At 40.6% G+C, this 110297-nt stretch carries 101 protein-coding genes, 1 other RNA gene and 4 other annotated features (1 of these 106 only partly in view); of the genes, 87 read left to right on the top strand and 15 right to left on the bottom strand.

The annotated features are described in order from the left end of the window. Positions 1-151 precede the first annotated feature (151 nt). The 3 genes from wecB to J2S07_RS12200 are packed head-to-tail and all read right to left on the bottom strand — an operon-like array spanning position 152 to position 3420. On the bottom strand, positions 152-1276 hold the full coding sequence (gene wecB, locus J2S07_RS12210) for a non-hydrolyzing UDP-N-acetylglucosamine 2-epimerase (RefSeq protein WP_307150687.1): 1125 nt from the start codon (positions 1274-1276) through the stop codon (positions 152-154). Continuing rightward, the gene (locus tag J2S07_RS12205; RefSeq protein ID WP_307150686.1) at positions 1269-2414 is read right to left on the bottom strand and encodes a polysaccharide biosynthesis C-terminal domain-containing protein; all 1146 of its coding nucleotides are present in this window, start codon (positions 2412-2414) and stop codon (positions 1269-1271) included. Before J2S07_RS12205 ends, wecB begins: the two co-directional genes overlap by 8 nt. 13 nt (positions 2415-2427) lie before the next feature. After that, complete coding sequence (locus J2S07_RS12200) at positions 2428-3420, bottom strand: polysaccharide biosynthesis protein (protein WP_307150685.1); 993 nt, start codon at positions 3418-3420, stop codon at positions 2428-2430. A gap of 596 nt (positions 3421-4016) precedes the next feature. Between J2S07_RS12200 and J2S07_RS12195 the strand changes: the two genes are divergently transcribed. Next, complete coding sequence (locus tag J2S07_RS12195; protein WP_307150684.1) at positions 4017-4712, top strand: hypothetical protein; 696 nt, start codon at positions 4017-4019, stop codon at positions 4710-4712. A 166-nt stretch (positions 4713-4878) separates the two neighbouring features. Here the strand turns inward: J2S07_RS12195 and J2S07_RS12190 are convergent, their stop codons facing one another. Further along, positions 4879-6036, bottom strand: a complete 1158-nt coding sequence (locus tag J2S07_RS12190) for a glycosyltransferase (protein WP_307150683.1) — start codon at positions 6034-6036, stop codon at positions 4879-4881. 240 nt (positions 6037-6276) lie between these two features. Here J2S07_RS12190 and J2S07_RS12185 point away from each other — a divergent pair, with 240 nt between their 5' ends. The 13 genes from J2S07_RS12185 to yihA all read left to right on the top strand — a co-directional run bounded on the left by J2S07_RS12185 (position 6277) and on the right by yihA (position 23508). Next, a complete protein-coding gene (locus J2S07_RS12185) occupies positions 6277-7041 on the top strand; it encodes a glycosyltransferase (RefSeq protein WP_307150682.1) in 765 nt (254 codons plus the stop codon). 219 nt (positions 7042-7260) lie between these two features. Then, positions 7261-7514, top strand: a binding site (T-box leader). 204 nt (positions 7515-7718) lie between these two features. Continuing rightward, positions 7719-9440, top strand: coding sequence for an acetolactate synthase large subunit (gene ilvB / locus J2S07_RS12180; protein WP_307150681.1), 1722 nt, complete (start codon positions 7719-7721; stop codon positions 9438-9440). Beyond that, positions 9437-9955, top strand: a complete 519-nt coding sequence (ilvN, locus tag J2S07_RS12175) for an acetolactate synthase small subunit (RefSeq protein ID WP_307150680.1) — start codon at positions 9437-9439, stop codon at positions 9953-9955. Before ilvB ends, ilvN begins: the two co-directional genes overlap by 4 nt. A gap of 35 nt (positions 9956-9990) precedes the next feature. Then, positions 9991-11010 carry a ketol-acid reductoisomerase gene (gene ilvC, locus J2S07_RS12170; RefSeq protein ID WP_307150679.1) on the top strand — a complete coding sequence of 340 codons (1020 nt, stop codon included), beginning with the start codon at positions 9991-9993 and terminating at the stop codon, positions 11008-11010. 36 nt (positions 11011-11046) lie between these two features. After that, positions 11047-12159: a 3-isopropylmalate dehydrogenase gene (gene leuB, locus J2S07_RS12165; protein WP_307150678.1), complete on the top strand. Its 1113-nt coding sequence runs from the start codon at positions 11047-11049 to the stop codon at positions 12157-12159. A gap of 96 nt (positions 12160-12255) precedes the next feature. Next, on the top strand, positions 12256-13662 hold the full coding sequence (gene leuC, locus J2S07_RS12160; protein ID WP_307150677.1) for a 3-isopropylmalate dehydratase large subunit: 1407 nt from the start codon (positions 12256-12258) through the stop codon (positions 13660-13662). A 16-nt stretch (positions 13663-13678) separates the two neighbouring features. Then, positions 13679-14272, top strand: coding sequence for a 3-isopropylmalate dehydratase small subunit (leuD, locus tag J2S07_RS12155; protein ID WP_307150676.1), 594 nt, complete (start codon positions 13679-13681; stop codon positions 14270-14272). A gap of 103 nt (positions 14273-14375) precedes the next feature. Then, complete coding sequence (locus J2S07_RS12150) at positions 14376-15386, top strand: tetratricopeptide repeat protein (RefSeq protein ID WP_307150675.1); 1011 nt, start codon at positions 14376-14378, stop codon at positions 15384-15386. A 148-nt stretch (positions 15387-15534) separates the two neighbouring features. After that, positions 15535-16818 carry a trigger factor gene (tig, locus tag J2S07_RS12145; protein ID WP_307150674.1) on the top strand — a complete coding sequence of 428 codons (1284 nt, stop codon included), beginning with the start codon at positions 15535-15537 and terminating at the stop codon, positions 16816-16818. A gap of 456 nt (positions 16819-17274) precedes the next feature. Next, complete coding sequence (gene clpX / locus J2S07_RS12140; RefSeq protein WP_307150673.1) at positions 17275-18540, top strand: ATP-dependent protease ATP-binding subunit ClpX; 1266 nt, start codon at positions 17275-17277, stop codon at positions 18538-18540. Positions 18541-18727: 187 nt separating this feature from the next. Next, on the top strand, positions 18728-20395 hold the full coding sequence (lonB, locus tag J2S07_RS12135; protein WP_307150672.1) for an ATP-dependent protease LonB: 1668 nt from the start codon (positions 18728-18730) through the stop codon (positions 20393-20395). A gap of 210 nt (positions 20396-20605) precedes the next feature. Then, a complete protein-coding gene (gene lon, locus J2S07_RS12130; RefSeq protein WP_307150671.1) occupies positions 20606-22930 on the top strand; it encodes an endopeptidase La in 2325 nt (774 codons plus the stop codon). After that, complete coding sequence (gene yihA / locus J2S07_RS12125) at positions 22927-23508, top strand: ribosome biogenesis GTP-binding protein YihA/YsxC (RefSeq protein ID WP_307150670.1); 582 nt, start codon at positions 22927-22929, stop codon at positions 23506-23508. The genes lon and yihA overlap by 4 nt, the downstream gene beginning before the upstream one ends. Before the next feature lie 32 nt (positions 23509-23540). Here the strand turns inward: yihA and J2S07_RS12120 are convergent, their stop codons facing one another. Further along, complete coding sequence (locus J2S07_RS12120) at positions 23541-24023, bottom strand: LiaI-LiaF-like domain-containing protein (protein ID WP_307150669.1); 483 nt, start codon at positions 24021-24023, stop codon at positions 23541-23543. A gap of 247 nt (positions 24024-24270) precedes the next feature. On the opposite strand from J2S07_RS12120, the gene hemA reads away from it, so the two are divergent. The 8 genes from hemA (at position 24271) to ysxE (ending at position 32960) form a co-directional block, all read left to right on the top strand. Further along, positions 24271-25611: a glutamyl-tRNA reductase gene (hemA, locus tag J2S07_RS12115; RefSeq protein ID WP_307150668.1), complete on the top strand. Its 1341-nt coding sequence runs from the start codon at positions 24271-24273 to the stop codon at positions 25609-25611. A 14-nt stretch (positions 25612-25625) separates the two neighbouring features. Beyond that, positions 25626-26459, top strand: coding sequence for a cytochrome c biogenesis protein (locus tag J2S07_RS12110; protein ID WP_307150667.1), 834 nt, complete (start codon positions 25626-25628; stop codon positions 26457-26459). Positions 26460-26645: 186 nt separating this feature from the next. After that, a complete protein-coding gene (gene hemC, locus J2S07_RS12105; protein WP_307150666.1) occupies positions 26646-27581 on the top strand; it encodes a hydroxymethylbilane synthase in 936 nt (311 codons plus the stop codon). After that, on the top strand, positions 27578-28384 hold the full coding sequence (locus J2S07_RS12100) for a uroporphyrinogen-III synthase (RefSeq protein WP_307150665.1): 807 nt from the start codon (positions 27578-27580) through the stop codon (positions 28382-28384). The genes hemC and J2S07_RS12100 overlap by 4 nt, the downstream gene beginning before the upstream one ends. Then, complete coding sequence (hemB, locus tag J2S07_RS12095; RefSeq protein ID WP_307150664.1) at positions 28368-29351, top strand: porphobilinogen synthase; 984 nt, start codon at positions 28368-28370, stop codon at positions 29349-29351. The genes J2S07_RS12100 and hemB overlap by 17 nt, the downstream gene beginning before the upstream one ends. Before the next feature lie 9 nt (positions 29352-29360). Beyond that, positions 29361-30647 carry a glutamate-1-semialdehyde 2,1-aminomutase gene (hemL, locus tag J2S07_RS12090; protein ID WP_307150663.1) on the top strand — a complete coding sequence of 429 codons (1287 nt, stop codon included), beginning with the start codon at positions 29361-29363 and terminating at the stop codon, positions 30645-30647. A gap of 135 nt (positions 30648-30782) precedes the next feature. Continuing rightward, positions 30783-31892: a stage VI sporulation protein D gene (gene spoVID, locus J2S07_RS12085; RefSeq protein WP_307150662.1), complete on the top strand. Its 1110-nt coding sequence runs from the start codon at positions 30783-30785 to the stop codon at positions 31890-31892. A 33-nt stretch (positions 31893-31925) separates the two neighbouring features. After that, the gene (ysxE, locus tag J2S07_RS12080) at positions 31926-32960 is read left to right on the top strand and encodes a spore coat protein YsxE (protein WP_370872818.1); all 1035 of its coding nucleotides are present in this window, start codon (positions 31926-31928) and stop codon (positions 32958-32960) included. Positions 32961-33000: 40 nt separating this feature from the next. Here the strand turns inward: ysxE and J2S07_RS12075 are convergent, their stop codons facing one another. Then, positions 33001-33192, bottom strand: a complete 192-nt coding sequence (locus J2S07_RS12075; protein WP_307150660.1) for a YszA family small membrane protein — start codon at positions 33190-33192, stop codon at positions 33001-33003. A gap of 190 nt (positions 33193-33382) precedes the next feature. After that, positions 33383-33644, top strand: a binding site (T-box leader). Between the two features lie 121 nt (positions 33645-33765). Between J2S07_RS12075 and J2S07_RS12070 the strand changes: the two genes are divergently transcribed. The 3 genes from J2S07_RS12070 to J2S07_RS12060 all read left to right on the top strand — a co-directional run bounded on the left by J2S07_RS12070 (position 33766) and on the right by J2S07_RS12060 (position 39662). Beyond that, positions 33766-36411 carry a valine--tRNA ligase gene (locus tag J2S07_RS12070; protein ID WP_307150659.1) on the top strand — a complete coding sequence of 882 codons (2646 nt, stop codon included), beginning with the start codon at positions 33766-33768 and terminating at the stop codon, positions 36409-36411. 119 nt (positions 36412-36530) lie between these two features. Next, positions 36531-37844, top strand: coding sequence for a bifunctional folylpolyglutamate synthase/dihydrofolate synthase (locus J2S07_RS12065; protein WP_307150658.1), 1314 nt, complete (start codon positions 36531-36533; stop codon positions 37842-37844). Between the two features lie 105 nt (positions 37845-37949). Beyond that, positions 37950-39662 (top strand): GGDEF domain-containing protein, encoded by a 1713-nt coding sequence (locus J2S07_RS12060; protein WP_307150657.1) that lies wholly within the window; start codon positions 37950-37952, stop codon positions 39660-39662. A 120-nt stretch (positions 39663-39782) separates the two neighbouring features. Here the strand turns inward: J2S07_RS12060 and J2S07_RS12055 are convergent, their stop codons facing one another. Continuing rightward, positions 39783-40313, bottom strand: coding sequence for a CueP family metal-binding protein (locus tag J2S07_RS12055; protein ID WP_307150656.1), 531 nt, complete (start codon positions 40311-40313; stop codon positions 39783-39785). Between the two features lie 247 nt (positions 40314-40560). Here J2S07_RS12055 and J2S07_RS12050 point away from each other — a divergent pair, with 247 nt between their 5' ends. Then, complete coding sequence (locus tag J2S07_RS12050; protein ID WP_307150655.1) at positions 40561-44700, top strand: VWA domain-containing protein; 4140 nt, start codon at positions 40561-40563, stop codon at positions 44698-44700. A gap of 82 nt (positions 44701-44782) precedes the next feature. Here the strand turns inward: J2S07_RS12050 and J2S07_RS12045 are convergent, their stop codons facing one another. Genes J2S07_RS12045 through J2S07_RS12035 form a run of 3 tightly spaced genes read right to left on the bottom strand, consistent with a single transcriptional unit; the run spans position 44783 to position 47528 of the window. After that, positions 44783-46387 carry a hypothetical protein gene (locus tag J2S07_RS12045; RefSeq protein WP_307150654.1) on the bottom strand — a complete coding sequence of 535 codons (1605 nt, stop codon included), beginning with the start codon at positions 46385-46387 and terminating at the stop codon, positions 44783-44785. A 14-nt stretch (positions 46388-46401) separates the two neighbouring features. After that, positions 46402-47025 (bottom strand): PilW family protein, encoded by a 624-nt coding sequence (locus tag J2S07_RS12040; RefSeq protein ID WP_307150653.1) that lies wholly within the window; start codon positions 47023-47025, stop codon positions 46402-46404. Next, positions 47022-47528 (bottom strand): type IV pilus modification PilV family protein, encoded by a 507-nt coding sequence (locus J2S07_RS12035; RefSeq protein WP_307150652.1) that lies wholly within the window; start codon positions 47526-47528, stop codon positions 47022-47024. Before J2S07_RS12035 ends, J2S07_RS12040 begins: the two co-directional genes overlap by 4 nt. Before the next feature lie 283 nt (positions 47529-47811). Here J2S07_RS12035 and J2S07_RS12030 point away from each other — a divergent pair, with 283 nt between their 5' ends. The 30 genes from J2S07_RS12030 (at position 47812) to pheA (ending at position 75106) form a co-directional block, all read left to right on the top strand. Beyond that, a complete protein-coding gene (locus J2S07_RS12030; protein ID WP_307150651.1) occupies positions 47812-49575 on the top strand; it encodes a hypothetical protein in 1764 nt (587 codons plus the stop codon). 78 nt (positions 49576-49653) lie between these two features. Next, the gene (locus tag J2S07_RS12025; RefSeq protein WP_307150650.1) at positions 49654-50424 is read left to right on the top strand and encodes a PRC-barrel domain-containing protein; all 771 of its coding nucleotides are present in this window, start codon (positions 49654-49656) and stop codon (positions 50422-50424) included. 18 nt (positions 50425-50442) lie between these two features. Continuing rightward, a complete protein-coding gene (locus J2S07_RS12020) occupies positions 50443-51762 on the top strand; it encodes a VanW family protein (protein WP_307150649.1) in 1320 nt (439 codons plus the stop codon). A 24-nt stretch (positions 51763-51786) separates the two neighbouring features. Beyond that, positions 51787-53451: a GspE/PulE family protein gene (locus J2S07_RS12015; RefSeq protein ID WP_307150648.1), complete on the top strand. Its 1665-nt coding sequence runs from the start codon at positions 51787-51789 to the stop codon at positions 53449-53451. Positions 53452-53462: 11 nt separating this feature from the next. Further along, the gene (locus J2S07_RS12010) at positions 53463-54503 is read left to right on the top strand and encodes a type IV pilus twitching motility protein PilT (RefSeq protein WP_307150647.1); all 1041 of its coding nucleotides are present in this window, start codon (positions 53463-53465) and stop codon (positions 54501-54503) included. Position 54504: 1 nt separating this feature from the next. Continuing rightward, positions 54505-55710, top strand: a complete 1206-nt coding sequence (locus tag J2S07_RS12005; RefSeq protein WP_307150646.1) for a type II secretion system F family protein — start codon at positions 54505-54507, stop codon at positions 55708-55710. A 110-nt stretch (positions 55711-55820) separates the two neighbouring features. Continuing rightward, positions 55821-56270 (top strand): prepilin-type N-terminal cleavage/methylation domain-containing protein, encoded by a 450-nt coding sequence (locus J2S07_RS12000; protein WP_307150645.1) that lies wholly within the window; start codon positions 55821-55823, stop codon positions 56268-56270. A 14-nt stretch (positions 56271-56284) separates the two neighbouring features. Further along, complete coding sequence (locus J2S07_RS11995) at positions 56285-57034, top strand: prepilin peptidase (RefSeq protein WP_307150644.1); 750 nt, start codon at positions 56285-56287, stop codon at positions 57032-57034. An 11-nt stretch (positions 57035-57045) separates the two neighbouring features. Further along, complete coding sequence (gene pilM / locus J2S07_RS11990; RefSeq protein ID WP_307150643.1) at positions 57046-58035, top strand: type IV pilus biogenesis protein PilM; 990 nt, start codon at positions 57046-57048, stop codon at positions 58033-58035. Positions 58036-58038: 3 nt separating this feature from the next. Next, the gene (locus J2S07_RS11985) at positions 58039-58692 is read left to right on the top strand and encodes a PilN domain-containing protein (RefSeq protein ID WP_307150642.1); all 654 of its coding nucleotides are present in this window, start codon (positions 58039-58041) and stop codon (positions 58690-58692) included. Then, complete coding sequence (locus tag J2S07_RS11980) at positions 58689-59732, top strand: LysM peptidoglycan-binding domain-containing protein (protein ID WP_307150641.1); 1044 nt, start codon at positions 58689-58691, stop codon at positions 59730-59732. The genes J2S07_RS11985 and J2S07_RS11980 overlap by 4 nt, the downstream gene beginning before the upstream one ends. A 110-nt stretch (positions 59733-59842) precedes the next feature. After that, the gene (locus J2S07_RS11975; RefSeq protein WP_307150640.1) at positions 59843-60886 is read left to right on the top strand and encodes a hypothetical protein; all 1044 of its coding nucleotides are present in this window, start codon (positions 59843-59845) and stop codon (positions 60884-60886) included. 134 nt (positions 60887-61020) lie between these two features. Further along, on the top strand, positions 61021-61149 hold the full coding sequence (locus tag J2S07_RS11970; protein WP_307150639.1) for a hypothetical protein: 129 nt from the start codon (positions 61021-61023) through the stop codon (positions 61147-61149). A gap of 117 nt (positions 61150-61266) precedes the next feature. Next, positions 61267-61839, top strand: coding sequence for a Maf family protein (locus tag J2S07_RS11965; RefSeq protein ID WP_307150690.1), 573 nt, complete (start codon positions 61267-61269; stop codon positions 61837-61839). Between the two features lie 53 nt (positions 61840-61892). Then, the gene (radC, locus tag J2S07_RS11960) at positions 61893-62564 is read left to right on the top strand and encodes a RadC family protein (protein WP_370872819.1); all 672 of its coding nucleotides are present in this window, start codon (positions 61893-61895) and stop codon (positions 62562-62564) included. Positions 62565-62813: 249 nt separating this feature from the next. After that, positions 62814-63836, top strand: coding sequence for a rod shape-determining protein (locus tag J2S07_RS11955; RefSeq protein ID WP_307150637.1), 1023 nt, complete (start codon positions 62814-62816; stop codon positions 63834-63836). Positions 63837-63991: 155 nt separating this feature from the next. Then, positions 63992-64885 (top strand): rod shape-determining protein MreC, encoded by an 894-nt coding sequence (mreC, locus tag J2S07_RS11950; RefSeq protein WP_307150636.1) that lies wholly within the window; start codon positions 63992-63994, stop codon positions 64883-64885. Next, positions 64882-65403, top strand: a complete 522-nt coding sequence (gene mreD, locus J2S07_RS11945; protein ID WP_307150635.1) for a rod shape-determining protein MreD — start codon at positions 64882-64884, stop codon at positions 65401-65403. The genes mreC and mreD overlap by 4 nt, the downstream gene beginning before the upstream one ends. An 84-nt stretch (positions 65404-65487) precedes the next feature. Then, entirely contained in the window at positions 65488-66168 is a 681-nt protein-coding gene (minC, locus tag J2S07_RS11940; protein WP_307150634.1) for a septum site-determining protein MinC, read from the top strand. Position 66169: 1 nt separating this feature from the next. Then, entirely contained in the window at positions 66170-66973 is an 804-nt protein-coding gene (gene minD, locus J2S07_RS11935; protein ID WP_307150633.1) for a septum site-determining protein MinD, read from the top strand. 204 nt (positions 66974-67177) lie between these two features. Continuing rightward, positions 67178-67948 carry a M23 family metallopeptidase gene (locus J2S07_RS11930; RefSeq protein ID WP_307150632.1) on the top strand — a complete coding sequence of 257 codons (771 nt, stop codon included), beginning with the start codon at positions 67178-67180 and terminating at the stop codon, positions 67946-67948. Beyond that, positions 67941-68807: a M50 family metallopeptidase gene (locus J2S07_RS11925; protein ID WP_307150631.1), complete on the top strand. Its 867-nt coding sequence runs from the start codon at positions 67941-67943 to the stop codon at positions 68805-68807. Before J2S07_RS11930 ends, J2S07_RS11925 begins: the two co-directional genes overlap by 8 nt. Before the next feature lie 43 nt (positions 68808-68850). Continuing rightward, complete coding sequence (locus J2S07_RS11920) at positions 68851-70308, top strand: Rne/Rng family ribonuclease (RefSeq protein ID WP_307150630.1); 1458 nt, start codon at positions 68851-68853, stop codon at positions 70306-70308. Positions 70309-70450: 142 nt separating this feature from the next. Beyond that, positions 70451-70544, top strand: a sequence feature (ribosomal protein L21 leader region). 13 nt (positions 70545-70557) lie between these two features. After that, on the top strand, positions 70558-70866 hold the full coding sequence (gene rplU / locus J2S07_RS11915) for a 50S ribosomal protein L21 (protein ID WP_307150629.1): 309 nt from the start codon (positions 70558-70560) through the stop codon (positions 70864-70866). An 11-nt stretch (positions 70867-70877) separates the two neighbouring features. Beyond that, complete coding sequence (locus J2S07_RS11910) at positions 70878-71210, top strand: ribosomal-processing cysteine protease Prp (RefSeq protein WP_307150628.1); 333 nt, start codon at positions 70878-70880, stop codon at positions 71208-71210. A 12-nt stretch (positions 71211-71222) separates the two neighbouring features. Further along, on the top strand, positions 71223-71513 hold the full coding sequence (gene rpmA, locus J2S07_RS11905; protein WP_307150627.1) for a 50S ribosomal protein L27: 291 nt from the start codon (positions 71223-71225) through the stop codon (positions 71511-71513). Between the two features lie 302 nt (positions 71514-71815). Beyond that, positions 71816-72349 (top strand): sporulation initiation phosphotransferase B, encoded by a 534-nt coding sequence (locus tag J2S07_RS11900; protein ID WP_307150626.1) that lies wholly within the window; start codon positions 71816-71818, stop codon positions 72347-72349. A 45-nt stretch (positions 72350-72394) separates the two neighbouring features. Next, a complete protein-coding gene (obgE, locus tag J2S07_RS11895) occupies positions 72395-73681 on the top strand; it encodes a GTPase ObgE (protein WP_307150625.1) in 1287 nt (428 codons plus the stop codon). A gap of 54 nt (positions 73682-73735) precedes the next feature. Further along, positions 73736-74191, top strand: a complete 456-nt coding sequence (thrR, locus tag J2S07_RS11890) for a transcriptional regulator ThrR (protein WP_307150624.1) — start codon at positions 73736-73738, stop codon at positions 74189-74191. A gap of 54 nt (positions 74192-74245) precedes the next feature. Then, on the top strand, positions 74246-75106 hold the full coding sequence (pheA, locus tag J2S07_RS11885) for a prephenate dehydratase (protein ID WP_307150623.1): 861 nt from the start codon (positions 74246-74248) through the stop codon (positions 75104-75106). 34 nt (positions 75107-75140) lie between these two features. Here the strand turns inward: pheA and J2S07_RS11880 are convergent, their stop codons facing one another. Next, the gene (locus J2S07_RS11880) at positions 75141-75668 is read right to left on the bottom strand and encodes a transcription repressor NadR (RefSeq protein WP_307150622.1); all 528 of its coding nucleotides are present in this window, start codon (positions 75666-75668) and stop codon (positions 75141-75143) included. 213 nt (positions 75669-75881) lie between these two features. On the opposite strand from J2S07_RS11880, the gene safA reads away from it, so the two are divergent. From safA to yajC, 10 genes are all read left to right on the top strand, one after another. Beyond that, positions 75882-77540, top strand: coding sequence for a SafA/ExsA family spore coat assembly protein (gene safA, locus J2S07_RS11875; protein WP_307150621.1), 1659 nt, complete (start codon positions 75882-75884; stop codon positions 77538-77540). Further along, positions 77494-78507, top strand: a complete 1014-nt coding sequence (locus J2S07_RS11870; protein WP_307150620.1) for a phosphotransferase — start codon at positions 77494-77496, stop codon at positions 78505-78507. Before safA ends, J2S07_RS11870 begins: the two co-directional genes overlap by 47 nt. Positions 78508-78644: 137 nt before the next feature. Beyond that, a complete protein-coding gene (locus tag J2S07_RS11865; RefSeq protein ID WP_307150619.1) occupies positions 78645-79355 on the top strand; it encodes a YhcN/YlaJ family sporulation lipoprotein in 711 nt (236 codons plus the stop codon). A 126-nt stretch (positions 79356-79481) separates the two neighbouring features. Then, positions 79482-80012, top strand: coding sequence for an intercompartmental signaling factor BofC (locus J2S07_RS11860; protein ID WP_307150618.1), 531 nt, complete (start codon positions 79482-79484; stop codon positions 80010-80012). 130 nt (positions 80013-80142) lie between these two features. Next, complete coding sequence (gene ruvA / locus J2S07_RS11855) at positions 80143-80757, top strand: Holliday junction branch migration protein RuvA (protein WP_307150617.1); 615 nt, start codon at positions 80143-80145, stop codon at positions 80755-80757. A gap of 13 nt (positions 80758-80770) precedes the next feature. Beyond that, positions 80771-81784: a Holliday junction branch migration DNA helicase RuvB gene (ruvB, locus tag J2S07_RS11850; RefSeq protein ID WP_307150616.1), complete on the top strand. Its 1014-nt coding sequence runs from the start codon at positions 80771-80773 to the stop codon at positions 81782-81784. Next, positions 81768-81974 carry a DUF2905 domain-containing protein gene (locus tag J2S07_RS11845; RefSeq protein ID WP_307150615.1) on the top strand — a complete coding sequence of 69 codons (207 nt, stop codon included), beginning with the start codon at positions 81768-81770 and terminating at the stop codon, positions 81972-81974. Before ruvB ends, J2S07_RS11845 begins: the two co-directional genes overlap by 17 nt. 13 nt (positions 81975-81987) lie before the next feature. Next, complete coding sequence (gene queA, locus J2S07_RS11840; RefSeq protein ID WP_307150614.1) at positions 81988-83016, top strand: tRNA preQ1(34) S-adenosylmethionine ribosyltransferase-isomerase QueA; 1029 nt, start codon at positions 81988-81990, stop codon at positions 83014-83016. Between the two features lie 123 nt (positions 83017-83139). After that, positions 83140-84279 (top strand): tRNA guanosine(34) transglycosylase Tgt, encoded by a 1140-nt coding sequence (gene tgt / locus J2S07_RS11835; protein WP_307150613.1) that lies wholly within the window; start codon positions 83140-83142, stop codon positions 84277-84279. Between the two features lie 38 nt (positions 84280-84317). Next, complete coding sequence (yajC, locus tag J2S07_RS11830; RefSeq protein ID WP_307150612.1) at positions 84318-84605, top strand: preprotein translocase subunit YajC; 288 nt, start codon at positions 84318-84320, stop codon at positions 84603-84605. A 233-nt stretch (positions 84606-84838) separates the two neighbouring features. On the opposite strand, the gene J2S07_RS11825 is transcribed toward yajC, so the two are convergent. Further along, entirely contained in the window at positions 84839-85201 is a 363-nt protein-coding gene (locus tag J2S07_RS11825) for a TIGR04086 family membrane protein (protein ID WP_307150689.1), read from the bottom strand. A 274-nt stretch (positions 85202-85475) separates the two neighbouring features. Here J2S07_RS11825 and J2S07_RS11820 point away from each other — a divergent pair, with 274 nt between their 5' ends. Next, positions 85476-86120: a DUF421 domain-containing protein gene (locus J2S07_RS11820; RefSeq protein WP_307150611.1), complete on the top strand. Its 645-nt coding sequence runs from the start codon at positions 85476-85478 to the stop codon at positions 86118-86120. A 52-nt stretch (positions 86121-86172) separates the two neighbouring features. Here the strand turns inward: J2S07_RS11820 and spoVB are convergent, their stop codons facing one another. Further along, positions 86173-87735: a stage V sporulation protein B gene (gene spoVB / locus J2S07_RS11815; protein ID WP_307150610.1), complete on the bottom strand. Its 1563-nt coding sequence runs from the start codon at positions 87733-87735 to the stop codon at positions 86173-86175. A gap of 106 nt (positions 87736-87841) precedes the next feature. Here spoVB and J2S07_RS11810 point away from each other — a divergent pair, with 106 nt between their 5' ends. The 12 genes from J2S07_RS11810 to J2S07_RS11755 all read left to right on the top strand — a co-directional run bounded on the left by J2S07_RS11810 (position 87842) and on the right by J2S07_RS11755 (position 102595). After that, positions 87842-88138 (top strand): post-transcriptional regulator, encoded by a 297-nt coding sequence (locus J2S07_RS11810; RefSeq protein WP_307150609.1) that lies wholly within the window; start codon positions 87842-87844, stop codon positions 88136-88138. Between the two features lie 158 nt (positions 88139-88296). After that, the gene (secDF, locus tag J2S07_RS11805; protein WP_307150608.1) at positions 88297-90561 is read left to right on the top strand and encodes a protein translocase subunit SecDF; all 2265 of its coding nucleotides are present in this window, start codon (positions 88297-88299) and stop codon (positions 90559-90561) included. Between the two features lie 100 nt (positions 90562-90661). Next, positions 90662-91561 carry a cation diffusion facilitator family transporter gene (locus tag J2S07_RS11800; protein ID WP_307150607.1) on the top strand — a complete coding sequence of 300 codons (900 nt, stop codon included), beginning with the start codon at positions 90662-90664 and terminating at the stop codon, positions 91559-91561. Between the two features lie 114 nt (positions 91562-91675). Further along, the gene (gene recJ / locus J2S07_RS11795; protein ID WP_307150606.1) at positions 91676-94033 is read left to right on the top strand and encodes a single-stranded-DNA-specific exonuclease RecJ; all 2358 of its coding nucleotides are present in this window, start codon (positions 91676-91678) and stop codon (positions 94031-94033) included. Next, complete coding sequence (locus J2S07_RS11790) at positions 94024-94536, top strand: adenine phosphoribosyltransferase (RefSeq protein WP_307150605.1); 513 nt, start codon at positions 94024-94026, stop codon at positions 94534-94536. Before recJ ends, J2S07_RS11790 begins: the two co-directional genes overlap by 10 nt. Before the next feature lie 174 nt (positions 94537-94710). Further along, positions 94711-96909 (top strand): RelA/SpoT family protein, encoded by a 2199-nt coding sequence (locus tag J2S07_RS11785; protein ID WP_307150604.1) that lies wholly within the window; start codon positions 94711-94713, stop codon positions 96907-96909. A gap of 133 nt (positions 96910-97042) precedes the next feature. Continuing rightward, positions 97043-97483 carry a D-aminoacyl-tRNA deacylase gene (dtd, locus tag J2S07_RS11780; RefSeq protein WP_307150603.1) on the top strand — a complete coding sequence of 147 codons (441 nt, stop codon included), beginning with the start codon at positions 97043-97045 and terminating at the stop codon, positions 97481-97483. Between the two features lie 82 nt (positions 97484-97565). After that, complete coding sequence (locus J2S07_RS11775) at positions 97566-97742, top strand: hypothetical protein (protein ID WP_307150602.1); 177 nt, start codon at positions 97566-97568, stop codon at positions 97740-97742. A 95-nt stretch (positions 97743-97837) separates the two neighbouring features. Further along, positions 97838-98077 (top strand) — a binding site (T-box leader). Between the two features lie 186 nt (positions 98078-98263). Then, a complete protein-coding gene (gene hisS, locus J2S07_RS11770; protein WP_307150601.1) occupies positions 98264-99538 on the top strand; it encodes a histidine--tRNA ligase in 1275 nt (424 codons plus the stop codon). A gap of 14 nt (positions 99539-99552) precedes the next feature. Then, on the top strand, positions 99553-101322 hold the full coding sequence (aspS, locus tag J2S07_RS11765) for an aspartate--tRNA ligase (protein WP_307150600.1): 1770 nt from the start codon (positions 99553-99555) through the stop codon (positions 101320-101322). A 156-nt stretch (positions 101323-101478) separates the two neighbouring features. Further along, positions 101479-101661, top strand: a non-coding RNA gene (gene ssrS / locus J2S07_RS11760) — 6S RNA. Positions 101662-101827: 166 nt separating this feature from the next. Continuing rightward, positions 101828-102595 carry a tRNA threonylcarbamoyladenosine dehydratase gene (locus tag J2S07_RS11755; protein WP_307150599.1) on the top strand — a complete coding sequence of 256 codons (768 nt, stop codon included), beginning with the start codon at positions 101828-101830 and terminating at the stop codon, positions 102593-102595. Positions 102596-102810: 215 nt separating this feature from the next. Here the strand turns inward: J2S07_RS11755 and J2S07_RS11750 are convergent, their stop codons facing one another. Continuing rightward, positions 102811-103275, bottom strand: coding sequence for a hypothetical protein (locus tag J2S07_RS11750; RefSeq protein ID WP_307150598.1), 465 nt, complete (start codon positions 103273-103275; stop codon positions 102811-102813). Between the two features lie 174 nt (positions 103276-103449). Between J2S07_RS11750 and J2S07_RS11745 the strand changes: the two genes are divergently transcribed. Genes J2S07_RS11745 through J2S07_RS11725 form a run of 5 tightly spaced genes read left to right on the top strand, consistent with a single transcriptional unit; the run spans position 103450 to position 107179 of the window. Next, the gene (locus J2S07_RS11745; protein ID WP_307150597.1) at positions 103450-104220 is read left to right on the top strand and encodes a hypothetical protein; all 771 of its coding nucleotides are present in this window, start codon (positions 103450-103452) and stop codon (positions 104218-104220) included. A 5-nt stretch (positions 104221-104225) separates the two neighbouring features. Then, positions 104226-104594, top strand: a complete 369-nt coding sequence (locus J2S07_RS11740; protein WP_307150596.1) for a GntR family transcriptional regulator — start codon at positions 104226-104228, stop codon at positions 104592-104594. Continuing rightward, positions 104595-105287, top strand: coding sequence for an ABC transporter ATP-binding protein (locus J2S07_RS11735; RefSeq protein ID WP_307150595.1), 693 nt, complete (start codon positions 104595-104597; stop codon positions 105285-105287). Between the two features lie 13 nt (positions 105288-105300). After that, complete coding sequence (locus J2S07_RS11730; protein WP_307150594.1) at positions 105301-106227, top strand: ABC transporter ATP-binding protein; 927 nt, start codon at positions 105301-105303, stop codon at positions 106225-106227. Beyond that, positions 106220-107179: an ABC transporter permease gene (locus J2S07_RS11725; protein WP_307150593.1), complete on the top strand. Its 960-nt coding sequence runs from the start codon at positions 106220-106222 to the stop codon at positions 107177-107179. Before J2S07_RS11730 ends, J2S07_RS11725 begins: the two co-directional genes overlap by 8 nt. A 156-nt stretch (positions 107180-107335) precedes the next feature. Here J2S07_RS11725 and J2S07_RS11720 read toward each other — a convergent pair whose 3' ends face one another. Then, positions 107336-108604, bottom strand: coding sequence for a replication-associated recombination protein A (locus J2S07_RS11720; protein ID WP_307150592.1), 1269 nt, complete (start codon positions 108602-108604; stop codon positions 107336-107338). A gap of 219 nt (positions 108605-108823) precedes the next feature. On the opposite strand from J2S07_RS11720, the gene J2S07_RS11715 reads away from it, so the two are divergent. The 3 genes in view from J2S07_RS11715 to J2S07_RS11705 are tightly spaced (at most 16 nt apart) and all read left to right on the top strand, a layout consistent with a single transcriptional unit that may run on beyond the window. Beyond that, positions 108824-109504: a YczE/YyaS/YitT family protein gene (locus J2S07_RS11715; protein ID WP_307150591.1), complete on the top strand. Its 681-nt coding sequence runs from the start codon at positions 108824-108826 to the stop codon at positions 109502-109504. Beyond that, on the top strand, positions 109501-109920 hold the full coding sequence (gene cymR, locus J2S07_RS11710; RefSeq protein WP_307150590.1) for a cysteine metabolism transcriptional regulator CymR: 420 nt from the start codon (positions 109501-109503) through the stop codon (positions 109918-109920). The genes J2S07_RS11715 and cymR overlap by 4 nt, the downstream gene beginning before the upstream one ends. 16 nt (positions 109921-109936) lie before the next feature. Beyond that, on the top strand, positions 109937-110297 hold the beginning of the coding sequence (locus J2S07_RS11705) for a cysteine desulfurase family protein (protein WP_307150589.1). It continues 785 nt past the right edge of the window; only the first 361 of its 1146 coding nucleotides appear in the window; the start codon lies at positions 109937-109939; the stop codon falls past the right edge of the window.

Genomic DNA, 110297 nt, shown 5'->3' with positions numbered 1-110297 from the left:
CCCCCACTATCTGAACTACCATCTATGAAGTTATCAAAGAGCAATAAACGAACTGGAAATTACCTCGAAAGAGGATTCTAAACTTACTATACGAGAGGACACCATTATGCGGAAATAGCCTATTCTTAAAAAAAGCGGTAACTATCTCTAATCATTTCTCCCATATCTTCTTATTAATAATTTTTGTGTAACTTTCGATAAGTTTAACAATTTTAATTGATACATTTGTGTCTATATAATCTAGCGGTACATTTCTTTGATTATTATGACTACATACTTCAGTGACTAGCTCAATAGCCTGTATAATCTCTTTTCCAGTAATACCACCTATTACTATAGAGCCCTTATCCAATACCTCAGGCCGCTCAGTACTTGTTCGTATTAATACAGCGGGAAAGTTTAGGATAGCTGATTCTTCGCTTAAAGTTCCACTATCAGAAAGTACACAGAAAGCATGTTTTTGAAGTTTATTGTAGTCTAAAAGTCCAAATGGTTTATGAATTTTAATAAGGGGATGTAGTGGGATTTTAGTATCTTGAATTCGCTTCAAACTTCTTGGATGAGTAGAATAAATGATGGGAAGTTTATATTTGTCTGCCACTTGCTGTAATCCATGCATAAGGTTTCGAAAGTTTTGATCATGATCAATGTTTTCTTCCCTATGAGCACTAACTACTATATATTTTCCAGACTCTAATTTTAAATCATTTAAAATTTGGCTATTATCAATTTTTTCTTTAAAAAGTTCAAGTACTTCAGGCATTGGGGACCCTGTTACGAAAATAAAATCCTTTCTAATTCCTTCACTCAATAGAAAACGGCGGCCATGTTCAGTATAAGGTAAATTTACATCACTAATATGATCAACCAATCTCCGATTAATTTCCTCAGGCACATTTTCATCAAAGCAACGATTACCGGCTTCCATATGGAATATTGGAATTTTTAATCGTTTGGCGGCAATAGCACTTAATGCACTATTCGTATCCCCTAATATCAATAGTGCATCAGGCATTTCCTTTAATAAAATTTCATATGATTTTGAAATGATATTTCCAATAGTTTCACCTAGATGTTTCCCGACAACATTTAATATATAGTCTGGTGTTCTTAACTCTAACTCCTCAAAGAAGATCTTATTTAAATTTGGATCCCAGTTCTGACCCGTATGGACAAGAATATGGTTGAAATATCGGTCACAGGCTTGAATGACAGCCGATAATCTTATAATTTCAGGTCTTGTACCTACTATCGTCACTACCTTTTTTTTACTCATTTTCCACCTCTTTTACATACGTATCTGATCGCTCTGGATCAAATATTTCATTTGCCCAAAACAGCACAATAAGTTCACTGTCCCCAATATTTTCTAATGAATGGGTATACCCTGGAGGGATATCTACAACTTGAACAATGGCATCTGTCACTACGTATGAAATGATTTTATCGGAAAAAATATCTCGTAGTTTAATCTTTGCTTTACCTTTTATGACACAAAACTTTTCAACTTTTGTGTGATGATAATGATTACCACGAATGACACCAGGATGAGATGTTGAAATGAAAATTTGACCAGAATGATCCGATTTTAATAGTTCTACCAGACTTCCACGTTGATCTTGCTTCATTTCTAAACTATATGCAAAATCGTTTTGGTCCAAATAAGACAAATAAGTTGAATAAAGTGCTTTAGTCAAAGGGTTGGATAAATCAGGCAAAATCAAGTTCTTGCGTATTTTATGAAATTCATAAAGTTGATTGGCCAGATTTTTTAGAGTTATTTTATATGTTGGGGTGACTTGATAAATGGATTTATTTCTTACTTCGTTTAACCGATATATTCGACTTTTAAATTCTTTAATTACATCGTCGATATATACTAACTCTATTTCTTTTAGTGGATCATGGATTTCAATGTCTAAATCACGTGAAATGTTAAAACAAAAAGACGCAACTACAGAGTTATATTGTGGTTTTCCCCATTTGCCAAACACGTTTGTTAAGCGGTAAATAAACACCTTGTTATGGTCCGTTTCTTGTGCATATTTTTCAAGGATTTCTTCTGCCTTTTTCTTGCTTTTTCCATATGGTGTGTGATTTGTAGCTTGAATACTAGAAGACATGACAATAATAGGTTTTCTGTCTATTTTCCTCAGGATTCTAGTAATCTGTTCCGTTAGATGGACATTTCCTTTAATAAATTCGCTTTGATCATCGTTTACCCTATTAACTCCTGCCAGATGATAAATTACGTCTGCCTGCTTTAATAATTGTTCCAATTCATCAATTGTATTATCCCTTGTATAGGTTTGAATCGAAATGTTCTTAACTTCTCCTAAAGCAACATATAGATTCCTACCTATAAATCCATTAGCACCAGTTATTAAAACATTTATTATACCCTTCTCCTTCATTTAAAGCACCGCCTTAGGTAGAAAGAACATTTGCTTTTCTAAGGATTTCTTCTATTTCACTAAGTGACATTAATTCATCACTAGACTGGTATCTGGTGAAAGGTACTTTTGGTAAATGATTGTACTTTTTTTCTAGACCCTCTGGGGCATATGAAGGTAAGATTACGTAGTATTTCTCATCAAATTTATACGTGTTTTGGGATTCGAAATTAGACACTAATACTTCATGAAGTTTTTCTCCTGGACGAATTCCAATCTTTTTAATTTCTATTTCATTTTTTGCAAATTGTTCTTCCAAAACTTTAATCAAATCAATAATTCTACATGACTTCATCTTCATTACAAAAGTTTCTCCTCCAATGGCCAATTCAGAAGCTTGTATTAGTAAATCAATGGCTTCTGAAACTGTTAGGAAAAAGCGTGTCATTTCATTTGAAGTTAAAGGTACTTGATTGTGTTGTTTAATTTGGTCTATAAAAAAAGGAATGGCACTGCCGTTGGTACCAATCACATTACCACCACGTATACATACAAATCGTGTATCTTTACTCAATTGGTTTGCTTGAATCATCAATTTTTCTCCAATGGCTTTGGTTAGCCCATAAAGATTAACCGGGTCAACAGCTTTGTCAGTTGAGACATCGATAACCTTTTTTACTCCGTGATGGATACTGGCTTTAATGATATTCTCTGTACCAATAATATTAGTTTTAATAGCCTCTGAAGGTTGATCCTCACAAATCGGTACATGCTTTAATGCTGCCAAATGAAAAACATAGTCCACCCCTTTTGTTGCATGGTATACAGCTTCATAATCCCGCACATCACCGATTACAAATTTAAGGCAGTTATAATCAGAAAACATTCGATTCATCTTGACTTGGGCATATTCATTCCTTGAGAAAATGCGAATTTCTTGCGGTTTGAAATTTAGTAATTTATTGACTAGTTCGTTTCCCCAAGAGCCGGTCCCGCCAGTTATTAATATTTTTTTATTTTGAAACATTAACACCTCTCCTTGTGTATAAGTTATTTGAAGAAATCCATTAATATATAGAAATCACTATAATATTATGTGAGAGGGGGGGCAAGGACACGGCTAATGTAACGTGGTCAATCGTTTCTGAGGCTTGATTTCTAGATTGATTTTATTCGTGCGAATATACGGTTGCCGGATGAGGAATGAACATTCAGGCAACAATTTCTTGAATCTTTGAATTGAAATCATGATGGCCACTTTCATCGGGGAATAATAAGGAGGGTATTTACATATAAATCTTTTTTATCATCGAAAGCATAAATTGGCTTTCTAGCTCTACAAATTCCACAAAATACCTAGGTAATTTATTCAGCACGGATTATTAAGATTCATATTATATATGAATATATAAATAAAATTATTTAAATAAGGAGTGCTGAATATTGTTGGGTACCCGATTTACTGGGCAAAGGAAGCCAGATAAACGTATCATTGTATATATTCCTTTTAATAATCTAAATGTTCGGGAGACATTACGAACTGATCTTTATGATTATGCAAATTTACCAAATGAAGATACACATCTAACAGAGGAATGGATCAATAAAAGGATCTTTCTTTTCATGAATTTTACCTTAAAGAGTCTTATTAACCAATCCAATCCAAACTATCTTGCTTTTATCGTGTATCATGATAGCACAAAACAATATATTGAAAATGCATTGTTAAATTATCCCCCCCTCCCCTTTAATATAAGGTTTGTTTCCAGCAGCGAGTATGAGAAGACAGTAATAAATACTCTTAATGGGTATAAATACTTCTATGAACTACATCTCTACAGCGATGATGCCTACCATAAGAATTATATAGATTTTCTTTATCGTTACAGACCTTCACTTCAAACCAAAGTGTTAATTTGTCAAAATGGTTATATTTACGATTCTGCGAGGAACGAACTTGCTGAGTATTTTAATTTCTCAAGTTCATTTAATTGTTTAATCTATAGAGTAAAAGATTACTTAAAAGGGATGAGACATAATATTTTCCAACCATCGGAAACTGGAATTTGGACTGGAGCCATAAAACTTCCACATGAAATCATTGAGGATCGATTCTATATTAATCATATTCATAAGGTAAATTCAGCTTTCTTCTTAGAAGATGAAAAAAAAGAAAATCCTGTTCAGAAATATTGGGTAGATAAGGATGGTAAACCATTAAACTATATAGGAAAAAAGATAACTAATGAAAAAGAAAAACAAAGAATTCTTCAAGAGTTTTTAGGAATCAATTACAGAATTAATACATCTTGGCTCTAAGGAGCTAATAAAAGGTTTATCATACTATTCTACTAAAACGTTATAGGATGAATGACGTTGAATCTTAGCAAAAATTGATTGTGGTTTGATGTCCTGTTTTTCCAGATTTTATAACAATATTAAAGGGAAGCTTTAATTTTCAAGGCTTCCCTTAATTATGATTGTTTTAACTAAGGTTATTTTGGAGTAGCGAGGAAATATAGTCTGTTGAATACACTTTTCCAAACTCAGGTAATTGATTCTCTCCTAATACTTGATTTTCCAGGGGATTGCTATTAACAGAATACATCATTTCTGCGAGATGAACACTATCACGAAAGCTTCCTACTTGAAAAAATAAAACATATTTTGTTTCAACTAATTCCAGACTTTTTAGCAAAACGTCGCGTAAGACACCGTTTGGCGTAGAAAAATATTGCATTCGAACATCAGGAATTTCATTTGTCACTGGAAGAAACTCTTGTTTAGAGGAAATATCATGAATTATTAACCTATAGTTTGAAATGGACTGATCCAACACCAACTCCAGAGCTTGTTTTGATAATTCAGATGAATCTCCTACAGGAAAAATAATTGTGAGCTCAGGGGAAATATTCCTCCGTTTGCGTGCTTCAGTCATAACAAAATGCATTAGATACCGTCTTCTTCTGCGCTTTTCGTTTGAATTTTTTATTTGAATCGAATTACTGTAAGGAGCTTCAATCCTGAATTCCATAAGTTTTTGAGGAACAAATGTAATTTCACAGTGCTCAGTTAATCGCAAAAAATAATCGTAGTCCTCAACTGGAGTATATTGGTACCCTTCTATTTTTTGTGCATAAGTTTTCTTATACATGAATGAATAACCTACAAAATAAACATTTACCAAGTTTTCTTTTGGCTGGTCCTGATGTTTGAAAAAAAAGTCCCAATGTTTAAATGGTTTACCTTCTGCGTCGATGAATCGAAAACTACTATATGCCAAGCCAACCTCTGGTGGTGCGTTTATTAATTGCTTCCTTAAAACATATAGAAAATTAGGATAGTAAATATTATCACTTGATACCCATGTTAAATACTTAATATTATTTTGTTTCATTAAAAAGTTAAAGCCTATATTTAAAGCAGATGCGGTTCCGTTATTATATATCCTTGGAATCAATCGAATTCTTTTATCTTTTTTAGCATAATGGTTAGCAATATTTACAACATTTGGTGTTACTCCATCAATAACAATAACCAATAGAAAGTTGCGATAGTTTTGATTGAGGATAGAGTCTATAGCTGCCTTAAAAATACTATCATCTTGCTTATACACAGGCATGACAATCCCTACATCAGCCACAAATAAAATCACTCCCTTATTCTGAATTATATTTTAATTTATTCGAAAATTTATGTATGGACACGGCATTTCTTCTGTTTTAATTTCATTTCTTTTTACAGGGGAATTTAACCATTTTCCCAAACAATAAATTACTTCTCGCATAATAGAGAATATGAGAGAGGCTTCCCTCTTTATTAGGATTGACAGGGTGCGATACTCACTAGGTTAATTTAATTCCTGCGAAGGGAGCATAGCATGATGATAAAGGAGAATGGAAATGGAAAATTCATATCGGCTCATTCAAAATTACTTACAGACAAGATTTCAATTGTTATTCCTTTTTATAACTGCAGGTATGTTGACAGAGCTATTACGAGTGCCCTAAGCCAAACATACAAAAATATCGAAATAATTGTTGTAGATGATGGATCAACAAAGTATGTCGAAAAACTTGGGCCTTTTATGAAGAAAATAAAATATGTAAAAAAAGAAAATGGAGGTACGGCTACCGCTTTAAATGTCGGGATAAAACAAGCAAGTGGGGATTACTTTGTTTGGTTAAGTTCCGATGATTTATTACATCACGCAAAGGTTGAGAAACAATTAGCTTTTATGAAACAACAAAAAGCATTATTTTCCTTTACAAATTTTAATTGGATTGATAAAAATAATACACTGATTCGATTGGCGGTTAATCCGAAATTCCCCAATAAAATTTCTTTTTATCAATATATGAAGAAAGGATGTCCAATCAATGGTTCGACCGTCATGATCAAACTAGACCTTTTCTCAGATGTCGGCTTATTTGATGAAACAATGCTCTATACGCATGATTATGATTTATGGAACCGAATCGTATTAAAGCATGATATGCATTTTCTAGATCGACCACTTACTTTCTATAGGGTGCACGATAATATGGGCAGCAAAAGATTCACTGCAGCAATAATGAAAGAAGTGGATGTTATAAAAAAACGGTACAGCCAAAAACTTGATCAATTAATTGCAAAGGCTAAGAGTTGACAGAAAAAAATTACGAAAATTTTTTAGAAGTCGTAAACGAGGATGTATCAACATTGTAAGCGTATACAATAAATCTGATAAATATAAATTATCGCACAATTCACAAAAATACTGTTGACGCAGAGAGAATTTCCGAGTAAGATAGTCCTCAAATAAGAAATCTGAATGTTTAAAGAATAGCCATTAATCAAACACCAATGAAAGTTATTTTCCATACTCACGAACGCGATGAAGAGGATAAGTAATTTTATGAATAGTGGATCAACAGAGAGCCGGGCCAGCTGAAATCCGGTGGTCGCTACCTAAAATGAACTCACCTCGGAGTGCTATCTTGAAAGAATCCTTTTAGTAGGGATAGCCGAGTGCCAAACACTCGTTATCAAAAGGGTCACAATTGACCATAAGTGCACGCGCGCAAGCCGTGAATTAGGGTGGTACCGTGGAAAAGCTTCCAAAGCCTTTTCATCCCTTTTGCCTAGCTTTAGTAGGCATATGGGGATGGATGGGCTTTTTATATTTTGGCTGTGTTTATGAACTGTGTTGATATTAGCCTTATGTGTATGGAGTGAACGTATTTACTCGATACGAGCAACGAAGTGAATCCAAACGCATAAGGCGGTATCAGGCAACAATAGTTTTACAGAGCCTATATTTTTAAAAAAAGAGGAGGGCAACGAATGTTACAGGAGACTGCCTTTACGGACATGAAGGCTGAAAGCAAACAACAGTTAAGTGGTTCGGATCTTTTGTTACAAGCATTAGAAAGGGAGCAGGTAGAAGTCATTTTTGGATACCCTGGAGGAGCAGTTTTACCTATTTATGACAAGATTTATGATTCCAAAATTCTTCATGTTCTACCCCGTCATGAACAGGGGGGAATACATGCTGCTGAGGGTTATGCACGAGTTACGGGGAAACCGGGCGTCGTAATTGTAACATCGGGACCGGGAGCGACCAACATTGTAACAGGTTTAACGGATGCAATGATTGATTCTCTTCCATTAGTTGTTTTTACGGGCCAAGTTGCCACCGGCGTAATTGGAACAGATGCTTTCCAGGAAGCGGATATTCTTGGGATTACTACTCCAATAACTAAGTATAACTATCAGGTTAGAAATATCGAGGAAATTCCTTACATTGTGAAAGAAGCTTTTTATATTGCGAGCTCAGGTAGACCAGGTCCGGTTCTCATTGATATTCCAAAGGACATTGCAACAGGTCTGGCGGAGGTGCCGGAAGATAAAGAAATTGAACTTCCAGGCTACCAGCCAACGACAAAGCCAAACTATCTGCAAATTCGCAAGCTAACAGAGGCAGTCAGCCGAGCAAAGAAACCAGTCATTCTTGCTGGCGCAGGCATTCTTCATGCAGATGCAGCAGAGGAACTAAAAGTTTACGCAGAGCAACAAAGGATCCCAGTTGTTCATACCCTGCTTGGCTTAGGAGGTTTCCCCGCAGAGCACAAGCTGTTCCTCGGAATGGGAGGTATGCATGGCTGCTATACCGCCAATATGGCTTTATACGAAACGGACCTTCTCATTAATATCGGTGCCAGATTTGATGACCGTTTAACAGGGAATCTAGCCCATTTTGCACCATATGCAACGGTAGCCCATATTGATATTGATCCAGCTGAAATTGGGAAAAACGTACCAACAGAAATCCCTGTCGTAGCAGATGCCAAGGAGGCTCTCAAGCAGCTTATTGCACAGGAAGGAAAGCCTCCAGCTCATGAGGAATGGCTCCAAACGCTAGAAAGCTGGCAGCAGGAATATCCTTATGTTTATGAAAAAAATAATAGTCAGCTAAAGCCGCAAAAAGTAATGGAAATGCTCTATGAAAAGACCAATGGAAATGCCATTGTGGTGACAGATGTAGGGCAGCATCAAATGTGGGCTGCACAATATTACAAGTTCTCGAAGGCGAATAGATGGGTAACATCTGGTGGTCTAGGAACGATGGGCTTCGGACTTCCAGCAAGTATCGGCGCTTCTTTAGCTGACAAGAACGCATGTGTACTGGCGGTACTTGGGGATGGCGGCTTCCAAATGAGCACTCAAGAATTAGCTGTCATTCGGGAATTTAATTTGCCGATAAAAATTGTGATTTTAAACAATGGATCACTTGGAATGGTTAGACAGTGGCAAGAGCTATTCTATGAAGAACGTTATTCCCATAGTAAGAATCCAGTTCAACCTTCTTTTGTAAAGCTAGCTGAAGCCTATGACATTAAAGGGTATGTCATCCAAACAGAAGAAGAAGCGGAAGCCGTTTTATCTGAAGTGTTAAATAATCGAGAGCCAGTATTGCTTGATTTCCGGATTGACCCAGGGGAGAATGTATACCCAATGATTGCGCCAGGAAAAGGCTTGAATGAAATGGTGGGTGTGAAGCTATGAAGAGAATCATTACATTAACGGTTAACAATCGACCAGGGGTACTCAATCGGATCACCAATCTTTTTTCAAAGAGAAACTACAACATTGAAAGCATTACGGTTGGTCACACCGAAATCGAAGGAGTATCAAGAATTACCTGTGCTGTCAATGTGGAAAACGATAGCATTATTGAACAGATTACGAAACAGCTGAACAAGCAGATCGATGTTCTGAAGGTAACCGATATCAGCGAGCAAGCGATGGTTGCAAGGGAGCTCGCCTTGATTAAAGTCCTTTCCACTCCAAACACAAGAAGTGAGATTAATGCGATTATTGAGCCGTTCCGAGCATCCATTGTGGATATAGGCAAAGACAGTCTGGTTATTCAAATCACGGGTGAATCAGATAAAATCGAAGCCTTTATTGAGCTTATCAAGCCGTATGGAATTAAGGAGCTTGCTAGAACAGGAACAACTGCGTTCCCGAGAGGCACACAACGTACTAAAGATTCTACAAGAAATATTTCTATTGTCTAAAACAATTAAACAACTACCAGAAGGGGAGATTATCAATGGCAAAAATGTATTATAACGGAGACGCAAACGAAGCTTATTTAAATGGAAAAAAGGTTGCAGTAATTGGTTATGGCTCTCAAGGTCATGCCCATGCACTTAATATGAGAGATAGTGGGGTCGATGTGGTTGTCGGACTCAGAAAAGGAAAGTCATGGGACAAAGCGGTAGAAGATGGCTTAGAGGTCTACACTGTAGCTGAAGCAACGGCTAAAGCAGATGTGGTCATGATTCTTTTACCTGACGAGCTTCAACCAAAGGTATATAAGGAAGAAATTGAACCTAACTTAACGAATCAGGCATTAATGTTCGCTCACGGATTCAATGTTCATTTCCATCAAATTGTTCCACCAACAACCTGTGACGTGCTTTTAGTTGCGCCAAAGGGTCCGGGACATTTGGTGAGAAGAACGTACCAGGAGGATGCTGGAGTTCCTGCATTATTTGCCATCTATCAGGATGTAACGGGAGAAGCAAGGGAGCTCGCATTAGCGTATGCAAGAGCGATTGGTGCTTTGAGAGCTGGGGCGCTCGAAACGACATTCAAGGAAGAAACGGAAACCGATCTATTTGGGGAGCAAGCAGTTCTTTGCGGAGGTACTACGGCACTTGTTAAGGCAGGCTTTGAAACACTTGTTGAAGCTGGTTACCAGCCGGAACTTGCTTATTTTGAAACACTACACGAATTAAAGCTGATTGTTGACCTTATGTACGAGGGTGGGCTTGCTGGAATGCGCTATTCTATTTCAGATACGGCTCAATGGGGCGACTTTGTAACGGGGCCTCGTATCGTAACAGATGAAGTGAAGAAGGAAATGAAGGCAGTTCTGAAGGATATCCAGGATGGCCAGTTTGCAAAAGGTTGGATTCTTGAGAATCAAGCAAATCGTCCGGTATTCAATGCCATTAATGAAAGGGAAAATGAGCATCTAATTGAAAAGGTCGGGAAAGAGCTTCGTGCGATGATGCCGTTCGTTAATAAAAATCGCAAGAAGGAAGTAGTAGGTAGTGTTGAGTAAAGAAAGTTAAAAATTCATAAGGATGGAGAGGTCATAATGAAGAAGCATATCGCCGTTTTGCCGGGAGATGGAATAGGAAAAGAGGTTACTAGGGGGGCTATTGAGGTTCTTCGTGCCATTGGAGAAAGATTTGGACACCATTTTTCCTTCTCTTATGGGGAAATTGGTGGTGGAGCAGTGGATGAGTTAGGCACACCATTGCCAGACGAAACCATTGAGCTATGTAAGAATAGCGATGCTGTGCTTCTAGGTGCTGTCGGCGGGCCGAAATGGGATAGGCTGCCTGTCCACTTGCGTCCAGAAAAAGGGTTGCTCAAAATTCGTAAAGAGCTAGATCTTTATGCGAATCTACGTCCGACAAACTATTATTCTAGTCTTGCGGATGCCTCTCCATTAAAAAAGGAAATCATCGAAGAAGTCGATCTATTGATGGTTAGAGAATTAACAGGCGGTCTTTACTTTGGAAAGCCAAGTGAACGCGTAGAGCGGGATGGCAGCGATGCAGTAGTAGATACCCTGTTTTATCAAAAGGAGGAAATGGTGCGTGTCATTAAGCTTGCTTTCGAATTGGCTCGCAATCGAAGTGGCAAAGTAACCTCCGTGGATAAGGCAAATGTATTGGAATCAAGTCGAATGTGGCGAGAGGTTGCTGAGGAGGTTGCCAAGGAGTTTCCTGATGTAGCTTTAGAGCATATGCTTGTGGATAATGCCGCGATGCAAATGGTGAGGAATCCTAAGCAGTTTGATGTGGTCGTTACGGAGAACATGTTCGGGGATATTCTTAGCGATGAAGCGTCGGTACTAACGGGTTCACTTGGCATGCTACCATCTGCAAGTATTTCAGAAAAAGGTCCATATTTATACGAGCCAATCCATGGATCGGCTCCAGATATTGCGGGTCAAAATATCGCCAATCCGTTGGCAACGATTCTTTCTGTAGCGATGATGCTCCGTCTCTCCTTCGGACTTGAAAAAGAAGCCGAGGCGGTGGAGACCGCCGTGAATGAAGTACTAAATAGTGGATTCAGAACGAGGGATATTGGTTCCCCTGGTAAAAAGATGGTCACAACGACAGAAATGGTGGAGGAAGTCAAAGCAACCATCCTTGATAACGAGACCATTAATAGCATTATGGGATGCTACGTTTAGGATGCAAGCAAGACCAACCAAAACACAATGCACCGCAACTTACACGACCTTTATGGTCGTGTTTCCTTATAAAAAAGTCATTAGGAGGGGAAAAGAGTGGGGAAATCTATTATTGATAAAATCTGGGAAAAGCATGTAGTCCATCGTGAGGAAGGGAAACCCGATTTGCTCTATATTGATTTACACTTAGTCCATGAGGTAACTTCACCACAGGCTTTCTCAGGATTAAGAATGAAGAATAGAAGAGTTCGAAGACCTGATCGCACGTTTGCTACGATGGATCACAATGTGCCAACGATTAATCGAACGCAAATTGATGATGAAGTAGCCTTAAACCAAATGACCACCCTTGAGAAAAACTGTCTTGAATTCGGAATCGAATTAGCTGGCATCGATAGCCCAGAGCAGGGAATCGTACATGTGATCGGACCAGAACTTGGATTAACCCAGCCGGGAAAAACGATCGTTTGTGGGGATAGCCATACATCAACACATGGGGCATTCGGAGCCCTCGCATTTGGAATCGGAACAAGCGAGGTTGAGCATGTTTTAGCCACGCAGACCTTATGGCAGTCTAAGCCGAAGACACTGAAGCTAGAGATTAATGGAAAGCTAGCTGAGGGTGTCACAGCCAAGGATGTGATCCTCTATATTCTCGCAAAGCACGGAATCAAATTTGGTACTGGTCACGTAATTGAATATTGTGGGGAAGTTGTCAGGAACATGTCAATGGAAGAAAGAATGACGATCTGTAACATGTCCATCGAGGGCGGAGCAAGGGCCGGCCTAGTAAGTCCTGATCAAACAACCTTCGATTATTTATGGGGGAGAAAGCATGCTCCAAAAGATGAGGAATTCGAAAAGTATGTAGAAAAATGGAAAGAACTTGCATCGGATCAGGATGCTGAATATGACACCATCATCCAAATTGATGGCAATGATATCGCTCCAATGGTTAGCTGGGGAACGAATCCATCGATGACGGCAAAGGTCGATGGGAGAATTCCGACAATAGCAGATTGTGAAACAGAATTAGAAAGGGATTCTTTAACTCGTGCATTAGCCTATATGGACTTAAAGGAAGGACAAAGAATAGAAGATATTAAGATTCAACATGTGTTCATCGGTTCTTGTACAAATTCGAGAATTGAGGACATTAGAGCGGCAGCAAGCGTTGTGAAAGGAAAGCAGGTGCATCCTGAAGTGAGAGCCTTAGTTGTACCTGGTTCACAGCAGGTGAAAAAACGAGCGGAAGCGGAAGGGCTGGATAAAGTATTTATCGAAGCGGGATTTGAATGGCGCGATGCAGGCTGTAGCATGTGCTTAAGCATGAATGCAGATGTCGTCCCAAGCGGTGAACACTGTGCTTCAACTTCAAACCGAAACTTTGAGGGGCGCCAGGGTGCCGGGGCAAGAACGCATTTAGTTAGTCCTCAAATGGCAGCAGCGGCAGCGCTGAATGGACATTTTGTAGATATTCGAAAAACCTATGCAACAGTTTAAAGGGGAGGGACCAGAGATGAGCGGGTTTAAGGAGCTAACGGGAAAAGCGGTTGCACTCGATCGTGCAAACGTAGATACAGATCAAATCATTCCAAAGCAATTTTTAAAGAGAATTGAGAAAACAGGATTTGGCAGATTTTTATTTTATGACTGGAGATTCAAATCTGAAGGTCAGCTTAATGAAGAGTTTGAGCTTAATAAACCAGAGAATGAGGGCGCAACAATCCTGATCGCAAATGAGAACTTTGGCTGTGGCTCCTCCCGGGAGCATGCCCCGTGGGCACTGCTTGACTATGGCTTCAAAGCCGTAATTGCCCCATCATTCGCAGATATTTTTAATCAAAATTGCTTGAAAAATGGGATGCTCCCTATTGTCTTAAAAGAGGAAGAGGTTAAATATTTGCTCACAAAGGGAAAAGAGAAGGCATTTGCTCTACATATTAATTTGGAAGAGCAAACGGTGAAGGATGAGGATGGTTTCACAGCAGAATTCCCAATCTCCGCTTATTGGAAAACAATGCTCCTAAATGGCTGGGATGAGATTGAAATTACGATGCAATTAGATGAACAAATTTCTGCGTTCGAGCAAAAAACAGAGATGATAGGATAATATGAAATGTTGCAGGAGGCAATCGATTATCGGTTGCTTCTGTTTTGTTTTTTCACTCTTTACATGCTAAACTTACCTCAACAAATTTAGAGGCGGTAGCAAAATGAAGAAAAATGGACCTAAAATCATTCCGTTTCCCGACCTTGAGAAAAGGCTTGTGGATAAGGGGCTAGAACAGCTTCAAGAAAAAAAGTTCACAGCTGCCATTCAAATGTTTGAAGAAGCGAAAGAGCTTGCCCCTGACGACAGTAATGTCTATATGGGCCTAGTCCTCGCTTATTATGAATCAGGTGCGCTTGAGAAAGCGAAGGATCTGGCAAAGATAATGCTGAAGGAAGGAATCGGAGAATACTTCCAAACACTCGATCTCTATATGATGATCCTTGTGCAATTGCATGATTATGAGGAGGTAGTTACAACGATAGAGGCGCTTGAGGATGAGCAGGCGATACCTTTTGAGAAAAGGGAGCATTTTTCGAACTTTTTGACCTTTAGTAAGCGGATGGTTGAGAATAGGCTAAGTTCACTTGAATCTGAGGATGAACCTGAGTATGTACCGCATAGACCGTTAGATTTACTGGAAAACAATGATAGCAATCTGCAAATGCGGAAGATTGTGGAGCTCTCGCAAAAAAATATTCGCCCTTACATAAAGGAAATTAAGGCGTACTTACAAAGTAAGGAGGGGCATCCATTTCTCAAAACCATGCTTATAAATATTTTACAGGAGCAGGAATATGAAAAAGAGGTGATCGTTGCAAAATTTGGTGATGAAAAACATATTGTCCCTACGGCTCTTCCCTCTCTCCATGACTTCAAGCAATTTTTGGAGATTAAGGAAAAGGTTGAAGATTTAGAGGGCAAGGATCCAACATTTTTTCATCAGTTAATCAGTCTTGTGGAAAGACATCTATATTTATTGTACCCGTTTGAATTAAAGCCTAGTAGCCCTGCGGTTTGGGCTGCTGCCTATCACGTAACCGTCCTAGAATATCATGGAAGAGAAGCGTCGATAAGAGGGATAGCAGAGCTGTATCAAACGTTGCCAGAGGAAGTGGAAAAAGCCGTTTCTTTTATTACAAAATTAGAAGAAATTTCTTATCCGAATCTCTAGCTTCTCTGTTGAAACAGACAAAACGTATGTTATAATGTAGTGGTTGTAATGTGTAATAATTGTATTTACATATTAATTTGGATATGGAATGATCTAAAACATATTCACGAAATCGGAATGAGAATAGATTTTTGGAGGGAATTTTAGTATGTCCGCAAAATGGGAAAAAACAGAAGGAAACCAAGGTGTCCTTACAATTGAAATTGATGCAGAAAAGCTTAACGAAGGCTTAGATTTTGCGTTTAAAAAGGTTGTTAAACAAGTGAATGTTCCAGGCTTCCGTAAAGGAAAAATGCCACGTGGAATGTTTGAAAAACGTTTCGGTGTTGAATCACTTTATCAAGATGCGATCGATTACCTTTTACCTGAAGCATATGCAAATGCAATTGAAGAAACTGGAATTGATCCAGTAGATCGCCCTGAAATTGATGTAGAGCAAATTGAAAAGGGCAAGCCCGTTATTTTCAAAGCAACCGTTACGGTTAAACCAGAAGTGAAGCTTGGTGAATACAAAGGCTTAGAGGTAGAAAAGTTTGATACAGAAGTAACGGATGAAGAAGTAGAAAATGAATTAAAGGCTCTTCAAGAGCGTCATGCAGAGCTTGTTGTAAAAGAAACTGCAGCTGAAAATGGTGACACGGTTGTCATGGATTTCGAAGGCTTTGTCGACGACGTTGCTTTTGAAGGTGGTCAAGCAGACAACTATACATTAGAGCTTGGCTCTGGACAATTCATTCCTGGATTCGAGGAGCAGTTAGTTGGTGCTGCTGCTGGAGAAGAAAAGGATGTTAAGGTAACATTCCCAGAGGATTACCATGCGGCAGAGCTTGCAGGTAAAGAAGCCGTGTTTAAAGTAAAGATTCATGAAGTAAAAGGAAAAGAACTTCCAACTCTTGATGACGAGTTTGCAAAAGATGCTGACGATGAAGTAGAAACATTAGATGCTTTAAAAGAAAAAATCAAGACAAGTCTTGAAGAGAGCAAAAAGCATGAGGCAGAGCATCATGTACGTGATACGGCTGTTGAAAAAGCTGCTGATAATGCCGAGATTGATGTACCAGAGGTTATGGTGACAAACGAAATCGATCGCATGATGCAGGAATTTGAGCAACGCATTCAGATGCAGGGCTTGAACTTAGATCTTTACTTCCAATTCTCTGGTCAAGACGAAGAAGCTCTACGTGAGCAAATGAAGGAAGACGCTGCGAAGCGTGTACGCATCAATTTAACTCTTGAAGCGATCGCAAAAGAGGAAAATATTGAAGTTACACCAGAAGAGGTAGACGAAGAGCTTAAGAAAATGGCTGAAATGTACAATATGACTGTAGAAAATATTACTGCAGCACTAGGAAGCGTAGAAGGCTTAAGAGCTGATATTCAGCTTCGTAAAGCAGTTGACTTCCTTGTAGATAACAGCAAAACGATTGAGTAATTGAAACCTTCATAAACAAGGCGCGATATTTATCGTGCCTTGTTTTAAAATAGTAGGCTAATTTATGCTTTTTTTATGGCAAAGCAGCCTATACCATTTATTTCATACATATACATATTTTTAAGCAACTAATTTTTAATATATCTTTAACAGAAAATACCGATTTAACCTGATTCATTTTGGTTAAGCTTAACTAGTACATAGCCAATTTTCGAAATGATAAAAGCTCGAAGGTTCATGTTTCATCCCTAAGAGTTATCATTTCCTGTCCATACATAATATGTGGTACAATGCAATACATAACAATCGCATTATCTTTACAGAAGTAAGGGATTAACAGGTCGAAAAAGTTAATAGTCCCTACTGTTTTGTGAATGGTAGAAAACGGGTATGAGTAAGACAGATGAATTCAAACTTCGGTTTTTTGATTTTTAGAAGTTTTAAGGGGTGAAGAAATTGTTCAAATTTAATGACGAAAAAGGACAACTAAAGTGTTCCTTCTGTGGTAAAACACAGGACCAGGTTCGTAAGCTAGTAGCTGGACCGGGGGTATATATATGTGATGAATGTATTGAGCTATGTACAGAAATTGTTGAAGAAGAGCTGGGAACAGAGGAAGAAGTTGAATTTAAGGATGTTCCAAAGCCAAAGGAAATAAGAGAAATTCTAGATGAATACGTGATTGGCCAGGATCAAGCAAAGAAAAGCCTATCTGTAGCCGTGTATAATCATTATAAGCGTATCAATTCTAACAGTAAGATTGATGACGTTGAGCTATCCAAGAGTAATATTGCCATGATTGGTCCGACAGGAAGCGGGAAAACCTTGCTTGCTCAAACACTTGCACGTATTTTAAACGTTCCGTTTGCGATTGCAGATGCAACATCATTAACAGAGGCGGGCTATGTTGGTGAGGATGTGGAAAACATCCTGTTAAAACTAATTCAAGCTGCTGACTATGATGTGGAAAAGGCAGAAAAAGGAATTATTTATATTGATGAAATTGATAAGGTAGCACGTAAATCTGAGAACCCATCAATTACGAGAGATGTCTCCGGTGAAGGGGTGCAGCAGGCCCTTTTAAAAATCCTTGAAGGTACGGTCGCTAGTGTGCCGCCTCAAGGAGGACGTAAGCATCCACACCAGGAATTTATCCAAATTGACACAACCAATATTCTTTTCATTTGTGGCGGTGCTTTTGATGGAATCGAACCGATTATTAAACGTCGTCTCGGTCAAAAGGTTATTGGCTTTGGAGCGGATTTGAAGCAGCAGGAAATCGATGATAAGGACCTATTATCTAAGGTCTTACCTGAGGATTTACTCAGATTTGGCTTAATTCCTGAATTCATTGGTCGTTTGCCAGTCATTTCTAGCCTTACCCCGCTTGATGAGGATGCCTTGATTCAAATTTTGACTAAGCCAAAGAATGCGTTGGTAAAGCAATATCAGAAAATGCTTGAGCTTGACGATGTGGAGCTAGAATTTGATGAGGAAGCATTACAGGAAATTGCGAAGAAAGCGATTGAACGTAAGACTGGTGCCCGTGGCCTTCGCTCCATCATTGAAGCGATCATGCTGGATGTAATGTATGATCTGCCATCACGCGACGATATTTCAAAATGCATCATCACAAAGGAAACTGTTACTGAAAACAGTGCACCAAAGCTTGTTTTAAATGATGGTACGCTAATTGAAGAAAAGACGAAAACATCTGCTTAAATAAGCATAAAGAGGATAAGGACAAACCGATTTTGGTTGTCCTTATTTTTTTTGGATACATGAATTAATACGAGTATAAGGCGATATCAAAAACAGCATAGGTTATGAAAAAAATGTGGTTTATTCCAATCCTGAGAAGGAGATACTATCCATTATAAACAAGCAAGGGATACAGGAGGGAAAACCAATGAGTTGGACAGGAATCGCCTTATTTATCCAGTTGTTTTTCGGGATAGTGATAGGGCTTTACTTTTGGAATTTATTAAGAAATCAGCGAACCCAAAAGGTATCGATAGATAGGGAGTCTAGGAAGGAAATGGATCAATTGCGAAAAATGAGATCCATTTCTTTAACAGAGCCACTTTCAGAGCGTGTTCGTCCTTCCAACTTTGAAGATATCGTCGGACAGGAAGATGGAATCAAATCTTTGAAGGCGGCACTTTGCGGACCGAATCCACAGCATGTGATTATTTATGGTCCGCCAGGAGTTGGAAAGACGGCCGCTGCCCGCTTAGTTCTCGAGGAAGCCAAAAAAAATCCTAAATCTCCCTTTCGGCCTACATCCGTTTTTGTTGAATTGGATGCTACAACGGCTCGATTCGATGAAAGAGGGATCGCTGATCCACTTATTGGTTCTGTTCACGACCCTATCTATCAGGGAGCTGGTGCCATGGGACAGGCTGGCATTCCACAGCCGAAGCAAGGAGCTGTCACAAATGCACATGGCGGAGTCTTGTTTATTGATGAAATTGGGGAATTACACCCGATTCAAATGAACAAGCTGCTTAAGGTTTTAGAGGATCGGAAGGTCTATTTGGAAAGTGCTTATTATAGTGAAGAAAATACGCAAATACCGAATCATATCCATGATATTTTCAAAAATGGGCTACCTGCAGATTTCAGACTCATTGGTGCGACAACGAGGACTCCAAGTGAGATTCCTCCCGCTATTCGTTCAAGATGTATGGAGGTCTTTTTCCGAGAGCTAACGGAAGAGGAAATTGAAACAGTAGGGAAAAAAGCAGCGGAAAAGGTCAATTTATCCATTAGTGAACAAGGATTACAAACGTTAGCGAATTATGCACGAAATGGACGTGAAGCCGTCAATCTGATTCAGACCTCCGCTGGCTTGGCGATCCAAGAGGAGCGCAATTTTATTAGAGACGAGGATATTGAGTGGGTTGTTCACTCCAGTCAGCTTACCCCCCGCCTCGAGCGTAAAATTATGCATGAGGCTTCCATTGGATTGGTCAATGGTCTTGCTGTCTACGGACCAAACACAGGGGCCCTATTAGAAATTGAAGTCATGGCCATTCCTACTAAAGAAAAGGGAACCATCAACATTACCGGGATTGTCGAAGAGGAAAGCATTGGGGACCGAGGGAAATCGATTAGAAGAAAAAGCATGGCAAAGGGATCGATTGAGAATGTCATCACGGTTCTTCGTTCCATGGGTGTACCAGCCGATGAATATGATATTCATGTTAACTTCCCTGGTGGAATCCCGATTGATGGGCCTTCTGCCGGTATTGCAATGGCAACAGGGATCTATTCGGCTATCTACAAACACCCGATTGATCATACGGTAGCGATGACAGGAGAAATCAGCATCCACGGAAATGTAAAACCAATTGGTGGGGTATACCCGAAAATAAAAGCCGCCAAAAAAGCCGGTGCAAAGACCGTCATTATCCCTAAGGAGAATCTTCAATCGATGCTAAAAGAAATCGATGGAATCAACATCGTACCGGTCATCCATTTATCAGAAGTATTTGACATTGCCTTACTCAAAGAGCACTCAAAGGAGCAAGCCATTACAGCATCCATTGAACTGAAGAAAAAAGAAACGATCTAAAGGATGAAATAAGACTTCGGTTGCATTGTAAACCGAAGTTTTTATATGAAAAGCGGCAAACTGTCCACCCGAGATGGACAAATCCGTATAAATGTCCACCGGCGGTACCAGGTACCGCTTTAAAAATAGACTATTATTAGTAAATACGATAGAATTGTACAATGAATTATCCTATTTTGAAGATTGATATGCATGTGGAGGTGCTAGAAAATGGCGAAAAAGAAGGAAATAATCGTCCCCCTCCTGCCGCTTCGAGGCTTACTCGTATATCCTACTATGGTCTTACATCTTGATGTAGGCCGGGATAAATCGGTTCAAGCATTGGAAAAGGCAATGGTAGATGACAGTCTTATTTTTCTTACTACTCAAAAAGATATGTCCATAGATGACCCTAAGGAAGAAGATTTATATCAGATGGGGACCTTGACTAAGGTGAAACAAATGCTGAAGCTTCCGAACGGCACCATTCGTGTACTAGTTGAGGGTCTTAAGAGAGGTGAAATTGTTACCTTTTACGATGAAGGGGATCATTTTGCCGTCAAATTGAAAACATATGAGGATTTGACAGAGAAAGATATTGAAACGGAAGCCTTCATGAGAACGCTTCTGGAATACTTCGAACAATACATAAAGTTATCAAAGAAAATCTCAGCTGAAACCTATTCAAGTCTAGCGGATATCGAAGAACCAGGAAGAATGGCAGATATTATTGCGTCCCATTTGCCGTTGAAGCTGAAGGACAAGCAAGATATACTAGAGACCATCAATGTAAAAGAAAGAGTCCAGCGCTTGATCGAAATGATTCATAACGAAAAAGAAGTCTTGAATCTAGAAAAGAAAATTGGTCAACGAGTCAAGAAATCGATGGAAAGAACGCAAAAAGAATATTATTTGCGTGAACAGATGAAGGCGATTCAAAAGGAGCTTGGGGAAAAAGAAGGCAAAACAGGTGAAATCGCTGAGCTAACTGAAAAAATTGAGAATGCTCATATGACTGAGCATGTCAAAAAAGCGGCCCTTAAAGAACTAGAACGCTATGAAAAGGTTCCATCTTCTTCCGCAGAGAGCGCCGTTATTCGAAATTATATCGAATGGCTTATCTCACTCCCTTGGACGAATGCGACGGATGATGATCTAGATATCAAAAAAGCGGAACGTATTTTAAATGAGGATCATTACGGACTCGAAAAGGTGAAGGAACGGGTCCTCGAATATCTTGCCGTTCAAAAAATGACCAATTCCTTAAAAGGACCTATCCTCTGTCTTGCAGGACCTCCTGGGGTGGGAAAAACAAGCTTAGCCCGATCGATTGCCAGGTCATTGAATCGCAATTTTGTCCGTATTTCTCTTGGTGGCGTTCGCGATGAATCAGAGATCCGTGGACATCGCCGTACATATGTAGGAGCTATGCCAGGACGAATCATCCAAGGGATGAAAAAAGCAGGAACAATAAACCCCGTATTTTTGCTTGATGAAATCGATAAAATGTCTAGTGATTTTCGCGGGGATCCGTCTGCTGCGATGCTTGAGGTACTAGATCCAGAGCAAAATCACAGCTTCAGTGACCATTATATTGAAGAAACCTATGATTTATCGAAGGTTATGTTTATCGCAACAGCGAATGATCTAGCATCCATCCCTGGTCCATTGAGAGACCGTATGGAAATCATCACGATTGCAGGCTATACAGAGTTAGAGAAAATCAATATTGCAAGGAATCATCTGTTGCCAAAACAAATTAAAGAGCACGGAATGTCAAAGTCCCAGCTACAGGTTCGAGATGATGGCATTCAAAAAATTGTTCGCTACTATACGAGAGAAGCTGGCGTACGAAGCTTGGAGCGTCAATTGGCCGCCATCTGTAGAAAAACAGTCCGTATTATTGTCGCCAATGAAAGGAAACGAGTGGTTGTAACAGAGAAGAATGTCGAGGAATTTTTGGGAAAAACAAAATTCCGCTATGGTCAAGCCGAATTAGAGGATCAGGTAGGAGTCGCGACAGGTCTTGCCTATACAACAGTTGGTGGGGATACTTTACAAATTGAGGTCTCTCTATCACCAGGAAAAGGGAAGCTAGTTTTGACTGGAAAATTAGGCGATGTCATGAAAGAGTCTGCGCAGGCAGCCTTCAGCTATGTGCGTTCAAAGGCCGTTGAGCTTGGAATCGATCAAGATTTTTATGAGAAGACTGACATTCATATCCACGTTCCAGAGGGTGCGGTTCCAAAGGATGGGCCATCAGCAGGAATTACAATTGCAACTGCACTTGTATCAGCTCTCACAGGAAAACCTGTCAGAAAAGAGATAGGAATGACCGGAGAAATCACCCTTAGAGGACGAGTCCTGCCAATTGGTGGCTTAAAAGAAAAATCGCTAAGCGCTCACCGTGCAGGCCTATCCAAAATTATTCTACCGAAGGATAATGAAAAGGATATAGATGATATTCCAGAGAGTGTAAGAAATGATTTACAGTTTGTCCCTGTCACCCATGTGGATGAGGTGTTAAGGCATGCGTTGAATGGTGGTGCGGAATGAAGGTCGTTAGTTCAGACATTGTCATTAGTGCCGTCAAACCAGAGCAATATCCTGAAGGGGACCTTCCTGAGTTTGCCTTAGCGGGTCGTTCGAACGTAGGAAAATCCTCTTTCATTAACAAAATGCTGAATCGAAGAGGGTTAGCACGTATTTCATCAAAACCCGGTAAGACGCAAACCCTTAACTTTTACTTAATTAACGAGATCCTCCACTTTGTTGATGTTCCAGGCTATGGATATGCAAAGGTTTCGAAGAAAGAGCGGGAAGCTTGGGGGAAAATGATTGAAACATATTTTACAACTCGTGAACATTTAAAGGCTGTGTTATTAATCGTTGATGTAAGACATCCTCCGACAAAGGATGACGTCTTGATGTATGACTTTTTAAAGCATTATGAAATTCCTTGTATTGTCATTGCGACAAAAGCGGATAAAATCTCAAAATCAAAATGGCAAAAGCATTTGAAGATCACCCAAGAGGAGCTAGACCTTGACCCAAATGACACCATCATCCTTTTCTCATCCGAAACGGGCTTAGGAAAGGACAAGGCTTGGGCAACGATTGAAAGCTATATGTAAGTAAAAAAGGTAAAAGAGCGTGAAATGCTCTTTTACCTTTTTTTTATTAATAGATAGAGTCCGTAGACAACTAATACGACTGGCCAAAACCTCCAGAAGTCTCCTGCTCCGCTTTCTAATATCCCAAGCCAGTCCACAATTTTATTATAAAATAACAGAAGAATGGCTAATACTAGGAATAATATCCCTTGAAAAAGACCTGCTCGTACCTTTTGATATCTTAGAAGAAATCCAAGAGCGATGATCAAAATGAAGGTTCCGTTGGAGTTCGGCCATACTTCTAGGTATTTGATAATATGAAAATGGAGCCCAAATCCAGTTAGTATGACTCCCGGGAGAATCGCTTCATAGTCTTTTGCTACATATCCTTGAAAAAGGTAAGCGATACCAACGATGATAAGGAAAGTAGGCCAAGTGTCAAAGCCTTGAAAGAAAGAATATTGATTTTGTTGTAAAAAGAAAAAAAGACCAAAACCTAGCAAAATGATAGCTGGGAAAATACGTTGATTTTTCATTCGAACACTTCCAATATTGTTTACTTGAATCGTTTGGGTATATTTGATAAGGTACAAAGGGAGCATATTTGTCGAAAAAACTCATAAAGTTCAAGGCACTTCCGCCTTTCTATTGTCTGGCTACAGTGCCTTTCTTATCATATCATAGGTTTCATGATATGTTCACATTTTTGCGGTGTTAGGAAAGTCTTCTATGCTATAATTATTATTAGCAAATTATGTTTATTATTTGGGGGTCGAAACAAGGATGCATATTTTAACTGTTGGACTTAATTATAAAACAGCCCCTGTAGAAATTCGAGAACAACTTACGTTTGAGCCATCACGGCTTGGGGAAGCCATGCGTGTTCTAAACGGGAAGAAAAGTATTCTCGAGAACGTGATTTTATCCACATGTAATCGTACAGAAATTTATGCGGTTGTCGACCAGCTTCACACTGGCCGTTATTATATTAAGGAATTTCTTTCCGAGTGGTTCGGTATTCCGCAACAAGAATTCTCGCCATTTTTATTTATCAATGAGCAAGATGGGGCGATTGACCATCTATTTAATGTTGCATGCGGACTAAATTCTATGGTGCTTGGCGAAACGCAAATCTTGGGTCAAGTACGTTCTAGCTTCCTTGAAGCTCAGGAAAATCAAACGACAGGAACGGTATTTAACCAATTATTCAAACAGGCTATCACATTGGCGAAACGGGCTCATTCGGAGACGGACATTGGTGCGAATGCGGTATCTGTCAGCTATGCGGCGGTTGAATTGGCAAAGAAAATATTTGGCTCCTTGGATGGAAAGCATGTCTTAATTCTTGGTGCCGGCAAAATGGGCGAATTAGCGATTCAAAACTTGCATGGAAATGGTGCAAGCAAAGTAACTGTCATTAATCGTACCTTTGAGAAGGCACAAAGTCTAGCTAGTCGTTTCTCGGGGCAGGCGAAATCATTAAATGAACTACAATGTGCCCTAGTGGAAGCAGATATCCTGATTAGCTCGACGGGAGCCAAGGATTATGTCGTGACAAAGGAAATGATGGACAACGTCGAAAAAATGCGCAAGGGAAAGCCTTTATTTATGGTGGATATTGCCGTTCCACGTGATCTAGATCCAAAGCTAGCCGAGCTTGAAAGTGTGTTCCTTTATGATATTGATGATTTGGAAGGAATCGTTGAAGCGAATCTACAGGAGCGACAAAAGGCAGCAGAAAAGATCTTGCTCATGATTGAAGCAGAGATCGTAGAATTTAAGCAATGGTTGAACATGCTTGGTGTTGTACCTGTAATTTCTGCACTAAGACAAAAGGCGCTCGAAATTCAAACAGAAACAATGAACAGTATTGAACGCAAGCTGCCACATCTTTCTGAGCGTGATAAAAAGGTACTGAATAAGCATACAAAGAGTATTATCAATCAAATGCTTAAAGATCCGATTTTACAAGCGAAGGAATTGGCTGGTAGCCGTAATTCTGATGAAGCACTCGAATTGTTCATGAAAATCTTCAATATCGAGGAGCTAGTAAAGGAACAGCAGGAATCGAAAGTAGCCGATTTTAAGAAAGCTGTTGTAGCAACTGCTTCCTTTCAATCATAAGAGGGGTTCTATCCATGATTGAAGTGTATATGACTCGGCTGCATGAACTAACGGTCATACTATATGCATTAAGCATTTTATTATATTTTATCGATTATCTTCATAGTAACCGGAAAGCAAACCAAACTGCCTTCTGGTTACTTGCGTTTGTATGGGGATTGCAGACATTGTTTTTAGTGCTTTTCATGGTGGATATAGGGAGATTTCCCATACTTACCATTTTTGAAGGCCTTTATTTTTATGTGTGGGTCCTTGTTACTTTATCATTAGGCATTAACCGCTTAATGAAGGTGGACTTTATTGTTTTTTTTACGAATGTCCTTGGGTTTGTCATCATGGTGATTCACACCTTTGCACCTGTTCAGTATGAATCAAAGGTTATGGCAGGGCAGCTGACGTCAGAGCTGCTTTTTATCCATATCACGATGGCCATTCTCTCTTACGGGGCATTCTCCGTGTCATCGGTATTTTCAGTGCTTTACCTCATTCAGCACGATTTATTAAAAAAGAAAAAATGGGGCCAAAAGCTCAAGAGAATCGCTGATTTAAATAAACTCGAGCAAACGTCCTACATACTCAATATTATCGGTGTTCCCATGCTATTGCTGGCTCTTATTCTAGGGCTGCAGTGGGCATACATTAAAGTACCAGACATCGTTTGGTATGATGCAAAGGTTATCGGCTCCTTTATCGTTCTTCTCGCCTATGGAATCTATCTGTATTTGCGTGTCAGAAAAGGAGTTCAAGGAAAAAGTCTAGCCCTTTGGAACCTAGCATCATTTCTTATTATCTTAATTAACTTTTTCCTTTTTGGACAATTATCATCCTTTCATTTTTGGAATTCGTAAAAACCTTTGAAGAGAGCTGTGTTAATGCTAGATGTTAATTTTAGCCTTATACGTATGCGGGAACGGATCTTACTCGGGACGAGTAACGTAGAGAACGCGTGCGTATAAGGAAATATATAAGATCAACAATTAACCGAGCCTTAAAGAAAAAAATACACAAAAAATATTCCGATTCAGGAGGCTTCCATGAGAAAAATTATCGTTGGTTCAAGACGAAGTAAACTAGCCCTTACCCAAACCAATTGGGTGATTGAGCAATTGCGTAAAATTGACCCTTCCTATGAGTTTGAGGTTAAGGAAATCGTCACAAAAGGGGATAAAATCCTCGACGTGACCTTATCTAAAGTTGGAGGGAAAGGTCTTTTTGTAAAAGAAATCGAGCAAGCTATGCTAAATGGAGAAATTGATATGGCGATCCACAGCATGAAGGATATGCCGGCAGTTCTTCCAGAAGGCTTGGTCATCGGCTGTATTCCAGAAAGAGAGGACCATCGCGATGTTCTCATTTCGAAGGATCATGTACCTTTGAAAGAGTTAAAGAAAGGTGCGATCGTAGGTACGAGCAGTCTTCGTCGTTCTGCACAGCTGCTTGCTGTCCGTCCAGACCTTGAAATAAAGTGGATTCGCGGTAATATTGATACACGATTAGAAAAGCTGAAAACAGATGAATACGATGCGATTATTCTTGCAGCAGCAGGGCTTTCTCGTTTGGGGTGGGCAAAGGACGTTGTTACGGAGTTCCTAGAGCCTGAAATTTGCTTACCAGCAGTTGGTCAAGGCGCATTATCCATCGAATGTCGAGGCGATGACAAGGAATTGCTAGCCCTGCTAAAGAAATTTAGTTGTGATACAACGGACAAAACCGTTCGAGCGGAGCGTGCTTTCCTTGATAAGATGGAAGGTGGCTGCCAGGTTCCAATCGCTGGCTATGCCTATATTAATGAAGAAGAAAAAATTGTCTTGACTACACTGGTTGCTTCACCTGATGGAAAAACGATTTACAAGGAGCAGATAGAAGGTACTGATCCAGAGCAGCTTGGTTATGCCGCAGCCGATTATTTAAGTGATCAAGGTGCCAAGAAGCTTATTGATGCAGTGAAAGAGGAGCTAGATCATGCATGACATCTCCCTCATTGAAAGGAAAAACCGTGCTTGTTCCAAGGGGAAAAAAGAATGCTAAATCATTCTCAAAGATTGTGGAAGGCTATGGAGGAACACCTGTAGAGGTTCCTCTTCTTGGCTTTCGCCCTGTTGAAAACAGGAAGCTCATCGCCCCGATCATAAATAACTTACATATGTATGACTGGATCATTTTTACAAGCGATGTAACGGTGGAAACGTTTTTTTCGTTAGTGGATGGAGGAATGCCTTCCCTACCAAAAATTGCGGTTATTGGTGAAAAGACCGAAAATGCATTATTAAAAAGGGAGATTCCCGTTCACTTCAAGCCGATGGAATATGTCGCAGAGGGCTTCGTTCAGGAGTTTGCCCCTTTTGTGAAATCAGGTGAAAAGCTGTTTATTCCAAAGGGAATTTTAGCAAGGGATTATATTGCACAGTTTTTCAGAGAAAAAGGTCATGTTGTCGATGAAGCGGTTATTTACGAAACGTATTTTCCAGAGGATAGTAAGGAAAAATTGGTTCAGCTTCTAAAACAAGGAGCTCTCGACATACTGCCCTTTACCAGTCCATCGACCATCGATCACTTTATGCAGGTAGTGAATGAATATGACCTATCTGAACGTATAAAAAATTGCACCGTGGCAGTCATTGGTCCTGTCTCCAAAAGAAAGTGTGAGTCAGTTGGTTTGAACGTACATGTCATGCCAGAGGTATATACTTCTGATGACATGATCAAGGCTGTTGCGGAATACTTAAGTGAAAAAGAAAATATAGGAGGCATCCATAATGAATCTATCTTTTAATCGTCATCGTCGCCTAAGACAGTCACCAGCGATGCGTGCCCTTGTTCGTGAGAATCATCTACATATTGATGATTTAATTTACCCACTTTTTGTTGTTGAAGGGAAAAACATTCGCAATGAAATTACTTCGATGCCAAATGTCTTCCAGCTATCATTGGACTATCTTTTACCCGAAATTGAAGAGGTTGTATCGCTCGGAATTAAGTCCGTCCTTCTTTTTGGGATTCCAAATGAGAAGGATGAGTGTGGAACAGGTGCTTTTCATGATCATGGAATTGTACAGGAAGCAACCCGCTTAATTAAGAAGCACCACCCAGAGCTTATCGTTGTTGCTGATACCTGTCTTTGTGAATATACGAGCCATGGCCATTGCGGTGTCGTGGAGGAAGGCAAAGTCCTAAACGATCCATCCTTGAAATTATTAGTTGATACAGCGGTTAGTCAGGCGAGAGCGGGTGCAGATATCATTGCCCCTTCCAATATGATGGACGGCTTTGTGACAGCGATTCGTGCAGGACTAGATGAAGCAGGGTTTACGGAAGTGCCGATTATGAGCTATGCCGTGAAATACTCTTCTGCTTTTTATGGTCCGTTCCGTGATGCTGCTGAAAGTACACCACAATTTGGTGACCGCAAGACATACCAGATGGACCCAGCGAATCGCTTAGAAGCATTCCGTGAAGCAGAATCAGATGTGGCAGAGGGTGCCGATTTTATCATTGTTAAGCCTGGAATGCCTTATTTAGATATCGTTCGTGATATTAAAAATAATTTTACCTTACCTGTTGTGATCTACAATGTTAGTGGAGAATACTCAATGGTGAAAGCAGCGGCTGCTAATGGGTGGATTGATGAAAAGCCAGTCGTTATGGAAATGTTGCTTGGCATGAAACGTGCTGGTGCGGACATCATTATTACGTATCATGCAAAAGACGTAGCTAGATGGCTGAAAGAAGAGGGAAAGTGAGGGAATTACATGCGTTCTTACGATAAATCAATTGCTGCCTTTCAAGAAGCAAAGAAACTTATGCCTGGTGGAGTGAATAGTCCTGTTCGTGCCTTCAAATCGGTGCAGATGGATCCGATTTTTATGGAAAGAGGAAAAGGCTCCAAAATCTATGACATTGATGGCAATGAATATATTGACTATGTCCTCTCATGGGGACCGCTCATCCTAGGACATACAAATGATCGCGTAGTAGAAGCACTTAAAAAAGTAGCAGAAATGGGGACAAGTTTTGGTGCTCCAACTTTAATGGAAAATGAACTTGCGAAGCTTGTGCAGGAGAGAGTTCCTTCCATTGAGGTTGTGCGCATGGTCTCCTCAGGGACAGAAGCAACGATGAGTGCTCTTCGTCTTGCTCGAGGCTATACTGGTCGTAATAAGATTCTGAAGTTTGAAGGCTGCTATCATGGCCATGGGGATTCCTTGCTCATTAAGGCTGGTTCTGGGGTGGCTACCTTAGGCTTACCGGATAGCCCTGGGGTCCCAGAAGGAATCGCCAAGAATACGATCACCGTTCCATATAATGACTTAGAAAGTGTCAAGGTTGCTTTCGAACATTATGGAGAAGACATTGCAGGCATTATCGTTGAGCCGGTAGCAGGCAATATGGGAGTGGTTCCTCCTCTACCAGGCTTCCTACAGGGCTTAAGGGATTTGACAACCCAATACGGTGCCTTATTAATCTTTGATGAGGTTATGACAGGCTTCCGTGTCGGCTATAATTGTGCCCAAGGTTATTTTGGCATTACTCCTGACATTACTTGCTTAGGTAAAGTCATCGGTGGGGGATTACCAGTCGGTGCCTACGGTGGCCGCGCAGAAATCATGCAGCAAATTGCACCGAGTGGCCCGATCTATCAGGCTGGTACCCTTTCCGGAAATCCGTTAGCGATGACAGCAGGGTATGAAACCTTAAGTCAGCTAACACCTGAAATCTATGATGAATTTATCCGCAAGGGCGATATGCTTGAAGCAGGTTTGACAAAGGCTGCCGAGAAATATGAGGTGCCAATCACTGTCAACCGTGCGGGTTCGATGATTGGCTTCTTCTTCACGAATGAAGCTGTCATCAATTACGATACAGCGAAAACTTCTAATCTTGACTTCTTTGCTTCCTATTATCGTGAGATGGCTAACCAAGGTGTATTCCTCCCTCCATCTCAATTCGAAGGTCTATTCCTATCAACGTCCCATAGTGATGAGGACATTAAAAAAACAATTGCTGCTGCAGAAGTGGCTTTTTCCACACTAAAATAATTCACTAATAAACTGGGAACTTGTTTATCTGACAGGTCCCAGTTTTTTTGTGCACATTTATCATAAAAATATTTTCCTGCACATAAATTGTAAATGACATGGTGATTGATGAGAGTTACGAAAGGAGGAGTCGCTTTGTCTGAAGAAAAGGAATCATTCTTACGGTTTTCCTTGGAAGAATCGGTGTGGTTTCAAAAAGGACAGGAAGTAGCGGAGTTATTAACAATTTCGCTTGACCCCAATATAACCATTCATGAAAACGAACAGTATGTAACGATTGAAGGTGCATTACAATTAACAGGTGAATATAAACGTCATCATTCTGACGCTGCCGAGGAGGATGATTTTCCGCTCTCCCCCAAATTTATTCAGGTTGTAGAAGAACGAGGAGACGGCGTTACGGAGTTTTCTCACCGTTTCCCTGTGGATATCACGATTCCACATAATCGAATTCATAATGTCTATGACATAGATGTCGAGATTGAATCCTTTGATTATGTCTTCCCAGATAAAAGCTGTATGAAGCTGACAGCGGATTTAACGATTACGGGATTGAAGGGCGAGGAGTCTACGGAAGTAGCTGAAAAAGAACAGGAGATAGAGGTTGCTTTGAGATCACCTGAACTTGAAGAGACGGAAGAACCTATTGAGGTCAAGCTAACCCCACCGCCTGTAATCGAAGAAACAAATCCTACAGCACATGATCTATTCGCACCATTTGAAGTCGAGGCAAGGAAAAGCTCAGAGGAAGAGAAGCCTTCAGATGATCCCGCTTCCGAACCGTTGGTATTGGAGAAAGTTCCAACATTACGAGCACCACAGGAAGAATATCCGGATATTTCTTTTTCAGCGCAGAGAAAAGAAAAACCGGCTAGTCACCAAGAGCATTCCCATATAGAAATAGTTGAACATGAGGTTGAATTAGAATCGGAAAGTCCATCCCATGTAGAGAGTGAATCCTCATCCTCGTCCTCTTCTGAAGAGATCGTAAAGAAGAAGAAAAAGAAAATCTCTAAGAAAAAAGGAATATCCATTACGGAATTTCTAGCTCGAAAAGAGGAGCATGAGGATGTAGCAAAGCTTAAAGTCTGCATCGTCCAAAATGGCGATACACTTGATTCATTAGCTGACAGATATGAAGTAACGACACAAGCCTTGATGAAGGTCAATCAGCTTGAAGTCACACAGGACATATATGAGGGGCAGGTTCTTTATATTCCGTTAGCAGTAGCGCAAAGGCCTTAAATATTTCAGCATGAGGGAAAGAAGTGGTTGATGATGAGTAATCACTTACAGCAGATCACTCCAATATTAAGGCAATATGGGGTGACCCCTCACTTTGTCGAGAGCTTTGGCAAGGTCCAGCGGGTCTATTCCGACAAAGGTGTTTTTGCTTTGAAGAGGATTACACCAACCGACGGAACTGATTTTATTCGCCATGTCCAGTATCTTTATCAAAAGGGGTACAACCGAATTGTCCCTATTTTTCCTACATTAGATGGACGGTATGCAATCATGCATCAGGGTAGTCTCTATTATTTGATGCCCTGGCTTCCAAATGAGGTTAAAGAGGATGTGGATGAAAGGCAAAAGCAAATGTTTCGGGAGCTTGCGAGGCTTCATACCTTGTCAGTCCGAGAGGTTTCGATCGACAAGGAGGAGAAGCGTGAGCATTATGAGAATACCGTCCATGAATGGGAGAAGGAAAATGAGCTGTTAGTTGGCTTTCTTGAACAATGTGAAAGCAAGTGGTATATGTCTCCGTTCGAATTATTATTCTGTCTTTATTATCACGACATTAGTCAAGCTCTAAGGTTCTCGATGGATAAATTAAAGCAATGGTTTGAAAAAACGAAGGATGACGAGAAGGCTAGAGCGGTCATATCCCATGGAAAACTGTCGACTGAGCATTTTATTCTTGATGATCGGGGTTACGGCTATTTTTCCAATTTTGAAGAGAGCAGGCAGGGCTCACCAATGAATGATCTTTTGCCTTATTTATCGCGAACGTTAGAAACCTATCCAAAAAAATGTGAAGAGTGTATCGATTGGCTTTACACCTATTTTAAATTTTTCCCTTTGCGAGAAGATGAACTGAATTTATTCCTTAGTTATTTTGCACACCCGGGTCCTTTTTTGCGGACAGTGGAGGATTATTATAAGAATCCGCATAAGCATGAACGGAAAGCAGTACAGAGATTGCAAAGGCACTACTGGCAGCTGAAGAACACCGAATATATTGTCATGCGAATCGATGAGATCGAAAGGCAGAAAAAGCTGGAAAAAGAAGCACAGGAAGGAGCCCAAAGCTGACTTGTTTTTGGGCTCCTAGTTTAATAGCAATGAAGAGTTCTTAAATCATTTGCATTTTGAAGGCAACGGCAAGCAGGACAAGCACAATAAGGAATAGCACATCAAAAGCGGTTGGAAACAACAGCGTTCGAACCCCTTGAAAAATACAAAAAGGAATGATAAATTGCTCACAAACTCCCCGAGCCTTTCGCACCCATGGTGGAAGGGAGTAAGGATTATATCTTCTCCTCAACGGATCATCTCCTCCTCCTCAAATTGCTCCTATAACTCAATTTATGTCAAGCGTTGGCGTTTGGTTCCCCTTATGGCAAGGGATATCGTGTCACCAAGTTTCCGGTCTTGTATATAATATTAAAATTTTGGTTATCCTTATTGACGTTACCATTCATTATTCGGTAGTATAAAGATTATACAATTACAGAAACATGGCTATGATAGGGAAGAGTACATTGGTCACTAGCTTTTTAGAGAGGAAAACCATTAGCTGAAAGGTTTTCTAAGTCAAACCAACGGAAGTCGCCCTTGAGCATCTTTTATGAAAGAAGTGGTATGCTAGTTGATTCTAGGCCATCTTCAACTAGTAAAAGACGGGAAAACCGTTATCAATGAAAGTGCCAACCGTGCGCATTTTTTGCATGGCTGGAAAAAAGGTGGTACCGCGAAGCAACTCCATTCGTCCTTTTCAAGACGAATGGAGTTTTTTTATGCTGCAATAGCTTTAAGTGTCCACCTGAGATGGACAAAATCAACAAAAAGTCCACGGGCGGTACCAGGTACCTGCAGGATTAGGAAAGGATGATGGATGATGGAAACAAATGAGCTGTCAATGCCGACGAAGTATGATCCGAATTCGATTGAGAAGGGTCGCTATGATTGGTGGGTGAAGGGAAAATTCTTCGAGGCGCAGAGTGATGATAAGAAAGAACCATATACAATTGTGATTCCGCCACCAAATGTTACAGGTAAGCTACATTTGGGACATGCTTGGGATACAACTCTGCAAGACATCCTAACGAGGATGAAGAGAATGCAGGGCTATGATGTGTTATGGCTGCCTGGTATGGACCATGCGGGCATCGCTACACAAGCAAAGGTAGAGGAAAAGCTTCGCAATGAAGGGAAATCCCGCTATGACCTGGGCCGCGAGAAATTTGTCGAGGAAACGTGGAAGTGGAAGGAAGAATACGCTGGCCATATTCGTGAGCAGTGGGCTAAGCTTGGTCTCGGACTTGATTACAGCCGTGAACGATTCACCCTTGACGAAGGTCTGTCAAAAGCGGTTCGTGAGGTGTTCGTGTCCCTTTACAAAAAAGGACTCATCTACCGCGGAGAATATATCATCAACTGGGATCCTTCAACAAAGACGGCATTATCGGATATTGAGGTTATCTACAAGGATGTTCAAGGTGCCTTCTATCATATGAGATATCCTTTAGCAGATGGGTCTGGGCATATTGAAATTGCGACAACACGCCCTGAAACGATGCTTGGAGACACCGCAGTAGCCGTCCATCCAGAGGATGAGCGCTATAAGCATTTGATCGGCAAAACAGTTATACTCCCAATCGTTGGCCGTGAGATCCCAATTGTCGGGGATGATTATGTCGATATGGAATTTGGTTCAGGAGCAGTTAAGATTACACCAGCACATGACCCGAATGACTTTGAGGTAGGAAATCGTCACAATCTTGAACGCATCCTTGTGATGAATGAAGACGGCTCGATGAATGACCGTGCAGGAAAATACAAGGGAATGGACCGGTTCGAATGCCGCAAGCAAATTGTCAAGGACCTTCAGGAGCAAGGGGTTCTCTTCAAAATAGAAGATCATCTGCATTCAGTTGGTCACTCTGAACGAAGCGGTGCGGTCGTAGAACCATATCTTTCAACTCAATGGTTTGTAAAAATGCAGCCACTGGCTGATGCAGCGATTGCACTTCAGCACAAGGACGATAAGGTTCATTTCGTACCTGAACGCTTTGAGAAAACATATTTACACTGGATGGAGAATATTCGTGATTGGTGTATTTCCCGTCAGCTATGGTGGGGACATCGAATTCCTGCTTGGTATCATAAGGAAACAGGTGAGGTGCATGTGGACCATGAGCCGCCAGCGGATATCGAGAACTGGGAGCAGGATAAGGATGTATTAGACACATGGTTTAGTTCAGCACTATGGCCGTTCTCGACAATGGGCTGGCCTGACACGGACTCTGAGGATTATAAGCGCTTCTATCCAACCGCAGCCCTTGTAACAGGCTACGACATTATCTTCTTCTGGGTATCCCGAATGATTTTCCAAGGCCTAGAATTCACAGGAGAGAGACCGTTCAAGGATGTTCTTATTCATGGCTTAGTAAGGGATGCACAAGGACGTAAAATGAGTAAATCACTCGGTAATGGTGTCGATCCAATGGATGTCATCGATAAGTATGGGGCCGATTCCTTGCGTTATTTCTTATCCACTGGCAGCTCACCAGGACAGGATCTTCGCTTTAGTATCGAAAAGGTAGAAGCAACTTGGAACTTTGCCAACAAGATATGGAACGCTTCCCGCTTTGCCTTAATGAATATGAATGGCTTGACCTATGATGAAATTGATTTAACTGGTGAAAAATCAGTTGCTGATAAATGGATTCTGACTCGTCTTAATGAAACGATTGAAACGGTTACGAGACTTTCCGACCGCTACGAGTTCGGTGAGGTTGGTCGAGTGCTTTACAACTTCATTTGGGATGACTTCTGCGATTGGTACATTGAGATGGCAAAGCTGCCATTATATTCAGATGACGAAGCAGCGAAAAAGACAACGCGTTCGATTCTAGCCTATGTATTAGACAATACGATGCGTCTCTTACATCCTTTTATGCCATTTATTACGGAGGAAATTTGGCAGAACCTTCCTCATCAAGGGGAATCGATTACAGTAGCCAAGTGGCCTGAAGTAAGCCCAGAACTAACCGATCATGATGCAGCAGCAGAAATGAAGCTATTGGTCGAGATCATTCGTTCAGTTCGAAATATCCGTGCTGAAGTCAATACACCATTAAGCAAAAAAATTAAGATGATCGTAAAGGTAAAGGATGATCGAGTCCTTCACACTTTAGAGAAAAATCGCTCTTACATCGAACGCTTCTGTAATCCTGAAGAGCTCCAGGTCGGCAAGGATGTTCCAACTCCAGATAAAGCGATGACAGCTGTCGTAACTGGCGCCGAAATTATTCTGCCGCTTGAAGGACTGATCAATATTGAAGAAGAAATTGCCCGTCTTGAAAAAGAACTCGATAAATGGAGTAAAGAAGTTGAACGGGTACAAAAGAAATTAAGCAATGAGGGCTTCGTCAAAAAAGCACCTGAAAAAGTTATTGCAGAAGAACGTGCGAAGGAAAAGGATTACCTCGAAAAGAGGGCAACAGTTGAATCGCGTATAAAGGAATTAAAAGGGGAATAATCTGCTTCTCCATAACAAAGAAGACGAATCTAACTTATGGATTCGTCTTCCGTGTGTAAAAAATACTTTGATGGTATAATGAAATCCACAAAAATCCCATCAAAAAAGGTGGATACAAGATGTTTCAAGCGTATGACGAGGCATTACACTGGATTCATTCCCGCTTAAGACTCGGGATTAAGCCGGGGTTAAAAAGAATGGAATGGATGATGGAAAGACTAGAGCATCCAGAAAAAAAGATAAAAACGATCCACATTGGTGGTACGAATGGAAAAGGCTCCACGGTGACGTTCCTGCGTTCCATTTTACAGGAAGCAGGATTGAAGGTAGGAACCTTTACGTCCCCGTATTTCGAGCATTTTAATGAACGAATATCGATCAATGGCCGTCCAATCAATGATCAAGATTTAATATTGCTAACCAATAAAATTAAGCCATTAGCCGACGAACTCGAGGAAACGGAGCTTGGAGGACCAACCGAATTTGAAGTGATCACAGCGATGTCCTTCTACTATTTTGCCTATATCCAACCTGTTGATTTAGCTATCTATGAGGTCGGTCTTGGCGGGAGATTTGATTCTACCAATATTATTGAACCCGCTATTTCGATTATCACAAGCATCGGGCTTGACCATACCAATATTCTCGGAGAAACGTATGAGGAAATTGCCTTTGAGAAGGCAGGAATCATAAAAAGAAACACTCCCATCCTGACGGGAGTGAAACAGGAGAATGCTTACGAGGTCATTAGAGAGAAGGCAATGGATAACGATGCAGAGCTTTACCGTTTAGGCGAGCAAATCCAAATCGAGAATCACCATTCGACTGAAAATGGTGAGAAATTCACGATTAAGACTCATCTTGGAACGGTTGAAGATGTTGAAATTTCGATGTTTGGGAAGCATCAAACAGAAAACGCTTCCCTCGCGGTCATGGCTGCCCAGCTATTAAAGATGAGTGATGAATCTATTTTTCAAGGCTTAAAAAAGGCGTACTGGCCAGGAAGATTTGATCTGATTTCCTCGAACCCCTTAATTATTATGGATGGTGCCCATAATGAGGAAGGGATGGAGACTCTCGTTGCAGAGCTGCGGAAGCGCTATAAGGAGCGTAAAATCAAGGTTATCTTTGCTGCGCTTGGAGATAAGAAATTAAACAATATGATTCGAAAAATTGATTTGATTGCAGAGGAAATCACCTTTGTTGATTTTGACTATCCAAGAGCAGCTAAGGCAGAGGACCTCTATGCTCTTAGTTCGATAACTCAAAAAAGAATAGCAAATGATTGGAAGCAAGCGGTTTTAGAAGAGCTTCGAGCGATAAAGTCCAATGAATTACTTGTTGTAACTGGCTCACTCTATTTCTTGTCTGATGCCAAACCTTTTATTCAACAACATATTTTCGATAAGGGATTCATAAGTAAAAATAAGTAAATATGTGTGACAGAAGTTTGAAAATTTGATAAACTAATAAATATTATCTAAGACTAAAAGACTAATAAAGTATAAGAAATATTAATAATGAGGGAGGGAAATGAAATGATAAATCCGCTTTATAAAAGGATTATTTGGCTTCTTTGGTTCTTTTTAATTTTACCAGGGATTTTTCTAGTATATTATTTTTTCCCTCCTTTAGCAGAGCCCTTTGACATTCATTTACTAGGGTTCCTGGTGCTAACCTGTTTTGTTGCCAGTACACCGATGATTATCAACAATTCACCGATTTTTTTTATTCAGTGGGTTTCTCTAGCAGTCTTTCTAACCTATGGACTATTTGTGGAAATGATTTTCATGCAAATTGCAGTTACAGCATTGTTTATCCGGATAAAGCTGCCAAAAGAAAGCTGGTATCGGTTTCCTCTGAACTGGGCCATGTTTTTTCTTGTATCGCTATTGAGTGGGCTTGTCTACTATGCGCTCGGAGGAGTACATGGAATAGATATTGTCACTAACCCGAGAAACTTATTACTAGCGATTATTTATGCTCTTATTTATTTTGTCTTAAATCAAGTATTCATCACAGCTATTTCTTTTATTCTGCATGGAAATAGGGTAATCTTTGATCAGGCTTTCATTTGGGAAGCAGTAACAACCACATTAACGATACCAATTGGCCTTATTCTATATATTTTGTACCGGGAAGTAGGTCTGATTTCAATCATATTTGTTGGAATTCCCTTTGCAAGCTTATCTATAATTTTGAATCTCTATCATTCTAGCAATAAGGTGAATAAATACCTTCAACAGGCTGGAGAAATTGGTCATGAGCTGGCGGAACGTCTACAGGTTGTGGAAGTATTGGATTTGTTTCTACAACGGCTCACAGAAATGTTCCCAGCTGATTTTGCTTACATACTGGATGTTGTCGAAGATAAAGAGTTGCATGTAATTAGAAGTGTCGAAGCAGAGTCAGATGAACCCGTTGAAATTCGCCCGTTGAAGATGAATGAGGGCATAAGTGGAACAGTCTGGGCCACTAAGAAAGCGGTTCTCTACCATTCGAGAAAAGAGTGGGAGGACATTGTTCATGGGTATATGCCTGAATCTGTAGAAAGTATCATTTGTGTGCCAATTGTTCGAAATAATGAGGTCGTGGCGGTGCTGCTTCTAGCTTCTAAGCAGAAGAGAGCGTATGAGAAGGCCCAGCTGATGATTGTTGATTTGTTAAGCTCTTATTTTGCTGTGGCCGTTGAAAATGCTCGACATTATGAACAAACGAAAGAAGATAGTGAACGTTGTGCACTAACAAAGCTCTATAATTATCGTTTTATGGAAAAATTATTAGTGGAGGAATACAACCTTTTAGAAAGTGGAAATAGACAACAGCTTTCGGTTATCCTTCTTGATATTGACCATTTTAAGTCTGTCAATGATGTTTATGGACATCAAAGCGGCAATGAAATCCTTTGCCAGCTGGCAGACCGTCTAGTTTCCTTGATTGACCAAACCGGTACCGTTGCGAGATTTGGTGGGGAGGAATTCGTCATCATCCTGCCAGACATCGAAAAGTCATCGGCTCTTAGCATCGCTGAATTTGTCAGGCAGACGATTGCCAATCGGCCCTTTTTACTTTCACAGCATATTGAAGATAACAATAAAGAAATTGCTGTGCAAATCACGGCCTCCATTGGGGTTGCTACTGCCCCTCAAGATGCCGATGATGCTATGTCGCTCATTAGGCATGCGGATAGAGCCTTATATGTCGGAGCAAAACGGAATGGGCGGAATAAGGTTGCGGAGTATGTGAAGTGAGAGATTCTAGTTCATAGAAATATAAAAGTAGCTTGGTAACCCTTAATACAGAAAGAAACGCAGAGATCAAATCTCTGCGTTTTCGTTATAAAAATTATCTCAATTGAGTTTTATAGAAGTTTACATGAGTTGCATCGTAGTAATACAAGTACCATCCTTCTCAAACGTAGAAATCTCTGATTCCACTGTTTTTCCGCCGTTCTCAATTTTGACTTTGTAAGTCTTATCGCGAGGCAGCCATAAATCAATGAATCCATTAGACCCAGTCTTCACTGCATCATCTAAAACGACATTCCCATCAGTATCCTCGATGTACACATCAAACTCTTCGTCAGCCATCTCTCCTTGACAACCTGTCAAGCTATGGTTTGTTCAAGGATGGGTCTCGTTGACATAAGGTGCGATTGAAACGAAGAACTCCTCACCAGTCAAATCATAGGTAGTCTCTTTTCTGTTTTCATCCTTAATGAGCAGCTCTTTAGATGTAATGGAGGCAGATTTGTCTTCCATTTTGACCCCGCTGTATTCTTGGACTAGGTCTTTTATATTTACATCTTGCTTTGGGGAAGCATCTTCGTTTGAATCTCCTGCACTGCATGCAGTTAATAAAGTTGCAGACAGCAAAGCAGAAAGGATGAATTTATTCTTCATGCTATTTTCTCTCCTTTGTGTATTAATCAACACTCAACATTATAACATCATAGATTTTAAAGTAAACGTGTGGGGGGATTTGACATCAAATCTCCTTCTTTGCCTTAAACCTATTAATTAGGAATTTATACAAATTATTAACAAATCATACTATTGTTAGTCCATAACAATTGGTATAATAGTAGTAATAAAGACATAGATAAAAATACCATTTTAAATAAAAAAGTAACAAAAGGAGGGAACGTCAATGAGAAATACTAAAAAACTCTTTACATTGTTTATTGCTACTCTATTAATTTTGTCAACATTCACTTCTTACCCACTTACAACTAAGGCGGATACATCCCCAAGTGTTGACTTTATAGTTACCCCTTCCTCTAGTGAGTTAACTTTAAATGCGGACAGTTTGGCGGAGGGTACTCTCAATATTAATATTAATCCCGAGGGGACAATTGCTCAAAATGATCGTGATCCAATAGACGTCGTTTTTGTCCATGATACATCGGGGTCAATGAAAGATTACTTCTCTAATGCCAAAAAATCTGTTAGTGCTAAAGTTGCTTTAACGAGTGCAATAAAGTATTTTAATGTAAATAAAAAGGCAGGAGATAACTTTTATCTAGTTCCTTTTAACAGCAATGTTCGGAAAAGCGGCAGTGTTAAAGTGGTAGAAGGGCTATCGAATATTGAAAATGTCGCTAAGTACTTGGACAAAGATGAGTACAATACGGATGGAACAAATTACACACAAACGCTTGAATATGCGAAGGATTTATTAAAAAATAGTAATAACAAAAATAAGTATATTATATTTTTAACTGACGGAGAACCTACCGTACTAAATTATGGTGGCTATGAATACGTTCTCTATACCAATGGAACGGCCAAATATAGAGGGAGCACTTCAAGTAAAAATTATAAGATTACACAAGATTTTATCCATCAAATAGCTTTGGAAACAAGTGATGGGTTAGCACAAAATAATATTATGTTGTATAGTATAGCTTTTGCGCCTCAAGACAAAATTGATTATCAACTGCTACAGAAAATGTCCGGCAAGACGGGTGGAGCAGCTGTTCTTGCCACACCAGAAAATCTAGAATCTATTTTTCAAAGTATTTCTAAGAAAATTGATAGTTACACCATAAGTGGTGAAGTTACTATTAATCTTTCAAGTTTTTCAGGAAACGTAGCTGTAAATCCCGCGGCTAATGTTACGGTAGACAGTAAGCAAGTGGCACATATACCATTTAAGTTTAATTTTCCAGTTGGTAAACAGCCAGATCCAAGCAGTATGACAGTGAATTTGCCTCTGATTTTTAAGAAGGCTGATACTTATACTTTTAACAATATCAACCTTCAATATGATGGATTGAGTACACCAAAAACACATCCACCAGTAACTATTAAGGTCAATAAAGATATGAATTCTGTTCCAGGAGCAGTGTTGAATGTAAAGCCTAGTGCAGATGAATTCATCAAGCCTCCTGACGGGAATGCGAAAGGGAATATTGATATTACGGTAACCCCGAAGGGAATGGCTCCGAAAGATGAAAGACTCCCAATAGACGTGGTATTTGTTCACGACACATCGGGATCGATGAAGGATCCTTTTGATGGTGTAAGAAAGGATTCAACAGCAAAAAATGCTTTGAAATCTGGAATCGATTATTTTGAATCTAATTCAAAAACTGGTGATAGATTTTATTTTGTCCCTTTTGATAGCGAAGTAAGTAACAAAACTCGTGTAAATTCAGGTTGCTTCTTTGGTTTATGTTGGGGTGAAAATATTAATATAAGGCCATTAGAAGGTTTAGATCTTATTAAGAATTCCATTGGAGATCTTGATATTCCAGGTGTTTCAAATGGGGGAACGAACTACAATGCTGCTCTAAATGAAGCAAAGAAGAAGTTTGTTGCGGGTAGCAGAAGTAATAAATATGTAATTTTCTTAACCGATGGAGAACCTACTGTACTTAATTATCAAAATGATAAGTATGAGTTATTAACTAATAACACAGCTAGAAAAAATGGTAAGAGCACGCCATTTGCTGACGCGAAAAAACTAATTCATGAACAAGCATTAAATGTTTCAAGCTCACTTGGAGAAAATGGAATTACGATGTATAGTATAGGCTTTGCTCCTGAAGGTGATGTCGATTTTGAATTGCTGAGAAACATGTCCCTTAATACTGGTGGTTATGCTATACAGGGTAAAACGGGAAATTTATCTACTATTTTTAATGACATTTCCAAAAAAGTGAGTTCCTCGACAATATCAGGAAATGTATCGATTGATTTAAAGAAATTTAATGGCGATGTGATTGTCGATCCAACCTCGAATTTCAAGGAAAACGATAAAAAGGTACAGGTTCCATTTAATATCACATTCCCAGTAGGGGAGAAACCAGATCCAGCCCTTATTCAGCACTCACTGCCGCTACAATTTACAAAGGCAGGTATCTATGAATTTGCCGATAATGTGAAGATGTCCTATACAGATAATAAAGGAAACACTCAGCAATTTACTCACGAACCATTTACGGTTGAAGTAAAAGATGAATCCGCACCGTCTTTCTTGAGTGAGGTTCAAATTAAAGGAAATCAGTATTATTCAGCTGATAATCTAGTTAAAATTGGTGAAACCGACACAGAGAGAAATGAGTTTATAGTTGAATATAAGTTAATACCTGATACAGTCTTTACTGAAATTACAAGAGGTTCTATCGACCAAATTAAAATTACTCAACCATTATTTGATGGAATTTCTCTTGCCAATAATAATCAGATTAGCCTATTAAAGAATGGCGAGCCTGTTCAGAATGGTGCTAGCGTAAAACTTATTAATGAGGGAAAAGCTGTAGAAATAAATCTTGGAAGTAATGCTATCACCTATGAAAAAGGTAAGTTTTCAGTAGAAGATTACACGATAAGCTTAAAACTAAAGGCTGATTGGGCACTACCATATACTATGATGCCACAGGCCCAAATGAGCTTCTTTGATTCTAGGTTTAAAGCTCAGTCGCAAACCCTAAATATTAGTGAGCAACGAATTTCTATGAATGTTCATCTAGAGGGAAGGTACAATCTTTATACGGGTGATTATATTGGAACGATCACTAAAATAAATAAAACAGACGGACAAATCTTAGCTGATACACAATTGTCAAATGATAGTGAAATTATTCAAAAGCCTGTAAAGTCAATGAAGTTAATAAATGATGCAACGGCGATTGAAGTCACCTTCTATGATAATACAAGGGCGATTCTTTATTTGAGAACAGATTATACATTAAAGAATTTATCACTAAGTCAAGACCTTCAATCTGGCAATGAAACAAAGGGTAGAGTTGGTTTCAAGATTAAGGACTTAGTTATAGGGAATGATGTCGTATACGAATATCAAATAAAAACGAAGGATACTGAAACAAATTGGTCATCATTCGCTCCTTCCGCTCTCATTGAATTGCCGAGTGATTTAGAAGGCCCTATTGAAATTCGAGTTAGAACAAAGGGAGGATTTTCTCTCAATAGTACGCCAGTTGTGAAGACACTTACTATTATTAAAGAATCAATTGCAGTAGAGCCAAATCCAATTGAGCTTAAAGTAGGACAATCCATGAATGTTAATATCAAGATTGTTCCAGAAGATAGCACAGAAAGAGATTTCCAGGTAACGATTGCGGATTCGTCGATTGCCATTTATGAAAATGGAGTAGTAAAAGGAATTAAAGATGGGGAAACTAGTTTAGAAGTAACAACTGTTGATATTGCGGGTAATAAAATTAAGGAAAGTATCAAAATTAAAGTTAACCCAATTTTGATTAAATCTATTTCTGTAACTCCAAACCCAGTTAGAATAGGTAAACTACTAGAGTTTAATAGTTTTATTATTGATATTCAGCCAGAAAATGCAACCAACAAAGAATTAAAATGGACATCGCTCAATCCATCGATTGTATCTATTCTTAATGAAGGTGTCATCTATGGAAGAATGACAGGAACAGCAGAAATTGAAATTCGTACAACAGATGGAAGTGATATTTCAACTACTGTTACAGTAAATGTTGGTTCAAAACTAACTGGAATTGATGTCGGTGATGTGCTTGTTGTTGAAAAGGGCAGCACTGATGAAAATGTGAAGAGACATTTTAGATACTTACCAGCGGATGCAACAAATATCCAAGGTGAGCCTCAGTTTAGGTCAAGAAACGAAAGTATTTTAGAAGTTGAATCATCTGGTGAGATTATCCCTAAGAGGATAGGTGAGACTGGAATTGAAATAACTGTTCGTGATGAAGATAACAAAACTTTTACTGCAGAATTAAAGGTAAAAGTGGTAGAGCCAGGAGCAAAGGATAAAAATACTTCAGGGGATAAATATTAATTTTATTCCAAGAGAACTAGAATAATAAGATAAAAAGAGAGGAGAGAAAAACGATTGGTTTTTCTCTCCTCTTTTAACTTTTTTATTTACTCATCAAATCCGTCATTACTTCTAATCTATTAATCTTCGGGAGACCTTGAGCCTGATTAAGAAATAGCTTCTTGTTATTTTTTATTATTAAACGCGAGGAGGTTGGATCATTTTTTTTCCCCTTCACAAATTCGATATGAGTATTCTTATCCTCTACCGTACCTCGATATGCGTTTACTTCCAAATTCCCTTTAGCAAATATTCCTCCTTCTATATAAAGGTATGACCCCATCGCATACACTTCAGCCACTTCTAATTCATTATCTGTGTACAAATAGGCTTTAATTGAATTCACGACATCATTCTTGAATTTATTGATTCTAGCGATTTCAAGTTTTCCTTGGGTCATCAAAATCAGTTCTCCATCATCATAGCCTGAAATATTCACATTATTAATTGTTGTATCCCCAAGAACATAGATCGTTGAGTTGAATGCAATATCGCCGCGTATCGTAAGATTTCCTGTAATAAGGATATTGGCGGAAACATTCATGATTTCATTGCCGATATTCTCAATGACAGCATTTCCATCGATTACGACCCATTTAGATTTATCACTCATGATTAAATTACTCGTATCAATATAGATATCCGAATTTGGATCGTCGTCAACTTCATCCCCCTCTTCTTTAGCTGGAGGAACGTACAAATAGCCCTTAATGGAAGAAGAGTTATCTAAATTTTCAAATGAAGAAATTTTTTGCACAGAAGAGCTAACCATTCCTCCAAGGATCAGTTCTTCAATTGTTGGGTTGTTATTATTCGCAACAAATCCTGATGTCTTTAGCTTCTCTTTAAATGTTTGAATAATATCAACATCTACAAATTCTGTGTCTTCTTTAGAAAATATCGGTGCGAAGGGCTCGAAGGCATTATTAAGATCCTTGATGCTTAAGGAATGAAAAGAGCCTTCATTTTTTATATTCCCACTGTAGCAATTCATATTATTGCAGTATTCTATTTCTTCATTTTCAATAAATAGATGGCTGTCTATTTGGTTATTTTCTCCTGCTGAAACGGATGGAAAGAAAGTGTCTTCCACAAGATTCGAGCCAGCGTAAATGTATTTCGCTTGATTGCTGAGTACCAGTTTTTCATTTGCGTATATATTACCCTTTTCAATATAAGTAGAACCATTAAGAGTTAGAATCCCACGGGAACCTACTGCATATTTTAGGAAACTTGGCATTCCCGTGATATAAACAATTTGTTTATACTTCCCACTAGTAACCAAAAGGACCCTTGTAAAGTCTTCATTTTGCTTTATTTCATATTCAGGGTTATTACTTATATTTTGAATCTTGTAATCATAAGGATTCTTAATAATCTTCTGTTCAATAATATTGGTACTATACTCACTTACAGACATATCTGGATTATCTTTATTGAAATCTGTCTCAATGGTTTTTTTTATATAGGCAACAGCCTCTCCAAGTGTCCGAATGGATTCTAAGTCATCGGTGATTTGTTCTTCTCTAACCTCTGTTCTTTTGGCCCCACCGATGCTAGTTGAAATAATTGACAAGCCGAGGATCGTAAACACTAACATCATTAGCATAACAACCAAAAGGGTTGAGCCGCGTTCATTCTTCACCATTTCATTCCCCCCTTTTAGAACCCAAATGAGCTTTTTAATTCTAAGGGTTCAGTTTTGAGCAAATTTGAAAATCTTTCTTTATCTTCACTGATGAAGATATTTAATGCGATTGTTCCATGTGGACACTGATTCGCCAGTTCTGGTTTCGTGCAGCTAACGGAGATGGAGGAACTTTGACCGTTAACAGTGGTGAACTTTGAACTATCAGAGGAAAGTTTAGTTGAATTTAAAATGTTAATTTTCTCAGTACCGGCCTCTGTTACTCTCTTTATTTCGTCAATAAAAAAATGATTATCTTTAAAATAGATTAATAGATCACGTTCGATTTTAGTAGAGTCTTCAACAACATAGCCTTCCACATTTTTTGGAGCATAGCGGATGAGCTCTATCCCTTCAGCGCCATCTTCTTCATATTTCTTAATGAAATTTGGCGGGTAGTTATACATCTCGTTCAAGATCATCGTTGCAACATAATCAGCATCATCACGTAGCTGAGCCTCAATCCCGATTTTTTGGTATAGTTTCAAGCCTGTCGTGAACACACTATAAATGACACCAGAAACAATTGACATGATCACAAGGGTAACTAACACTTCAACTAAGGTGAGGCCACGCTCGGAGGAAATTAATTTTCTCACTTTTTAATCAACCCCCTAACCGAAGTTGTTTGCTTGTTCCATTCGACTTCTACTTCAACTCCAATAAGCTGGTCCCTTAGATCAGGTTTATCTCCATTTGATGATAAGTCTCTTGTAAATTTAACAGTTGGGGAAAATTCAACATTATTGATTTCAGGAGTAAAGAATTTTTTACATGCATCTCGATCGTGAAAGAAGATTTCTAATTTCCCTGGGATTTGATCTTCACAGCTCGCTTTCGTAATCGTTACTTCATCTTCTGAAAGGGAATCTGAAAAATACGTATCTTTTATTTTCCCATAATCCTGTTGTTCAAAATAATTCAACACATTCCGTGCCACATTAATTCCAACCGTCTTGTCCTCATTTTTTTTCGTGTAGGAATAGGCGTGATTAAAAAAGGAAAGAAAAGATGTGACAACAATTCCTAAAATAGTGATAGAAAGCAAAACTTCTAATAGTGTTAGTCCTCTTCTATTCTTCAAAATTTTAGAAATAGACAAAACTTCCTCCTCCCTTCTACCTATAATAATCTTAAACAAATTCCATGCTTAATGAAAAGAATATTCCACAAATACTTGGGTATTTTTAGAGTAAACATAGCGATAAACAAAGATTCTTTCTCAAAATTTTACTATTTAACATATATAAGCCTGCTTTCAAAAAGCTTAAGTTTATTATACAATATTTAAAGGTCGATAATTGTAACTTTAGGCAGAAATGTGTAAGAAATGGAAAGATAATTAATGGAAATGTATATAAAATTTGTAGTAAAGGGGTGAACAAATGGGAGAGCTTATTGCGGCCGCAGTGTCACTGATTATTTTAGTTCCTATTATTTATTTTTTACCAATAGGTTTAACGAATAAAGGTAAAGGCTTAATTATTCTGGTTGCGTTTTTGTTTGCGAATTTAGGAATTTTAGCGAAAAACAATTTTCCTTTATGGCAAACTGGGCTAATCATTGTCTTACTCACTTTTCTTACAGTATACATCCTAGAAAAAAGATTCCATAAGTACCTATTTTCGACTGGGACGAATGAAGATGAATTGACTGAAATTGGTTTAGAAGATTTGGATGAGTTGGGCCATTTGGTAAATGAAGAAGTAATAGAGCCTGAACAGGGAATAACACTTGAAAAGAAAAGTGTTGTACAGGAAGAAGAAAAATTGGCTGAAACGGCCATGATTCCCTTAATTGAAGATGAACCTATCGAACTAGAAAAGCTAATGTTTGGTTTAGACAAGCAAGGTCAACTAGTACAAGATTTGGAAGAACAAAATGAACAGGTAGATATACAAGACCTAATAGACCTGCAAGAACAAACAGAGCCACAAGAACCAGTAGATCTGCAAGAGCTTATGGAACAGGAAGAACTCGTAGAAACAGTAGATTCTACTGCCTCCGAAACCGTAGAAATAGAACTCGACGATGAAATCGCCTTCTTGGCGGAGAGAGAGGCCGTTGTTGAGGAGTTTGCTGCTTCTGAAGATGAAGAACCATATTCTGAAGGATATTTGTCCGAAATTGAGCAGCTTTTAGAAGATGACAGTTTAGATGAAGAAATATTAATGGAAGAGGTTCATCAGTCCGATGCGATAAGCAGCAGTCAGGTTGAACCTGAAATTTCTTCGGATTTGGCTATTTCAGACATATTGATTGATGAATTAAATGTCCTAAGTGAACTTAATTGTGAGCATGAGACAATCGAGAACTTGGAAATTAAACCGCCAGTTAATCAAATGGAATTCCTAGATGATGATTTGGAGCTGGAGTCTGAACTTGAGGTGCTAGAATTTGGGGATGTGAATTCAGATGAAAGTTCAGAAACGGGGCAAGAGGACACAAACAAAGCTATTTACGATTGGATGCTTGAAGATGATTTAGAGCTTGAGGATGATTATTTACTTGGTGTGATTGGTCATAATGAAGTGGCAGCTTCTTTGGTTGATGGGCCAGAGGAAGCAGAAGAGGGTTCCAAGGAGCTAGATGGGCTTAAACCACAAGAAGAGATAGGAAAAGAACTAGAATCACCAATCGAAGAACAGACTTTTTCAGACTATCAAGAAGATGTTGAGAAGGAGATTGTCGAATCAGAAGCTAATGATAATTCTCAGGAAGAGAAAACTGAACAGGTATCTTATCAAGTGCCTAATGAATTGGGTGTTGAATTAGAAACTCAACCACCTCGTGTAGAAGAAGAAACCTTGGACAGCATAACTGCTTCAGAGGCAGTATGGAAGGAAGAGCAGAAATCAGCGCTTCAGCAGCAACTCTTTCTTACAATGCTTTCACAGCTCCAGCTTGTGAGCAAACATATGCCAGCAGAGCAATATGAGGAGTTAATCAAAGAGCATTTACACCCAGATTTGTCAGCACAGGATTACTATTCATTTGCAAGTCTTCTTATTCAGCATTATCTTAGTCAAAAAGAAATAGGTAAATTGAAGGAACTTTTGACAAATTTAGAGGGGAAATTCGAAAATTATCCAATTTTGGATATGGAAATTCACTATTTGTATAAACAATATTGTGAAAATGCACGATGAATTTCCTAATACATGTTAAAATAATGTATCATATATAGTAGTTTCGTGAACTTATAGATTAGGTGTGGTGAAAAGTTAATGAAGAAAAGTACTCAAATTAGTGGTTTGCCGATTATCAGCATCTTAGATGGGAATCAAGTAGGGAAGGTTAAGTCCCTCGTCATCAATCCAGACAAGGGCTCTGTCGACTTTTTGACGATTGAGCACGAGGATTTTCAAGTAAGTGTAAAAGCTATTCCGTTCAAAAAAGTAGTTGGGATTGGAGAATATGCCGTTACAGTCGATAGCGAAAGTGCGGTCATCGATTTAAACGAAATCCCAATTGCCAATCAGCTTGTGAACAAAAAAATAAAAATCACAAACACAAAGGTTATGACGAGAAAAGGTGAATTACTTGGCGAAGTCATCGAATATTTTGTCGATCAAGATAGTGGTCATATCCTTGGAATGCAATTGAAGCTTACTGACAAAGAAGTGGCGCTTTCATCTGAATCGGTCGTGACCTTTGGAAAGGACATTATTATTGTTAAGGAAGACGCTACATCATTTTTCCTGAATTCCGTTGATGAGCTGGAAGAAAAAGAAGTGGCATCAGCTGAAATAGCGGACTTAATTGCTGAAATTCCTACAGCACAAGTGGCTAGCTCCATGGAGGATGAAGAAGTAAGAGCTCTAAAGGAGAAGCAAATTGAGCTGTTAGTAGGAAAAACGCTCACCAAAGACGTATATGACAAAAATGGCAACATCATATTCCATGAAGGTACCATCCTTACAACTGAACAAATTCAGAAAGCACAAGAAGAAGGACCTGGTATTATCGTTGAATTATCGATGAATGTCGAAGCGTAGTAAAGGAGGCCGATTAATGTGAGAAATCAGCAGGTTATTAAGCTGTTTCTAGTCATAATCTTAAGTATTACGTATATCTTCAGTTTCTCACATTTCGGTGCCTTAGCTTACGATTCAGTTATCAATCGAAGTGATGAATTTGCGGAAGGAACGACAATTGGTTCTGTTTCGGTTGCTGGAAAAACGAGAAATGAAGCGATGAAAATGGTCGATGAACAGCTAACCGATTATCTAAATGAAACAAAGATCACTTTGAAATATAAGGAAAAAAGTGAAGCGTTTGATCTTGGATTATTCCATTTTGATGTTGAGAATTCTGTTTCAAAAGCAAAACATGGACAGGCAAATTCTGTTATCGTGAAGCTAGATACGATAGAGGATGTGTTAATTTCCCTATCTCCATCCATTTTGGATGATATTCATTTGGATGAGGTACAGGCTGCTATTTTGAATTATGCAGAGAATTTAGAGCCTGGAAATTACGAAATTCGATTGGATCCTTATTTAACAGGAACTGGTAGTGAAACCACGATTGCGGAGTCTGTTATTGAGTCACAATTTGTGGAAAATGAACTAGATTTATTTGCAGGGAAATCCATCGAAATACCAGCAACCTCACAATTTTCCTTATTAAAGTTTGTAGAGGATGAAATTGGTGCTGTTTCACAGGGCTCATTAAGTAAAATAGCTACTGCTATTTATGATGTTATTCTACCGACTAATTTTGATATTATCGAGCGCCATATTAGCAGTGAACTACCAGCCTATGCTTCCCTTGGCTTTGAAGCGAAGGCCGACATAGACTTGAAAAACGACCTAGTTTTTTCAAATCCGAATGAGTTTAGTTATTTTATAGAGTTTGAGAACAAGAATGATAGTTTATATGTTTCTCTAAAAGGTCCAGAGTTCTTGAATAAATATGTCATTATTTCAGAGGACAAAGAAACCTTTAAGCCGAAAATTATACGCCAATTCAATCCAATGCTAGGCCCGACAGAAATTAAAGTGAAGGTTGCTGGAAAAGAGGGGCAACTCATAAAAATCTACCGGGAATACCGAGATGAAAAAGGGATGGTTCTTAAGAAGGAGCTTATTGCAGAGGACTTTTACCCGCCCGTGCATCAGGTGGAGGTTCAGGGTCTAATTGTAAAAGAAGGAGACTCCTCAACTACTATTCCTAACACTGACAACGGTCAGGTTGAGAACCAGGATGGAAGCTCAAGTTCTCCTAACAATAGTAAGGATTCTTCTGATCCAAATTCTAAAACCGACCTAAATAATCCAGATTCTAGCAATGATGATGAATTATGGGGAAAAGAGAATGAAATACCAAAATAATCGCCAAAAAGCGGGGTTCAAATGATGAAACAACAAACCCGGAAACGACTTGGAGATTTACTCGTTGAAGCTGGTCTCATTTCTGAGGATCAGCTTCAATCTACATTGAAGGAAAAAAGTCCTGGTCAAAAACTAGGGGATGCCTTACTGCAAAGGGGATATATTACCGAGCAGCAGCTGATAGAAGTATTGGAATTTCAGCTTGGTATACCCCATATAAGCTTGTACCGATATCCTTTTGATACAAAACTATTCAATCTCATTTCAAAGGAAACTGCAAAGAGAAACCGTCTAATCCCACTAAAAAAAGAGGGAGACAAGCTGTTTGTAGCGATGGCGGATCCGATGGATTTCTTTGCGATTGATGATTTGCGTCTCTCAACAGGCTTTCAAATTGAGACGGCCATTGCCACCAAGGATGATATTTTAAGAGCGATCAATAAATATTACGAGATTGATGAAGGTTTTGAGGAGCTCATGGGAGACCTGCCGGATCATGATCCGGCTAAGGAAGAAAAGATGAATGCCGATGATTCGCCAGTCGTCCGTCTAGTCAACCAACTCCTTTCAAATGCTACTTCCATGAAGGCAAGTGATATTCATATTGATCCACAGGAAACAAAGGTCGTCATTCGCTATCGTATAGACGGTGTGTTAAGAACGGAACGAGTTCTTCCAAAGCATATGCAGAGCTTACTAACAGCAAGAATTAAGATCATGGCCAATCTTGATATAACAGAGCATCGGATTCCACAGGATGGTCGCATTAAGGTGAATTTAGAATTTCATCCGATCGACCTTCGTGTGTCAACTCTCCCAACGGTGTTTGGAGAAAAGATTGTTCTGCGGATACTAGATCTAGGCAGCTCGCTAAATGATATTACGAAATTAGGTTTTAATAAGCTGAATCTTAAGAGATTCAGCGATATGATCGAAAAACCAACGGGCATTGTCCTAATCACAGGGCCGACTGGTTCAGGTAAGTCTTCCACGTTATATGCAGCTTTAAACAAACTTAATAGTGAAGAAGTTAACATTATTACCGTTGAGGATCCAGTGGAGTATCAGTTGGAAGGCATCAACCAAATCCAAGTAAATGCTAATGTCGGCATGACCTTTGCGGCAGGACTTCGCTCCATTTTGCGTCAAGATCCGAATATCATCATGGTAGGGGAAATCCGTGACAAGGAAACAGTTGAAGTCGCTATTCGCGCTTCACTTACTGGACACTTAGTACTAAGTACGATTCATACGAATGATTCGTTAGGGACGGTTACTCGTCTACTTGATATGGGGGTAGAGCCATTCCTCGTTGCATCCTCATTAAGTGGAATTGTAGCGCAGCGATTAGTGCGAAGAGTCTGTCGTGATTGTGCTGAGGAGCAGCCTGCTACAAAAAGAGAAATCGAGATCTTTGCGAAACGTGGCATGAAGATTGACAAAATTGTCAGAGGAAGAGGCTGTTCATCCTGTAATATGACAGGGTATAAAGGTCGAATTGCGATTCATGAAGTCCTTGTCATCAATGATGATATGAGAAGGGTCATTATGAATGGCGAATCTTTTACAAAGCTAAGAGAATTGGCGATCAAAGCGAAGACCATTTTTCTCATTGATGACGGATTATTGAAGGTGAAGCAAGGCTTGACCACGACAGAAGAAATTCTACGAGTAGCGATTCCTGAATAGAGGTGCGGATGATGAAAGAGATGATAGACCATTTACTTAGAGCAGGCTTTGAATTGAAAGCTTCAGATATTCATTTGACTGTTGGGGTCCCACCGATAATGAGGATTAATGGTGAGCTGAAACGATATGGGAAGGATGTCCTTAAGCCAGCCGATACAGAAGGCATGGCAAAGGCGATCATCCCAGACCATATGTGGGAGCAATTTAAGGAAAAAGGTGAACTTGACTTTTCATACGGCATACCCGGCGTCTCAAGATTCCGAGTGAATACGTATTTTCAAAGATCCTGTGTAGCCATGGCTGTGCGTATTGTTCCAACAAAAATTCCGACGATTGAGGAGCTAGAGTTGCCGTCAATTTTACGAAAAATTGCCGAAAAACCGCAAGGACTTGTGCTTGTTACTGGACCTACCGGGAGCGGAAAGTCTACTACGCTAGCATCCATGATTCAATATATGAATCAAAACATGAGAAAGCATATTATCACGTTGGAGGATCCAATCGAATATTTGCATAAACACGGGAACTCAATTATCGATCAACGAGAGGTTGGATTTGATACGAAAAATTTTGCCAATGGCTTACGGGCATCCTTAAGACAGGATCCAGATGTCATTCTTGTTGGTGAGATGCGCGACTTAGAAACGATTTCAACAGCCATTACAGCAGCGGAAACAGGGCATCTCGTATTCGGGACGTTACATACCTCGAGTGCCCCAGCGACCATCAACCGGATTATTGATGTGTTTCCACCATCCCAGCAGGCACAGGTTCGGATTCAGCTCGCTTCTGTTCTCGTCGCTGTTATTTCTCAACGTCTATTTAAGACGATGGATAACAAAGGGCGAAGGGCGGCGACGGAAATATTAATTAATAATTCGGCCGTAGCGAACCTGATTCGAAATGAGAAAATCCATCAAATTGTCAATATCATGCAAACATCACGTGCCTATGGCATGCACACGCTAGAGGCAAGCATCAAAGAACTGGTTCAATCAGGAATCATTTCGAAGGAAGCAGCCGAACCATTTTTACAGGAGAAAGTAAACTAACATGGCACGCTTTAAATATGTTGGACGTGACCGAAAAGGAAAGAATCAGGGCTTTATTAATGCTTCTTCTAGACGTGAAGCGATGCAAAAGCTTCGGATGGATGGGGTCCGGGTTTTAGAGATGACCGAGGTACCAGAGTCGGTCTTGACGAAGGACATTTCGATTGGCTCCCCTGTCAAGCTGCAGCATATGGTTATCTACTTGCGACAGTTTTCGACTCTATTAAAGGCAGGGGTTTCAGTCGTTGATTCTACTAGAATATTAGCAGAGCAAACGGAAAGTAAAGCATTGAAGAAGGCGCTCCTCGATATTGAACAGGAGTTAACAGAAGGAAAGCCTCTGTCAGATGCGGCTGCGAAGCATAAGAAAATATTCACAGCGATGTTTGTTAATATGATAAGAGCGGGAGAAGCTGGGGGAAATATGGACGAAACCCTTGAGCGCTTAGCTGTACATTTTGAGAAGCAGCATAATACAAGGTCGAAAATCAAGTCAGCTCTTGCTTATCCGATAGTGGTTGGAATCATTGCCATTGCCGTTGTCATTTTCTTGCTTGTTTCGGTAGTACCGACCTTTGTTGATATGTTTGCTGATTTCGGTGGCGAGCTGCCTGCAATCACACAGTTTGTACTGAATGCCAGTGAATTTATGCAGAGGTTTTGGTGGCTGGTGCTAGTTGTCGTCTTTATCTTTGTTGGGTTTATCGTTTTCATTAGACAAAACAAGAATACGAAGTATTATTTGGATTATTTTCTGTTGCGGATACCTATTTTCGGAAAGATGATGCAAAAAGCGGTACTGGCCCGGATGACGAGAACGTTGAGTTCATTGTTCACCAGTTCAGTACCGATCCTTCAGGCGATGTCGATTGTCGAAAATGTTGTCGAAAATGAAGTAATCGCTAAAGTAGTTCGAGAGTCTCGAGAGGCTCTCGAAAAAGGACAATCCTTGACAGACCCGATGAGAAAGCACTGGGCCTTTCCTCCTCTCGTAACACAAATGATTGCGATTGGGGAAGAAACAGGGTCTTTGGATGCGATGCTTGGGAAAGTGGCCGATTTCTACGAGAAGGAAGTAGAAAACAGTACAGACCAGATAAAATCTCTCATTGAGCCGTTGATGATTGTAGTTTTGGCTGGACTGGTAGGGACGATCGTCACATCGATCATGGTTCCGATGTTTGAAATTTTCAATAATGTTGGATAGTTAGGAAAATGTTAACAATTAGAATGGGATAAATATCACATTTTCATTTACAATGTTAATAGAGTAAACTTATAATAGTTAATAATTACTAGAATTAGGGAGGAAATGTCATGATGAAGAATTTGAAGAAGCGACTGAAGGACCAGAGAGGCTTGACTTTGGTGGAATTATTGGCGGTAGTTGTAATTTTGGGGATCATTGCGGCGATTGCAGTTCCTGCAATTGGTGGCCTAATAGATAATACAAAGAAAGATGCGATTATCGCAAATGCTCAACAAATGGTTAATTCCGCAAAAACTGCTATAGCATCTGAACGAGATGTTGAGGGTGCAGATAATAAGATTACTATGAAAGAATTAATTGATGGTGGATATTTAGAAATTTCTGAAGATCCCGATACTAAAAAACCATATACTACTGCAAACCAAAATAGTTCTTATGTTATTGTGGAAAAAGACTCTAGTGGAAAGATTACAGGTTATAAAGTTATGATTAAGGGTAAGCGTGGCTTAGACAGAGAGCTTTCGGCAAATAGTATAACTAGAAAAAATATTAAATAATAGCCGATTAAAAGATGTATTTATTAATATTTATTTATTCATTACTCTTTGGTTCATTTTTTAACGTAGTAGGCCTACGAGTCCCATTAAAAAAATCAATCATAGCACCACGCTCAGCCTGTCCGAACTGCAACCATCAGCTGAAGGCATATGAGCTTATCCCAGTGCTATCCTATGTAATCCAAGGGGGGAAATGCCGTCAATGTAAGGCGGGTATTTCCCCTATCTATCCACTTGTGGAACTGATGACAGGGTTACTTTTCGTGTCAGCTCCACTCGTGTTAGGCTGGACGGCTGAGTTATTTGTCGCTTGGACGCTTATCTCTCTGTTTATGATTATCTTCGTATCAGATATTAATTATATGCTCATCCCTGATAAAATCTTACTTGTGTTTGCGGGGATTTTTTTATTAGAACGGATTTTTATTCCACTTACACCATGGTGGGATTCAATCCTAGGTGCAACCATTGCCTTTTCCCTTCTTCTCCTAATTGCAATTGTCAGTAAGGGAGGAATGGGCGGAGGCGATATCAAGCTAATGGCATTAGTGGGCTTTGTTGTTGGAACAAAGGTTATGCTTTTATCATTTTTTCTTGCTACTCTTTTTGGTGCAGTTTTTGGAGTGTTTGGTCTATTATTCAAGATCGTAAAACGCAGCAAGCCGATTCCATTTGGGCCCTTTATTGCGGCTGGAACGATCACGGCTTATTATTTTTATGAAGAAATTGTGAATACGTATCTACAATTACTAGCTAGCTTTTAAGGAGTCATTCTATGAATTTATCCTTATTTTCTCGAAAAGATCGTGTTGTTAATATAATCATCAATGATCATTCTATTCGCTATCTTGAGTTAAAGCAGGCGAAGCCTCCGATTCCCTATAAATGGGGCGAGCGATTACTCCCGACAGGGCTGATCACCAATGGGAAGATTAATGACTTTGAGACGCTAGCCAATATTCTAGAGGAATGTGTCAATGATTGGAAGCTTCGTAATCGACAGGTTCGTTTTTTAATTCCTGAATCCTTTGTCATAGTCAGAAAGGTTTCCATTCCTGCGGAAGTGAAGGATGATGAGATTAAAGGCTATCTTTATTTAGAGCTGGGCACGAGTATTCATCTACCATTTGATGAACCAGTCTTTGATGCGGTTGTGCTTTCAAAGGATAAGGAGAAAAAAGAGATTCTTATCTTTGCAGCCCAGGAGGACAATGTCATTGAGTATAGCAATCTTTTATCTGAGGCGAAGCTTGAACCAGTAGCGGCCGAGGTCTCACCTTTAGCCATCTACCGACTTTACCATCATTTACAACAAGCGGGGAAAGAGGAAGATCTCCTCATTGTGCAGTTTGGATTAAATGATGTGAATATCTGTATCTTTGAAAATACGATTCCGTTTTTCATGCATCATTTGCCATTGGAATTTGATGAAAAGCAATGGGACAAGAAGCTCAACCGGAATGGGAATTATGATTTAGTTTACATTGGTGAACAGTCGAGTTTGTCGTTTCAGCTTGAGGATACCTATAAAGAAATCAATCGTCTGATGGATTTTTATCGCTATTCGCTGCATCAAGGAAAGAAGCAGGTCTCCAAGATCTTATTGGATGGGGATCATCCAATGCTTGCACAAATAAAGAAGGACCTCGAGGGCCGATTTGATGTGCCATTAGAAACGATTGCTTATCAGGAACAAGTTTCACTTGAACAAGATTTTTCTTATAAATACTACCTTGCGTTAGGGCTGGCATTAAAAGGGGTGTAAGACATGCTTGTAGAAATTAACCTTTTACCGCAAAAAGAAGCAAAGAATAAATCCCTTTTCTTGCTTGCAATCATTTCAGCTGCAATCCTCCTTATTGGTGGATTTTTTGTCTATTGGTTTAATCGGACTTATGAGAATAAGATAGCCAATTTGGAGCAGCAGATCGCTACAACGGAGCAGTTAGTGGCCAATGAGCAGCAAAAGGTTATGAATTATGAAGCTTCAAACTCCCTCACTGAACTTGAAAATACGGTAAAATGGGCCGAGGATTATCCACTTAAGACAGTTCCTATTCTACAAAAATTGACCGAACTACTTCCAGAAAGAGGATTTCTCCAAAGCTTTACGTATGAGGGAATAGGAGTTGTAAAATTTACGATTCAGTTTGAAACCAGCCGCGATGCAGCTTACTATCTGAATGCATTGATCGAATCCAAATGGGTGCTAGACGCGAAGCTCAATCAGCTTGATGCCGTAACGAGTTTCTATGACAGGACGATTGGAGAAACCGATAACGGTCCGAACGAGAGTGAACTGAAGAACGAAAAATATATTCCACGTTATCATGGTGAATATGAAGTGGAGTTAAAAAGAGATGTTTTGAAGGAAGAAGCCAGTGCAGAAACCTCCGATGAACAAGGGGGCGAAGGTGAATGAATCTGAAATTGCCAAGCAACAACAAAGTAACGATAGCCGCTTTGATATTCACGATGATTGTTTTATTTGTTGCCCTGTTCTTTTTCCTTCTTTACCCAAAAATGAAGGAAATACCTATAAAGGAATCAGAGCTTAAGTCACAGGAGCAAATTCTTTCTGTTCTGCAAGGAAAAATAACGAATACGAACTCTAACACTTTTCAGAGCACGGTTGCTTTACAGAAAAAGGTACCAGTCAAGCCCTTATCTCAACAACTGCTGCTAGATATTGAGAAGGCCGAGGTTGTTTCCGGGAGCTTTGTGGTCAATATGGTTTTTGAAGATGGTGAAGTGACCGAAGAGGAAGCTGGACAGGTGGAGGAAAAAGAAGAGGAAACGAACGATCAAACAACAACATCGGAAGGTACGAGTGAGGAACCAGCTGAAACTGGGGAGCAAGATACCTCTATGGAAGATAATCAAAAGAAAGAAGCCATTCCACTTCCTACGGGTGTGAAAAAGATATCGATCACCCTAAATGTTGAGTCCCCAAGCTATTTTGAATTTGAAAAGTTTATTCAGATTCTCGAAAGTTCTGAACGGATCACGGTTATGGAAGCGATCGATTTTACTGCTGGTGAAGAGATTATTGATTACGAACAGACTGAAAAACCTTTAAGCTATCAGGTGAAACTATCTGCCTTCTATATGCCAAGTCTTTTAGATCTGATCGATAGTCTACCAAAAATGCAAACGCCAGAGCCGGCAAAGAAGAAAAACCCTTTTAGCAAGTTTGGAGATGTTACGAACTCATCGAAAACAAACTCTGGATCACAAACAACCACAGTTGATTCGAATAATGACTCAAAGACAGAAGCGAAAACAGATACTAATTCCGATGAATATACGGTACAAACGGGAGATCATCTAACAAAAATTGCGAAGAAATTCTATCAAACAGACTTTAAAGAGGGAATTAGATTAATCAAGGAAGCAAACAATTTGAAAGATGATGTTATTCGTCCGGGACAGGTTCTGAAGATTCCTGTGCTAAACCAATAAAAAATTTGACGAAAATCTCTATAACAAGACGACAAAAGTCTTGTTATTTTTTTTTGTCTTTATGCTATGGTTGATGAAAACCTGCATTCGACCTGGAAGGAGGACAAGCTTTGGAGAAGCCAGGAAATCATAAAACGATCACCATTAAAATTAACGGGAATGAACGATCCCACGATAAAGGGAGAAAACCTGAAAAACCTGAAATCGAGGAGACTCGCTATCGGAATATCGAACCTATTTCCGTAAAAGAGGCAGCTGCAGGTCAAGAGGCGCAAGATGAGGATGAATTTGATTGGATTCTACCTGAGCTGGAAGATACGGAAGAATGGATAGAATACAAAATCCCTAATAAAAAGAAAGTAAGTAAGGGAAAAAGCTATCAGCCATTTTCAAATGGTAAGAAAACTTCAAATAAAAAGAGCATGCTCCCTTCTGTTTTCTTAACGGTTTTTCTCGCTGTTGTAATAGGCTCTAGCTTTGGAATTTTGCTGTTGAAGATGGTGATTTCCGACAAAATACTAGAGGTTGATAAATCTCCAGCTGTAGAAGAACCAAATTCTGAGCAGGCTGCTGGGGCAGACGTAACCTCTCTTGAATTGCCAGCCATAACGGGTTACATCATTCAGGGTGGGGTATTTTCCAATGTTGAAGCAGCTACCTCGGAATCTGCTACTATTACCAACCTCGGTATTCCAACCAAGATAATGGAAATGGATGAAAAAGCGTATTTGTTTGTGGGAATTGCTGATAATCTTCCTAATGCAAAATCCATAGGAGAAAAGCTAAAAGGAATCGGGATTGAGACCTATGCAAAGGAATCTAGCTTCGGTGGTGGCACAATTCAAAAGCTAAATGATTCAGAAAAGAAACTGCTCGAACAAGCCCCTGACTTTTATCAAACTCTTGCCAATATCAGTGCAACTGCAAGCCTTTCTAGTGCGATTCCTGCTGATGCAGTCGCCTCCCTTACGACTCAATTCGAAACATGGAAAGGGATAAAAGGGATAGAAAACAAAGCTCTTCAAGAATTAAAAACAGAGCTTGAGCAAGCCGTCGCCGCTATTAACAGCTACAACGACAAAAAAGATGCGAAGCTCCTCACGAAAATTCAACAGCATTTGCTGAATTTTCTAGCCATCTATCACGCATTATAGATTCTGTTGTCAAATATTCTCTTAAAAACAATTATTTTCTGGGAAATAAGTCTCTACTTTGAAATGAAGATAGCCAATCTTAAAATCAGGAGTCTGTTCATCGTTAAGCAGGCTCTTTTTCAGGTGGTACCTCTATGGTCAGTGATCAGCGGGTGCCGCTAGTGAACATTTATCTAAATTTGTCCATCTCTGGTAGAGAGAAAAGGGAATTTGATATTTATATTTGGCGAAACCTTTCAGTCATGAAGATCGTCTTATTCTAGGACGAAAAAGTTTGCGAAGTGAGAAAAAATTCAATTGGAAATTGTCTGTTAGGGGAATATTTGTTACGATGGAGATGTATCTCCTTTTTGAAACAAATAGTAAGGTTAGGTGATTTCATGCAGACCCTCATTTTAGCCTCTTCTTCTCCACGACGAAAAGAACTTCTTGAAAGTCTACATTTAACATTTGAAGTCTCCAGCAGTGATGTTGATGAGTCCTTTCAATCTGAATGGACCCCTGAAGAAATTGTCATGGAGTTGGCACGGAGAAAAGCCCAGTATGTTGCAAAACAGCATCCATCTGCCTATGTCATTGGTTCTGACACGATCGTTGTCGCAGATGGACAAGTTCTCGGGAAGCCCAAATCTGAGCAAGAAGCGGTAGCGATGCTTGAGAGCTTATCGGGACGTACCCATGCAGTCTATACGGGTGTAACAATTATTTCCCCAACAGAACACACTCATTTTTTTGAAAAAACGGATGTTGAGTTTTGGGAGTTAACTGCGGATGAAATTCTAAGCTATGTTGACACCAAAGAGCCCTTAGATAAGGCAGGAGCCTATGGAATACAAGGGTATGGAAGATTGCTAGTAAAAAGAATTAACGGAGACTACTATTCGGTTGTAGGCTTGCCTCTATCAAAGACCATTCGAGAATTAAAAAAGCTAGGGTTTCAACTTCCCTTTTAACCTCCTAGAGCTCATTTAGAGAAGGAGGAAAAGGATTGCAAGCAGAAACATTAATGATTCGAGATTTCCCTGCGGAGGAGCGGCCCAGGGAAAGGTTCGAGCAAAATGGCCCAGAAAGTCTATCCAATCATGAATTAATTGCCATTTTATTAAGAACAGGAACAAAGGAAGAATCGGTCCTACAGCTTTCAAATCGTCTTCTAACGAATTTTGAGGGCTTAAGATTATTAAAAGATGCTACCTTAGATGAAATAACGGCTATAAAAGGGATTGGAAAAGCAAAAGCTATACAAGTACTCGCCGCTGTTGAAATTGGTAGAAGAATCTCAAACCTAACCTACGATGACCGCTATGTTATTCGTACCCCGGAAGATGGTGCCAACTATGTCATGAACGACATGAGATTCTTGGCTCAGGAGCATTTTGTCTGCCTCTATTTGAATACAAAGAATCAAGTCCTGCATAAGAAAACGGTGTTTATCGGGAGTCTAAATGCTTCGATCGTTCATCCCCGCGAGGTATTTAAAGAGGCCCTCCGGCGTTCGGCTGCATCTGTTATTTGCTTTCATAACCACCCTAGCGGAGACCCAGCGCCTAGTCGAGAGGATATCGAGGTGACCAAACGCCTCGTGGAATCTGGGAAAATCCTTGGCATTGAACTTTTGGATCATGTCATCATCGGGGAAAATAAGTTCGTCAGTCTGAAGGAAAAAGGATATTTGTAAAAAAGAGAAATGACTTTGCTACACAAAATGCTTAATAGGGACAATAGCTTTTGGAATGAAAATTTCTGACCGTAACCTTATAATAAGAATGGATTACACTATGATTTTGAACATCGTTAGGCTATAATATAGTTTGTGATTTTGGACCGGTTCATGATGGAAATGAATTTGTTTGAATGATGCATGGAAACTACTCTAATATGAGCACTTGATGCTTTTACGATTTGTTCTAGAAAGGGAGATACAGCTATGTTTGGAATGGGAACAAAAGACCTTGGGATAGATTTAGGAACGGCGAACACGCTTGTGTATGTGAAGGGAAAAGGAGTCGTTGTTCGCGAGCCTTCCGTTGTGGCGCTACAAACGGATACAAAGGATATCGTTGCGGTTGGAAATGATGCCAAAAATATGATCGGGCGAACACCTGGCAATGTGGTGGCGCTAAGACCGATGAAGGATGGCGTAATTGCAGATTATGAGACGACAGCTACGATGATGAAGCATTTCATCAAACAAGCTGTGAAAACGAGCGGCATTTTCTCAAGCAAGCCGTATGTCATGGTATGTGTACCGTCAGGAATTACGGCTGTTGAAGAGCGTGCGGTCATCGATGCTACTCGTCAGGCTGGTGCAAAGGATGCCTATACGATCGAGGAGCCATTTGCAGCGGCAATCGGTGCCAATCTTCCTGTTTGGGAGCCGACCGGCAGTATGGTTGTTGATATTGGTGGAGGCACGACAGAGGTGGCGATCATTTCACTTGGAGGAATCGTGACAAGTCAATCCGTGCGTGTTGCAGGAGACGAAATGGACAATGCGATTGTCAATTACATAAGGAAGACATACAATCTTATGATCGGTGACAGAACATCTGAGGCGATTAAGGTGGAGATCGGTAGCGCAGGCGACCCAGAAGGAATTGAGAACATGGAGATTCGCGGTCGTGATTTGTTAACGGGGCTCCCTAAGACCATTGAAATCACAGCAGAGGAAATTGCTAAGGCGCTTGGAGATACAGTCGATGCCATTGTTGATGGGGTTAAGGCAACATTGGAGAAGACTCCTCCAGAGCTTGCGGCTGATATTATGGATCGTGGCATTGTCTTAACAGGTGGCGGTGCGCTCCTTCGAAATCTGGATAAGGTGATTAGTGAAGAAACCAATATGCCAGTCTTGATTGCAGAGAATCCTCTTGATTGTGTGGCTATTGGTACTGGTAAAGCATTGGATAATATCAATTTGTTCAAAAATCGGGCAAAGGAATCCCGCTAAGAAAGAGGCGGCCGCTTTAGGTCTCCTCCCTCTTTTTTCAATTTATTTGTAGGCGGCTCTATGAAAATAGTATCGATGCCTGCTTTAACTCTTCAATGAAGCAGCTTCTATCAACAGGATGGGCCATTAATTTTGTTATAAATGAGGTGTAACGAGTGCCACAGTTCTTTTTGAATAAACGCCTGATTTTTTTGCTTATCAGTATTATTATTCTCGTGGCATTAATTGGATTTTCGTTAAGAGACCGAGAAGAACTAACCGTGCCTGAGCAATTCTTGAAGGATACGACCGGATGGATTCAAAATGTATTTGCGAAGCCACAAAGCTATGTGTCAGGAATATTTGCAGACCTAAAGGATCTGCAGAATACATATTCCGAAAATAAGGAGCTCAAATCCCGATTAGATGAAATGGCGAAGCTTGAGGCAGATGTTCAGCAGTTAACAAAGGAAAATGACGAGCTTAGAGAAATCTTGGATAAAAAGGAAACGTTGAGAGATTATTCCCCAATTCAAGCGACGGTGATCGGTAGAAATCCTGACCGCTGGCATGAGCTTCTCATTATTAATAAGGGAAAAGTGAATGGCATCAAGGCCAATATGGCGGTTGTCACAGCGAACGGATTAATCGGCAAGGTAAAAAGCACACAGCAATTTACCTCAACGGTTCAGCTTTTGAGTGCTCTGGACCCGACGAATCGGATTTCCGCCGAAATCCAAGGGAAAGAGGCAGGGAAAGAATCGTTCTATGGGACAATTGAAGGCTATGATGAGGAACGGGAATTATTGAAGCTAAAAAGGATTCCATTTGATGCCAAAATAGAAAAGGGTCAAACTGTCATTACCTCTGGTTTAGGAGGGATTTTTCCTGAAGGATTGCCGATTGGGAAGGTGGTTGATGTCGAGCCAGATGAATTTGGTTTAAATCAAACCGCCTATGTGAAGCCTGGAGCAAACTTTTATGACATTCGAAATGTGATGGTTGTCAAAAGGGAAATGGCTCAGCCTGACTTAAGCGATATGATTGATGATGAGGAGGAGGAACTGTGAAAAAATTTCTTCTTCCTCTTTTATTCATATTCATTTTTATTTTTGAAAGTATTTTTGTTCAGTCCTTACCTGCAGAAGTTTTTCATGGTGAACGTATTCTTGTTCCGCACTTCTTAATCATTGCGATACTATTTTTGACCTTGTATGGCGATTCGAAACAGGGGATACTATATGGATTGTCCTTTGGACTATTATTTGATGTTGTCTACACAGAAGTTCTTGGCATCTATTTATTCTTATTTCCCTTAATCGCTTATATTTGTGCAAAAATCATGAGAATCCTTCAAACAAATATTGTCGTTGTTTCGATCATCTCACTGCTCGGGGTCGCGCTCCTTGAGCTTGGGGTTTATGAGATGAACTTCTTAATTAACAAGACCGATATGAGCTTTTCGTTCTATGCACAATATCGATTGTTACCCACTCTCATCTTGAATCTGACATTTATTATTCTCTTTTCATATCCGTTAAAGCGACTTTCAGAAAAATATGTCGCTTACTTGAATAAAGAAAAATGAAAAGAATGATCTTTATAAAGGACTTTTTGCTAGTTTTGTCGAATACCTTTCACATGCTTGTTCTTACGAGGTGAACATCTTGTTATGAAGAAAACACAGAATGTCCTAATAAAAGGGACAAAAGATGGATTAATATTGCATTTAGATGATCAATGCTCCTACGAGGATTTGAAAAAGGAGCTTCTTGATAAGCTTACGGAGAATCAGCGGGTCCATAAGGATTACCCGCTGATTACTGTGAGCTTCAAAATAGGAAATAGATATTTAACAGATGAACAAAAGGAAGAGCTAAGAACATTAATTCGACAAGAGAAGAACTTAGTGGTTGGCAATATTGATTCGAATGTTCTAACAAAAACAGAAGTAGAGAAGATGATGAAAGAAGAGGAAATCGTCTCCGTTGCCCGAATTGTGCGCTCGGGTCAGGTGCTCGAGGCTACGGGTGATCTGCTTCTAATTGGCGATGTGAACCCCGGCGGGAAGGTGGTAGCGGGGGGAAATATTTATGTGATGGGAGCATTGAGAGGGATTGCTCATGCAGGGGTATACGGTAATCAGGATGCCGTTATCTCAGCATCTGTTATGAAGCCCTCTCAAATTAGGATTAGTGACGTGATTACGAGAGCACCTGATGTCTTCTTGGACGATGATAAAAGAGAAATGGAATGTGCATACATAGGTGAAAATGGCCAAATAATGATTGATAGATTACAAGTCTTGATGCATCTGAGACCTAATTTAAACAGATTGGAAGGGGGACACTAAAGTGGGAGAAGCAATAGTGATTACATCTGGAAAAGGTGGCGTTGGAAAGACAACCACTTCTGCGAATATTGGTACAGCTTTGGCCCTTCAAGGAAAAAGAGTTTGTTTAGTAGACACAGATATAGGTTTAAGAAATTTGGATGTTATCATGGGTCTTGAAAACCGCATCATCTATGATTTAGTGGATGTTGTGGAAGGACGATGCAAAATCCATCAAGCACTTGTAAAGGACAAGCGTTTTGAGGATCTTCTCTATCTATTGCCGGCAGCACAAACGAGCGATAAGACGGCTGTTACTCCTGAGCAAATGAAAGAGCTTGTCGATTCCCTGAAGCAGGACTATGATTATGTGATTATCGATTGTCCAGCGGGGATTGAGCATGGCTATCGAAATGCTGTTGCGGGTGCGGATAAGGCGATTGTTGTGACCACACCTGAGGTGTCGGCTGTACGTGATGCCGATCGAATCATCGGTCTGTTAGAAAAAGAGGAGAATGTGGAACCTCCTAAATTAGTAATTAATCGGATTCGCAGTCACATGATGAAAAATGGGGATATGCTCGATGTGGATGAAATCACGACACATCTTTCGATCGATTTAATCGGGATTGTCGCAGACGACGACGAAGTGATCAAGGCTTCCAATCACGGAGAGCCTATTGCCCTAAATCCGAACAGCAAGGCTTCTATTGCCTACCGCAATATTGCCCGTCGTATTCTAGGGGAATCTGTGCCACTCCAGCCCCTTGACGAGGAGCAAAGAGGCGTCTTTTCAAAACTAAAAAAGTTCTTTGGAGTAAAATAAACAACCGGGGAGAAAATCCTCGGTTTTTTTGTTTTCTGAAAATGGTACCTGGTACCGCTCGTGGACATTTTGCTAATTTTGTCCGTATGGGGTGGACAGTGATCAGCCCAAAAACAAATCTTCAGCCGCTATTCTTCTTTGTCATATCTACGGTGGACAACTCATAGACTTGTACAAAAAGGTTAAAGGGATTGGTGGGTATGCATGTCTAGTAGGGATGATATTAGAAGGAGAATAGCCAAGCGCAAGCGTGAAAGAGAAAGACTTTCCAAAAACCTTCATCATAATCAAATGATGATCGTGGAAGACGAAGAAAGATATGGATTCGAAAAAGTATCTTCCTATGAAGGTGGGCCGGGAGATAGCGGCCACCCCCTTTTCAATAAAGAGGTTTTTCTTTTTAAGATTTTGGGCTCTGCTTGCTTGGTGCTTGTGCTGGCGATTATTTTTCGAAGTGGCTCAGATTCTTTGCAGCCAATAAAGAGCTTTGTTACCAAATCGATGGAGCAGGATTTTCAATTTACGGCTGTGGCAGATTGGTATGAGAATCAATTTGGAAAGCCTCTTGCCCTTCTTCCAACCAATCAAAAGGAAGAGAACGAACCGAATTTGAATCAAGAATATGCCCTTCCTGCTGCTGCAAGGATTTTAGAGGATTTTGGTGAAAACGGGCAAAAAATCACGATAGAAACGGAAAAGGACGCAGCGGTTGCTGCCATGAGTGAGGGGCGTGTCCGTTTTGTTGGAGAAGAGGAAGGCTTCGGCAAAACGGTGATCATTCAGCATGCCGATAAAAGCGAGACCTGGTACGGGAATCTCGCATCCATTGATGTGAATCTTTATGAGTTTGTTAAGAAAGGGGCTAGTGTGGGAGTGGCATCCGACGCTGGCGACGGCACGAAAGGAACATTTTATTTTGCCATTAAAAAAGGGGATGACTTTATTGACCCGATTCAGGTGATCCAATTTGACTAACTTTCTTTCGCTCATGAAAAAAATATATATTCATCCATTATTATGGGTTGTTATGGCTATTGCTGTTGCGACTGCACACTTTATTGAATTATCCCTCCTGCTATTTTTAATTTTCATTCATGAAATGGGACATGCGGTCGCAGCATCTTTTTTTTCGTGGAGGCTAAAAAAAATCTCCCTCCTTCCTTTTGGTGGAGTTGCGGAAATGGATGAGCACGGAAACCGTCCCCTTAAAGAGGAAGCCATTGTCACCTTAGCTGGCCCCGTTCAGCATGTATGGCTAATCGTGGTGGGGAGTGGTCTATATCAGTTGAACCTCATGTCGGAGTATATTTACTCGCTCTTTATTCAATACAATTTAATGATTTTTATTTTTAACATGCTTCCGATCTGGCCGTTGGATGGTGGGAAAATTCTCTTTTTATGGCTTAGTTTAAGGGAATCGTTTCCAAAAGCTTTTCAAAGAACCTTAAGCCTTTCGATTTTCGCTGTGTCTATTTTTGCATTTTGTATCCTATTAATCGAGCCAATGAATTTGAATGTTTGGATTGTTATCGCATTTATTCTATTCACGTTATATTATGAATGGAAGCAGAGCCGCTATGTCTTTCTTCGTTTTTTAATGGAGCGATATTATGGGAATTCAAATGAACTTCGCACATTAAAGCCCTTGGTGGTTGAGGAGGATGACTTGGTCATTCATGTATTGGAGCAATTTCAGCGCGGCTGTAAGCACCCGATCATTATTGAAAAGGATGGAAAGGAAACGGGAATCCTAGATGAAAATGAACTCCTTCACGCCTACTTTGCTGAAAAACAATTAACGGCAAAGGTTGGAGATTTGCTCTACCTTTATTGATAGAGGATAATAATAGAGAGTGAATAGGTGAGGGGTTATTTTTTTGAATACATTAGTTGTTAACGTAATGGGAAGAGAAAAAAGATATGCATTATTAAAAAATAATAGGCTTGAAAAGCTTGTGATCGAGCAGCCCGAGCAGCAATCAATCGTTGGAGGAATCTATTTTGGCGTTGTCGAAAAGATTCTTCCAGGGTTGAATGCTGCTTTTATCAATATCGGGCTTGAAAAGAATGGGTTTCTGCATCGAGATAAGCTGCCTTCTTTTGCGGCTAAAAGAGAGGATAAAAGCATATCATCCTATCTGCATCAAGGAGAGCGTATTCTCGTGCAGGTGGAAAAGGATGCGACAGGTGACAAGGGTCCAAGGCTGACGGGAATGGTGGAATTTCCTGGGGAAATGCTCGTGTATTCTCCGAAAGGGGGCAGTGTAGCAGTTTCGAAAAAAATCGAGGACTCAGATGTAAGGGAGAAGTGGCGTCAGTTTGGGTATGCCCATAGGCTGAAGGAGGAAGGAATTCTATTTAGAACGGCCTGTATTGGGCAAGATGAGAAGGATGTATTGGCTGAGCTAGTTTGGTTGCGAGGGCAATATGAACAGATCATGCACACTGCTAAGTCAATGAAAAAACCAGGTTTGATTTTTGAGAAAAATTCATTTTTAGATCGTTTGACTGAAGACATGAGGAAAATGGCTTCTGGACAGGTTATCGTCGATACGCTGGAAATGAAGAATGAGCTTCTTCTCATCAATCAGAATGAACAAATTGAAATTTTGTTTCATCAAGCAAAGGAGAATATTTTTTCCACCTATCAGATAGAATATGAGCCTGAAAACCTCTTGAAGAGAGTGGTTTGGCTTGAGAATGGCGCTTATTTGGTTTTTGATGAGGCGGAAGCGCTGACGATTATCGATGTGAATACTGGCAAGTTTTCTGGAAAACAGGAGCGGCACGACACGGTCTTAAAAACCAATCAATTGGCAGCGGAGGAAATTGCCCGTCAGATTCGCTTGCGGGATTTATCTGGGATGATCTTGGTCGACTTTATCGACATGAAGAATGTTGAAGACCGGAATAGGGTACAAAGGAAACTTGAAGCTACACTTGGCTTTGATGAGAAAAGAACAAGAATTGTTGGTTATACTTCCCTCGGTGTTTTACAAATGACGCGAAAAAAACAGAAGGTTTCTATTTCTGAAACATTAACGAGCACCTGTAAGATATGTGAGGGGACGGGGAAGGTATTGAGCGCGGAGACCATTGCCTTCCAGCTTGAGCGGGAGCTCCTCGAACAGAGGGGAAATGCAGAAGAGGCGATCCTGATTGAGACAACCGATGAAGTGAAGGACATCTTAATAGGAGAGCAAAAAGTTCATCAGCGCAGACTTGAAGAAATTATTGGCTTGAAGCTCTATTTCTCCGTGAAAGAAGCATCAAAGCCGTTTTATGCTATTAGACAAATCGGCAATTTGGCGGACATCAAAGGCAGAGCCGATTAAGGTCGAGTGTCCACTCCACACGGACATTTTTGGCATTTTGTCCACGGGCGGTACCAGGTACCAATGAAAAAGATAAGGACCGAAATGATATTGACACTAGCCTTTCTCTATGATAATATTTTGATGTTATGTTTGTAGCGCACCCGTGCTACAACCGCACAGAATAGGTTATGAAGTGATTGTTGATTGTTGATTGTTGTAGCAATACACCTAGGATGGCGAGTCTGAGTCTAAGAGGAGGTGCAGTTCATGTACGCAATTATCGAAACTGGTGGTAAGCAAATCAAAGTAGAAGAAGGTCAAGCAATCTACATTGAGAAGCTTAACGCTGAAGCAGGCGAAACAGTTACATTTGATAAGGTTTTATTCGTTGGTGGTGACAATGTTAAAGTTGGTAGCCCAGTAGTTGAAGGTGCTTCTGTTACAGCTAAAGTTGAAAAACAAGGCCGTGCGAAGAAGATCATCGTATTCAAATACAAAGCGAAGAAAAACTATCACAAGAAGCAAGGTCATCGTCAGCCATACACAAAAGTTGTGATTGAAAAAATCAACGCGTAAGGCGGATTCAGATGATCGAGACAACGATTTATCGTACTGAAACTGGACGAGTTAGATCGTTTACGATGTCAGGTCATGCCCTCTTTGCGAATCACGGTAATGATATCGTGTGTGCAGGAGCCTCTGCTATTTCCTTCGGCGCGGTAAATTCCATTATTGCGTTAACAGGAGTACAGCCAGAAATCGAGCAAGGAGAAGATGGCTTTCTCCGCTGCGTCATTCCGGAAAATCTCCCGGAGGACGTACAAGAGAAGGTTCAGCTATTGCTTGAAGGGATGATCGTGAGCTTACAGACGATTGAAAGAGATTACGGAAAATATATAAAAATAACCTTCAAAAAGTAGGAGGTGGAACAAATGTTAAGATTAGATCTTCAGTTTTTCGCTTCTAAAAAGGGAGTAGGTTCTACAAAGAACGGTCGTGACTCTATCGCAAAGCGCCTTGGTGCTAAGCGTGCAGACGGTCAATTTGTAACTGGTGGTTCTATCCTTTACCGTCAACGTGGAACTAAGATTTATCCAGGAGTGAACGTTGGTAAAGGTGGCGACGATACACTATTCGCGAAAGTGGACGGTGTTGTCAAGTTCGAACGCCTTGGACGTGACAAGAAGCAAGTGAGCGTTTACCCAGTAGCTCAAGAGGCATAAGTCTTTTAAAAACTCTAACCGCTTTGGTTAGAGTTTTTTTTGACTTTTAGCGGGTTTGACCGATATTTGGCCAAGTTTGACCGATATAATAGAGAAACGACCGATAAAGTTGACTTTTTGACCGAAATATCTAAATAACGACCGATAACCCCATATTATTGACCGATATATTGAAACTCACCTAAATACTACTCAAATTACGGCTTAGTACAACAAGATTAAGCACCCTTTTTCAACAAATTTGCTTCCCCCCACACCTATTTTTGATATACTATGTCTATATATCGATTAGGAGAGCGAGTATGAGTAAAGAATGGAGTACGGTGGAGCTATTAAGTCATGCTAGGCATGATTGGCTGAACAAAATTCAATTAATAAAAGGGAATCTCGCACTTAACAAAATGGAGCGGGTCAAAGAAATCATTGATGAGATCGTCTATGAATCGAAACAGGAATCAAAATTATCCAATCTTCATCTTCCTCAATTTGCGGCTCTGCTTCTAACATACAACTGGGAGAGTCACTCCATTCACCTTGAGTTTGAGGTTCTGGAAGGGGAAACCAATCAAAGCATTCAAGATGAACTTTTAGCGAGTTGGACCCGCGCATTTTTAATAGAACTGCAACAATCCAGCAAAGAATTTCATGAAAATCATTTATCGATTACCATTGATATACAAGAGACAGGGCTTGGTTTCTTTTTTGATTTTAGAGGAATAATAACTGGCAGAGAGAACATACGTACATTCCTGCAGAGACCAGCAGCTTTCAAACGGAAAATAATAGAACTTACGGAGCAGGAGCTCTCACTTGAAGTGTTCTTCCCTTACATATGAGCGCTATTCAATAAATCAAACCATTGACAAACGGGAGGAATGGAAATGTTTGTAGATCAGGTCAAAATATACGTCAAAGGCGGCGATGGAGGCAACGGGATGGTTGCATTCCGCCGTGAAAAATATGTGCCAAAGGGTGGCCCAGCCGGTGGCGATGGCGGTAATGGTGCAGACGTGGTTTTTGAGGTAGAGGAAGGCTTAAGAACCCTCATGGATTTCCGCTATAAGCGTCATTTTAAGGCGCCACGTGGTGAGCACGGCATGTCGAAAAATCAGCATGGAAAAAATGCGAAGGATATGATTGTCAAGGTTCCCCCTGGCACGGTTGTAACGGACGCTGAAACGAAGGAAGTCATTGCCGATTTAACCGAGCATGGCCAACGAGCCGTTATTGCGAGAGGGGGAAGAGGAGGACGAGGAAACTCGAGATTTGCCACTCCAGCAAACCCGGCACCAGAGCTGTCTGAGCATGGTGAGCCAGGACTAGAAAGAGAAGTTGTGCTTGAGCTGAAACTATTAGCTGATGTCGGACTCGTCGGCTTTCCGAGTGTAGGAAAATCAACTCTTCTATCTGTAGTTTCCGCCGCCAAGCCGAAAATTGCGGACTATCATTTTACGACGATTGTTCCCAATCTAGGAATGGTAGAAACCGAAGATGGCCGAAGCTTTGTCATGGCAGACTTGCCGGGTCTCATTGAGGGAGCCCATTCGGGAGTCGGGCTTGGACATCAGTTCCTCAGACATATCGAAAGAACAAGAGTCATTGTTCATGTCATTGATATGGCAGCGATCGAAGGAAGAGAGCCATTCGAGGATTACAAGACCATTAATCATGAATTGCAGGAATATAACCTAAGGCTAACGGAAAGACCGCAAATCATTGTCGCTAATAAAATGGACATGCCGGGAGCCGAGGAAAATCTGGAAAAATTCAAGTCACAGCTTGAAGAGGATTATCCGATTTTTCCTGTTTCCGCTATTACGAGAAAAGGATTGAGGGATCTCCTCTTTGCGATCGCCGATAAAATTGAACAAACGCCAGAGTTCCCTCTTGTTCATGAGGAAGAGACGGAAGTCAATCGTGTCCTATACAAGCATGAAGCAGAGCAAAAGGAATTTGTCATTACTCGAGATCCAGATGGAAGCTTCGTCGTTTCAGGAGATGCGGTTGAGCGCCTATTTAAGATGACCGACTTTTCTAGAGATGAATCGGTGCGCCGCTTCGCTCGACAGCTAAGAGGAATGGGTGTTGACGATGCTCTTCGCGAAAGAGGAATTAATAACGGAGATACGGTGAAGCTGTTGGATTATGAATTTGAGTTTGTAGATTAGGCAAGAAGTTTGAGTTTCGACAGCTTGACGCTTTTCTAATGGGGTGTGGAGAAAATGAGCAAGGAAAAATTAGATAAAAAATTCTATTTAGTTCGTGAGGATGTTTTGCCTGAAGCGATGAAAAAGACGCTTGATGCAAAGGAAATGATTGAGCGGAAAAAGGTAGAATCGGTTTGGGATGCCGTTCAAGAGGTGAACTTGAGCCGCAGTGCTTATTATAAATATCGAGACACTGTCTTCCCTTTCCACACGATTGTGAAAGAAAAGTTAATTACGCTATTTTTTCATTTAGAGGACCGCTCAGGAACCTTATCACAGTTATTAGGTGTCGTCGCATCTGCAGGCTGCAATGTTCTGACGATCCATCAAACGATTCCGCTTCAAGGACGTGCACAGGTTACCCTCTCCTTAAATGTGACAGCAATGACAATTGAGATTAATGAACTTCTCAGCAATCTACGAAAGCTTGAATTTGTTGAAAATGTAGAGGTACTTGGGTCAGGAGCATAATATTTTTCTCTCGCCTTTAGGGGCGAGTTTTTCTTAATTGGGGAGGAGACTAAAATGAAAATTGCTTTCTTAGGTCCTAGGGCGACATTTACTGATATTGCTGTTCGTGAGCTATTTCCCAATGATGAAGGGATCCCTTATATCACGATTCCAGATTGCTTGGAAGCCGTCATGAAAGATGAAGTGGATGTCTGTGTGGTGCCATTAGAGAATGCGCTAGAGGGTTCTGTGAATATCACATTAGATTATTTAATTCACGAAATGAAGCTGCCAATAATGGCGGAAATTACTGCCCCAATCAAACAGCATCTGCTCGTCCATCCAAATCATCAGGATGATTGGGAGAATATTGAGGCGATCTATAGCCATTCCCATGCCATCGCTCAATGCCACAAATTCCTTCATCACAAGTGTAAGGGCATTCCGAGAGTAAGTGTGACATCGACAGCAGCAGCCGCAAAATATGTCCGTGAAAATCCTCAAGAAAGAGCGGCCGCCATTGCGAACGAGCTAGCAGCGAAAGAATATGGGCTTGCCATTGCAAAAGAGAATATTCATGACTTTGATTTTAATCATACTCGTTTTGTCGTTTTGGCGAATAAGCCGTTAAAATTGGACGATCAACCATTGGAGGTTGCGGGTAATAAAACAACACTTATGGTTACTTTACCGGCGGATGATCGTTCTGGAGCTCTTCATCAGGTCTTATCAGCGTTCGCTTGGAGAAAATTGAACCTTTCCAAAATCGAATCTCGTCCCACAAAAACAGGACTTGGAAATTATTTTTTCATTATCGATATAGAGATGAGCATGGATGAGGTCCTGATTCCAGGAGCCATTGCTGAACTGGAAGCGCTTGGCTGTTCAGTTGATGTGTTGGGAAGCTATCCATATTTTCAAATCAAAAAAAAGTAAGGATTCCATAATGGTGTCCTTACTTTTTTCATGGCTACTCAATTAGAAATCCATTTCTCCTCAGGGCTTCTTCCGCCTTATCCAACACTTCCTCAGAGGCGGCAGAAAGGGTATGTAGATGGACGCCGTTCGTCAGTTCTGAAAGATAGGAAGCATTAGTAGAGTGAATTTTGTCAATAAATTGCTGAACCTCTTTCGGATTTGAAACCATAATAGAAGCGGTCAAATCTCCATAGACAGCATGCTCAATTTTAACATCTAGAACCGTGACACCAAGGTTGACGAGTAGCAATAATTCCTCTTCCGTCTGCTCTGGCTTGTGAGTGCAGGCAACAATTCTTTCGATTCTTTTGACTGGATTACTCATATATAAATAGCCCTGGCTCGTTGCAATAATGGGTTCATTTTTGGCCTTGAGCAGCGTAATATCACTGACAATCACCTGTCTGCTGACATTTGTTTTCGCCGCTAGGTCACTGCCAGTTATCGGTTGGCCACTGGACTTCAACCAATCGAGGATGAGCTCTCTTCTTTCATCCCCAAGTATTTTCTTCCCTTTCATTCACAGTCACACCTTTCTCGAACAGGAAATTCATAAATAAATTTTATCCTACTTCTCTAAATTGGTCGACTCCCTTCCAGGTCTAGTATTGCTTGACCGAATATTCCCTTATCATAATTCTTCCAAGAAATGCATAAGTTTTTTTGAAGATGAATAGCAATTTGCCTACTCTGTCATAGAATATATGGACATTTGCATAGGAGGGAAGCCAGAGTGAAGATCCATATCGTACAGAAAGGGGACACTCTTTGGAAAATCGCTAAAAAATATGGCGTGAATTTTGAAGAGCTGAAAAAGATGAATTCCCAGCTCAGCAATCCAGATATGATTATGCCCGGAATGAAAATAAAAGTCCCAACAGGTAGTGGTACCGTAATAAAAGAAGGACACATGGGTGCAAAATTAAAGGAACAACCGATTGTGAAGGAAAAACCAAAGGAAATGCCAAAAAAGGAGGCTCCCATCCCTCAAGTTCCAAAAATGCCTAAACCGATCGTCTCAGAAATTGATATTAACAACTACTATATGATGAACATGGCGAATATGCAGGTTGAACAGCAACCAATAAAGCAACCAATAAAGCAACCAATTAAGCCTATTGAGCAACCAATAAAGCAACCGATCAAGCCAATTGAGCAACCCAAAATGCAACCGATTAAGCAACCACAGCTCCCACCGAAGCCAGTTCAAATTCCAAAGGCAAAAGCACTAGAACCCGCCGCATTTGAGGAGCAAAAACCAATTAAACCAATTAAACCAATAAAAGGAGGAGCTGAAGAACAAATGAATCCTTACTATCCAAATCTTTATCCTGCGTCATCAGTTTTACCAGGATCTGGGTATTCCCCGCAGCAAGCATTTCCACAGGTACAAGGAGCCATGTATCCTCCTATGAATTACGGAGCGATGCCTGGCGTTGAAATGGGGCATTCTTACTATGATGATGAATCCTCATCCTTCATGCCGGGTGTAATGGGGGTAGCTGAACATCCGAATATGCCAAATATGCCAAACATGCCGAATATGCCAAACATGCCAAATATGCCAAATATGCCGCAAATGCCTCAGATGCCTCAGATGCCAGAAATGGTTGCACCAGTCATGCAGGGAGCCTATCCATGTCCACCTAATCCATGTCCACCGTATCCAGCTCCATTATTCCCTGTATCCCCAGTTTTACCAGGACCCGGACCAATTCCAGCATTTACGGGTGCCCCTATGATGCCAGAGGTTCAAGGGGTAGCTGAAGTAATGGAAACTCCCGAATGGCCGGGGAATCTTCCACATCAAATGCCAATGGCCGGCAACCAGCCACCTCCAATGGTTCAGGGGGTAGCTGAAGATTGTGGCTGTGGTTCGCATATGGTGGGAACATATGGACCCGGGATGGCAGGAGCTTACGATCCAGCTATGGTAGGTGGCTATGGAACAGGAATGCCGGGAGCCTTTGGTCCGGGCATGTACGATGGCTATGGTGGGGCCATGCCAGGAGCATACGGTGCAGGGATGCCAGGTGCTTACGGTCCGGGCATGTATGATGGCTATGGTGGAGCCGCACCAGGTGCATATGGACCTGGCATGGTAGGTGGTTATGATCCAAGTATGTATAGAGGCTTTCCAGGAGGTCCCGATGGATTCGCTCCGGCCTTACCAGGTGCTTTTGGGGAAGGAGCTCCACAAGACCAAGGTGCTGCTGAAGCAGGAGGATTTGCTCCATCCCCAGGAGTTCAAGGGCCAGGGCTGACCCATGTGTACACTCCTCCTCAGGTTCAGCAATTTCCAAATCCCCCATATATGAATCCATACGGTCCGTATGGGGGCGGTTATGGAATGGGCGGAATGTCAAATTATAGTAATGACAATGAAGACTAATGTACAAGGAGACGCCTTTTTTATAAAGCGTCTCCTCTCTTTTTTGAACGACCAATTTGATATCCGCATACATCGCATCATGCCCCTAAGAAATCATGTATTTTTGATTGAAACAGCTGTTAACCATAAACCTTATATTCTAAAAGGATTTTCTTCACCCTCTAAGCTTAGGCTACAGGAAATGTTCACAGCTGATTTGAAGAAGGCGGGCTTTTCCAATACCTATTCGTTTCAAGCTCTAGCGGCACAAAGCCCATTGTCTTTCGAGAATAGGTACTATGGAATAATGGAATACATCCCTCCATCTACTAACACATTTACTTTTCTTGAAAGGACAAATAGAGCAGAGGGCTTGACTCTTTTGCAAAAATATCACGAAACAACAGGAATGCTAGTGAATCGTTATGCAACCGAACTGGCACAGCATCAGCCACTGGAAAAATGGAAAAAGAGAAACGCTAGCTTCATCAAGAATATCCCAGTTATAGAATTTTTTGTCCAAAAGGAAATAATCGAAGAATATATGAGCTGGGCAAATTGGTCATTGGAACATCTTGAAGCTACTCCTCCAAGCAACCCAGAATCAACAATCATATTGCATGGCGATGTTGCACATCATAATTTTCTTCGTTCAGTGGACGGAACGCTTTATCTCATCGATTTTGATTTGATCAGCATAGGGGAACAAAGTCAGGATTATCTCCAATATGCCAATCGAATCCTGCCTTTCTTAGATTGGTCCTTCGAGGGCTTATCTGAATTGGAGGTTATCCGTCCTTTTTTAAACGATAAAAAATTCTTGTATGGCTTGGCTTTCCCTACGGATATTTTCCGGGAATGGAATCGACTCATTCGGGAAAGACAATATCATAATCCTGTTCGAGTAAGGCCTGTAATGGAGTTGACAGTGGGACAATTTGCTGAGAGAAAGAGCTTTTTTAAAGAAATAAGAAAATTAACGATGTAGCATCCCACGAGGGAACAAATTTTTAATGGTTGACAGATTTGGGCGCAACTGACAGGATGAATTATTAGCTCCCCTCACACTCTAATAGTGAGCATTTGTTTAAGATGCTCTTATTTTGGCGTAGGAGGTCCAAAAGGATGCGAACAAAACGTATCGTACTTCCAGCTATGATTTTCCTGTCCATTGGCTTAGTGGCCTGTGGGAACAATGAAGGCGCAAATAATGGCAGGAAAAATAATGTTGTCCCAATGGGATATTACTCGAATGAGAATCATGAGAAAAGTGGAGGAAACGCCAATTGGCTGAATCAGGATAACGATGGTCCTTTAACAGAAATGATGGACCATACATTTGGCGGAGAGGGACAAAATAATGGCCTGAGGGGCATTAATAATCAAGCAGCCCCACAGGGAAGGGGAAATATTGATACTTTATTTAGTAGAAGTGACCAAAATTATCATGGTCATCTCAATGACAATAATGGGAGAGCGAAGAGTGGATATTACACTGCCTATGATGGTAATTTAGCCAAGAAAATTAGTCATACAGCTAATTCTGTCGTTAATGTCGGTGATGCTCGTACCGTTGTCCACAAGGATCATGTGCTGATTGGTGCGGTACTCGAGGATCCAAGACGTGAGCACGAAACAAAAGCAGCGATTCGCGATGCCGTTGATCCCCATTTAAAGGGAAAATCCCTCACTATTGTGACGAATGAGAGCAGCTATAATCAAATTCGCTCAATAGATAATTCTCTTAGGAGTGGGGAGCAATGGTACAAACTAGATAAGGATCTTGGAAATATGTTTAGACAGATCAAAAATACGGGAAATAATTTGAATAGGTAGAAGAGCATACCCCTGCTCTTCTTTTTTTTCTTTTACTTTGGATAATATTTGTTAGGATTGGTCACAATACTACTGGACAATGCTTGGTATATTTAAACAATTAACCCTTTAAATGAGGTGACCAATGTGAATAACAATAGGTCTGTTATGATGGGTGTATTTCTTTTTCTGCCTTTGTTATTTATTCAGACAAATGTCGATGCCCAAATAGAAAATATAGAAAAAATGGATACATTCGAGCCGATTGAGGTTGAGGTCGTGCTTGAAAGATGGTATCTAGATGGGGAGTTTAGTCAAGAAATTGTCAAGGAAACGATCCTGTCGATGGAGGATTTCTGGGCAAAATACGATAACTGGCAGTTAATTGATATGGAAGAAAAAAGGGTTGTATTTAGGAAGTATGTCGATGATATTTCCCCGCTATTGAAAGCGAATGGCTATTTTGGGATAACGGGTGACGGGACGCTAACGATATTTAATGGCAAACCCCATCCTTCTAAAATTATTCATACCTTTTTTCAGCTAGACATGGGCAAGCTTGAGAGCAAAAGACATGAAGAATTGAAAAAAGGGATCCCAATAAAAAATAAGGATCATTATGTAGAAGTATTAGAGACCTTTAAAAATTACACATTAGAAGAAAAAGAAGAAAATTAGAGAAATGAACCGTACTGGCTGCGGTTCATTTTTTGGTGTTATATATGAATGTCGAGACAGGTCGATTTCTTTATGGGATTCCGATTGTATGTTACAATGAGTTACAGCAAATTAGAGGAGAGAAATACGATTGTTTGAGTTTATTCAGGGGAAGGTCGATTTTGTTGGACCAGAGTATATTGTCGTAGAAACAAGCGGAGTTGGATTTCAAATTCAAACCCCGAATCCATTTATTTATTCGAAAGACTTAGAAAATGAAGTGAAGGTGTATACCTACCATTATGTGCGTCAGGATGCCATGGCGCTCTATGGATTTCAGACACGGCAGGAGAAGACGCTTTTTACAAAGCTCTTAAATGTATCGGGAATTGGTCCCAAGGGAGCGCTTGCGATCCTCGCTTCGGGTGAGCCAGAGCAGGTCGTTGATGCGATCGAAAATGAAGATGAGAGCTTCCTGATTAAGTTTCCAGGGGTCGGTAAAAAGACAGCAAGGCAAATGATCTTGGATCTGAAGGGCAAGCTTCAGAATGTGGTCCCAGATTTTTTCCCAGACTTATTTTCTCCGGAAAAAGGCCAAAGAGTGCCGTCCACATCTTCTAATCAAGAGCTTGAGGAAGCGCTTCTGGCATTGCAAGCATTGGGCTATTCTGATAAGGAAATTAAGAAGATTACGCCAGACCTGCAGAAGGAAAGCTTAACGACGGATCAATATATTAAGAAAGCCTTACAAAAATTGTTAAGATAAAGGGGTGAAATCGGTGGAGGAACGGATCGTTTCAGGCGAGGCTGATACTGGGGAACTATCACTCGAACAAAGCCTACGTCCTCAAACTTTAAAGCAGTACATAGGGCAAGATAAGGTAAAGGAAAACTTAGGGATTTTTATTGAAGCGGCTAAGCTCCGGCAGGAAACATTGGACCATGTTCTTTTATACGGCCCACCTGGTCTTGGAAAAACAACTCTAGCTGCGATTATTGCCAATGAGATGGGGGTCAATATCCGAACAACTGCGGGTCCAGCGATCGAACGGCCCGGGGATCTGGCAGCGATCCTAACAGCGCTTGAGCCTGGCGATGTTCTTTTCATTGATGAAATTCACCGTCTTCCACGGGCGATAGAAGAGGTCCTTTATCCAGCAATGGAAGACTTTTGCCTAGATATCGTGATCGGAAAGGGACCAAGCGCCCGAGCGGTTCGCTTGGATCTTCCCCCGTTCACATTGGTCGGTGCCACTACAAGAGCGGGCTCTTTATCGGCACCGCTAAGGGATCGATTTGGAGTATTAAGCAGATTGGAGTATTATCGTGAGGAGCAGCTGAAGGAGATAGTGGTTCGAACGGCTGAGCTGTTTGCTATTCATATTGAATCTGCCGCTGCCACAGAAATTGCTAAGCGATCGAGAGGAACGCCGAGAATCGCCAATCGTTTGCTTCGTAGGGTGAGAGATTATGCTCAAGTTCGCGGGGATGGAGCGATTGATTTCCTTTTGGCACAGGAAGCATTGGAATTACTTCAGGTCGATCGTTTAGGCTTAGATCATATTGACCATAAATTATTAAAAGGGATCATTGAAAGATTTCGTGGAGGCCCTGTCGGTTTGGATACGATTGCAGCTAGCATCGGGGAAGAATCCACGACCATTGAGGATGTGTATGAGCCCTTTTTATTGCAGATTGGCTTTTTACAAAGAACACCTAGAGGACGAGTAGTGACTGACCTCGTATATCGCCATTTTCAAATGGAGGTGCCGGGCCATGACAGGCATTCCTAAGCTTCTGATGATAATCGGAGCCATCACATTTATGATTGGTTTTCTGATGCAATTCATTCCTATTGGAAAGCTTCCTGGGGATATTGTGTTCAAGAAGGGAAATGCAACCTTTTATTTTCCTATTGTCACTTCCATACTACTAAGTATAGTCCTTTCGTTAATCTTTTATTTTATCGGAAAATTTCGCTAAGCGGGTGACATCATTGAAGGTAGACTTATTTGATTTTGATTTGCCAGAGGAATTGATTGCGCAGACACCACTGAAGGACCGCACAAGCAGTAGACTCATGGTATTAGACAAGGAAACGGGTAAGCTGGAACATGATATTTTTAAAAATATCAAAGCCTATTTACGAGCAGGGGATTGTCTCGTTCTGAATGATACGAAGGTGCTTCCAGCAAGACTTTTCGGAGAGAAGGAAGAGACGGGAGCGAAAATTGAGGTGCTCCTTTTAAAACAGGTGGAAGGTGATACATGGGAAACCCTTGTAAAGCCTGCTAAAAGAATTAAGGAAGGGTCTGTGATCCGCTTTGGAGATGGCCGACTCACGGCTGTCTGTGTAGGTGAAAAAGACCATGGAGGGCGGATTTTCACCTTCCAATACGAGGGCATTTTTTATGAAGTGCTAGAGTCGCTTGGGGAGATGCCACTGCCGCCATATATTAAGGAACAGCTTGAAGATAAGGACCGATATCAGACCGTCTACGCAAAGGAGCGTGGCTCAGCAGCTGCTCCAACCGCAGGGCTTCATTTTACAGAGGAGCTATTGGAAGAACTGAAGGATATGGGTGTCCATATTGCTTTCATTACTCTGCATGTGGGTCTTGGAACCTTTCGACCTGTCAGCGTGGATGATGTAGATGAGCACGAAATGCATGCGGAATTTTATCAAGTAACCGAAGGAACAGCGAGGCTGCTTAATGAGGTTCGGGAAAAAGGCGGCAGAATTATTACGGTAGGAACGACCTCAACAAGAACGCTGGAGACGATTGCAACGGCCAATGATGGTAAGTTTGTTTCTGACAGCGGTTGGACCAATATTTTCATCTATCCAGGCTATGAATTTAAGGCGATTGATGGAATGATCACGAATTTTCATTTGCCAAAGTCGACTTTAATCATGCTGGTTAGTGCTTTAGCGGGTAGAGAGAATGTGCTGCATGCTTACAAGACAGCCGTTAAGGAAAAATATCGTTTCTTTAGTTTTGGAGATGCGATGCTCATTGTTTAGGCATTTTTTTCAATCCATGCCGCTCTAGTTTTAGGTAATCGAAATAAGTGTAGGTATTGGGGCAGTACAATATCAAAGTCCGTATGAAGAAGTCTTTGTTTAGTTTGGGAGGGTACATATAAGTTGACAGCAATACGTTATGAATTAATCAAAACATGTAAGCAAACAGGTGCGAGACTTGGACGTGTTCATACGCCTCATGGCTCGTTTGAAACGCCAATCTTTATGCCTGTCGGTACACTTGCAACTGTAAAAACAATGTCGCCGGAAGAGCTTGTTGACATGGGGGCAAAGATCATCTTAAGCAATACCTATCATCTTTGGCTTCGTCCGGGACATGACATCGTTAAAGAGGCGGGTGGCCTTCATAAGTTCATGAATTGGAACGGTGCCATCCTTACCGATTCCGGTGGGTTTCAGGTTTTTAGCTTAAGCGAATTCCGCAAAATTGAAGAGGAAGGCGTTCACTTCCGCAATCATTTGAACGGGGACAAGCTTTTCTTATCTCCAGAAAAAGCGATGGAAATTCAAAATGCCCTTGGCTCTGATATTATGATGGCCTTTGATGAATGTCCACCATATCCAGCATCCTTTGAATATATGAAGAAATCGGTTGAAAGAACGTCACGCTGGGCGGAAAGATGCTTGAACGCCCATAGCCGTCCAACTGATCAAGGGCTGTTTGGAATCGTTCAGGGTGGTGAGTATGAGGAGCTTCGCAAGCAAAGTGCGAGGGACCTCACATCTCTAGACTTCCCTGGCTACGCCGTTGGAGGATTATCGGTTGGGGAGCCTAAAGAGGTGATGAATCGGGTTCTGGAATTCACGACTCCACTGCTTCCAACGAATAAACCACGTTATTTAATGGGTGTTGGTTCTCCAGATTCTCTAATTGATGGAGCCATTCGCGGCATCGATATGTTTGATTGCGTGCTTCCAACAAGAATTGCCCGCAACGGTACATTGATGACAAGCCATGGACGACTTGTTGTCAAAAATGCCAAGTACGCACGTGATTTTGGTCCGATCGATGAGCATTGTGATTGCTATACATGCAGAAATTATAGCCGCGCTTATATTCGCCACCTAATTCGTTGCGATGAAACCTTCGGAATAAGACTTACATCTTACCATAATCTTTATTTTTTGGTAAAATTAATGGAGCAAGTCCGCGAAGCGATTCGTGAGGATCGTCTCGGTGACTTCCGAGAAGAATTTTTTGAAAGATATGGCTTTAATAAGCCAGATGCAAAAAACTTCTAAAATAAAGACAAATACATGATAGGAAGGGAGGTTTTTAGATGGGAAGCAATTTAGCAACATTTATACCATTAATTTTAATGTTTGTGATTTTCTACTTTTTATTAATTCGTCCTCAGCAAAAGCGCCAAAAGGCGGTCAATCAAATGCAGAACGACTTGAAAAAAGGGGACAAGATCGTTACAATTGGCGGTCTTCATGGAATCATTGATTCCATTGATGAGGGCAAGATTGTCATCAAATGTGGAGATGGAAGCCGTCTTACATATGATCGTCAAGCAGTCCGCGAGGTTGTTGAAGCTTCAAGCGATTTGCTTGCCAAGAGCTAATAGGAAAAGCGCCTTTCATTCGGAAGGCGCTTTTTTACTTTGGCTATTTTCGCACGGATTGTGGTTCTGGAATGTCCTTAATACCGGCCATTCCGTTTCATACTAGGTGTGTGATACGCATAGATAGAGCAGCACTTTTCTCCGTTATTTCTACAGATAGACTGCATCAAACATCGTATTCTCCAATGATTTGTTGTTCAAAAGCAACAATGTTTGAGAAAAGAGCCTTTACTTTAAGCTTTCCTAACCTTTGGAGTGGTCATATTCACACCTAGGATTCCGCCCATCATCGCTGTTACAATATAGCATGCATGGTACACCATCTGCTCTAATGAAAACAAACTATCATGTCCTAAATATTGGAATAGGAAAATAATAAGTGTGTAGCCAATCCCTGTTAATGCTCCGCTCAACCATCCCTTCTGCTTCCCTTTACTACCTGAGATGAATCCCCCAAGAAAAAGTGCAATAAATGAAATAACGGTCGTGATGATGGCTAAAGAAGATTCTTGTGTGGAAGTAAATCTTAAAACTAATGAAAAAACAAAGCTCGCTACAATGAGTAAAACAAAAATCGCAATAATCCCGAAAAGAATGGAGGTTCCATAATTTCTTGATTCTTCTATCTTGACCCACTCCCCTCTAATATCTCATTAATGCTAGTACTCTTTAGTACATGCTTATTCTCTTACAAATGAAAATAGACTCCTTTTTGATGATTTATTTTAGCTATTTCGTACGGATTGTGGCTTTTTCATAAGCAACAAAATTTGAGAAAAAGCCTTAATTCATGACCAACCTGATAACAACTTCATATAATTGTCGAGTTTGCCCATAATAAAGCAAAAGGTCAGTAAAGGAGCTAAACAAGTGAGTGATATTTTTTTCATACTAGGAAGAACGATTATTTTTTATGCACTCATTATCATCATTTTTAGAGCAATGGGAAAGAGAGAAATTGGAGAATTAAGCATTTTGGATTTAGTTGTCTACATTATGATTGCAGAAATGGCCGTTCTGGCTATTGAAAAACCGAAGCAAAATCTTTTGTATACGATTGTGCCCATGCTTTTTTTAATGTCTATTCAGATAACTTTTGCCTTTATCTCGCTGAAAAGCAAGAAATTCCGCGATATTGTCGAAGGGAAACCTACCGTCATCATTAATAATGGGAAAATTGATGAAGAGGAAATGAGAAAACAAAGATATAATTTTGATGATCTTTTACTCCAACTAAGGGAAAAAAATATAAAGAATATTGCAGATGTTGAGTTTGCTATCCTTGAGACCTCTGGCAAGCTTTCTGTTTTTGAGAAGGAAAAAAATCGGAGCGGAATTACCATCCCGTTAATTATTGACGGGCAAATCCAAGAAAGGAACTTGGAAAGAATTGAGAAAAATCTTCTCTGGTTTCGGCGGGAATTAAAAAAACTTGGATACAAGGATGTGAAGAATATTTCCTTTTGCAGCTATCAGGATGGTGAGTTCTTTATTGATGTAAAAGGGAATGAATGAGGAGACAGCTATCTGTCTCCTCTCCATGTTGATAAGTCAATGTTTAATTTAGTTATTCAAAGGCAAACCAAGTCAAGATTCGCCCGATTTTTGGAATTCTTTTCACATCTCTCTTTCTAATCAGCTTAAAGGCCAATAGAAGAACAAAATAAGACAGGCTGATGATGAAGCTAGAAATGCAAATACTGATGGGAAGGGAGAGATTTGATAACGCTTTGGAAAAGATCCAATAACCAAGTCCTCCCGATAGTCCTATTGCGATAAAAGACTTCACATAATCAAGAATATAGAAGGTAAAGGAAATCTTTTTTAATACGGTTGAAAAGTGCAAAAGGGTGACTAACACCATTCCAACAATGATGCCAAGGGCAGCTCCATTGATTCCAAAGCTAGGCTGTGTGGCAAGGGCAAAAATGACGCCGAGCTTGATTGCTGAGCCGATGATGCTATTGATCATCGCCGCCCTAGCTAGGTCTAAGGCTTGGAGTGTCGCCTGGAGCGGTGCCTGAAAATAATAGAATATGAAGAAAGGGGCCATAATCTTGATGAAAATAGCACCTGAATTCGTCCCGTACATAAGCTCCATAAGGGGCTCGGCCAGAACATAGAGAACAGCAATCGAAAGGCCCCCGGTTAAAAAAACGAAGCGGAGTGCCTGCTGTAATCGATACTCAATTAATCCCTTATCATTTCTGGAGTTTGCCTCGCTAATCGCCGGAACCAAAGAGGTTGACAAGGAATTCGTAATAAAAGAGGGCAAAAACAATAAGGGCATCGCAAGTCCGGTAAGAGAGCCATACTGCTTTGTAGCAAGCACCGCACCAACGCCGGCAATAGCTAAGCTATGGGCAACGACAATGGGCTCGAGAAACCATGAGAGATTTCCGATCAATCTACTGCCAAGTGTTGGAATCCCTACTCCCATTAGCTCTTTGAAGGTGGATTTTCCACTTTTGATTTGCTTGAAAAAATTCTTTCTCACCGGAAACTTCTTCTTTAGTTTAAAAGCCGTGATCAAATAGATTAAAGATGCTAACTCGCCGATGACTGCTGCAAGCATCGCTCCCGCCGCTGCATATTCAATTCCAAATGGGAGGAACATCCTCGTCAATACCGCAATTAAGGTAATTCGGACAAGCTGTTCAAGAACCTGAGAGAAGGCAGCAGGCTTCATATTCTGTCTACCTTGGAAGTAGCCTCGAATCACCGATGAAATGGCGACGATGGGGATAATCGGTGTAATGGCAAGAAGAGGCTGCATTGTACGGTCATCGGTAAATAAAATTTCTGATAAGTAGGGTGTACTAAAATATAAGATCGGTGTAAAAATGACAGATAAAGTAAATGTCGTAGCTAGGGAAACAACAAGGATTTTCTTGATTTTCTTGAAGTCACCCTTTGCCTCTGCCTCAGCAACACTTTTTGAGATGGCAACAGGCAAGCCAAGCTGAGTGACGGTAATGACGAGCATGAGAGTTGGGAAAGCCATCATATAGAGTCCGACCCCTTCTTCCCCAATGAAGCGGGCAATGACGATACGATTAATAAAGCCCAGAATTCTTGTTACGAACCCTGCCACCAATAATATTAACGTCCCTCTTAAAAACTTAGACATCCTACTCCCTGCCTTCTCAAAATAGATGAATTCATATACAATTATCTATATGCGCTCATGTGGACAAAGCATGACAAGTTTCTATTCGAATCAAGGGGGAGTCTGGATGAATACCGTCCATGAGTTTGAACGTTTTCGCAACCAAGTGATACCAGCCTTGAGAAGTAAAGTAGAAGAATTAAGCCTTCTCGGTTATGGAACCGTTAGAGAGGAACAATTATGGGAGTTTCTGGTTCAGAAGAAATGGAGAAGATTAAAGGAAGACAAAAAATTGTACGAAATTATCGACGATATTATGTCTGTAAAGCCTGGAGAGTATATGAACTATGCATCAGTTGAGGCTCTCAAGCTTTCGGAGTTTTCCTTTGATAATGAAGAGGAGCTACGGGAATTGCTAAAATAATGGACAAACCACCAATATTTCACTTTTATTCTATTGAAATCAAAATTGACAGCCGTTCTAAACTGTTTCATAATTACACTATTGACTTATTATAGGGAACGGTAGTCTAGCAATGTTTGAAGTCGCGTTGGCTTTACCGTAAGGAGGATATTTACATAATGGTAAAACGGAGTCGTATCGTTGCGTTTTTCCTCATTGTTATCTTAATAGGGAGTTCGATGGGAGCAACGACCAAAAATATACTAGGAAATATCAAGCTTGGTCTTGATCTGCAAGGGGGCTTTGAAGTCCTTTACCAGGTCATACCGGAAAAAGGGCAAAAGGTTAACGAGGAAACATTAGCCAGTACTGCAGAAGCTTTGAATCGACGGGTAAATGCCCTAGGGGTAAGTGAGCCAGTTATTCAAATTGAAGGCAAGGACAGAATTCGTGTCCAGCTTGCAGGTGTACATGATCAAAATAAAGCACGTGAAATGCTTTCAACCGAAGCAAAGCTATCCTTTCGTGATGTGAATGATAATTTAATGATGGATGGGTCCGATTTGAAAGAAGGCGGAGCAAAACAGAGCTTTGACCAAAATGGAAACCCAAGTGTTTCTATCACATTGAAGGATGCTGATAAGTTTAAGAATGTTACCCAGAAAATTGTAGGCATGGGAGAGCCTAATAATCTTCTCGTGATTTGGCTCGATTTTGAAGAAGGGAAGGATTCTTTCAAAGCTGAGGCTGCTAAGGAAGATCCTGCCTATCTATCTGCTCCACGGGTAAGCCAAGTTTTTAATACAGATACGGTATCGATTGAAGGGAACTTTACTCTCGAGGAAGCAACTACACTCGCCAACCTTCTAGATGCTGGAGCACTACCCGTTGAGCTGAAAGAAATTTATTCTACCTCAGTAGGAGCTCAGTTTGGTGAGCAGGCATTGCAAAAGACGGTTTTAGCAGGGATTATTGGTATCCTCGCAATCTTTGTTTTTATGCTTGTATTTTACCGCTTTCCAGGCTTCATTGCCGTTGTGACCTTAACGATTTATATTTTCCTAACCCTGTTAATTTTCGATTGGATGAATGCTGTCTTAACTCTTCCAGGGATAGCGGCTCTCATTCTTGGGGTCGGGATGGCCGTTGATGCGAACGTCATCACGTACGAACGAATAAGAGAGGAATTGAAGGTTGGTCGAAGTCTGAAGGCAGCTTTTAAAGCTGGGAATAGCAATTCGTTTATGTCTATTTTGGATGCGAACTTAACGACGATTCTAGCTGCAGCCGTACTTTTTGTTTATGGGACAAGCTCAGTAAAAGGATTTGCTACTACGTTAATCATCAGTATCCTTGTCAGCTTCATTACGGCCGTTTATGGAAGTAGATGGTTGCTTGGCTTATGGGTGAACAGCAATCTCTTTAACAAAAAGCTAGGCTGGTTTGGGGTTAAGCAAAGTGAAATCCATGACATCAAAGAAGGCATTGATACAATTGAATTGCCTACTCGATTTGATAAATGGGATTTTGTTAAGCACCGTAAGAAATTCTTCACTTTTAGCATTGCAATAACTGTTGCTGGAATCCTGTGCTTGCTCCTATTTGGTGTCAACCTTGGAATCGATTTTACAAGTGGTACAAGAGTAGAATTGCAGGCGAACAAGAGTATCACAACAGCTGAGTATAAAAAAGAATTAAAAGCAAATGGCATTAGTACAGATGATATTGTCATTTCTGGAGATAACAATAATATCGGAGTTGCCCGTTTCAAAGATGAGCTTTCACGGAAAGAAATCGCGAGCTTGAAGGCGGATTTCAAGGATAAGTTTGGCGCAGAGCCAAATGTCAGCACGGTTTCGCCGACAATCGGGAAAGAACTTGCCAAGAATGCGATAAAATCGATTATCATTGCGTCCATTGGGATCATCATTTATGTCACTTTCCGTTTTGAGATGAAAATGGCCATTCCGTCGGTTATTGCGTTAGTGCACGATGCCTTTTTCATACTCACCTTTTTCAGTCTAACGCGTCTCGAACTTGACTTAACCTTTATTGCCGTAGTTCTAACAATCATTGGTTATTCAATTAACGACACGATCGTTACCTTTGACCGTATTCGTGAAAATTTACGGAAGAAGAAGCGCATTAAAACGGCTGAGGAGCTTGCAGAGATTGTTAACTCAAGCTTGCGTCAAACCTTTACGAGGTCAATAAATACGGCTCTAACTACAATCATTGCTGTCTTTGCATTATTATTGTTTGGTAGTGAAGCAATCACCAACTTTACTCTTGGCTTATTTGTCGGTTTAATCATAGGTGTTTACTCATCTATCTGCTTGGCTGCACAAATATGGTATGATTGGAAGAAGATGGAACTTAAGAAAAAAGGAGTTCTTATCACTTATAAAGAAAAGCGCAAAATTACTGATGAGCCACAAGTTTAACCGTAGGATTTTCCTGCGGTTTTTCTTTTTGGGGATCATATTGCTCCCTTTGGGTTAAACTAAATGGGGTATGCCGTTTTTAGAAGGGAGTACATTGAGGGTGGAGAAGGATGATCGTTTTCGGAAAGCGGAGTTTGCTGCTAAGGTAGGAATTGTCGGGAATATCCTTTTAGCCTTAATGAAATGGATAATAGGAATCTATGCGAATAGTCGAGCCCTGATCGCCGATGCGGTAAACTCGGCCTCGGATGTAGCAGGCTCCTTGGTCGTTTTGATCGGACTAAGAGCTGCCAAACAACCACCTGATGAGGAGCATCCCTATGGACATGGAAAGGCTGAGTCGGTAGCGGCGATCATTGTCGCCGTGCTGCTTGTATTGGTGGGCTTTGAAATTGGGAGAACCTCCTTTATTTCTTTTTTTGCACCGATAAAGGCCCCAAAGATGGTGGCGATCTATGCGGTGCTACTCTCCATTTTAGTGAAGGAAGGGTTATTTCGTTATACATACCGTCTAGGAAAAAAACTAAATAGCGATGCTCTGATCGTCACTGCCTATGATCACCGCTCTGATGTCTATTCTTCCTTTGCAGCGCTGATAGGAATTGCTGCTTCTATTTTGGGAAGCCATCTAGGGGTTCATTGGCTCGTTTATGCTGATCCGGTTGCAGGTGTTATTGTATCGATGATGATTTTGAAAATGGCTTGGTCGTTAGGGAAGGAATCCATTCGCAATACGCTCGACCAAGTACTTTCTGATGAGGACACAGTAAATTTAAGAGCAATTGTTCACGGGGTTCAAGAGGTCAAAAAAATTGATCAGCTTCACGCCAGACAGCATGGGCATTATGTGATCGTTGATATAAAAATTTCTGTGAACCCCCATTTAACAGTTGAAGAGGGGCATCGGGTAGGGAAAATGGTTAAGAAAAAACTGATGGAACAAAAGAATGTTGAAAATGTTTTTGTCCACATTAATCCATTTAATCCTCAGGAAGACTGATTCATGACACGTAACTTTTTGTGAACATATAGAATATAAAAATCTTCAGGTTGCTTTTTTTGTTTGAACCCCTATTCACCCTCTAGTATAATAGAAAGGTTGAGAGGTGAGTGTATGTTAAAGTCTAGAACAAGATGGATACTTCAGCAAGCTGATAACGTTAAAAAAGAAAAACTAATGAAGGAACTTAATATCACTTCTCTTGTAGCAGCCTTGCTCGTAAATCGAGGAATCGACTCGCCTGAAGAGGCAAGTGCTTTTCTGTATGGTAAGGAGCAAACGTTTCATGATCCCTTCTCTTTAATTGGAATGGATATAACAGTATCGCGAATCAATGAGGCAATCAAAAAGTCTGAACCTATTTTAATATTTGGAGATTATGATGCAGATGGGGTAACAAGCACATCTGTGATGATGATGACACTTCAAGAATTAGGAGCAAACGTTCAGTACTACATACCAAATCGATTTACGGAAGGGTATGGGCCAAATGAGCAGGCATTTAGACATGCCGCCGAGAATGGTGTCAAACTGATTATCACCGTTGACACTGGAATATCAGCCATTCATGAGGCGAATGTAGCTAAGGAGCTTGGGGTGGATCTTATTATTACGGATCACCATGAGCCAGGACCAGTGCTGCCAGATGCACTTGCGATTATCCATCCTAAGCTTGAGAATAGTCCCTATCCATTTCGGGATTTAGCAGGTGTTGGGGTGGCTTTTAAGCTTGCTCATGCATTGCTTGGGAAGATGCCTGAGCATTTGTTAGAGCTTGCGGCAATTGGAACTATCGCCGATCTTGTACCGTTAATTGGTGAGAATCGTCTCATTGCCAAACGAGGAATTGATTATTTAAAGAGAACTAGCAATTTGGGGCTGCAAGCATTATTGCAACAAACAAAAACGGATCCTTCGGCAATAAATGAGGAATCGATCGGTTTTCTGATTGGACCTAGGCTGAATGCAGCGGGAAGGTTGGATAGTGCGGATATTGCAGTAGATTTATTACTAACTCGTGATTCCTATGAAGCACAGACGATTGCAGAGGAAATTGAAGAATTAAATAAACAAAGACAAGCGATCGTTAATGAGATCGCAGCGGAAGCGATTAAAGAGGTTGAAGAAAAATATCCCATCGAAGAGAATGCGGTTATTGTCGTCGGCAAGCCAGGCTGGAATGCCGGTGTGATTGGGATTGTCGCCTCAAAGCTGGTTGATCGCTTTTACAGACCAGCCATTGTTCTAAGCATAGATGAGGAAAAGGGTTTGGCAAAAGGCTCTGCAAGAAGCATCGTTGGATTTGATTTATTTCAAAATCTTTCCACCTGTCGAGATATTTTGCCTCACTTTGGAGGACATCCGATGGCTGCGGGAATGACTCTGAGTCTAAAGGATGTGGACCTGCTTCGTGATCGCTTGAATCAATTGGCTAACGAGCAGCTGAGCGAAGAGGATTTCATTCCTGTCACCCAGCTCGATGGTGAAATGGAATTAAGTGAGGTAGACCTTGCTGCAATTGAGGAAATGCAATTGTTATCGCCGTTTGGAGTTAATAACCCGAAGCCAAGAATTAAGTTAAAAGATTCTAACATTGCCCAAATGAAAAAAATAGGTGCTGACCAAAATCATTTAAAGCTTGTCCTAGAAGAGAACGGTGTTTCTCTTGATGGGGTTGGTTTTGGCCTGGGACATCTTTATGATGAAGTATCTCCTCATTCAAAGCTCTCCGTAATTGGGGAAATAGCGATCAATGAATGGAATAATATGAGGAAGCCGCAAATTTTTTTGCAGGATTTAAGTGTAACAGAATGGCAGCTTTTTGATTATCGTGGATTAAAGCGGCTGGATAAGCTGGTTGAAATGGCATTAGAGGGGAAATGGGTTGTTTTTAACGAAAAAAATCTCCAAAAGCTTGAAATGCTAAATACCAACGCGCTCCTCATCGATACAGTTGAAAAGGCGAGTGAGCAAAATGTTACGGAGGCAAATCTTATCCTTGTCGATTTGCCGCCCACAAGAGAGCTTCTTATTTCATTGCTGCAGGGTAAAAAACCAGCAAGGATCTACGTGCATTTTCATAGTGAGGAAAGCGAATTTTTCTCTACCATGCCAACACGGGAACATTTTAAATGGTATTATGCTTTTCTTATGAAAAAAGCGCCATTTGACCTGAAGAGATTTGGAGATGAGCTCGCCAAATATCGAGGCTGGACAATGGAAACGATTGATTTTATGTCACAGGTTTTTTTAGAATTGGATTTTATCACATTGAAGGATGGGTTTATTACCTTAAATCAGGTAAAAAATAAGAAGGATTTATCGGAATCGATCACATACCAACAAAAGCAGGCACAGTCTGCTCTTGAAGGAGAGCTATTATATTCATCGGCACACCAGCTAAAAGGGTGGTTTGACCAAATGATCGATGGATCGGTTCACGCAGAGGAGGCAATTAAAGAATGGATTTAAAACAACATATTGCGATTGTAGATGGCTGGCCAAAGCCTGGGATTACTTTTAAGGATATTACTCCATTGATGAATGATGGAGAAGCATATCGTTATGCGACGGACAAGATCGTTGAATATGCTAAGAAGCAAAATGTTGATATCATTGTTGGTCCTGAAGCGCGCGGCTTTATTATCGGCTGTCCTGTTTCTTATGCATTAGGGGTTGGTTTTGCGCCTGTGCGTAAGGAAGGAAAACTACCAAGAGAAACGATCAAGGTAGAGTATGGCCTTGAATATGGCAAGGATGTTCTAACCATTCATAAGGATGCCATCAAGCCTGGGCAACGAGTTCTCATTACAGATGACCTGCTAGCTACTGGCGGCACGATTGAAGCAACGATTAAGCTTGTCGAACAGCTAGGCGGGGTAGTTGCAGGAATTGCCTTCTTAGTAGAACTAACGTACTTAGAGGGTAGAAGCAAGCTAGATGGATATGACGTATTAACATTAATGGAGTTCTAGTAGAAAGAGCGCTAAAGGCGCTCTTTTTGCTTTATTGTGGGCGTTCTTCCATTTATCACCTGCAAAAATCGACAATATTTTATTTTTCTTGAAAAACAAAGCTCTATCCCTTTACATATTGTGTTTTTTTTTCGATAATAGATATTAATTCATTTTTTTATACTAGGTGATAACATGGCAAATGAACAAGTTTTGACAGCTGAACAGGTCATCGAAAAGACAAGAAAATATTTGAATGATGAACATGTCAAGACTGTTCAAAAGGCGTATGAATACGCTCGACATGCTCATCGTGAGCAATATCGAAAATCGGGGGAGCCGTATATCATTCATCCAATCCAGGTTGCAGGGATCTTAGCAGACCTCCAAATGGATCCGGATACGGTGGCTGCAGGTTTTCTTCATGATGTTGTAGAAGATACAGCGGTAACACTGGATGATCTACGCGTGGCTTTCAATGATGAAGTAGCAATGCTTGTTGACGGGGTTACAAAGCTAGGAAAAATTAAATATAAATCTCATGAGGAGCAACAAGCAGAAAATCATCGAAAAATGTTTGTCGCTATGGCACAGGATATCCGTGTCATTCTCATCAAATTGGCGGATCGTCTCCATAATATGCGGACGCTGAAGCATCTTCCACCCGAAAAACAACGGAGAATTTCTAATGAAACATTGGAAATTTTTGCCCCATTAGCCCATCGACTTGGTATTTCCACCATTAAATGGGAGCTGGAGGATACGGCACTACGTTATTTGAATCCTCAGCAATACTATCGCATTGTGAACCTCATGAAGAAAAAACGTGCTGAACGTGAGCAATATTTAGACGAAGTCATTGAAGAAATGCGTTCCTCCATGCAAGAGGTATCGATAAGAGCTGATATTTCGGGACGCCCCAAGCATATTTATAGCATCTATCGAAAAATGGTGCAGCAAAATAAGCAGTTTAATGAAATTTATGATCTTCTGGCTGTGCGCATTGTGGTGAACAGCATTAAGGATTGCTATGCTGTACTTGGCATTATTCATACATGCTGGAAGCCTATGCCAGGAAGATTCAAGGATTATATTGCCATGCCAAAGCCGAATATGTACCAGTCCCTTCATACGACTGTGATCGGTCCAAAGGGCGAGCCGCTTGAGGTCCAAATTCGGACATTTGAAATGCACCGGATTGCAGAATTCGGGATTGCGGCCCACTGGGCCTATAAAGAGGGGAAAACCGCAGCGGAAAGCACCTCATTAGAGGATAAGCTATCCTGGTTCAGAGAAATTCTTGAATTTCAGGACGATACGACAAATGCTGAAGAATTCATGGAATCGCTCAAAATCGATCTGTTCTCTGATATGGTCTTTATTTTTACACCAAAAGGGAACGTGCTTGAGCTTCCTGCTGGATCGGTGCCAATTGATTTTGCCTATCGAATTCATTCGGAAATTGGCAATAAGACGATTGGTGCTAAGGTTAACGGAAAGATGGTTACCCTTGATTATAAGCTTAAAACAGGGGATATTGTCGAAATCCTTACATCTAAGCACTCCTATGGTCCAAGCCAAGACTGGCTGAAGCTTGCACAAACTTCCCAAGCAAAGAATAAAATTCGACAGTTCTTCAAGAAGCAACGCAAGGAAGAGAATGTTGAAAAGGGTCGCGAGCTAGTCGAAAAAGAAATTCGTCAGATGGATTTTGATTTAAAAGAAATCCTTACCCCTGAGAATATTAAAAGGGTTGCCGAGAAGTTTAATTTTTATAGTGAAGAAGATATGTATGCAGCTGTTGGTTATAATGGGGTAACTGCCTTGCAGGTAGCGAACCGACTAACAGAGAAATGGCGAAAACAGCGAGATCTCGAGCAGGTGTCAACCATCGCGAATGCAGTGAATGAGTTAAAATCATTCCCTAGCACAAAAAAGAAGCGGGAGTCAGGCGTTCGAGTTTCAGGGATTGATAATCTTTTAATTCGCCTATCTAGATGCTGCAGTCCTGTTCCTGGCGATGAGATTGTTGGGTTCATCACAAAAGGGCGCGGGGTATCGGTTCACCGAGCAGATTGCTCCAATATTGATACGGCCGATGCGAAAGCAAGACTGATTCCTGTAGAGTGGGAAACAGGGCTTAATGACCATAAGGAATATAATGTCGACATTGAAATAACGGGCTATGATCGCAGAGGCTTATTAAATGAGGTCCTTCAGGCCGTTAACGAAACGAAAACGAATATTTCCGCAGTGTCAGGAAAATCAGACCGTAATAAAGTCGCCACGATTAACATGTCGATTATGATTGTTAATGTGTCCCATCTGCAGAAGATTGTGGACCGAATAAAGCAAATTTCAGATATCTACTCGGTACGTAGAATTATGAACTAGAAAGCTGTCAAAACGACAGCTTTTTCTGTATATGGAATGGTCGATTACGAGCCTTTGCTTTTGGGTTATAAAGCAACAGCGAAGAGAAGGTGTGCCAATCGACATTCTCATCATAATGAGAAGGTGATTTAATATGAAAATTGTTGTCCAAAGAAGCAAGAATGCCCAGGTGACTGTAGCAGGTGAAGTGGTCGGGAAAATTAGCCATGGCTTTGTTTTGCTAGTCGGTGTCACACATGAGGATAAGCATGAGGATGCAGAATACCTTGCTGATAAGATCGTCCATCTCCGTGTATTCGAGGACGAAAATGAGAAAATGAATTTATCCTTGCTTGATGTAGGGGGAGAAATTCTATCTATTTCACAATTTACATTGTACGGTGACTGTCGGAAAGGAAGAAGACCCAATTTCATGGAAGCGGCAAAACCTGATCATGCCGAGGGAATCTATGAGGCCTTTAATCATCTTTTACAGGCAAAAGGAGTCCATGTTGAAACTGGTAAGTTTGGTGCGATGATGGATGTCCAATTAACCAATGACGGTCCTGTGACGCTTATTCTGGAGAGCAAGTAGAGATTATTTTTCTGTATTGGAAATTTTCTCGACCATCCTGGAAACACTATAGCTGACAAACTAGAAAAGGGTGGATCGAGAAATGAGATATAGCGATAAAGGAATGTCTATTCAGCAGGGTGAAAACCAATTATTTGGCGTTGATTTTCATGATTTTTTCCAAAAGGAACAAAGCTCCAATATGGTTGAGCTTGCATCAGAATTTGGTCTTTCAGTTCGGGATGTGAGAAAACTCAAAAAACAACTAGAACGGTCTTAAATAGGCTTGACAATATAGTTGTTGCTCCGTATTATTATATAAATAATGAATGAATGATTTCTAGATGGGTCGCAAGCAAGTCTAGAAAAAAATTAACTAAACCGATGATGGAGAAGAGTAGTTAAGAACCAGATGAAAAGAGAGGAAATGTCGCTGGCTGAAAGCATTTCTACATTGTGGCTTAATGAACGAACACTCCGTAGGATTCGCTCTGAAAGAGAGTTGTCTTTAGTAGGAGATGGACGTGAACAGGCGTTAACTGTAAAAGCGGAAGGGAGCATTCATTGTCTCTTCAATTAGGGTGGCACCACGGGATTCAAACTCTCGTCCCTTGTATGATTCATACAAAGGATGGGGGTTTTTTTATTTTATGCTGAATGTGATTTTAGCCTTAATGTTGCGCATGAACGGGTTTTACTCAGGACACGAGTAACGTAGAGAATGTGCGACATTAAGGCGAGATATAAGTCCAACAATAACCTTTCAAGAATGATACATATTGTTTTACAAGGAGGATTTTCATGACCATTAGTATACCGAGAGGGACACAGGATATTTTGCCGGGAGAAGTAGAAAAGTGGCAGCTTATCGAGAAAAAAGCACGTGAGCTATGTGAAAGATTTCAGTACAAAGAAATTCGTACTCCGATCTTTGAACATACAGAATTATTTACCAGAAGTGTAGGGGACACGACGGATATCGTTCAGAAGGAGATGTATACCTTCCTTGACCGTGGAAAAAGAAGCTTAACCCTTCGTCCTGAAGGTACGGCTGCCGTTGTGCGTTCCTTTGTCGAGCAAAAAATGTTTGGACAAGCTAATCAGCCGGTGAAGCTTTACTATATGGGGCCAATGTTTCGCTATGAACGGCCTCAAGCGGGGCGCTTCCGTCAATTCGTTCAATTTGGTGTAGAAGCATTAGGTAGTGCAGATCCTGCTGTCGATGCTGAAGTGATCGTCTTAGCCTATAGCTTATATCAATCATTGGGGTTAAAAAAGCTGAAGCTTATCATTAATAGTCTTGGTGATAAAGAAAGCCGCAGTGCACACAGACAGGCATTGATAGAGCATTTCCGGCCTCGAATCGATGAATTTTGTGGGGATTGTCAAGGACGACTTGAGAAAAATCCAATGAGAATTCTTGATTGCAAAAAGGATCGGGATCATGAATTAATGAAATCAGCTCCATCGATTCTTGACTATCTCAATGATGAATCAAGGGCTTATTTCGAAAAAGTTCAAAAATATTTGACTGACCTGCAAATCCCATTTGAAGTGGATTCTAACCTCGTTCGTGGGCTTGATTATTATAATCATACTGCTTTTGAAATCATGAGTGACGCAGAGGGCTTTGGTGCCATTACAACGCTTTGCGGCGGCGGTCGATACAATGGGCTTGTCGAGGAGATTGGTGGACCAGAAACACCAGGTATTGGTTTTGCGCTAAGTATTGAACGCTTCATTGCAGCCCTTCATGCAGAAAATATTGATCTTCCCCTTCATGAAGGCTTGGATGTGTATTTGGTGGCCCTAGGGGAAGATGCCAAGGATTATTCTGTTGGTCTTTTGCATCAGCTCCGAATGGAAGGATTTTCAGCCGAAAGAGATTATCTCGATCGTAAAATAAAAGCCCAGTTCAAGGCAGCCGATCGAATGAACGCAAGAGCTGTAGCGATTTTAGGTGAGGATGAGCTGAAGGAGAACAAAATCAACGTCAAAACTTTAGCAACAGGGGATCAAGTGGAATATCCACTGGATCAGTTTATCGATAAATTTAAGGAAGCGTTTGGAAAATAGAGGAGGTTTTTTTCGTGTACGGCAGAACGTATTTTTGTGGTGAGGTGCCTGAACAGGCAATTGGTGAAGAAGTTATTTTAAAAGGATGGGTGCAAAAGCGCCGTGATTTAGGCGGTTTGATTTTCATTGATTTACGTGACCGTACAGGTCTCGTTCAGGTTGTATTTAGTCCAGAGGAATCGAAGGAAGCACTTGCCATAGCTGAGAAAATTAGAAATGAATATGTTCTTGATATACGTGGCACCGTCATTGCTCGTCAAGAAGGCACCGTCAATGAAAATCTTAAGACTGGAAAAATCGAGATCAAGGCAAAAGAAGTAACGATCATCAATGAAGCGAAAACACCACCGTTTATCATTGAAAATAAAACCGATGTTTCCGAGGATCTTCGTTTAAAGTATCGTTATTTGGACCTAAGACGTCCGGTTATGTTCGAAACCTTTAAGATGCGTCATCAAGTCACTAAGGTTGTTCGAGACTTCTTAGATGGAGAGGGCTTCCTAGATATTGAGACTCCTATCTTGACTAAAAGTACGCCTGAAGGTGCGCGAGACTACCTAGTACCAAGCCGTGTTCACCCTGGAGAATTCTATGCTCTTCCCCAATCACCACAGCTCTTCAAGCAGCTCTTGATGGTCGGTGGAATCGAACGTTACTATCAAATTGCTCGCTGTTTCCGTGATGAGGATCTCCGCGCCGACCGACAGCCGGAATTTACCCAAATCGACATCGAAACCAGCTTCATGAGTCAGGATGATATTATATCGATGATGGAAGCGATGATGCAAAAGATGATGAAGGAAGTAAAAGGGATGGATGTGACGATTCCTTTTGCAAGAATGCCCTATGATGAAGCGATGGCACGATACGGGTCGGACAAACCAGACACACGTTTTGGCTTGGAGCTCGTTGATTTATCGGAAATCGTCAAGGATTCAAGCTTCAAGGTATTTGCGGGTGCTGTTTCTTCAGGTGGTCAGGTGAAGGCGATTAATGTCAAGGGTGCTGCTAGCAAATATTCCCGAAAAGACATTGATGCGTTGACGGAGTTTGTGGCTGTCTATGGAGCAAAGGGACTTGCATGGCTGAAGGCAGAAGAGGATGGCTTGAAGGGGCCGATTTCAAAGTTCATTTCTGACGAGGAAGCAAATGGCATCAATGCTGCCTTAGAGGTCGAAGCAGGAGACCTGATTCTTTTTGTCGCTGATAAAAAGAATGTCGTTGCTGATGCTCTAGGAGCGCTTCGTCTAAAGCTCGGAAAGGAACTAGGGTTGATTGACCAGAGCAAGTTCAATTTCCTTTGGGTGACAGATTGGCCACTGCTTGAATACGATGAGGAAGCTGGCCGCTATTTCGCCGCGCATCATCCATTCACAATGCCTGTTAGAGAAGACTTAGGTCTTTTGGATTCCGATCCAGGAGCAGTCCGTGCACAAGCCTATGACCTAGTATTAAATGGCTATGAGCTTGGTGGAGGTTCACTGCGTATTTTTGAAAAAGACATCCAAGAAAAAATGTTTGCCGTTCTTGGCTTCAGCCAAGAGGAGGCAAGAGAGCAATTCGGCTTCCTTCTCGAAGCATTTGAATATGGCACTCCTCCGCATGGTGGTATTGCTTTAGGGCTAGACCGGCTTGTGATGCTTCTTGCTGGACGTACGAATTTACGCGATACCATTGCGTTCCCGAAAACAGCAAGTGCGAGCTGCTTGTTAACGGAAGCGCCTGGAGAGGTAAGTGAAGAACAGCTGCAGGAATTACATTTGTCTATTCTAAAAAAGAATTAAATGTTATATTGTCTATTCTCTATACCATTGTCTTTTAATATGATTGTTCAAAAGCAAATTGCTTGAGAACAGAGCCCTTTTCACAAAATGGTAATATGTACTCACTAGCCCCTCTTGAAGGTGCCTAGTCGATATGCTATTATATAAATAACAAAAAGAGTCCTGATGTGTTAGTGGTAAACCATGTTTTGACCTAACATATGACCTTCGGGAGTTTGCGTTTCCAAGTGGAGTAAATGCCTAGTACATAGGACTTACAAAGGCCTGGAACAGAACACCCACCTACTAAGTGTAGGTTCAAAACGAAGGAAAGAATACGACGGCACAATTGGGACTCTTTCCTATTTTACAAAAATAATCATGCGATAAAGCATGATTTTTTTATGCCTAAATTTGAAGAAAACCGATAAATTTACTTGTTTTTGCCTTTAAGTATGGTATAGTTTTTAACGGAAAAAATAAAATGAAACTTTTTTTATCCTATATAATGTGGAGTTGTTGATACATGTTGCACCAGTTTTCGAGAAATGAGCTAGCGATTGGAAAAGAAGGGCTAGACATCATGAAAAATAGCACGGTCGCAGTGCTTGGGGTTGGTGGTGTTGGTTCCTTTGCAGCTGAGGCATTAGCGCGCTCTGGGGTTGGACGATTAGTGCTGATTGATAAAGATGATGTCGATATAACCAATGTGAATAGACAAATCATTGCCTTGCTTTCTACAATTGGACAGCCTAAGGTGGATTTGATGAAAGAGAGAATCAAGGATATTAATCCTGACTGTGAAGTGTTCGCCCTGAAGATGTTTTACACAGAAGAAACCTATGAAGAAATTTTTCAATATGGATTAGATTTTGTGGTCGATGCTTCCGATACGATTGTTTATAAAATTCATCTGATGAAGGAATGCTTAAAACGAAATATCCCCATGATTTCAAGTATGGGGGCAGCCAACAAAATGGACCCAACGAGATTTCAAATCGCTGATATTTCTAAAACCCATACCGATCCGATTGCGAAGGTGATTCGTACAAGATTAAGAAAAGAAGGAATCCGCAAAGGAATTCCCGTTGTCTTCTCGGATGAAAGTCCAATTGTTATTCGTGAGGATGTCAAGAAGGTTGTGGGAAAGGAAGATGCCCCTATTCGAAAGGCGCAAATGCCCCCTGCCTCCAATGCGTTCGTTCCATCTGTTGCTGGTCTTATCATGGCAAGCTATGTCGTGCGAGAGCTTCTAAAGGATATAAAAATTCAGCGTGTTGCAGATGAAAAGTAGGCCTTAAGCTCGGCCTACTTTTTTAATGAAGGCTCTTTTTTCAAACATTGTTGCTATCGAACAATCAATAATTAGATCAAACGATGCTTGATGTAGTCAATCTGTAGAAACAATGGAGAAAAGTGCTGCTCAATCTATGCGTATCGCACGCTTAGTATGAAACGGAATGGCCGGTATTAAGGACATTCTAGAACCACAATCCGTGGAAAACAGCTTTAATGCAGAATTTTCTCTTTCTCGAAGGATTCGGTAATGCCCTCATACCTTTCAAAGAGCTGCCTGAATTTTTCCTTTTTCTCAGCAAATAATTTTTCGAGCTTGGCCTGTCTGTTTTTCAGCTCCTCTTGTTCCTTGATCAGGAGTTGATTCTCCTCTCTTAATTCCTCTAGTGAACTTTCCTTTAGACTTTGCAAATATTTAATAATGTCGTCTACATTCAAGTCCAGATCAACCTTTGGAGGAGGGAGCAGTAATAGAGGGCTCTCTTCTTCGGCTTCTCTTGGCTCTTTTTTACACAAGACTGTATTCCAACGGTAGCTGCAAGCTCCTGCTGTTCGACCTAATATGCTAGCCGCTTTCTTAAAGGCCGCTGTTTTGGTGGCTCCCATTCGGATATGCTCCGTCACGATATTTGCAAGAATTCTATTTTCTTCCTCCGTCCATTGATTCTTCCTTGACACATAAACCCTCCTCAAAGTTCTTTTCCTTATCGTCACCGAAGGGAATGGAATCTATGTTCAGGCTCTGAAAAAAGAATTTTACCAAATTTACAAAATTATGTTGTTTTTTTTCATGTCCTAGTGTACTATTTGACTAGAACACTAAAACACCGATATTAGATGGGAGGAGAAAACATGTCATCTTTTAAGGGACTTTATCTAAAAGATCTAAAAATATCGGCGGCTACTTTTTTTATAGGACTGGTTCTATTAAATGTGTTAACGATTTTATCCCTGGGATTGAAGGAGTATTTTGATGAGCCACTGATTCCTGCGATTTTATTCTTTATCGCGGTAGTTGCTCATGTATTCTATTTGCCAGGAATGCTATTCTCTTCTCTGCAAATTGAGGGCCAAAGCCAGCTATGGCTTCATAATCCTAATCGTGGTGCAAAGCTTTTCCTTTCTAAAATAACGGCAGGAATGACGTTTTATCTGATCTCGATCCTTGTAACGATGCTCCTAGCCAGGCTTTCCCTTTCAGGTCTATCCGTTTCGAATGACTATCAAGGGTTCTCAGAGATGGTACGGGAAAATCTGCTCATCATGGGAGCAGGAATCACGTTAACGTCCATTTATCTTAGTGTATGGGTTCTATTTTATTGGTCCTTATATCACTCTCTTAAGAGGATTCCGATTGTAAATCAAATCCGATGGCTCGTGATTCTATTCGTTTGGATTGTGCTTTCCACAATAGGAAGTATGATTCAAAATACAAGCATGATGAGGGTCATCAACGAAAAAGGAACATTCAGCGTTTCCATTTTCGATGCAACGGTTGGTCAAGGTTCATTCTCCGCTGAAATGGCTCATATTAATTTTGCGACCATTGGCCAATACATTTTGATTACTATCATTGTGTTTCTTGTATCGGTTTGGCTCCTTGAGCGGAAAGTTGAGGTGTAGTAGGAATGGAAGAATTCCAGGCATCGAAACCAATCTACATGCAGATTGTCGATAAGATATGTCAGCAAATTGTTAGAGGTGATATCAAGTCAGGGGAAAAGCTCCCATCCGTACGGGAGATGGCCATTCAATCAGGGGTGAATCCAAATACGATTCAAAGAACCTATAGTGAATTGGAGAGGATGGAAATCGTGGAAACGAGGCGCGGGCAAGGAACATTTGTGACAGAAGCCAATGATAGGATTGTTGAGCTGAAGGTGAAGTTGCAAAGGGATTTGATTAAAGGGTTTGTCAATAACATGATCGATCTAGGTTTCTCGAAGGAAGAGATGCTGTCAGGTCTCAAGAAATATGTGGAAGAGGAGGAGATCTAGATGATTGCCTTCGAACATGTCACAAAAAAGTACGGTCGTGATTTTGCGTTAGAGGATTCGACTTTTTCTTTAGAGAAGGGAAAAATCTATGGATTACTCGGACCGAACGGAAGTGGAAAATCCACCACTTTAAAGATGATGGCAGGCCTTGTATTTCCAACTAGTGGAAACGTAATCATCAATGGTAAAAAGGCGGACCGAAAGACAGCCGCAGATGTTGCATACCTGTCTGAATTAGATTTCTTTTACCCCTCCTTTACCGTGAATGATATGCTCAAATATTCGGCTTCCCAATTTGCTGATTTTGATCGAACGAGGGCTGAGGAGTTACTCGACTTTATGAAGCTGGATCGGAAGAAAAAACTAAAGCAGCTGTCTAAAGGAAATCGTGGCAGACTAAAACTTGTGATTTCATTAGCCAGAAATACCCCCATTCTATTGTTAGATGAACCCTTTTCAGGACTTGATCCTATGGTAAGGGCGTCTATTGTCAAAGGATTGCTATCCTATATTGATTTTGAGAAGCAAACGGTTGTAATTGCGACCCATGAAATTGACGAAATTGAAATGCTTTTAGACGATGTCATTGCCATTCAAGACGGTCGTATTCTCGCCATCGAAAATGTCGAGGAACTTCGGGAGACAAAAGGCTTATCGATTTTAGAGTGGATGAAACAAATCTTTGAACCTTAAGGGAGAGTCTATGATGGAAAAAATTATTGAAATTCAAGAAGTTACGAAAAGGATTAAGGGAAAAACGATTATTGATGGAATTAGCTTTGATGTGTATAAAGGCGAGGTTTTTGGTTTTCTTGGTCCAAATGGAGCGGGGAAAACAACAACGATTCGAATGATCGTTGGCCTTATGGGAATATCGGAAGGAGACATTAAAATTGCGGGAAGCAGCATCAAGACTGATTTTGAAAAAGCAGTCCGTCATATTGGTGCGATTGTCGAAAATCCTGAAATGTATAAATTCCTAAGCGGCTATGACAATCTCCTTCATTTTGCGAGGATGTCAAAGGGGGTTACGAAGGAAAAAATCGATGAAGTGGTCGAGCTAGTTGGGCTAACCAGTCGGATAAAGGACAAAGTCAAGACCTATTCTCTTGGAATGAGACAGCGTCTGGGCCTCGCACAATGCCTGCTGCATGATCCAGATGTCTTGATTTTAGACGAACCTACAAATGGGCTGGATCCGGCAGGAATACGAGAAATCAGGGATCATATTCGCATGCTTGCAAGGGAAAGAAATATGGCTGTTATTGTTTCAAGTCATCTCTTATCCGAAATGGAAATGATGTGCGATCGGATCGGGATTATTCAGCAAGGAAAGCTTATCGATGTTCAGCTCGTCAATGATTTCGTCAATGGAGAAGAGATTATTTTTGAGTTTGAAGTGGATGCAAGTGAAAGGGCGAAGGCTGTCATTCAGGAAGCCTTGCCACAGTTACAGGTACAGCAAACTGAAGTAGGGATACTGGTATCGGCTGTGAAGGAAGAGGTACCATTAATTGTCAAACATTTAGTGAAAGAGGATATTCTTCTTTATGGAATTCAAGAAAAACACAAAACACTAGAAGACAGATTCCTAGAAGTAACCAATAGTAAGGAAGGTGTTGTACATGCTTAGACTTATTCAAAATGAGTTAATGAAGATTTTTAAAAGGCCGGGGACCTACGTAATGATTGGGCTTTTAGTAGTCATGGTTTCCGTTATTGGTGGATTTATCAAATACCAGGAGGCTGGTGGGACTGTTCCTGATAATTCAGACTGGAAAAAGGGACTCCAAATGGAGAACGCAAGTCTAAATAAACAAATTGAGGAGTTAAAAGGCCAGGTTTCGGAGGAACAAATTAATTATTTCAAGCAGGAGATCGCTTTGAATGAGTATCGAATTGAGCATGATCTTTCTCCAAACGGCGATTATTCGATTTGGGAATTTGTAACGGATGCTCTTCCGATTATCGATTTTGCTGGGATGTTTACGATAATCATTGCTGCGGGAATTGTGGCGAGTGAATTTAATTGGGGCACGATCAAGCTCCTCTTAATCCGACCGATTACAAGAGGAAAAATATTAGTAGCAAAATATTTATCGGTGCTTCTGTTCGCACTAGCAGTATTAGGAATTTGCTTCGGTTATTCATCCGTACTCGGATTTGCTTTATTCGGTGGACCTGAAACAGCTACTCCATATTTAAATTATCATGAGGGGACGGTAACAGAACAAAGCATGTTCGTTCATCTACTGATTTCCTACGGGTTAAATTCGATCAGTATGTTCATGCTTGCGACAATGGCCTTTATGATTTCAGCTGTGTTCAGAAGCAGCTCACTCGCAATTGGAATCTCGCTCTTCCTGATGTTTACAGGAAGCCAATTGACATCCTTAGTGGCGATGAAATATGACTGGGCTAAGTACATCCTATTTGCAAACACAGACCTAACTCAGTATTTTGAGGGCTATCCCCTTGTGGAAGGCATGACTTTACCTTTTTCGGTCATCATGCTCGTAATTTATTTCGTCTTGTTCCAGCTGCTTGCGCATATTGTCTTCAAAAAGCGTGATGTTGCAGCGTAAATGGGGTTTCACTAATATATTCGATTTGTCGCAAATAAAAATGAATTTCCGCAAATAAAATGGAAATACCGCAAATAAACTGATTTTATCGCAAATATCGGCAAATCCGTCCAAGCAAAAAACCGCAGATCATCCTGCGGTTTTTTGCTTCCTTCATTAACTTTTCATGAGTCTTTCATAGACAATCGCCAATGCCTGCTCGAATTTTCCTGTCTTTTTTGGTTCATAGTACATTTTGTTCTTAATCCGATCGGGAAGATACTGCTGTTTGATCCAACCGTTTTCATAATTATGGGGATATAAGTATTCGATCCCGCGACCGAGCTCCTTGGCACCCTTGTAATGGGCGTCCTTCAAATGGTCTGGGACCTCACCGCTAATGCCCTTACGAATATCAGCGATCGCTTCATCGATGGCCATAATCGCTGAATTTGATTTCGGTGATAAGCAGAGCTCAATGACTGCATTAGCCAGTGGGATTCGCGCTTCAGGAAAACCAATCCTCTCTGCCGCTTCTACCGCTGCGAGTGTTCTTGGCCCAGCTTGAGGACTGGCTAGTCCAATGTCCTCGTAGGCGATGACAACCAGTCTTCTGCCGATACTCACCAAATCTCCCGCCTCGATAAGACGACCTAAATAATGGAGAGCAGCATTGACATCACTGCCTCGAATCGATTTCTGGAAAGCGGAGAGAACGTCATAATGACCATCTCCATCCTTGTCATGAGAAAAGCTCTTCTTTTGCATGCATTCTTCGGCAATTCCAAGGTCTATTTGGACGATGCCCTCTTCATCCTTTTCCGTAGAGATAACTGCGAGCTCTAGGGCGTTCAAAGAGCTTCTCACATCGCCGTTGGAAGCGGTGGCGAAATGCAAGAGAGCGTCATCTGTTATTCGAATTGAATAGTTTCCAAGTCCTCTTTCCTTATCGGAAATCGCCCTTCTTAGTGCTTCCATAATCTCTTCCGGCTCGAGGGGCTTAAGTTCAAAAATTTGGCAGCGGCTCCGAATCGCAGGATTTATCGCATGGTAAGGGTTGCTTGTGGTTGCCCCGATCAAAACGATGGAACCATTCTCTAGGTGAGGAAGAAGAAAATCCTGTTTTCCCTTATCAAGGCGATGGACCTCATCAAGCAAGAGAATGACACTTCCTGACATTTTCGCTTCTGCGGCCACAATTTCTAGATCCTTCTTATTATTCGTCACTGCATTCAGCATTCTGAAAGCAAGCTTAGTGCTTCCTGCAATCGCACTGGCGATAGAGGTCTTTCCAATTCCTGGTGGTCCATACAAAATCATTGATGACAGTTGTTTTGCCTTCACCATTCTGTAAATAATTTTTCCTTCACCAACAAGATGGCTTTGTCCAATGATTTCATCGATTGTTCGTGGTCTCATACGATAAGCAAGTGGTTTAACGTTCATAATCCTTCTCTCCATTAACAATAGGCTATTGAATGGCTCGAGTGCCAGCCATTAAGTTTCCAGTACCTTTACGATACCAAATGATGAAGGGATTTGCATCGTTTTCCAACTAATAGAAAGCATGGTTAGGCAATAATAGCAAAAGCCTATCAAATTAATCAGGATTTTGATAAAATTCATATGGGAGAAAAATCATGTAGGGGAAATGGAGACGCAGCGATGGGGATTCAGAGCAAAGGTCAGGTTGGACCAAGATTCGTGATTTACATTCTTGGACTGCTTGTTATGTCATTAGGACTTGTCCTTTTAATCAAAGCTGATTTGGGTGCAACCCCATGGGATGTGCTTCATGTTGGTTTATACTATCAATTTGGTTTAACCATTGGAACTTGGTCGATAATTGTAGGGGTGGTTATCTTAACAATTGCGTCGTTTATTTCACAAGGGTTTCCGCAAATCGGCGCATTTCTAAATATGGTCCTAATCGGCCTTTTTATCGATATGTATTTTCTTCTGCCATTTCTGCAAACGCCGGAAGGATTTGGCGGGAAGGCAGTTATGTTTGCCGCAGGACTCCTTTTAAACGGATATGGAATGGGATTATATATTTCTGCTCAATTTGGAGCCGGACCACGTGATAGTCTAATGATTGCTTTGACAGAAAAAACAAAATGGAAGATCCGAAATGTCAGAGTATTTATGGAGGTTCTCGTTCTTATTGTTGGCTGGCAGTTAGGTGGCCCTGTTTTTTGGGGGACAATATTAATAAGCCTGATGATTGGACCAATCGCTGGGATATGTCTTCCTCAATGTCAGCGGTTCACAGATGGATGGCTGCGAAAGCTAAAACGAGAGGATAAAGGAATAGAACAAGACACAAATCGAGGTGCAAGGGTATGAAAATTTCAACTAAAGGTCGATATGGTTTAACGATCATGATTGAGTTAGCGAAGAAGTATGGAGAGGGCCCCGTTTCATTGAAGGCAATCGCCCAGGCAAATGATCTGTCTGAGCATTATTTGGAGCAGCTGATTGCCCCTCTACGGAATGCGGGTCTAGTAAAAAGCATTCGCGGTGCCTACGGCGGCTATGTTTTGGCAGATGAACCATCGAAGATTACTTCAGGTGATATTATTCGTGTCCTTGAAGGGCCGATTACACCTGTTGAAGGGATCGAAGATGAAGAGCCTGCCAAAAGGGAGCTATGGATTCGGATTCGTGATGCTGTTAAAAATGTATTGGAGAATACAACACTAGAGGATCTGGCAAACCATCGCGATGATGGAGAAACAGATGCCTATATGTTTTATATTTGAGGTAGGTGAACAAACTTTGGAACGAATTTATGTCGATCATGCAGCCACATCACCTATGGATCCAAGGGTGATTGAAAGAATTACGAGTACGATGCAAGCGGCTTTTGGAAATCCGTCGAGCATTCATGCATTTGGGCGCGAGGCGAGACATCTTGTTGATGAAGCGAGAAACACCCTTGCTAAAGCAATCGGGGCAGAAGCAAATGAGATCATTTTTACAAGCGGTGGAACAGAGGCTGACAACTACGCCATTTTGGGTGTGGCAGAAGCTAACCAAAAGAATGGAAGGCATATCATCACAACACAAATTGAACATCATGCCGTTCTTCATACCTGTGAACAGCTTGAGAAAAAAGGTTATGACATTACGTATTTAC

It is taken from the genome of Anoxybacillus andreesenii, assembly GCF_030813005.1.
In the GTDB taxonomy this organism is placed as follows: domain Bacteria; phylum Bacillota; class Bacilli; order Bacillales; family Cytobacillaceae; genus Robertmurraya; species Robertmurraya andreesenii.
This window is presented reverse-complemented; position numbering and strand designations above follow the sequence as displayed.

What these genes read in the sequence shown, in the direction of transcription:
- J2S07_RS11740 (WP_307150596.1), top strand. Translation starts at nt 104,226, where the DNA reads ATGGAAGAATTCCAGGCATCGAAACCAATCTACATGCAGATTGTCGAT.
- J2S07_RS12025 (WP_307150650.1), top strand. Translation starts at nt 49,654, where the DNA reads ATGAAGAAAAGTACTCAAATTAGTGGTTTGCCGATTATCAGCATCTTA.
- dtd (WP_307150603.1), top strand. Translation starts at nt 97,043, where the DNA reads ATGAAAATTGTTGTCCAAAGAAGCAAGAATGCCCAGGTGACTGTAGCA.
- J2S07_RS11970 (WP_307150639.1), top strand. Translation starts at nt 61,021, where the DNA reads ATGGTCAGTGATCAGCGGGTGCCGCTAGTGAACATTTATCTAAATTTG.
- yihA (WP_307150670.1), top strand. Translation starts at nt 22,927, where the DNA reads ATGAAGGTCGTTAGTTCAGACATTGTCATTAGTGCCGTCAAACCAGAG.
- J2S07_RS12195 (WP_307150684.1), top strand. Translation starts at nt 4,017, where the DNA reads ATGAATTTTACCTTAAAGAGTCTTATTAACCAATCCAATCCAAACTAT.
- J2S07_RS11745 (WP_307150597.1), top strand. Translation starts at nt 103,450, where the DNA reads ATGTCATCTTTTAAGGGACTTTATCTAAAAGATCTAAAAATATCGGCG.
- rpmA (WP_307150627.1), top strand. Translation starts at nt 71,223, where the DNA reads ATGTTAAGATTAGATCTTCAGTTTTTCGCTTCTAAAAAGGGAGTAGGT.
- radC (WP_370872819.1), top strand. Translation starts at nt 61,893, where the DNA reads ATGATTCGAGATTTCCCTGCGGAGGAGCGGCCCAGGGAAAGGTTCGAG.
- leuB (WP_307150678.1), top strand. Translation starts at nt 11,047, where the DNA reads ATGAAGAAGCATATCGCCGTTTTGCCGGGAGATGGAATAGGAAAAGAG.
- J2S07_RS11755 (WP_307150599.1), top strand. Translation starts at nt 101,828, where the DNA reads ATGTTGCACCAGTTTTCGAGAAATGAGCTAGCGATTGGAAAAGAAGGG.
- J2S07_RS12185 (WP_307150682.1), top strand. Translation starts at nt 6,277, where the DNA reads ATGATAAAGGAGAATGGAAATGGAAAATTCATATCGGCTCATTCAAAA.
- secDF (WP_307150608.1), top strand. Translation starts at nt 88,297, where the DNA reads ATGGTAAAACGGAGTCGTATCGTTGCGTTTTTCCTCATTGTTATCTTA.
- J2S07_RS12110 (WP_307150667.1), top strand. Translation starts at nt 25,626, where the DNA reads ATGATTGAAGTGTATATGACTCGGCTGCATGAACTAACGGTCATACTA.
- J2S07_RS12000 (WP_307150645.1), top strand. Translation starts at nt 55,821, where the DNA reads ATGATGAAGAATTTGAAGAAGCGACTGAAGGACCAGAGAGGCTTGACT.
- ilvB (WP_307150681.1), top strand. Translation starts at nt 7,719, where the DNA reads ATGTTACAGGAGACTGCCTTTACGGACATGAAGGCTGAAAGCAAACAA.
- J2S07_RS11965 (WP_307150690.1), top strand. Translation starts at nt 61,267, where the DNA reads ATGCAGACCCTCATTTTAGCCTCTTCTTCTCCACGACGAAAAGAACTT.
- spoVB (WP_307150610.1), bottom strand. Translation starts at nt 87,735, where the DNA reads ATGTCTAAGTTTTTAAGAGGGACGTTAATATTATTGGTGGCAGGGTTC.
- J2S07_RS12065 (WP_307150658.1), top strand. Translation starts at nt 36,531, where the DNA reads ATGTTTCAAGCGTATGACGAGGCATTACACTGGATTCATTCCCGCTTA.
- J2S07_RS11730 (WP_307150594.1), top strand. Translation starts at nt 105,301, where the DNA reads ATGGAAAAAATTATTGAAATTCAAGAAGTTACGAAAAGGATTAAGGGA.
- rplU (WP_307150629.1), top strand. Translation starts at nt 70,558, where the DNA reads ATGTACGCAATTATCGAAACTGGTGGTAAGCAAATCAAAGTAGAAGAA.
- hemA (WP_307150668.1), top strand. Translation starts at nt 24,271, where the DNA reads ATGCATATTTTAACTGTTGGACTTAATTATAAAACAGCCCCTGTAGAA.
- hisS (WP_307150601.1), top strand. Translation starts at nt 98,264, where the DNA reads ATGACCATTAGTATACCGAGAGGGACACAGGATATTTTGCCGGGAGAA.
- J2S07_RS11985 (WP_307150642.1), top strand. Translation starts at nt 58,039, where the DNA reads ATGCTTGTAGAAATTAACCTTTTACCGCAAAAAGAAGCAAAGAATAAA.
- J2S07_RS11865 (WP_307150619.1), top strand. Translation starts at nt 78,645, where the DNA reads ATGCGAACAAAACGTATCGTACTTCCAGCTATGATTTTCCTGTCCATT.
- J2S07_RS12205 (WP_307150686.1), bottom strand. Translation starts at nt 2,414, where the DNA reads ATGAAGGAGAAGGGTATAATAAATGTTTTAATAACTGGTGCTAATGGA.
- ysxE (WP_370872818.1), top strand. Translation starts at nt 31,926, where the DNA reads ATGAGTAATCACTTACAGCAGATCACTCCAATATTAAGGCAATATGGG.
- hemL (WP_307150663.1), top strand. Translation starts at nt 29,361, where the DNA reads ATGCGTTCTTACGATAAATCAATTGCTGCCTTTCAAGAAGCAAAGAAA.
- minC (WP_307150634.1), top strand. Translation starts at nt 65,488, where the DNA reads ATGAAGAAAACACAGAATGTCCTAATAAAAGGGACAAAAGATGGATTA.
- J2S07_RS12120 (WP_307150669.1), bottom strand. Translation starts at nt 24,023, where the DNA reads ATGAAAAATCAACGTATTTTCCCAGCTATCATTTTGCTAGGTTTTGGT.
- J2S07_RS12005 (WP_307150646.1), top strand. Translation starts at nt 54,505, where the DNA reads ATGGCACGCTTTAAATATGTTGGACGTGACCGAAAAGGAAAGAATCAG.
- J2S07_RS12050 (WP_307150655.1), top strand. Translation starts at nt 40,561, where the DNA reads ATGAGAAATACTAAAAAACTCTTTACATTGTTTATTGCTACTCTATTA.
- J2S07_RS12010 (WP_307150647.1), top strand. Translation starts at nt 53,463, where the DNA reads ATGAAAGAGATGATAGACCATTTACTTAGAGCAGGCTTTGAATTGAAA.
- J2S07_RS11785 (WP_307150604.1), top strand. Translation starts at nt 94,711, where the DNA reads ATGGCAAATGAACAAGTTTTGACAGCTGAACAGGTCATCGAAAAGACA.
- hemB (WP_307150664.1), top strand. Translation starts at nt 28,368, where the DNA reads ATGAATCTATCTTTTAATCGTCATCGTCGCCTAAGACAGTCACCAGCG.
- J2S07_RS12030 (WP_307150651.1), top strand. Translation starts at nt 47,812, where the DNA reads ATGGGAGAGCTTATTGCGGCCGCAGTGTCACTGATTATTTTAGTTCCT.
- J2S07_RS12150 (WP_307150675.1), top strand. Translation starts at nt 14,376, where the DNA reads ATGAAGAAAAATGGACCTAAAATCATTCCGTTTCCCGACCTTGAGAAA.
- recJ (WP_307150606.1), top strand. Translation starts at nt 91,676, where the DNA reads ATGTTAAAGTCTAGAACAAGATGGATACTTCAGCAAGCTGATAACGTT.
- wecB (WP_307150687.1), bottom strand. Translation starts at nt 1,276, where the DNA reads ATGAGTAAAAAAAAGGTAGTGACGATAGTAGGTACAAGACCTGAAATT.
- J2S07_RS11910 (WP_307150628.1), top strand. Translation starts at nt 70,878, where the DNA reads ATGATCGAGACAACGATTTATCGTACTGAAACTGGACGAGTTAGATCG.
- J2S07_RS11715 (WP_307150591.1), top strand. Translation starts at nt 108,824, where the DNA reads ATGGGGATTCAGAGCAAAGGTCAGGTTGGACCAAGATTCGTGATTTAC.
- J2S07_RS11725 (WP_307150593.1), top strand. Translation starts at nt 106,220, where the DNA reads ATGCTTAGACTTATTCAAAATGAGTTAATGAAGATTTTTAAAAGGCCG.
- leuD (WP_307150676.1), top strand. Translation starts at nt 13,679, where the DNA reads ATGAGCGGGTTTAAGGAGCTAACGGGAAAAGCGGTTGCACTCGATCGT.
- J2S07_RS11955 (WP_307150637.1), top strand. Translation starts at nt 62,814, where the DNA reads ATGTTTGGAATGGGAACAAAAGACCTTGGGATAGATTTAGGAACGGCG.
- J2S07_RS12070 (WP_307150659.1), top strand. Translation starts at nt 33,766, where the DNA reads ATGGAAACAAATGAGCTGTCAATGCCGACGAAGTATGATCCGAATTCG.
- J2S07_RS12045 (WP_307150654.1), bottom strand. Translation starts at nt 46,387, where the DNA reads ATGGTGAAGAATGAACGCGGCTCAACCCTTTTGGTTGTTATGCTAATG.
- J2S07_RS11880 (WP_307150622.1), bottom strand. Translation starts at nt 75,668, where the DNA reads ATGAAAGGGAAGAAAATACTTGGGGATGAAAGAAGAGAGCTCATCCTC.
- J2S07_RS11980 (WP_307150641.1), top strand. Translation starts at nt 58,689, where the DNA reads ATGAATCTGAAATTGCCAAGCAACAACAAAGTAACGATAGCCGCTTTG.
- thrR (WP_307150624.1), top strand. Translation starts at nt 73,736, where the DNA reads ATGAGCAAGGAAAAATTAGATAAAAAATTCTATTTAGTTCGTGAGGAT.
- pheA (WP_307150623.1), top strand. Translation starts at nt 74,246, where the DNA reads ATGAAAATTGCTTTCTTAGGTCCTAGGGCGACATTTACTGATATTGCT.
- lonB (WP_307150672.1), top strand. Translation starts at nt 18,728, where the DNA reads ATGAGTTGGACAGGAATCGCCTTATTTATCCAGTTGTTTTTCGGGATA.
- J2S07_RS12015 (WP_307150648.1), top strand. Translation starts at nt 51,787, where the DNA reads ATGAAACAACAAACCCGGAAACGACTTGGAGATTTACTCGTTGAAGCT.
- J2S07_RS11790 (WP_307150605.1), top strand. Translation starts at nt 94,024, where the DNA reads ATGGATTTAAAACAACATATTGCGATTGTAGATGGCTGGCCAAAGCCT.
- lon (WP_307150671.1), top strand. Translation starts at nt 20,606, where the DNA reads ATGGCGAAAAAGAAGGAAATAATCGTCCCCCTCCTGCCGCTTCGAGGC.
- pilM (WP_307150643.1), top strand. Translation starts at nt 57,046, where the DNA reads ATGAATTTATCCTTATTTTCTCGAAAAGATCGTGTTGTTAATATAATC.
- obgE (WP_307150625.1), top strand. Translation starts at nt 72,395, where the DNA reads ATGTTTGTAGATCAGGTCAAAATATACGTCAAAGGCGGCGATGGAGGC.
- yajC (WP_307150612.1), top strand. Translation starts at nt 84,318, where the DNA reads ATGGGAAGCAATTTAGCAACATTTATACCATTAATTTTAATGTTTGTG.
- J2S07_RS11810 (WP_307150609.1), top strand. Translation starts at nt 87,842, where the DNA reads ATGAATACCGTCCATGAGTTTGAACGTTTTCGCAACCAAGTGATACCA.
- J2S07_RS11995 (WP_307150644.1), top strand. Translation starts at nt 56,285, where the DNA reads ATGTATTTATTAATATTTATTTATTCATTACTCTTTGGTTCATTTTTT.
- J2S07_RS11900 (WP_307150626.1), top strand. Translation starts at nt 71,816, where the DNA reads ATGAGTAAAGAATGGAGTACGGTGGAGCTATTAAGTCATGCTAGGCAT.
- J2S07_RS12200 (WP_307150685.1), bottom strand. Translation starts at nt 3,420, where the DNA reads ATGTTTCAAAATAAAAAAATATTAATAACTGGCGGGACCGGCTCTTGG.
- J2S07_RS11735 (WP_307150595.1), top strand. Translation starts at nt 104,595, where the DNA reads ATGATTGCCTTCGAACATGTCACAAAAAAGTACGGTCGTGATTTTGCG.
- J2S07_RS11870 (WP_307150620.1), top strand. Translation starts at nt 77,494, where the DNA reads ATGGAATGGGCGGAATGTCAAATTATAGTAATGACAATGAAGACTAAT.
- ilvC (WP_307150679.1), top strand. Translation starts at nt 9,991, where the DNA reads ATGGCAAAAATGTATTATAACGGAGACGCAAACGAAGCTTATTTAAAT.
- J2S07_RS11720 (WP_307150592.1), bottom strand. Translation starts at nt 108,604, where the DNA reads ATGAACGTTAAACCACTTGCTTATCGTATGAGACCACGAACAATCGAT.
- J2S07_RS12100 (WP_307150665.1), top strand. Translation starts at nt 27,578, where the DNA reads ATGACATCTCCCTCATTGAAAGGAAAAACCGTGCTTGTTCCAAGGGGA.
- J2S07_RS11775 (WP_307150602.1), top strand. Translation starts at nt 97,566, where the DNA reads ATGAGATATAGCGATAAAGGAATGTCTATTCAGCAGGGTGAAAACCAA.
- J2S07_RS11845 (WP_307150615.1), top strand. Translation starts at nt 81,768, where the DNA reads ATGACAGGCATTCCTAAGCTTCTGATGATAATCGGAGCCATCACATTT.
- tig (WP_307150674.1), top strand. Translation starts at nt 15,535, where the DNA reads ATGTCCGCAAAATGGGAAAAAACAGAAGGAAACCAAGGTGTCCTTACA.
- ilvN (WP_307150680.1), top strand. Translation starts at nt 9,437, where the DNA reads ATGAAGAGAATCATTACATTAACGGTTAACAATCGACCAGGGGTACTC.
- hemC (WP_307150666.1), top strand. Translation starts at nt 26,646, where the DNA reads ATGAGAAAAATTATCGTTGGTTCAAGACGAAGTAAACTAGCCCTTACC.
- J2S07_RS11930 (WP_307150632.1), top strand. Translation starts at nt 67,178, where the DNA reads ATGTCTAGTAGGGATGATATTAGAAGGAGAATAGCCAAGCGCAAGCGT.
- cymR (WP_307150590.1), top strand. Translation starts at nt 109,501, where the DNA reads ATGAAAATTTCAACTAAAGGTCGATATGGTTTAACGATCATGATTGAG.
- J2S07_RS12060 (WP_307150657.1), top strand. Translation starts at nt 37,950, where the DNA reads ATGATAAATCCGCTTTATAAAAGGATTATTTGGCTTCTTTGGTTCTTT.